This is a genomic window from Legionella moravica DSM 19234, assembly GCF_000423305.1.
GTDB lineage: Bacteria > Pseudomonadota > Gammaproteobacteria > Legionellales > Legionellaceae > Legionella > Legionella moravica.
The window spans coordinates 1-103,902 of sequence record NZ_KE384004.1 but is presented as its reverse complement, the minus strand read 5'-3'; the positions used below and the strand labels follow the sequence as shown (position 1 = coordinate 103,902).

Here is a 103,902-nt window from a genome sequence, read left to right as displayed (position 1 = left end):
CTATTCATCAAAATAAACCGATGCCAAAGGGGCGAGGGGATTATTTTTCTCCACGTTTAAACTCTCTTTCAACTAGCAGCTCCACTCTATATCACCTCCTTTTGGCTAAGAGATGATATGATTCTTAGTGTATGTCAACGCGATATCTCAACCTGCTACAGTGCCAAATCCCAAATAGTTGCCCGCCTGCGCGGGCAAGACAGCTTTTTTGTCATGTTCTGAGCAATATTTTATATTCAAGTGATTATACAATGTGATTTTGTGTTATAATTAAAGTGTACAAATTGGGGGCGACCTGGCTTCGACGTGGGTTGCAAAACCAGAGGTGCATGCCGAGAATGAGAACTCTCGTAAATCAGACTCAACTAAATATAAACGCAAACGATGAAAACTTTGCTGGTGGAGAAGCTATCGCTGCCTAATAAGCACTTTAGTTGAACCATCACTGTGTACTGGCCAATAAACCCAGTATCCCGTTCGACCGAGCCCGCTTATCGGTATCGAATCAACGGTCATAAGAGATAAGCTAGTGTCTTAATCCATCCCGAATTAAGGCGCGAAATTCAGGGAATCGCTGTGTAGTATCCTGCCTGTCGGAGAATGCACAGTTAAATTAAAAGACAAGGCTACGCATGTAGAGCTGAAGGCAGAGGATTTGCGGACGCGGGTTCGATTCCCGCCGCCTCCACCAATTAAATTGTTGATTTATATAGATAAAATTCATAGTCCTATACTCTTGGGCACCATACCGGCACCATTACAGAAGATATTTCGTCCTTTTTAACGAAGTTAAGGAGCAAATAATGGGAAGGCTAGGTGACAAATATATCGATTCATTTTGGGCTTATGACCAAGACGGTAATGCTTACAAGATTCACATATTTCAATCCGTTATTGATACTGGAACTTTTCAGGATCCAAAAGCCACAAGACTTGGACTGCCTCGATTGAGTACAGAGGATGGTTTGGCTGTTCATGTGGTTGATATAGAAAAGGGAGAGTTCTTGATTGTCCAGACGGATACAAGTATCTATATAAACCAACCCCCCGATTTACCCTCATGAAGCAACAGTTTTTAATTAACTAATCACTCTAAATGGCAACCCCAATTATGAACTGGACGATAACCTGATTGTAATGAGTTATCTGGTATCCATCGACCATAAGTTTTAATCACCATCTCAACATCAACATGACCTAATTGCTTGGAAACCCACATGATGTTTTCTCCTTGAGATAGCATCATTGACGCATAAGTATGCCGAGTCTGATAGGTATTGCGATAACGTATGCCTGCGCGTTTTAAAATATGCATCCACTGGGTTCGGCGAATTTGCTGTGATGTTTCCCATGGTTTATTGGTTTGAGGATTATGAAAAACTCTTCCTTTATGAGCAAAAGTGTATTCTTTTTGTTGTTCCAACGCATCTAGTGCTGGGGGCAATAACATCACATCCCGTATGCCTGCTTCTGTCTTCGGACCTTTTGCTTCTTTTGCAACGATGGTTTCTTCTACATGAATGATCTGGTTTTTCCAATCGATGTCCTCCCATCTCAAGCCAATCAACTCCGAAACACGTAGCCCCGTGAAAAAAGCAAATTGAAATAAAAGCCGTACTTGCCCTTCAGATTCACTTAATATTGCCTTTATCTCATCAACACTGAATGGATCTGGCTTGTAATCACTTTTTTTAGTTTCTTTGTTAAGCAGCTTATCTACAATAATGCTATTGAGCGGATTTTCTTTAATATATTGATCTACCAAGGCTTGTTCAATAACAGCACGCAGAGGGGTCAAAATATTTGCCACTGTTTTGGTGGTGCACTGTAAGCCTCGAATCCATTTTCTAAGCATGGCAGGTTGCAAGTCCTGTATTTCCACTTTATCAAACATAGGCAATAGATGTCCCTCACAAACCCGCTTGTAACCTCGATAAGTACTTGCCTCTTTTGTGGATTTTGCTTCAGCTAAAAATTCACGCAGTAATTCACCGATAGTGATTTTTGACTGAACATGCCCAAAGATATAGGCGCGTTTTGAGTTCGGGAAGTAATCAGGGTAAGAAAAATTACCACGTTCAATCGCATTTAAAATCTCACCCCTTAATCGTTCTGCATATTTGATATTAGCAGCCGTTGCCTCGATTTTTAAGGTTTCAAAGCAGCGTACCCCTCTGTAATAAAAGCTAATTCTTAGCGTTGTTTTTCCAGAAGGCCACTTCCTTACTATAACCCCGCTTGCAGTTTTTGGAGTGTCGCCTGATCGCCGTTTTCCACCCATCGCTCTACCTCCACCAAATTAATCCATAAATTGCCATCCGGTCCTAACTTGCAATGTAGCCCATCCAACCACATGCCACGCTTGCGCTTACAGTGCACCGCATTGGTTGTGTCTCCAGTATCCTGACAATATTTTTTAAGTTTTACCCATTTCATAATCAAAACTTCCTTCTTTATTTATGAAAGCTAACCAGTCAAAGAGTGGCTCTTTGGATTGGAACTGATTTCAAGAACAATTTGATAGAGCTTCATGAGCTGCACCTCTGACCTGAAACCGTTAGGAACCGCATTGTGACAATAAATAGAACGAATATTGTCGATGTGCGTATCCGACAAATCCGCAATATTCTTCAAGGTGTAATGTGTCGAATTGATGATGTACTGAATCATTCCCTTATAGATGTTCAGTTTTACTTGCTGATCCATATGCAAACACTCCTTACTGCAAGGCAAATCTACTGCGCTGCTGATTTAATTAAAATCATGACCAATGACTAAGTGATATTCCCATAAAATATGGTAATATTAGTTTTACATCGGTGTAATTCGTTACATCAATGTAAATTATTACATCTATGTAACGAAAGTCAAGGTATGACGACAAATATTTTAAGTGAATCAAACAATCTCCAATTAGCGCAAACGCTGACGGATTTAATTGAACGTGAGAATAAACTGACGCCTGCAGCACTTGCACGAAAGCTAGGTATACCAACCAACAAAATCACAAGAATTTTGAATGGTGATGTTACCGATCCGAAAGCGAGCACCTTGCTGCAAATTGCAAACTATTTTGGAATTACTATTGAGCAGCTTCTTGGCTTAGAATCCATTGTTCGTGAAGGAACATCGATTACAGAGCCTTTGGCGCAGTCTTTGCCCATTTATGAGTTCAGCCATCCAACCCGAATGACAAACGAATGGTATCGCTGGTCATCCAATGAGATTGATGGTGATTACTTTGCTCTCGCGATAGATACTGATTTGTATGAGCCTACGTTTCCGCAAAACTCATTACTGATTGTTAATCCAGACATGATGCCGGATGATCGCTCGTACATTGTTGTGAAGAGGAACGATAGCCCCCAGCATTGTTCCATTAAAAAATACGTTTTAGAAGGAACTCAAGGCTATTTGTACCCCATCAATCCTAAATTACCAGTAGAATTGTTCGATAGAAATTTATACACTGTCGCTGGTGTGATTCTTGAGGTGCATCAAAAGCTACGCTCCAAAAAATAAGTTGTAGGATGTAAACATGGAAAAGTGGAATCAAGGAAATCGATTTTTACGGTTTTTGTATCAGCATTTGTATTTAAGGTTCAAAGGGCAAATCAGGGAACCTTATCTTATTCGCATTGATAATATCTATACCGATCCCGACAGCAATGAATTAACTGTTGCCTTTCATATTGCCAACAAGCGTGTGAATCAGGATATGTCTGTGGCTGAGTTTGTTAAAACCGATATGATTTATCTGGTTGACCCTCGCATCGTGTTTGATATGGGGCAGCAGTTTGGCTCTCATTCAGAAAAACTGATTGTTGCCAAAAAGACGGAACCCAGTTTAAAGAGGAAATGCGTCACCACCCTTAAGAGGGTTTTCATCGATGAATAATTCCATTGGTAAATCCAAAACTCCCTTGCAGTATAAGGTATTCCATACGCTATTGGGTTTTGCAGTCTTCTTTTTTTTGATTACCGTGCCAGCAGAAGCACAGGTGATCCAAATCCATGGAATACTCACATCCTCAGAATTACTGTGGTGGCCAGTCGTCTTTTTTGTGTTGCGTCTTATTCATGGTATTTATGGCTTCGCATATCTCAGACATGCTGTGTATGCGGTATTGTTATTTCACGCCATTTACGTTTTGTTCTTGAAGTTTGCCATCTGGCTGCCCGCCTCTTCATTCTGGAAAATGCAAGAACCTTACACGCTGGTGCTGGGTCGGGATTTTCTATACCTGATAAAAAGTTCTTTATTTTTATGGGTATGTGCGCTTCTCCCGATACGTTTAGCGAGTCCGGCAAATCATAAATACTACGGGTATATTTTCTGGGTATCTTTGGTTGCGTTTTGTTTTTTGGATATGGGCTGGTTAAATATGCACAAAAATACCCCTGACACCCAGATCGTGGTGCCTTTGCTCATCTTCGGGTTGCTTAATATTTTTTATAATTGGCTCTCTGTGGTGATAGCGAGAATTGAACACATAGAAAGCCCAATCCAGTCGGACAGGCATCTTTTTAAATTTCAACTGCCACAAGTCCTGAAGAACGATGGCAATACATTCAAATATCATCACATGCTGTTTTGCTCCAGTATCGTCTTTTTTATCGCATCCAAGACCATGGCTGCCAAATTCATTTCTATTGGTTTTTTGACCATCAATGTTGGGGGTATTGTCTTTTCATTGGCGTACCTTGCTGCTGATATGATGACGGACGTTTATGGAATTGAACGCACCAAGCAGATGGTGCTATTTGTTATTTTCTGCAATCTACTGTTTGTTTTTGATGTTTGGGTAACCAATATGTTGGCGATTGGAGAGAACGATCCGTACCGAGCGATATTGCACAATCAGGCGCGAATGTTCATTGCTTCTGCCACTGCCTTCTTTCTGGGTATGACCATCAACTCCACCGTTATTTCACTTATCAAATCAAGACAACGCAAACGGGGTATTTCCCTGAAAAAAGAATTTATCACCACCGTTTGGACTCGAATCGCCACCTCATCGGCATTTGGAATCATTATCGATGTGAGCTTATTTTCATTGGTGGCATTCTATGGGATTGTTCCGACTGAAAAACTGGCTAGCGTCATTGTTTTTGAGGATGCCTATAAAATATCGTATGAGGTCTTTCTCGCGCCAGTTTCCATCCTGATGATATATTTCCTCAAAGTGAAGGAGAAGGTTGATATTTATGACGAACTATCCAATTTAAACCCATTCCGAATTGATACCAATTACAAGGTCAGCGCGAACAAGTTTGCTGAGAACTATATGAAACCAGCGGAGCGTAACGATGGATAAATATATTTATGACTTTATGGCTGCCACCATTGAAGTTGCTGCGACTAACCCTATGGCTCCCTATGGTGCGATTATTGTTTACGATGATAAGGAAATCCTTTTGAAGTCGGTAAACAGCGCACATAACAATCCATTGATGCATGGTGAATTATCAGTCATTCATAGACTCTTTGAGAGCGGGTTCGATGGCGATGTAAGCAAGTTAAGTCTTTATACAACTGCCGAACCTTGCCCAATGTGCGCTGCGGCAACTTATTGGGCGATGATTCCAAAGGTGGTTTATGGGAGTTCTATTGCATTTTTGCATGAGTTGTTTGGTCGGCAAATTCAGGTTGGGGTGGAGGATATTTTGTCTAAGACACCGGATTTTTATAGCTGTCATGTGATTGGTGGGGTATTGCAGAATGAGAGCAATCAATTATTTATTGAAGCAAAAAAATTGAGGGAGTTGAAAGAAGCTTAATTTGTCAGAGGTTATCATCGAGCACTTTAGTTTTTAAAAGGAGTTAGTATTGAAAATTACAACGCAAAACATAGCTCATATAGTAATAACAGTCACATTACTTTTCAGCAATATAACACATGCCAAACGCATGTTTATGTTGGAAAATGAAATACCTCATCTAAAAATCTTGAATAAACCCACACCTGAAATGTTCGCAATTGGGCCAACCGATTTCGTTGTTTTTAATGGATTAATAGCAGTTCTGGATAGTGACAACCATGCAATTTCATTTTTCAACCAACGGGGCAATTATATCAAACGTATTGAATTACCTTTGGGATACTATCAGCGACTAATACGGGATAGAGATGGTGCGCTATTTGCATTTGCTAACAATGGGTTAACAACAAGCATCGTAAAAATCAGTAACGAAAAATTCGAGCAAAAGGAACTGAATATTAATTTCGGCAGTTTAATTTCAAGAGCAGTCATAGATGATTTTGGGTTGTTTTTTGAAAGTGTAAGCCCATTAAATTTGAGCACCCTAAATGAACTCTCGAATTGCCCATCCTGTCTACTAAAGAAGGAAAAGGCTAGACTTTCCCAGAGTAAGAAACAAAGGATTGATCGGTCATGTTTTATTTGTAATCCTCAAGAAATAGACGGTCCATTAGTTAAAGGCCAGCATTATCAAATAGTATATGAGGGAGTTAATGGTCAGAAGCCTTTCCTGATTATTGGTGAGCAAAAGATTAAACTAAATCATGAGGTCATGAATGCGGGTACACGGATTGAACAGATTGATACCGATGGTACTGTATGGGTTAGGGAATCAATTTTTTTCGATCGCTACACTGTTGTAACTTATTTATTGAAAATCACTGCCTCCGGGGAGTTGAAGGCCGTTTTTCGATTACCTAAAATCTCAGTTGATGACTATGTAGTTCATTCTATTGCAATCAACGAAAAGGGAGAGGTTTGGTTCATGAGCGGACAGCCAAAGGGGTTGGCTTTTGATTTAGTCGAGCCACTGCCTGAAAATAAAAAATACCAATTCCTTGAGTCTCAAAACCTATTAGCATTAGCGAATTCAAATAGCCGTCCAGACGTAGAACCTAGAGTACTGCAGCCATTAAATGATGAACCCTGCCAATCAAGAACAGAGATATTTATTCGTGCTTTACAATATCTTTATAATCGTGAGTGCTATCTTAGTCAGGCAATCGAAAATGATCCCAGTTGTCCGGGTCGATCTATACCCCCTTACTTAGTAGGGAAAGAATCACAATGTTTGTTTTCAGTGAGTTATAGTTGGGGTGGTTTTGATTCAGTCGATTCATTTCATGAAAAAATTACTCGTATAAAAGCTGGCAATGTAAATACAGCGATTAATCCTTTACCTTCATGCACTGCCGGCGTAGATTGTTCCGGTTTTATCTCAAATTTGTGGGGGCTCAAGACAAAATGGAACACAAGCCAAATCTTTGAGAAAACAAGCCCTATATCTATTGAGTGGATGAAAACAGGGGATGTCTTTGTTAAGCCAGGCGATCATGTTATTTTATTTGTCGGCACAGTCAATGATGAGCTATCAACCTTTGAATCTGTTGTGCGTCCTGGGCTAGTTATTTCAAGTCAGCATGAGATTGGGTGGTTCGTACAGCATGGGTATTTTTCAAGGTTAGCCTTTAATGCATGCGAAGAGTGATTGTTTGACATCCAATAAAATAGGTAACTCACTCGGATGAAAACTACTTGGTAGTAGTGATGATTATGACAGATAAGCTAACTACCAAGTGATTTTTTTATTTCATAATTATCGAAGTAGAAGCAATATAAAAACTATGAAAAACACCAAAAAACCAATTAGTATTTTTTTGCCACTGCGATTTAAGTCATCGATTCTTTTTTGTTCCTCTGAAAGGCAGTTTTGACATACTGGACGAATCTCCCTGATTTCTCCTTCTGAATTACGTCCAACGTAAATCTCCGAAGCGCAAACAGCATCTGTATCAAAGTGTTTAAAACATTTCATAAAAACATCCTTAGCTTATCCCTTATTATCAATTTTCGAGGGGTTCCTGTTTTCCAAAAACAAATTATCGCCAATAGATTTGAATAATCCTAAGTAATTCTGATTCTCATTAATCAAATGAAAAACATGGACTAGAGCACCTAAAATAATTCCTTTGTCGTATCTATTCATGGATGATTTGATAACTAAACCACCCAGCTCAATCTTATACCGGGTATCTGCTCGGCGTTTTTTAATTTTCTCTATAGCAAGTGATTTCTTGCAACGAGCTATAGTTTGCTTTTCTTTTTCAATTTGGGCAAGCATGGTCATAAGATAATTCTCTGGCAAGTTTTAAAAATACTGCATCTAGTTGCTTCAAATCAAATTGATGAAGGCCATGTTTGTAGGCAAGAGTACCAATTTCAAGCTTATGCTTTTGCTGCAATTTATCCAGCTTGATTTTAGCTTTTTCGATTCTATCCAAGAGTACTGCTTCCATTTGCGATACTGTCTTCGTTGACATGATCATTTCTCCGCAAATGAAGTAACAGAACAAGCGTACAATGCCAGATCTGTAAAATCAATAGGGTGTTCCATCTGAAGTGAGCGAAGCGAACACTGGCTATCCCGCAGAAGAATTCAAGGGCGCAATATACAAACTTTCGTTTGTTTGCTAGTATCATGATTCAAACACTTAAAAATCTTTAATGGACAAAGATTTTTTCATTTTAAAAAGCAACCGATGGATTCGTTATCTCTGGGGATTCAGTGGCGATTGCTTTTGCTCAAGTTTCAATTCACTCTCGTTCAAAAGGGCATAGTGCAGTAGCTGCGGCTGCTTATCGTTCAGGTGCTCAGCTTTATGATGATCGCATTGGGCGTACCTATGATTTTTCAAAGCGAGATGATGTCGTTTTCTCTGAAATTCTTTTGCCTGATGGTGGTTCTGACTTATTTCTGGATCGTGATTATTTATGGAATGAAGTAGAGCGATCTGAAAATCGATCTAACTCTCAATTGTGTAAAGATTTTGTTTTGGCGTTGCCTCGTGAATTGAATTTAGTTCAGCAGATTGAATTGGCAAAACGGTTTGCTCGAACGCATTTCGTGGAGAAAGGTTTACCAGCAGATATCTCTATTCATGATCATGGTGATGGCAATCCACATGCGCACATTCTGATTCCAACACGAAGATTGGAGAACAACCGATTTTCCAAATACAAGGCTCGCGATTTAAATCCGGTTTTTGCCAAAGGGTTTGTGGTCGAGCAGGATTATTGGGGCGAGCAATGGCGAGAGATGCAGAACGAATTTTTCATTGAGAACAATCTTGATTTACAGGTGGATGCTAATCATCTGATTTCAGAACGTCATCGCAGTAAACATCACAATTCCAATGCACACTACCTGCTTGAAGAAAACCAATTGATTCAACAGGCGCGAATGGAACTCACTCGAGATAATATTGATGTTGTGATTGACCATTTGTCTTCGCAATACAGTGTGTTTTCTCGTAGGGATGTTGAACGTTTATTATTTAAAACATTTCAAGCCTCAGATAGCCCCCAAGAATATTTGCAGTTTGTTGAAAGAGTATTGGGTCATAATGATGTGTTGGCTCTTGGAGATAACACTAGAGGACAGCCAAGCTTTACTACACGCACCCATTTCTTGCAGGAAGCTCAGTTATTAAATGATATTGAAGCGATGATGGGCTCTCAAAAGCATGTAGTTCATCAATCTATTGATAGGCTTGCCCAACACTATCAATTAAGTGAGGAACAACAAGAAGCCTTTCGTTTTATTGCGCAAAGCTCAGATATTTCGGTGGTGATTGGCCGTCCAGGAACGGGTAAAAGCTATTTGTTAAAGCCTGTAAATGAGTACTATACCCAAGCAGGGATGGAGGTCATTGGGGCTGCTTTATCAGGTAAGGTTGCGAAAGCGTTGCAAGCTGAAACAGGCATAGCTTCCTCTACAATTAAATCGTTATCTTATCGCTTAGCTAATAATATGATGCAACTAAGTGATAAGCATGTCTTGATTATTGATGAAGCTGGGATGGTTGATTTTGCGAGTATGGCGTACTTGATTAAAGAGGCACACAAGGCAGGTAGCAAAGTGGTGCTGATTGGTGATCCGGATCAATTAAAACCCATTCAAAAAGGTGAAATATTCAGAGGTATTGCTGCCCGCACGGGTTATATCGAGCTGGAAAACATCAAACGACAACAAGAATTGGGAGATAGGCAAGCGAGCCTTAATTTAGCCAAAGGGGATATAGACAAAGCCATTCAGCATTATCAAGACAAGGGAGCGATAACAATTGCTGATTCTAAGCTGCAAGCCATAAAGCAAGTAGTTGCAGACTGGAAACAAGATCTTGAGTCAACGAATATGGTGGATACTATTATGTTGTCCTACACCAGAAAATCAGTTAACCACCTCAATGACCTGGCTCGTGAAGCATTAATTGCTGAAAATAAAATTGGTGATGAGAACATCGTCTATCAAGGATTAGAGCGAAGCCTCAGGATATCAACAGGTGAGCGATTGTTATTTAGGGAAAACAACAAAGTTCTAGGCGTTCGTAATGGAGATACAGCAACAGTTAAAGAAATAAATGCGCAGCAAATGAAGATTCAGTTGGATAGTGGAGAATTACTCACTATTCCTAAAGAATATAAGGCATTAGATTATGCATATGCACTGACCGTTCATAAATCCCAAGGCATGACTGCAAAAAAAGTTCGCGTTCTAATTGATAGCAAATACTGGGATAGAAATCTAAGCTTTGTTGCTATGACACGTCACAAAGAACAACTGAATATCTATGCGGACAAAGAAAATCACTCAACAGAACAGATTCTAAAACAAACTTTATCCCGCAGCAGTACAAAAGATAATGTCATTGATTGGCCATTGGATTTTGCTACCCGATCAGGGTTTGATTCTGATTCATTGATTGGTAAAGCGGTAAATCATATTGCTGGGGTAGGGCATAAGATAAAACAAGCTTATAACTTTATTGTTAATTATGAGGCTTATCTTTTGAAAGCTAGGCAGCAGGATCAGTTGAAAAATATCGGACAGAATAGAATTTATGCAAAACAGGAAGCACTTAGAGATGATACAAAAGTGGCTGAGAGCAAAGATTACAAAATATCAGACCAAGCATTTGAAATTTTGAAGAAAGCATATCCCCAACTTGAGGAGCTTGAAACCCTTATTAATAAGAGGCAGCGAATGACTGGCTATTTTGCAGAAAAAGCTGATAAACAAATTATGGCTATGTCACAGCAGTTATTAACTAATAAGACCATTGCCAATCAAGTCAACAATCAAGTTCCAGAGTTTTATCAAAAGATACAGTGTATTTATAACAAACAGAAGGAAAAAGCTTTACTTCATGATCGTTGACGCTAACATACAATCTAAAAATGTCCCCAATGCCACACGTAGGTAATTTGAGTTGGGGAAGGCAATAACCTAATCATAGCGCAGGTGATCTACTGGTCCCTTTTGTCCATCTCATTTTTTACAAGCTTCAAATAGTCTACTACTTTGTTTAGACGTGTTAGTTTGATTTTCCGTTTGCAAACGAGCTACTCTTCTATTACATTGAACTTAACAACAAGTTTAGCGACAGTTTTGATAAATCGTCTAACTAAATTTAAATGAACTCGTCTCAAAAATAAGGTCTATTGTTAATAACAGGATTATCCAATCTCCTATTACGTAATTTGGTGTAGTAAACGTTTTTATTAGGTAAGTTTTCATCAAGCAATTCACTTGATTTCAACTCCAATAAATAAGTAATTTTACAATCTTTGACTTCAAGAATTTGAGAGTTTCCAGATACTGAGTTTTTAAAACATGTATAATAGTCTACAAGACCAGATTTAAGATCTCGGTAGGAGGTTTCGCTTATCTCTGATGCTAACCAATCTTCAGATTCACCATCAATTTTAATTAAAGTACATAGGTATAATTTATTATTTAAATTACTAATGAATAATACAGGCTTGTCATAATAAATAATTGTTTCAATGATATTTTCAAAAATATTAAAGTTCATTTCTATCTCACCCTGAAATGCATATGAATCTGAATTCCTTCATATCTCCAAAAATTAATTAACTCATCGGTAAAAATATATACACCATCACTATATTTAATATATCCTTCAGCAATATGAAAGTTTTTGTATGCTGGTATTGTATTTTTAACATTTTCAGCGTCATCAAAATTTTCTAAAAAACATGCACTTTCTTTTACACAAGGATCAAGATGGTTTGTATAGTGATTCTTTATAGGATAAAAATAATTCTCTTGTAACCTGCTTTGTGGAACAAGCCTATAAATATCCTCTAAATTTGATTGTTTAGCATTATGTAAAGGACAGTTTGGTGGAAATTTATTTTCCCATTCAAATTTTCTTCGGGTCATTTAAAAATCCCTTTAAATTTAATATATGACAACTCTAAGTATAGTTTAACATTCTATTTGTTCAAATGTTAATCATTTTTTTTGTTAAACACTCTAGTTTATATTCAACTCTATTTTTCAAATATATTTGTATGCAAAATTTAGAAGCTATCCTAAAAATGGTTAAAACCATTATTATTTGATTAGGGTTCTGAATTTGCTGACCACCAGCATCTTGATGCAACCATGAAATGTGAGATTTATTATTGCGAGACTCATTCATCATGGCAAAATGGAAGTAATGAGAATATGAATGGTCGATTAAGAGAATACTTGCTTAAAAATGCTAAAACTAACTTAATAACATAAGAGGAACTTGATTTAATAGCAACGAAAATGAACAGTTCCCCTAGTAATGTATCGGCTATAAAACATCCAAAGAGATGTTTATATAGAAGTTTAAAAATGATTGCCGCACGTAGAGTCAAAATGCGCCCTTTTAAACGTGCCGTAACAGCTTGACTTTATTGGTGGGTCCACTTGGATTTGAACATAAGATTAACGGATTATGAGTTAACTAGCTCAATAGGTTAACTACCCATAGATAAATGAGTAGTTAATGTTTGAAGTTAAAATCGACTAACAGCCCTTACATGACCTAAGGTACTTGATTTACCACTATTCAAAAACTCACCTGTTGAAAAATTCTGCAACCATGCATCACTAACACTTGCCTCAGTTGAACTCCAATAATAATCAGGAGCAAACGAAGTAATGCCCTGAACATGTAGATTATGATATAACAAAGCTAACTCAGAGGCCGAGGGCAAATACCATCCTCCATAACATGGCTCTGACAGAGATGAACCTGCCGGACAAGGTGTAATTCCATCAGGCAACACTCGGTAATTTGCTGCCAGCAAAGCAGCAAAACTGCCTGATTGGTTATCAATCGTTTGTTGGGCAATGATTAACCTGGTATTTGATTCACCAGAATAAAATCCATCTGCTCTCGCATTCGTTACTTTATTACCACTCTCACCATTGCGCCATTGTATCCCTTCATTGTTATTAAGATCGGTTTTGGAAGCGATTAAACCATGCTGTCCTGTTTCATCCACCCAAAATACTATTCCTCCGTTGTATTTTTCGCCTATATGATGGGTCAGAGTCGTTTTAATTTCGCCGTTGCTAATCTCAATTCCTTCGCCTGCTTTATATGTTCCAGCAGGGCCTTGTTCACCTTTGGGTCCTATGGGACCCATTGGCCCTGGAGCACCTGCTGGTATGGAATTTACTTGAGATTGAAGGGTGCTAATTTTACTATATAAAGCCTCAATATGAGCCCAAATTTCCTTGTCATTTGCATTAGCTGCACATGACATGACGAAAAGACCAGTCGCACTAATAATTTTTAAATTGTTCATTATGACTCTCTCATTAATTCATTCGAATAGATCCATAATTTCTCTAAAGGGTATCCATGAGTTTATAGTTTTGCTTTAGCTTGGTATTCCTCCTTTATTGTTTTATATTTCTAGTTCGTCTGTTATCAATGATTTATCAGACGAACGATGAATAAATGGGTAATGCTGAACAGTTTGGGTGGGTACTTCCGAACTGCCACAAGGGAAATGTTTCATCTTAGGATCCAGATACCATATCATTTGCTTAGCTTTTACTGGCGCATGTCCTGTTCGCATAATCAAAGTTTGATCCTCAGGTAATCGCATGACTTCATCGGGTCGTAATAAAGGGATGGCCTGATAGTTATAGCTTTTAGACTCCGAATACCCTTGGTTTTGAGTGCTGGTTGCTCCTGCAGATACTTTTACCGTTCGTGTGCCTAACAACTTACTGACATATTCCGCATCGTTGATGTCCTCAGTGGCGAAGGCTATTTTTGTTTTAATGTTGGTAAAGGCTTTGGCCTCATCCTGGGAATATTGTTCATAGGTTTGGGCAATGTATTGCATGATGAGCACGCAGCGAACGCGGTATTCCCGTAATAATTTGAGCGAGCGTCTTAGCCTTTCTATGCGGCCTAAAGATGAGAATTCATCGATAAGGCACAACAAGGGATAAGGTTCTTTCACCGGATCGGGGATGTTTTTTATCATGACTGAAATAAGTTGCTGCCAAAAAAGTGTTAATAGTGGGGAAAGCCGTTCCATGTCATCATCGGTAAAGCCTATATAAATAGTTATTTTTTCACGTCTTAATTGACGTAAATCAAAATCAGAATGTGCTGTGGCCGCATCAATGGTTGGGTCGTCAAATAACTCAAAATAACCAGAAAAGGTTTCCAAAATAGAACTTCTGGTTTTTTCATGGTTATTTAGATACGAATAGCCATTGCGGTAAAATTCAGGATCAAGATGCTCAGTTTCTTCCAATTGTGCCGCGAGCCAATTATCAAATTCAGCTTGTTTGATTAGACGGTTAATTTCACCTAAGGTAGTGGGGCGTTCTGGCGTATCGAGCAAATATAACACGGTTACTTTAAACAGTTTTCGTGAGGCTTGCTGCCAAATGGGATCCGCTTTCTTATTATCAGGAATTAAAATATGCGCTATTCGTTGAATGTCAGTGAGGCGCTGGACTCTATCGCTGGAAATTAAGGACAAAGGATTATAAGCATGGGTTATTCGTGTTTCATGAGCAGGTGCCCAGCAATAGCATTGCTGGCCTAACACTTGCTCTCGATAGCCTGACGTTGCTTGAAATAAGGTAAGTTTCACATCATTGCAGACTACTGAATAAGGATAATTAAAGAGATTAGGTATACCAATACTGCGTGTTTTACCACTGCCTGTTGGTGCAAAAACCAAGACATGCTCAAAACCATTGGAATACAGCGGTGATCCGTATTTTTTACCAATAATGATGCTTTGCTCTTCATGCTTAAAAAACGAAGCTTTATTGACTTCAATGCCATTGGCAAAGTGAGCATTGCCGAGCACTTTCTTTTCCGGTCTGAATCGATTAAATAAATAAAGAATTAGCACAATGAAACCACCAAGAAATACGCAGCCCTCAGTTTTTAAAAAATCCAACCAGAGTTTATTTTCTTGGTGGCGTTGCCAAGCTAAATCCATCAATCCCGATAAGGGTTGCAGTTCATTAAGATAAAGCCAGCCAAATAGGCCGTATCCTAGTACAAACAACCCGGTACCAATCACTAAGCTAATAGAACCAATAGATGCTAAATATCGATATAGCCCCTTGCTAAAATACCCTATACAGCACAGGGTTATTAAGATGGTGATAGTGATGGCCATGCCTAGTTCACTTAAAAAACCATGATGGATTAATTCAGGAATCACCAACGGCGTGGCAAAATCTGTTATTCCTGTAAGTAACAAAGCGATTTGAGCAGTCATCTGTAGAATCAGTATTATACTTAGAAGGGAAATTACTTTTTGATTAGGCATGTTTATAATACACCTCCACTAAACGCCTACCGGAAACTGTTTTTTGGAGTTGCACTACAATGTCGATTGCTTCATGTAATACTGAATAGATGTCTGCTTCAGTCATTCCTGCAACCTGATTTAATTTATACAGTTGTGCCATGCGCATAAAGGCCACTTTGGGATTATTCGCATGAATGGTGGCTATTGAACCACTATGTCCAGTAGAGCATGCGGAAACAAAATCAAAAATCTCTTTGCCTCTGATTTCTCCCATGATGATGCGATCGGGTCTCAGCCTTAGGGTGGCTTGTATTAAATCCTGCATATTCAGGCGGGATGCTGTGTCTCCTGTTTGTTTTAATGCTTTGAGTCGTACTTGATTTGGGTGAGGGCTGTCTATTTCATAGGTATCTTCAAGGGTAATAAGCCGCTCATTCAGCGGGATTTCGCTTAAACAACTGTTTAGAAATGTTGTTTTTCCTGACGAAGTGCCACCTGAAATGATGATGTTCTTTTTATGAATAATGGCTTCACGAATAAACGCATGCCAATTTTTAGCATCATACAACTCGCGAAGGTAAGTCGTTTCACTTGTCTGAGTGGACTCGTCTAAATTCACTGCTTGCGCATAGGAGAAAAAGCCTTGCTCGTTGTATTCACTAAACCGTACCCGCTTTAAAGTAAATCTCCTAATGGAGAGAGTTTCATAAAGAGATGCTGGTGGAATGACTAATTGCACGCGTGAACCGTCTTGTAAGTTTCCTGAGAGAATAGGGGAGTTTTCCGATAACGTTTGTTTGTTTTCATTGGCAATCAGTGCAAACAATCGGCGGAGGTATGAGGTGGTAAGAACAGGCATATCAAACTGCTCTAAAATTCCAGCCCGTTCTACATACACCTCTTGGGGTTTATTCACTAATACTTCAGAAACCTGCGTATCCACTAAGAACTCATAAAGAGGAGCTAAAAGCCCGGTTGATCCGGGCGAACACTGTGCTTTAAGTGAATTCATATTAATGCGCTCCTGCAACACGGTAAAAATCCAAATCATGGGCAACAAAGATTTTAATCTCAGCCCCTTGATTGGTTTGTAAGGTGGTATTTTGTTGCATGTCTTGCTGTAGTGTTTGATTCGCTGCTTGTTGGAAGGAGCCTGCAACATTCATTCGATATTGCGACATTGAGTTGTATTCGTCTTGTCCGTTAACGCCACCTGTTGCAGAAAAGGCACCTAAGACGGAAAGCAAAGCACCACTACCAAAGCGCTCAAAGAAATGGCGATCAATATAATCTGCTGCAACGCCTGAACGACCTATGGCATCACTTCCCGGGCTGTTTAAAGTAACTTTAACCCCATCAGTTAGTTGGATTTGATTCCAGACGATAAAAATACGGCGTTGGCCTTGAGTAATGGCGGTATTAAATTGCCCAATTACTGACGAGCCTTTGGGAAGCAGTAAACGATGCCCTGATAAGGAGTAAATATTTTGGGTCGTGATGGCTTTGACCATACCCGCTAATTCGGCGTTGATGGCTGTTTCCAAATTTGCAGGGATAAATTCTCCGGCAGGTACTGTCCAGTTGGGATGCGGCAAACGCTTTGCGAATACGGTAGTGATATCACTTTGCTGATTTAAAAACTGCGAGTTTGCATCGTGTCCGGTTAAGGTGCTGTTTTGTTCTTTGGTACTTTTTGATGTACTGGTTGAGGACTCCGTGCCATTGGTATTAAAAAAGGTGGATGGTGCATTCATCCGTGCTAATGTTTCTTTGGACACTGAATTTTGATTAGCACTTCGTAATTTGGGTGGATAATTGGGATTACCACCTTGATAGCCGCTTTGCGATTTGTTTTGTTCTTTTAATGAAGCGATTAATTCAAGATTTTGGTTTAGAGCATAGGCTGAGTTTTGTTGTTCCCGTTCCTCTAAAGTCTGTGAGCTATGGGACTTGGGCAAAAAGCCACTTACAGCAATTGCAGCGCACAGGGCAATCATACCAATCCATAGAATACGGTCTTTCCACTTCATATGACTGTCTTTTTTAGCCACTTTAATTCTATTGCCTACACCCTCAGGCGTTTGGTTTTCTGATGTCATTGAGGTCTCCTGTTTGCAGCAATTCGATTAATTTCTTGAGTATTAAATACGGAGGTCGTGAGCCGTCCTTGACGAAGAGTAAATTGTGGGGCTAAACGATGAACTACGATGTATTTGCCTTCGCGGCGGGTATTAACAGTGGATTCTTTTCCATTGGCATTGTCTACTGCAAAAATTGCAGGAACTGAACCATTGTTGGTGAGTTCAAAATAAGTAAACTGACCATCATCAAACACGTGTTTGGGTACTAGCTGCGGACTGCCACTAAAGCGATAGGCTGCATTCACTACTTTGGGTTGTAGTGGTGGGGCTTCTCTGTGTGTATTTATCGTAGGGCGGGGTTTAGTTTCAGGATAAACGAACTTTAAGGCATAGGTTTGTTGTTCACGTGTTGGCTCTACCTGTTTACTGCTCTTTAAATGAAAGTAATAGGCATGCTTATTAGTAATCACCGTCATATTGGTATTGGAATCAAATGAAGTGGGCTTTATAAACACGATGTTGCCTAGTTCGGAGTGATGAGTGACCATCCATGCGGTGGTATCACCTCCCTCAATGTCTAGCACCTCTTCTTTTTCCGCAAATTGAATTTGGGTGGTTGTGAAGGGAACTCCATGAACGGGTACTACATCATTATCACGATAAACTACTTGTTTGATACGCATATCCTGAGGCATGGCCTTGGGGTTGTTTTGTGCGTAAAGGCCTGTTAAAGGAATAAAACAGGCGAGACTAATTAATAATTTATTCATGCATGAGTCTCCGTGGCTCTTAGTTGTTTGCTGTAACGGGTTACTTCAAAACCATCCCAATTTTGCCAACGTGCTTCGGGCGATGTGGGTGGGGCGGTGTAGTGCCATGAAATCATGGCGTTGTAATGTGTTGAGGTGGATTTGCCGCTCATCTTGTCGGTATCCACGAGACTAAATACCACTTCTGCTAAAGCATGGTGGTCTTTGTGTAAGTCTTCTTCATTGGCTAACAGTGAATCCAGAAAATTAATACTGTAGATTTTCACTTCACGCTTCATCTGATTGCCTAAGACATGAATCGGCGAGGATTTATTCGATGCTTCATGCTCCGTGACGTATTCCTTCGTAACCGGGTTATTAGACAGTAAATGAATTAATTCAAATTGCGCACGATAACTGGAGGCATCAAAAGACTCACGGTTTTGGATATAGCGTGCAATGTCGCTACGAACTTGGTCTTCATTCACCGGCGTGTGTTTGTTGGCTACCGCATCCACTGTGAGCACACCATTATCATAATGGTGTACTAACAGCGGTATTAAAGTTTGGTACTGAGACAATACGGCAACGGCAAGGAGTGCCATGACATTCAAGCCCATCGAAACTAAAAAAGCGACTTGATAACGCTTACGCGATTGCTCTATCCGTCCGAACGTGTCATCAGCCCAGGTTCTTGCATGGTTAAAATAGCGTGTTAATGATGGGTGTTGGTTCATGAAGCACCTCTTCTTAAGTTTTTATGGAGTTGTTTGAACAAATGAGTAGCCGCATTTTTTGTATGCTGCCCGCCGTGAACAAGTGAGGAAGCACTTGAGCCTAATCCTTTACCTGCTTTACTCATGCATTTTTGGGCAAGGCGACCTGTACTTAAACTACCGGCGATAAATCCTCCGACCATCGCGGCACCAGAGGAAGTACAGACTGAACCGCCAATACTTTTGCCTATATTGACCGCTTGAAGAATACCCATCACACACAGGCAGGCCACAATAAAAATAGGTATCCAAATAGCTGCGGTTACCGGATTATCATTACTTGTAAACGATGAGGTGACCCAATGCAGTAAATGAATGCACAGGCCAACCACACTGGACACAAGGATAAGCACAAATGAAAAACCAGCCAGTACTCCAAGCCAGCGTTCAAAAAAGGATTTGGTTTGTTCAAAGAGAGTGAATACAATAAATAATGGCGCGGTACACAAAAGAACAGCCAACATGAGTTTTGCAATAATAATTTCAATAAAGGCCAAACCAACCGTTAAGCTTCCTGATAGAAACACCATCATTCCGGCAAAGTAGGGTGTGAGCTTCCTTAAAGAGCCTGCTTCAAATAAATCACAACCCAACATCGATATTTCATCTAAGACATTTTGTAATCCTTGATTTATGGAGTTGCCTAAGCCGTGTTTATGTAGGGCAAGCATCAGTTTCGTTGCAATCGTTTCACTGCCACCAATGAATAAATCGCAAACATGAGATGAAAAAAAATCCCAATTCATAGCGAATAGGTAAATTAATCCCACTCGAATGCTGAAACGAAGCAGTTCGTTCTGGGGCTGCTCAATGAGGCCTCGTGCTATGGCATATCCTTTGAGGACGATGTAGAGCACAATCATCGAGGCTAAAGGGGCTTGCAGTGTAGACGACACTGCACTATAGCCATCAAAAACAAATTTATGGGTGATTGCATCCAATTCACTGGCTAATTGAATGATGAAGTTGTTGTACGTTGTGGTACTCATGATTGGTTCTCGCTTAGGAGGTGTGGTTCATGAGTGGCCGCATATTCGGCATAATCCTCAGCGAGCGATGCAAATACACTCGAATCACTAACATCCTTGACACTTAAATGTTCAAAGCCTGTACGCTGTTCTTTAGCAAAAGAAACCATCTCCTGATACAGGGTATTGCAGGATAACTCAGGGCTGTTTTTACCATCCATGCACTCCAAATAAGCATAGCCATACGAGTCTTTTTGTATCGGAATATGAAGCCGTTTTTCTGCATTCGCTGACGCATTCAGAAGAAACCTAAGCGTGTCCTGCCTTGTATGTGTCGTTAATGGATTTTTATGATGGCAAGCACATAAAGTAAGAACTCCCAGTAGCCCCGCGCTGATTTTTAGTAAACTCTTCATTATTTACCCTCCTGTATCAATACTTCATTAATCGGATATTGCGGACAATAACGCCCAAATTGAGTGCAGGGCGCATCTAAATCAGGTGGTGTTGACGAACAGCCAGTTAGCAGAACTAACAGTAATACACTGAACATCCATTTCATGGTCATCATGTACTCCTTATTTTTTCGGTAATTTGTTAAAGCGTGCGATCTCTGCTCTGTCTTGTAGATCGGCCAAACTGTCTTGTGCTGCTTGTTGGCTCATTAAGGCTTGCAGACGTAAACTCGTCAGCTGAATAAAACCGATTTCAGTGAGCAGTCGGGAATTTAAATCAATGGCACCTTTAGTATTTGATGAGTGCTCAATCTGTTTGGACAGCTTATGAAGTGCTTCCATGTGTTTATTGATTTCGTTGTAGCTTTCTGTGGTTTGCACGAGCACTGCACGGTTGACCGCTTTATCTTCCTTAAAACGAGTGGCTTGTGCAGGCGAAGTATTGGCTTTAAAGCTGGCTTCATCTAGACCAGGGTGGTTTTTTTCATAAGCTGCAACCAATTCTTTATAGCGAGAAGAGTTACCGCCTGACAGATTTTGTAATGCATCCTGCCACGTGCTGACAGGCGATTGCCAACTTTGTAAGCTGTCTAAGCCATTATTAAGATCACCAAAACCATAATGTCCTGAATTCATGGACTTTAATTGGTTTAAGTTCTCCACTTGGGCTTGAGCACTTTGATAGGTATCGCGCAAGATGCGGTATTGCTCTTGCAGTTCGTTGAGTTGCTTTAATGACAGCGCAATCATTTGTGCATCTTCCACTCCTAATAAATCGGCGTGGCTTATCGGTGATAATACTAAGAGCATTGAGAATAAGAGGGCTTTTTTATTCATAAGGCACTCCGTTCAAAAAAAGCGGGCAACCATGCTTGAGGTTCTGAGCCTAACTTTTTCATTAACTCATCAAGTAAGGCTACCGAACGGGTGTTCCCGGAAAGCACTCGAATGAAGTCACTTAATTCGCTTAAATCAAGACGACATAACATGGACTCGTGTTCTTGCTTGTAAAGAAAGAGTCGGGACTCTGGCGTGCTTTCTTTGATTACTTCAAATTCTGATTCTGTCAGTTTTAACGCATCCATGTAGGTTTCTTTTTCTGCACGAGGATTCGGAAACACAATCAAGGTTGCCAAGTTATCTAATACGATATGCCGAATAGGTGAGTTGATAATGCTTTGTGGCGATTGGGTATCGAAAATAAAATGTCCGTTCTTTTTACGAATAGTGGGCAACCACTCACGCAGCGTTTTCTCCCAAAAAGAAGAGGAAAGTAACTGCCATGCTTCGGCTAGTACAAACGATGTGAGCCGTCCATCAAGGCATTGGCGCATTCTATGTAATAAATAAAGATATACTGGTGTTGCAATTAAGTGCGGGGTGCTGTCCATGAGGAAGGTGACATCAAAGCCCACTTTATCAAACTCAAGATTTAATGCATCGGATTCATTATCAAATAACCAGTGATACTCCCCATCAATTCGTGTGGTGTCTTGTTTCAGCCAACGCTTAAGGTGTGACCATCGCGAGAAATCAATAGGTAAGTATTGACTGACAATGCTTAATGTTCTGTATTCGGGAGCTAATTGCTCATACGCATAGTCAATGCACTCATTAATCGTTTCCCCAATGTGACTCGGAATCATTTGTTCATGCTCTTCCAAGAGCAGGGTGGCAAACCATGACTTTAAAAAAGAACGATTTTCCGGCGTATCAGGTAGCTGCAATGGGTTCATCGCGACAGGATTAGATGGCGCGATTTTAATGTAACGACTATTACCTGAGGCTAAAATGTAAATCTTAGAGGATTCATCTCTATCCAGAAAAAAGCTACGGCCACCAAAACGTCCCATTTGCGCATCTAAAAAATTAACTAATGTTGTTTTTCCTGCATTATTGCCCCCGAATACTGCTGCATGGCCTTTAGATGGGTTGGTACGTGAACCTCTTGTATGATAATTAAAATATATCGGTGTCTTGGAGGGAGATTCGAACAGGGTGATTGCACTGCCTAAAAAGTTGTCATGGGAATACCCAGATTGAGTGTTGTGAAGCGAACAAAAGTCTGCAAAGTTTTCGGAGGTAATGAGCGATGCTCGGGCAATAAAATGAGGGTTACAGGGAATTTGGCTCCAAAAGGCGGGTTCTTGTCCTAGGGTTTCTTTTACCACCACAATGCCACTGCTGGCATAGCGCTTGGTTGCTTCCAGTATCAACTCGTCTAATTGCTCTTTATTGGATGCAAGAAGCATTAAGGTGTGATGATGAGCGCCTAATAATACTGTTTCACTGGCAATACCATCCTCTAATTCAGTCAGAGCATGCATTTGGCTCAGTGCTTTGTCTTCTGCATTAATTAACTTGGAACGCTTTTTTGTAATTTTATCTAAGGCACTATCTCGCCCAATTGGGGCAAAGGTATGAGTGGAAATAAATTCACAATCTAGAGACAGTAAATTATCTAATAAAATGCTCACCGTATCGGTTGGGTATTTCTTTAAGGATAATAGCGCGCCAAAGGTACACTCATTTAGGGTATTACCTTGAAATTGGACGTATTCACCAAACAGTAATTGGTAACGGCTTAAATACTGTCCCAGATGACCTTCTGGATAGTGCGTTTCTTTCTTAAAAATACTGGGAATGGTATTGGCTATGGGTGGGTTACACTGTGGTTGCGGATAGGGTAGAGATTGACCTGCATTGACTACCAAACTTAAGAACTCTAATAGTTCGCTAAATCCTTTTTTATTATCCTTATCACCTAAACGGTAAGCACCAAATGAGGATAAATTAGCTTGTAATTGACTTACTGCATTATTGAGGGTGGCATTATTTTTTTCTCGTTGGAAGTGTTTAATCTCCGCACTCACCTGACCAATGCCTTTGAGCCATTCAATCCAAGAGCCTGTTTTACTCGAATCATCGCCTTTCAATACTATGGTTAAGTACAAGGTATTTTCATAGGCTTTGTTATGGGCAAAGCGTTGGTGGTAGTGTTGATTGAGTACTTGAGCAAACTCGGATTTAAAGTCACCTATGAGTACACGGGATGCTTTATGCCGGTGGGTTGTGACATAGACGATAAACCGTGAGTCCAAACCGACTAGCGCTTGGTGCAGTAAAAAGAGTTGGTGATTTAATACTTCTGGCTCTGCCACCTCAAAAGAAATACCCTCTACCCGTAATACCGAGCCAATTAAACCGGATTGAGATTCAAAAATACTGGGTGAATTTAAATGCGTTATAGGAAAATTATCTGAAACCTTAGCTTCAAGTGTTACGGGCTTTACTATCTTAAAACGGTTCATAAGCGCGCACCTTCCAAAGAGTTTTATTAGGGGCATGAGGCAATAAATAGCATTTGGCACAAATCGTAAAAAAATGAATGTCATAGCGACACACCAACCAGCCAAAAACGTACAGCGGTATAAAAACAAGACCGTAGAGTGGCGATAGACCTATGAAGGCACACATCGAAACCATCAGGTTCATAATGTGGTATTCAAAGGTCACACCTAGCGTCATAGCAGGTCTTGTTAAGGCATTAAAAAGAGGGCTGCTTTTTAGAGTGTTCATGCGCACCTCCTAACCAATAAAGGTGTTGTACAAGGTAGAACCACCAAAAATGATGCCTAGCCCCACAAGAATCATGGAGAAGTATTCTTTGGGAAACTTTTGTCGATACAAACATAAGTAACCTGCAATGATGATGCACAGTACTCCGACAGAGCGAGCAAGTCCTCCTTGCAAATAGCGGACGGTTCTATCGATAATGCTTTCAATGCTCTTTGCATGGCTTGTTGCGGGAAGAAGCACGCAAATCATTCCCCAATATGCTAGCGATACCTTGTTTTGCACCTTTTGGAGTTTATTCATCGGGTACTCCTAGTTAAAGAAGCTAATTTTTCTTGCGCTAGATTTTGAGAAAAGACTTCTTCTCGGGCTATATCAATGTGGAGTGGGGCATCAATACCAATGCTAATGACATCATCCACCACTTTAATGACCTTCATCTGAATGCGACCTTTATCCATAAAAATCTGCTGTCCTGCCTTTCTGGTTAATACCAACATGTTGATCTCCTTTTTTAGGCTAAAAGTTCCATACAGCGTTTGACGTTCTTGTTGACTATGTCTTCCTGCGCTCGGGTATCAACAGGAACTATTCGACACTCCTTCCGCTTTTTAATTTGTTTGCAGTAGCTAATCAGCTGCGGTAATGATGGGGGCATTTCATAGTGCTCCCTGCAACCAATAATGGCTTCATCCACTACTGCATCAGTAAACCCGGTTAAGCCCTCATGCCATTCTTTCTTAGCAAACTTAAAAAATTGTTCATCCTTAAATTGGCTTCGCCAAATATGCCCATAGAAGGCCGCAAATTTTGAGAACAATAAATCAATCCGTTTTTGTTCCTTACTGGTATCGCTGGAATGAGATGACATTGTCTGCTCTTGATTCTTCTTCATCACAGGGCGGGCAGAATAAGTCTGCTCCGGTGTTATTTGTCCTAGTATTTTTTTCATGCTTTGCATGAGGTTTCTCCTGTAATGCGTCCTTAAATAATTCATCCTCCCAACTGCGTTTGCTTAACCAATTGGCTGGATATTTCCAAGGTGGCACCCATGTGCCTTGTGCTTTAAGTTGATTTCTGTGTTGAAGTTGCTGCTGTAATGCATGCATCAGTTGCTGAAAAAGTTCGGTATCAGGATTTAGCTGCTCAAAGGCAGCTTGAGCATTGCTCTTGGATTTCTTCTCGGGATACAACGACCAAAATTGTTCGAATTGCGCTAATAAATAAATATAATAATTATCTTTATATAGAGGTATGGCGGCTTTTGATGGGTTCACTATGTCGCCTTTTTCACCTTCAACCTCAGAAAAGCCAGTGTTTAATTGATCTGTAACAGGTGGCTTTATGGTGGTTTTTTGTGGCGGGTTTATGGCGGCTTTATTTTGGACAGAGTAATGCAGTGAAGCTAAAAGACATTTTAAAATTAAATGCATCCCTTCGGATTGTACTTCGATTAAGCCAGCACGAACCAATCCTGAAACGGCACGCCGGACTTGATCACGCGAAAAGCTCTGGCTTTTTATGCCTTGATGCGGCTCAACATAAAGCTGCTCAGAAATAGACTGATGACTGATGCGCCTTTTGGTTCCAACTATTCCGGTTTTAACGTCCATATAAGGTCGTATCCCTCTGAAATAAGTCAGTTGCTGGATATGGGGTAAGCCACACATTGCCTCTAACTCATCACCATTAATCACAAAATCCATCATGGGTAATATCCCTACTCATCCTCGTTTTTATTTCCATAATGTGATATCTTTATAAAAATAAAAGATTATTATTCACGAAATGTGAATTTATAAGCTAATCTATATCACGTAAAGTGATATTGCAATAGTTAATTCTCAATTTTTAGGGGTAAATTTGACTGAGCTGAATATCAAAAAGGAAATTGGCAAACGTATTCTTGAAGCACGGAAGGCTAAAGGCTTGACGTTAAAGGCTCTTGGCGAGCTTGCCGGGGGGTTGAAACAAACGCGCCTGACAAATTGGGAACAGGGTGTGCGTACTCCGGGGCCGGAAGAGATTAAATCGTTGGCGCAGTCGTTGGATGTTTCGCCTGCTTATTTGATGTGTTTGTCGGATGAGCTGCAGGTCAAGAAAGCGAAAAATCCAAGTCGGTTAATTCCGCTTTTGGATTATCGCCAGGCTTGTGAGGCTAAATTGGATGCTGGTTCAGAGGCATTCGATGATAATGTGTTTATTTCTGTAAGTACTGTATTACTACCCGAACTGAGCCCAAAAGCATTTGCCTTGAAAATTATTGATGACAGTATGATGCCTGAAATTAGAGTTAATGACGTGTTGGTTATTGACCTAGAAAAATCAACTAATCCTGGAGATTATGTAGCTGTTAAAATTGGCTGCAAAATGGAATTAATTATTTGTCAGTATAAGAAATTATCCTACACTTCAACAGAGTTTGAGTTACTGACTTTAAATGATAACTGGCCAAACATTAAAGTAAATGATGACGTTGAAGTCGAAATTGTTGGGACAGTAGTGCAAAATATAAGAGGATGTTAATTAATGACTAAGGAACAAAAATTATATCCAGAGTCTCAAGAGTTCGAGTTAAAAAAATCTTTTGTGGGATTTGTTGATATTTTGGGATTTAGCAACCTTTTTCCAAAAAAAACGCAAATGTGTTTGAAATTACTATCTGAATTCACATCCCATAACGGCGAGCATTTTGATAAATTACTAGACACTGGGGAGCGACAAATACGAGCTGCTGCAGTTTGCTTTTCAGACAATATTGTAACGTCAATACCAACTATTACTAACCACGATAAACCGGATTTATTTTATAGACCATTGATTGCATTTCTTCATGCGCTTAGTTTTTTTTCATATCGTGCTTTCTTGAACGGGATGTATATGAGAGGTGCAATAGCATGTGGGGATATGTATCAAACGGAAAGTGTGGTTGCCGGCGAACCATTAATTGAGGCAGTAAGATACGAAAAAGTGGCACTGTACCCACGTATTATATTAACTCCGTCTTTCAAACAACAGTTAGACCTATTTATCAAAGGTTCTCCCTATGGTTGGAGCAAGAAGGATATTTATACAAACTGCCACATTGAGCAAGATGAAATTGATGGGACTCATTATTTTAATTGGTTGGGTTTCCATAAATCCAATCCACTCAGTAATCGATCAAATACCAAGCAATCTGAGATTATTCAGACTGAAATTATGTGCGAATCCTTTATAAGAAAAGAAATAGAGAAAGAAAAAGATCTTGCCACTTTACAAAAATTATACTGGATGAAGCATTTTCTCGAAAAATCTATATCTAAAGAAATTATAAAAAATCAAATACTAGCATAACTTTCTGTTCTTCTCTCTTAAATTTAAGACAACAACTTATTACGCAGGATGCTATTGCTTGATATTTCTATATTTTTCTATTATTTTCTCTATTTTTCCACAATAATAAGAAGAATCGGTCATGAAAGACGACATCATGTTAATTAAGGAGTTGGCTGAGTATTTAAAAATCAATGAAAAGACGGCTTATAAATATGCTGCTGAAGGAAAAATCCCCGCATTTAAAGTTGGCGGTGCATGGCGCTTTCGCCGTGATGAGATTGAGAAATTTACTAAGGGGCAATATGTTCCTACCCTCGAGGGAGACGTTAGCGATGAGTAATGGTTTTGATCAGTTGGTTGGGTTTATCTGGAACATCGCGAATAAACTTCGAGGGCCCTATAAACCCCCACAATATCGATTGGTTATGTTACCAATGACGGTCTTAAGGCGCATGGATTGTGTTTTGGAGCCTACCAAAGATCAAGTTTTGGAACAGTATGAAAAGCTTCAAACTCAAGGTCATTCTGAAGATGCAATTTATAAAATTCTGGGAAAATATGCCGCTCAAGGGCGCGAGCAAGCCTTTTATAACATCAGTAAATACACTTTTAAAAAATTATTGGGAGATCCTGATAATATTGCGCGAAACCTTGTGACTTACATTGATGGTTTTTCTCCAAAAGCTAAAGAGATTTTTGAAAAATTTGAGTTCGAACAGCAAATTGAAAAACTAGATAAAGCCAATCGCTTATTTCTTGTTGTGAAAGAATTCGCCGATTTAGATTTGCATCCAGATCATGTTGATAATCTACAAATGGGCTATGTTTTCGAAGAATTGGTACGCAAGTTCAATGAGCAAGCCAATGAAGAAGCAGGAGATCACTTTACACCAAGAGAAGTTATCCGTCTGATGGCACATTTGGTTTACACCTCTGATGAAGACGTATACACCCCTGGAATAGCTCGAACCATTTACGATCCAACTTGCGGTACTGGTGGGATGTTATCCGTATCAGAAGAATACATCCGTGAGCAAAATCCACAGGCAAACTTGCTCTTGTTTGGACAGGAATACAATCCAGAATCTTATGCTATTTGCTGCTCAGATCTGCTGATAAAAGATGAACCTGTTGATCACATCATTTTTGGAGACACGCTTGGTGATGGTAAAACATCTGATGGTCATCCTGATAAACATTTCCATTACATGTTGGCAAATCCACCGTTTGGAGTGGAATGGAAAACACAGCAAAGCGTAGTTGAAAAGGAATATACGCAGTATGGCTTTAAAGGTCGATTTGGGCCCGGAACACCCCGTATAAACGATGGTGCTTTATTGTTTCTTTTACATATGATGTCAAAAATGCATCCATCACCCGAAGAAGGTGGCGAAGGCTCTAAAATTGCCATTGTCTTCAACGGCTCCCCTTTATTTACTGGTGACGCAGCCTCGGGCGAAAGCAATATTCGTAGATGGATCATAGAGAATGATTATCTGGATGCCATAATCGCATTGCCTGATCAGATGTTTTATAACACGGGTATTTATACCTATATTTGGCTGGTATCCAATCGCAAACGACAAGAAAGAAAAGGCCGTGTTCAACTAATTGTCGCAACCCGCCACTTTCAGAAGATGCGGAAAAGTCTTGGTAATAAACGTAATGAATTATCTGATGAACATATCAATGAAATCACCCGCCTTTACGCGCGTTTCGAGCATGATGACACATCTAAGGTATTGCTTGATGGCCAAAGCCAAGAACGAATTTGTTCAAAATTATTTGATAATCGAGAATTTGGGTACTTAAAAATCACTGTTGAGCGTCCTTTGCGGTTAAATTTTCAGGCTAGTCCGGACAGAATTGCATCTTTGAAGTCACAAGCGGTCTTTATTAACTTAGCCCAAAGTAAAACGCGCAAGGATAACAAAGAGATTCAGGAAGACATTGCCAAAGGCAAACAACTACAGCAAGCGATTATTTCCGCTCTTGAAAGCATGGACTCATCTATTGTGTATAAAAATCGGGATGATTTTTCTATCGCACTGGTTACAGCAACAAAAACATTAGGGCTAAAACTGGATGCAGCCATTAGAAAGGCAATTTTTACCGCTTTGAGTGAGCGAGATGAAACAGCTGAGATTTGCCGTGATGGCAAAGGACATCCGGAAGCTGATGGTGAGCTGCGGGATACTGAGCTGGTGCCTTTGCCTAAAAATATTAGTTTACCATTGCCTATTGGTTATGATGCCAAAGCTGATAATAATGAACTTGTTAAGTTGGTTCGTGAGCATTGTGAAGATTATCTAAAACTGGAGGTTTTACCATATGTTTCTGATGCATGGATCGATCACAGCAAAACAAAAGTTGGTTATGAAATTCCGTTAAATCGGCATTTTTATGTTTATCAGCCTCCTCGTGCATTAAAGGAAATTGAATCCGATATTAAACAGTTGGAGCAGGAAATTTTGGAGATGCTGAAGGGAGTGGTAGCATGAGTTATTTAGAATACGAGAAATATAATAACAGTGGAGTAGACTGGTTGGGTGAAGTGCCAAACACTTGGGAATTAAAAAAACTCAAATATATTATTGAAATTATACAAACAGGAACTACTCCATCAACAAATGATCAGTCATTTTTTGATGGTAACATTGATTGGTTTAATCCCAAAGATTTGAACCATGAAGTGTTAATAAATTCTGAAAAAAGAATTACACAAAAAGCTATTGAAAAAGGGATTATGAAGTTATTTCCCGGAAACTCTACACTGATTGTTGGAATAGGTGCAACAACTGGTAAAACAGCTTTTTTAAAACACGCAGGGACATTTAATCAACAGATTACTGGCTTTAAGTCTAAAAATCACAGCAATAAATTTCTTTTTTACTTACTAAAAAGTATGTCCAATGTATTTTTAAAAATTGCTAATTATACGACTTTGCCAATTCTTAATAATGAATTTTTCAAATCACTCCTATTGAGCATACCCCCGTTAAAAGAACAAAATGCAATAGTAACGTTTTTGGACAAAAAAACATCGGAGATTGATGCCCTAATTGAAAAAAAAATAAAACTCATCCAATTATTGGAAGAAAAACGTTCAGCCTTGATTTCTCAAGTTGTTACCAAAGGACTGGAACATAATGTGCCGATGAAAGATTCTGGGGTTGAGTGGATGGGTGATATACCTAAGCATTGGCAAATAATCCCGTTTAAGCATGTCATATATTTTCAAGAAGGCCCGGGGATCATGGCTGTTGATTTTGTTGATCAAGGTGTACCACTATTACGTATAAGAAACCTCACTTCAAACAAAGTTCAGCTGGAAGGATGTAATTATCTTCATCCGGAAAAAGTCGAGCAAGTTTGGAAACAATTTAAACTAGATATTGGAGATCTTCTTATCAGTACCAGTGCTACTACGGGATTGGTTTCTTCTGTTGGGTATGAAGCAGTAGGATCAATTCCATATACTGGCATTATACGACTAAAACCTAAGAACAAAAGTATCAGTAATGAGTATATAAAATTAATAGTATCATCATCGCTTTTCTTTACTCAAATAGATTTACTAAAAACTGGTTCAACAATTCAGCACTTTGGGCCTTTGCATTTGAATCAAATGTTTATTTGTCTTCCACCATCAGATGAACAGGGTGAAATTGTTATATTTTTAAATTCACAAACAGAAAAAATTGACGAAATAAAATCAAAAATATTAGAGGCTATTGGACGCCTAAAAGAATATCGCTCAGCTTTAATCACCAACGTCGTAACAGGAAAAATAAAAGTAAGTAATATCAATGTTGATTTGCCTGAACCTGAAAAATTTAAATGTAGTTCGGGAGGTTATTTATGATTGATTCCAGTATGAAGCTTAATGACATACTTACCATTGCAGCAATTTTAATTGCCCCTTGGGCAGCTTTGTTTATCCAAGATAAATTGAGTAAATGGAAGGAAGATAGAGAAAGACGGATTGAAATATTCAAAACACTTATGGCTACAAGGTTATCACCTCTCTCATTTGAACATATTCGGGCATTAAATATGATTGATATTGAGTTTTACGGCCGTAAGAAATTCAAGAAGGTAAGAAGTGCCTGGCGGAGTTATCTCGATGTTAGAGTGGATTATGCGCAAATACAAAACCCCATAGACGCTCAAACGCTACACTTCGATGTTGAATGTAATAGAACTTTGATAAATTTATTAGTTACGATGGGCGAATCACTTGGCTATGATTTTGATGAATCACATGTGAAACAAAGTATATATAAGCCCAAGGGGCATGTTACTGAAGAACAATATCAATTTTTCATGCGAACAAAGTTAGTAGAACTGTTTTCAGGGGATGCTTCATTACCTGTGTCGGTAGTTAAAGCATCAAATATTCACCCGAAAAGTGAGCATCTTCATAATGGGGCAGAGATTCAATCCCCAGATACAAATTAATACATGGTTAAGGTTAATATGAGCAAGCACAAAGAAATCCGTTTTGAAGAAGCTATTGAACAATATCTGATTGAATATGGCGGTTATGTTCAAGGGGATGCTAAAGCGTTTGATCCTCAAAAGGCATTGTTCCCCAATGACGTTATTTCTTTCATAGAAAAATCTCAGCCTACAAAATGGCAAGCGATACAAAGCTTTCATGGCATCAAAGCTGATGCGGTATTAATTGACTCATTGTGCAAAGAACTTTCCTCAAAAGGAATGCTTAATGTATTGCGCCATGGATTTAAATGCTTCGGAAAAAACTTCCGCATGGCCTATTTCACACCCAACAGCAAAATGAATCCGGATGCTTGGGCGGATTATTTTTTGAATCAATTAACCATCATTCGGCAAGTACGTTTTGATCCTAAAGACCAAACCCAATCGATTGATGTTCTTCTCGCTGTTAATGGCTTACCGGTATTAACCATGGAGCTCAAAAATCCATTGACCAAACAGACCGTTGCTCATGGTAAGCGACAATATAGAGAAGATCGCGAGCCAACATTACCATTGTTTCGATTCAAGGAAAGAGCATTGGTTCATTTTGTTGTGGATACTGAATTGGTTTTCATGACAACTAAACTGGATGGCAAGAAAACATTTTTCCTTCCATTTAACCGTGGCAATGGCTTTGGGGCTGGTAACCCAGCTATGCACGGTAATTATCGAACTGGGTATCTTTGGGAAGATGTTCTAACTAAAGATAGCCTGATGGATATTCTTGCGCGCTTCATGCACTTACAGGTTGAGGAAAAGCAAATAGCCACCCTGAGTGGTATCAAGAAGTATCGTAAAGAAACAATGATTTTTCCACGCTATCATCAATTGGATGTTGTTCGTAGCTTAATTCTGGATGCAAAAACAAAAGGAAGTGGTCATAATTATCTGATTCAGCACTCTGCTGGTTCAGGAAAATCTAATTCTATTGCATGGTTAGCACATCGTCTTGCAAGTCTTCATGATGATCAAGATAAAAAAATATTTGATACTGTGGTAGTAATTACCGATAGACGAGTTTTAGATCAACAGCTGCAAAACACTATTTATCAGTTTGAACATAAGCAGGGCGTGGTTCAGAAAATTGATGAAGATACCCAGCAATTAGCTAAAGCTTTATCAAGTGGTGTGCCCATTATTATTTCAACCATTCAAAAATTTCCTTTTATCTCCCAAGCGTTAGAAACGCTTGAGAAAAAAGGAGATGGTATAAAAATTGATACTGCTAACCGACGTTTTGCGGTGATTGTTGATGAGGCTCATAGTTCGCAAAGTGGAGAGTCAGCCATGGAGTTGCGCAAGATTCTAAATAAAGAAGGAATTGCTGCAACTGTCGCTGAACAGATTTTGGATATTGATGAAGATGCTTTATCAGAGGAAGCGAAGCAGGCACTATTCCAAGAAATGTTAAAAAGACCTCGTCAGCCCAATATTAGTTTTTTTGCATTTACGGCGACACCAAAGTTTAAAACCATGGCCGTATTTAACGAACCAGGCCAAAATGGGAGGCTACCTTTCCATTTATACAGTATGCGTCAAGCAATAGAAGAAGGATTTATTCTTGATGTGCTGGCCAACTATACCACCTATAAAACCTATTATGGCTTAATTAAATCAATTGAAGATGATCCCGAAGTACCCAGAAAGAAAGCGGCACGGCAATTAGCTCGATTTATGAGTTTGCACCCGCATAACATCGCTCAAAAAGTTGAAATAATTATTGAGCATTTTCGTCAATTTACCAAACATAAAATTGGTGGGCGAGCTAAAGCAATGGTTGTCACTGAATCACGCTTGCATGCTGTGCGTTATAAATTAGAATTTGATAATTACCTTAAGCGTAATAAGTATGATGACATCAAATCATTGGTAGCCTTTTCAGGTAAAGTAATCGATCCGGATGCCCCTGAGAAAGAGTTTACCGAGGTTGGAATGAATCAGGGCATCAAAGAATCTGAATTACCTGAACGGTTTGCTACTGAGGAATATCAGGTTTTGTTGGTAGCTGATAAATATCAAACAGGTTTTGATCAGCCTCTATTACATACTATGTATGTTGATAAACGACTTTCCGGTATTCAGGCGGTTCAAACTTTATCGCGTTTGAACCGGACCGCTACTGGAAAGGAAGATACTTTTGTTCTTGATTTTGCTAATGAAATGGATGATATCTTTAGGGCATTTAAGGACTATTATGAAGTATCTCATTTGGGTGTCATGCCTGATCCTCATCAGTTATATGATTTACAACATCGTTTGGCTGATTGGCAGGTATATTCTGTTGATGACGTTAATGCCCTATGCGAAATTTGGTTTAAAAATAGAAAAGAACCAACCCCTGCGGATCATCGCCAGATGAATGCTTTACTAGATTTGTCTGTTGATCGGTACAACGAACTGGATGCTAACGAGCAAGATCTTTTCAAAAGCCAAGTGAAAAGTTTTAAAAATCTTTATGTGTTTTTATCCCAAATTATTCCCTTTCAGGATTCTGATTTAGAGAAAAACTATACCTTTTTACGCTTTCTACATAATAAATTACCACGTCGTGATGATGAGCCAGACTTTAACCTCGGTGATGAGATAGAGCTTCGATATTACAGACTACAGAAAATAAGTGAGGGTTCAATTGACCTGTCTAAAGGCGAAGCTGAGGATTTAAGAGGTCCAACCGAAGTAGGAACTGGAAATGCCAGAGATGATAAGGTGCAGTTATCATTATTGGTTGATCGCCTAAATCAACGATTTGGAACTGATTTCACTAAAGCCGATGAGTTGTTTTTTGATCAAATAGCCGAGACGGCAGCTAATAATGAAAAAATAAGAGAAGCTGCCAAGGCTAACAATTTGGAGAATTTTTCTTTAGTTTTTGAAAAAATGCTGGAGGGATTTTTTATTGAGCGCATGGAAGGGAATGAAGATATATTCTCGAAGCTCATGAATGATCCCAGGTTCCATGAAGTAGCCGCCAACTATTTAGTAAAAGCAGTGTATGATCGAGTTCGCAATCAGGAAGGAGTAGAATAAATATGAATTTAGACGTGAATAATCGTCCTGCTAATTACTACACCGATTTGATTAACGAACTTCGTAAACTGCCATCGGAAACTGAGTGGCTCGAATTTAAGCATAATAAAGCCGATCCAGAAGAAATTGGTGAATACTGCTCTGCGTTGATTAATTCCGCTTTGCTTTTAGAGAAACCATATGCATATCTGGTTTGGGGTATTGATAATAACACGCACGAAATTGTTGGTACTACTTTTAAACCTCATGAATCAAAAGTTGGCAATGAAGTGTTGCTAAGCTGGCTTGCAAGGCTTCTGTCACCCAAGATAAATTTTCATTTTGTCACCATCCGAATAGATAACAAAGCGATTATTATTCTTGAAATAGAAGCAGAAGCCAGTCATCCTGTTCAATTTAAAAATCAAAAATTCATCCGTCTTGGTTCATATAAAAAGAAACTCAGTGATCATCCGGAAAAAGAAAAAGCTTTATGGCGAGTACTTGATCGCAAGCCTTTTGAAGATGGGATAGTAGAAGAAAAAATATCTGATGAAACTGTTTTAATGCTGATGGATTATCCGGCATATTTTAATTTGCTAGGATTACCTTTACCTGATGGGCGTACTGCTATATTAGATGCGCTGAAAACAGAGAAGTTGATCCATCCCTGCGAAGCTGGTGGTTGGAATATCACAACCCTTGGGGCAGTATTATTTGCCAAAAATCTTTCGGATTTTCCTAAACTTAAACGTAAAGCCTTACGTATTATTCACTATAAAGGAAATAACCGAATAGAAACCCAGAGAGAACATATTGAACACAAAGGATATGCTGTTGGGTTTGAAGGACTTATTGAATACATTATGGCTTTAATACCGACTAATGAAGTTATTGGAACTGCGCTTAGAAAGACCGTACCTATGTATCCGGAACTGGCGATACGTGAGCTGGTTGCTAATGCTTTAACTCATCAAGATTTCAAAGTGACAGGTGCAGGACCAATGATTGAAATTTTTGATAATAGAATTGAAATAACGAATCCTGGCCTACCTCTTGTTTTAACAGAACGTTTTTTGGATACCCCACCTAAATCACGCAATGAAGCACTAGCATCCTTAATGCGCCGTTTCGGTATTTGCGAGGAACGTGGAAGCGGAATTGATAAGGTGGTATCTCAAATTGAGTACTACCAATTACCCGCACCTATTTTTGAGGCTGTTGAGGAGCATACCCGCGTGGTTTTGTTTGCCCATCGAGATCTAAAAGATATGGATAAGCAAGACAGAATATGGGCCTGTTATTTACATGCCTGCCTTCGATACGTAGAGCGCGACTATATGACTAACTCTACCTTGAGGTATCGCTTCGGCATTGATCCGAAAAATAGTGCCATGGTATCTCGAATTATCCGAGACGCCTTAGATGCAGGAAAGATCCGATGTTATGATGATTCGGTAGGCAGCAAAGCAAAAAAATATTTGCCATGGTGGGTTGTATAGATAGATTAATTTGTTTGACTGTTGTTTGATTGGTTGACAACATTTTTATTAAATTTTTTGTGAAAAGCTAGGTTTTACAAGATGTTAGTAGATATAATTTGTTTGACTGTTGTTTGATTGCTATGAAATTGTGAGCCAAATTAAAAAGGCACCAAAACGGCACCATCTGAAGACAATTTCAGACTATGAAAGACAACATGGTGCATTTTTGAGAAAGTGCGATAACTCATAATTAGCGTAGTTTTTCATGGTCTTTGATAGTATTTCATGAAAAGAGCTAAATGCATGGTAGCGGGTTCGATTCCCGCCGCCTCCACCATATTGAATACCTAAGACATCCAAAAACATCTTATAAGCCTTGAAATAAAGGCTTTTTATATAATTTTCGTCTTATAAAATCCATAAAAGCCCCAAGAGCCTACCGAAAAGTGGGGCTTATTTAGGGGCTTTATGTGATTGTAAAAAGACGAGGTCCCCATGACCCTAACTGTTGTTGAAATAAAGAGCGCTAAACCTAAAGAGAAGCCTTATGAGATGGCAGATGAGAAGGGTTTATATTTATTAATCAATCCTAATGGCTCGAAGCTTTGGAAATTTAAGTATCGCTTTCCGGGTGTTGAGAAAAAACTTTCTTTTGGTGCTTTTCTGATGTGAGCTTATCTGCTGCCAGAGATGAAGCACGTCAACAATGACTCTGGTACTTGTTCAAAAAGCGTAATAGCCTCATTTCCTAGTAAACATTTTATTGCCTTATGGTTGGATTGGTTTTTTTCTGTAGTTTCGAATATGCCTTCTGAAAAATAGCATCCTGCTAAAGCTTCTACTTGATAACCACCTTCAGCTAATGCTTTTAAAAAGGAGTCCTCCATCAATTGATTGGCATCTTATGGTTTATCAACGTAATAGAGTTTTGTTGGGCATTCACATGCCAGCTTGAATTTTGATTTAATGAACTTCGATGCCATCATTGTTTCCCTTTCAAATAACATCTAAGCCTTCATAAAGAAAAATATAGCTAATAGGGAGGGAATAGCCTTGAAAGCAAAAGTATCCTGAGATCATGTTCTTTCAACGGGGATCAATAGGATGCATTGCTAAGATTGGCAAAATGGCTCAGCTATAAAATTACAGCTTATTGCCAGAATTCTTGCTGTGCCCATTCATTGGGAAACCCCATATCTTGAATGGTTATATAATTAGAGCTTGGAAAAGAGTTCATCAATTCCACGACACGCTTTGACCAGGTCGATCGAGGACAAATTATTTTCATGTAATGTGCCAAAATACCTAGCACGATATATACCCTGGATGTCGTATTTGTATTGCCAATAAATGGATCGAAAGCAGGCATTGTCCCTGCTTTAGTAAGTTTAGGTTGGTCAATTAAGTTTCTATTCCATAAACGACTATGATGTGCAACTACATTCCGGACGTAGTTTAATGTGCGTAACCAGCTTTCCATGACCTGCCAATCATGAATGTTGTATTTTTGCGCAATGATAGCTTTATCTTTTACAGCCATGCCTTTATAAAATACTGACAAAAGGCCGAAGTCCCACAACTCGATGGCAACCCATATAGGTAATGGCAAGCCGTATTTTTCTTTATAATGCTCTACAAAATCTTCTTTAGAGCGTTTTATCAGTTGTTCGTGCTTAGAAAGCCATTCTTCGTATTTTGTTTTACCAGTCTTGAGATCAATCTTTTTGGTGAAATGCCCGTGTAATAAATCAGGGTTAGTATAAGCAAATGGATCCTTTTCCCCGAGAAGATAGGCTATGTCTACTCTGAAGGCTACTTCTATTCGCTCAATAGCATCCAGTATCAGTAAACGTAATTTTTTGTCGAAAACATATAAGGCAACAACATCTTGAAAACGCGCACCCTGTACAAATTCATCAGAACGCCGAGGCCTTACCAATTTTGTTTGTTGATCAGTTAAAGGAATTAGTTTGCGGAGGGGATACCAATAACCACTTAATCGGTAGTAGCCCAAACGACGAAGGTATTCCAATGCTACACTGTCATTGGTTACTTCTAGACCACGAGATTTCAATAGTTCGAGTTGATCTTCAAATGTTAGGTGCGGTTTGTTATAACGTGGCATCATGCAACTTATACAAAAAAGAAAACCCACTCGTACATTTTTCAATGAAGAGGAGCGGGCCGTGTTATCTATATTATAACACCATTTTTAAGAGAGACAAATTTTCTGTGATTGTGAGTTATACTATTCCATATTCTAGAATTTAGAATGGACTATTTGTAATTCGCGAATAGCACAGAGCACCGAGGGGTCAGATCTTGCTTTTTGCCTTAATCCATAAATGTCAGCAAGCTTGGAATGAACTCTTGATAATTATTTCCCAATGCATTAATTTTCTTTTAAAAGGAATCAAGCAAGTCCTGGATTAGCGATGGCAAGACCTTTGCGCATTGAGTTTGCTGGTGGGCTCTATCACATCACCAGTCGAGGTAATAGAAAAGAGGCTATCTATTTATCAGATGAAGACAGAGAAAATTTTTTATCTATTTTGGGTGATGTTTGTTTAAAATACCAGTGGTTATGCCATTCGTATTGTCTAATGACAAATCATTACCATTTACTGATTGAAACTCCGCTCGGTAATCTTTCAAAAGGAATGCGTTACCTAAACGGTGTATACACTCAGAAATTTAATACATCACACAAGCGTATTGGGCACGTCCTGCAAGGTCGCTATAAATCTATACTGGTTGAGAAAGACAGTTATCTATTGGAGTTGTCTCGTTACATAGTATTAAATCCTGTTAGAGCAAAGATGGTTGAAAAGGCAGATGAGTGGCATTGGAGTAGTTATTTAGCAACAAGCGGTAGAGCATTAGTTCCATCATGGCTGACTGTTGATTGGCTTTTATCATCATTTGGTTCTATTAAATCAGAGGCATTAATAAACTATGAACAATTCGTTGATGCTGGTTTAAGTAAGAAAAGTCCGTTGCTTGATCTAAAGCATCAAATATATCTTGGTTCGGATGAGTTTATTTCCAGGGCAGTGAGCTATGTTAAGCCTACAATTGATTTTACAGATATATCCAGGACTCATTTACCTGATTTAATTGAAGGCATTGCAATTGAAGAATATGAACGAATGTCAGACAATCGAGATGAGGCAATATATAGTTTATATAAAAGTGGATTGTATTCTATGAAGGAAATTGGAAAATATTTTGGGCTTCATTATTCAAGAATTAGTAGAATTATAAAACAACATTATATGCGAGAGGCAAAGGGCAAGATCTGACCCTCTATTTCGTATGACTCTCTATTTCGTAGACGGCTCTATCCATGGAACAGTCATACCCGCATAATCAACAAAAACCTTTTCTCCAGCTTTATGAACCTGTCGCATGACGGGGCTGATTTGCTTGATATAACGCTTATAACGGTCACAAAACTGGCTATAACCCACACCATCTGGATGACATTCCCGGTATTCTCGCCACAGTACCATTAACGTCATCCCTTTTTTGCGCAGCTCCGCATGGATGCACTCCCAGTCCGGCAGAACACGCCGGGTTGAACTGGCTTTTGAAGGTAAAAACAAGCGCTCATACAGCTCCTGCTCACCCAGAGAAAGTGCCTCGGCTAAGGTTAGTCCAGCTAAACGTGCACGATATAGGTAGTTGGATACAGTTCCTGAACTGATATTGAGGCTTCGCCCAATGTCACGGTTACTGTGTCCTTGTTCATGCTGTCGAAATACTTCTTGAATTTTTCGCATACTTAATGGTCTCACGATAATCTCGCCTTGGATCACAAGACGAATAGTGTATAAAAATTGTCTTATCGTGAGTGTTGGTGGTGAGCAAATACGACCGGAATTGGTGGTCATTTCGCTACGGAATACACAGCTAGATTATTTTGAAAGCAAAAAATCAAATATTCTAGAGCTTCAAAAGCTCATTGACCAAACTGATGAGAAAATTGATAAAGCTGTTTATGAATTATATGGCCTTACTGGTGAGGAAATAAATTTAATTGAAAACACTTCAAAAATTTAATTAAGTACCGATTCACTATCAATATAAAAGTTGGCAATGATAAATCTCTTTTGTATGTTGATTAAAGGCGAATTATTGAGATTATATGTCCCAAATTGGCGTTGTTATTCTAGATTCTAGATTATGGAATAAATGAGGCTTATGATTCAATCGAAAGATTTCAACTATGCTGCAATATATTTAGTGAGTAATTTGATTAAAAAATGGTTTAATTCTCTCTGCCCCTAAATTGAAGAAAATAAATTTGTGTACCAAGTAAAATCAAAACTAATTAAACACCCATTGATTCAATGAGGTTTATCGTTGAAAATCATAACCATGCCAAATTCAATAAAGAATTTTATGAAAATAGATGTCATTAATACCCTAACAAAAAATTTTGAGATGCATGCCCAACAAACGGATGAAAGCGTTGAGTTTTGGTTAGCACGGGATTTACAACAGCTTCTTGGTTATGACGAGTGGAGAAATTTTACTAGGGTTCTTGAAAAAGCTAAAACGGCTTGTGAAATATCGGGACATAAGATTGCCGACCATTTTGTTAACGTCAACAAAATGGTTTCTCTTGGCTCAGGAAGTCAGCGGGAAGTTGATGACCTCATGTTAACGCGTTATGCGTGTTATCTTATTGCTCAAAATGGCGACCCTAAAAAACAAGAAATAGCTTTTGCTCAAACTTACTTTGCAATCCAAACACGGCGAGCGGAGCTAATTGAACAACGACTCCTTGAAGCTGAGCGCGTTTTAGCTCGCAAAAAATTATCGGAAACAGAGAAAGAGCTTTCTCAAGTTATCTATGAACAAACTGGAGGCAACCAAAACTTTGCTGTCATTCGTAGCAAAGGAGATCAGGCTCTGTTTAATAAATCAACACAAGCTATGAAGGCTCACTGGAAAGTACCTGAAAGTCGTCCTCTCGCTGACTTTGCCCCTACCATTATTTTAAAAGCAAAAGACTTTGCCACCGAAATTACTATTTTTAATGCAAGGGAGCATGGGATGAACACAGGAAACGAGATTTCTCGTGAGCATATCACCAATAACGAAGTAGTTCGTAAAACACTTCTAGAACGGGGTATCCGTCCAGAAACACTTGCCCCTGCAGAGGATGTTAAAAAAGTCGAACTTCGTTTAGCCTCGGAAGATAAAAAGTCTTTAAAAAAACCAGATGGGCTTTAAGTTTGTGATGCGTTTTTTAAAAGAAACGAAAGGCACAAGATGGTTACGAATTCAAACAAGGATATTCTAGGGAAATTAAGATGTTGGAATTAATCAAAAAATTTTTTTCAAAACAAAATGTAATAGTCCCGCCCTCTATAGCAAAAGAGGCTGAGCCATTACAACAAAACTCAGTTTTTAGAAATGAGGAAAAATTTTATATAAACGTTCCTTATTCGGAAAAAGATTTAGCAAAAGAGCTAGGAGCAAAATGGGATCCAATAAAAAAATCATGGTATGTTCCCCATGGACTCAATCAGAGTAATTTTGAAAAATGGACACCTCAAAATAATGCTAAAAATGCTGATGCCAATATCCGTTCAGTAGGATTTTTTATAGTTGAGTCTTTAGAATCATGTTGGAAATGTAAACAGGGTACACCAGTATTTGCTTTTCTTTTGCCTGAAAACCATCAAACAAAAGAATATGAGGATGAAGACGATGAAGAAAATGATAATATGATTTGGATCGATAGAAATTACAAATCAATCGTAAGCTTCGCTAGCTTTATGAATGAAAAATGTATAGAGATTATCCATAGATTTACTTCTTGCTACTATTTTGATTTTAGCAAGCAATCGTCTGAAAGTTACTACATGAATCACTGTAAAAATTGTAACAGTAAACTTGGTGATTTTTTCATGCATTCTGAGCCTGACGGTGCATTTCTACCCATGAGCAGTGAAACAGCAAAAGGTATAAAATTATACTGGTATAATGACGTATTTGAAGGCAGTGTAGGGACTTATTCTCTAGGTGTACATTATTTCGAAAATATGCAAATTTCTAAGTGAATAATAGATAGGAGAGTTGATCTATAGAAACCTCCCCGCTAACTGACTTGCCTAATATATAGTCGTGATTATGTAATTGCGGATCTCAGCAAAAAAGTGATTTCCTATTTAGACCAATGGCTCACGGGGGTACATTTGGGGGTATATTTTTATCAATCATAAAAATAACCCTTTAAATACAAGCCATTGATTATCCAATTAAATAGCCGCCACCCCCAATTAACCCATTGATTTATAATATATTTCCCAAATGCTGAACACTCACTTCTTGGAATCAATTTCCTCTTTCTATGTAACCCTTTAGCAAACTGATTAGATTTTTTAAAATGCCATATATGTACTATTACTTCATTCCATTTTAAATTTTTATCGAGTTACTTTTAATGTTGCAGCACGTACTGACCTAAAACCTAATCAAGTTCATTGACATTTTCCTATGAGTCGACAAAACTTGAAACCCTTTTCTCTACAAGGATGTTAGCTTGAATCATAAGTCGTCTAGGTGCAGGAGCAATATGACTAAAACACTACTTTGTTCCTTTTACAATAAGCCATGGCTTTTACTTTTTATTTTCATTCTTTTGTTTATGGTACAGTTGCATTCCTTACACGCCATGCAACCCCAACAGAATACGCCTGTGATACTGCAGGCTGCGAGGATTCTGGATGTTCGGAATGGTGTGTATCTCAAGGGCGCTGCAATCTGGATTGAAAATGAGCGTATAAAGGCTGTGGGCAGGACAGCCAATATTTTGAAATGGGCTCCAGCATCGGCGAGACACCTTGATTTGGGTAATGTGACGGTATTGCCAGGGCTTATTGATTGTCATACACATCTTTTGGCAAGAATTCCTGATGGAAATGATGGGTATGCAGAGAATCTTACGACCAAATCACTGGCGTATAGGGCTCTGGAAGGTGCTGCCAATGCACGGGCAACACTGGAAGCAGGATTTACAACCGTGCGGGATCTTGAAAATGAAGGTTCTGGATATGCTGATATTGCATTGCGCGATGCCATTAACGAAGGTCTCATTCCTGGTCCTCGTATCCAGGTGGCAACACGTGGTATTGCTGCTGTTGGCCAATATCATCCATTTGGTATTTCTCCTGATTTTGTCAGTTTTCCTATGGGAGCCCAGATGATAAGCGGTGTCGAAGAAGCTAGACGTGCAGTACGTGAACAGATTGGCCATGGTGCAGATATAATAAAAATATTTGCAGACTGGGATTATCCAACCCTTACCATAGTTGAAATGCAGGTTATTGTTGAGGAAGCCCATAAAGCCCGGCGCAAGGTAGCAGCCCATGCAACGACAGTTGAGGGAATACGCAATGCCTTGATAAGCGGCGTGGATTCCATAGAACATGGCAACCGGGCTGACCATAACAATCTGGAGATGATGAAACAAAAAAACGTTTACCTGGTTCCTACCCTGTCAGGTCTGGATGCCAAGATAGCCAAGGCACCTGCCTCTGATAAAATGCAGATGTTACTCAAAACAAAAAATCAGATGATGACTCTTGCAAGACAGATTGGAGTTAAAATAGCCAGTGGCTCCGATCCTACTTCTCTGGATCGCCATGGAAAAAATGCCGAAGAGCTTCTCTCCATGACACGCAGGGGCTTAAGCCCACTGGAAGCCATTCAGGCAGCTACAGTTTCTGCAGCAGCTTTGTTGGGTTGGTCTGATGATGTAGGGAGTATTGAGGTTGGTAAGTTTGCTGATTTAATAGCAGTCAGTGGTGATCCGCTTATGGATATATCAACCTTGCAACGGATCAAATTTGTCATGAAAGGCGGGCAAGCCATATCTCCGGATTCTTAAAACACTTGGCACTCGTTAGCCATCGGTTTTCATAAAAATGACCTTTAAGCACCCTGAGCTCTAATTTCGGATACCACTAAATATGGGGGGCGACAGTAGCAAGATCTGACCTTCTACCCTGTATGATCCTTTCTCCCAAGAAATGTTGGATGATTTAAATTACTCCGGCAAATTTGATCTAAATAGGCCATGTGTTAAAATTTTCATCAAATTTTTATTGCTTAACTTCATATCTATTAATTACATCAGGATTATCATGAAACGCATTCAAAATTATTCACAATCCATAGGGGGCAGATATCCTACAACAACAGGAAGATTAAAGCGTGTTATTGGGGGTGAGCAAGCAAGACCAAAAAAAGTTGCTTTACTTGGCGACTCTACTTTAGATAATGGCTATTGGGTCCAAAGTAAGAGCCAATATGCTGATAAAACGCATACGGTAACACATCAAACAGCGGTTGCTCTGGCTAACAATACAGAGAATACTCACTCATATGATATTGGTAATTTTGCGGTTGATGGTGCTACAACAGCTGATTTAAGACGCCAGTGCCGTTTAGATAAAGTTCTTCCCTCAGATCAAGACCACCCTTATGAAACAGTGCATCAGCTCAATGCAGTAAAAGATTGGCAACCTGATATTGCTGTATTAAGTGTAGGAGGGAATAATTACCGTGAAGCATTAATGGGCGTATTGCAAAGAAACCTAACGTATTTTCAATTGCTTTTTAGAATCACACCAGAACAGGCCAGACCTAGGATTAAGGAAGCCTTCAGCCAAGTTAAACTGACATTGTTAAAAGAATATAAAGCTATTATTGATGATTTGGTTAATGATAATCCTGGGCTTAATCGAATTGTATTATTATCACAATATTATCCTTCTATTACTGACTTTACCCCTTATTTTATTTACACAGGATTTTCTCATTTGGCACGCTCAAAAGGAGAAGGTCAAGCTCCATTTGCTGTAGTTGAAGAAACTATGAATGAGCTTTATCGAAGCGTTTTACAATACGCGGTTAATCAGAATAAAGAAGTGGTTTTTGTTGATGTTACCTCCTCATTGAATCCTTTGGGGGGAAATCACACCTCTCAAATAGAACCTAATGAACAAGGTTCTATAATCATGGGGAAACTTATCGCTGAAGCAGTTGAATATAATTTTCCTATTAATGGAGCTGCTGTCGATAAGAAACCGATTTCGATGCTTCGTATGAATCGAGATGAAGTAATACAGGCTGAGGTTTTGGACGATGAGAACATTCAAAATTTTGAAGTAAAAAAGATAGGCAGCTTTATTAGCGAGAATCGATATCGACATGTAGGATTATTTTTTTCTCCCTCATCTAGTTTGGGGGCGCGTTATGTCCACGGTTATGAACTGGTTATGGGGAAACAATTTGATACAGAATTTACAGGTTTATTTGCATTTGGATTACTCGACCTCAGCTTAGTTACGGTTATGGCATCTTATTTATGGCGAGTGGCTGTAAATGACACCATGCATATTTCTCTGAGAGTAACAACCGGTATTATTGCAGCTCCTATTTTGTTAAGTAAATTGGTTGTTGGGTTAGCAGTAATGTTAGCGCTTGCATTACCCATCTATGGATATCATTCAATTGTAAATTACTTTAGCGGGAATGCAGCTGAAAGAGAAGAAGCTGCTAATACAGAACACGTTGTCCCAACCATCTAATTGATGCATAAGGGCTCCCTAATTTTAGGGAGCATAATTCAATTAAATAACTTTAAGTTCATGAATAGGGGCAACTTTCGGGGCAACAAAAATTTTTATAAATTCAAATCTATTAAATAACAATAAGTTATCCTCGCTATTAAATAGCCGCCGCCCTCCTCCACCAATTATTCAAACTATTTCTGACCACCAAAGACCAACTGAAACCCTTATATATCAACGATCTTAGTCCGTCTTTTATTTGATTATATTGTCTTTTGTGGTTTTTTTTGCCTTAAAAATTACCTAAAATATGCCCAAAATTTTTGTCAGATCTTGCTCTTTGCCTTAATCCATAAAATAGCAAGATCTGACCCTCTGTCTTTTGCCTCTCCTTATTCGGCGGGCCTTTTGTTTGACTGGCAAATTAATCAGCCTTTGTAAGCCTGTCATACCATTAAGCTTGGTTCTTGTGATTGTTCGGCTTGAGAATGTTTTTGTTTGTTATTTAACAATATTTCATTGAGCAGCTTCCAGACTTCCGGTCTTAGAGAGATGCTGTTTTCAATTCTCATCTTTGTGATGGAGGTCTCTTTAAATGCACTGAAAATCTCTATTAATTCATCGTCGGTTTTTGAGCCGATATGATTAAATGAAAAATCCAGTGTTATCAAACCTTGTGGTAAAGCTTTTATGATTGCAACAATTTCTTGCACAGATTTCAAACCAAGCCTATTCCAGCTCAAATCCAACGAACGTAGGCCCTGTGGGAAAAGTTGCGTCATTGCAACGAGTTCTGCTCCGGTTCTGTCGCCGATGTTACTTTCTCTCAAATCCAACGAACTCGTATTCGGGTCAAGCTCTCTTAATTTTGTCAAAATGTGATCTTGTGTGCATTTAAAAAAATAAAAACGCATATTATATTTCCAAAGAATTTTAAATAATTGAACAAGCATCTGGTATTTCGTGTGTCTACTCAACCAGGAAATACATGACTAAATTGATTGTAAAATATGCTGGTCCATAATAAAAACCGTATTAAATACGGTATTTATAGTAAAAATAAGTGCCACTAAAGAGAGGTGATTTATCTATCAGAAGAATTATCAAGCAACACCACACAAGAGGCAAAGGGGCAAGATCTGACCCTCTATCGTGACCCTCTATCGGCTACTTCGGTGACCTTCTTTTATGCCTTCATAATCCGATTCGTGTTCCCTTACATCCATCTAAAATGTAAAGGAATAGGCAAAACTGACAAAATTCAGACAAAAAAACAACTTAGAGTATATAATTTAATCATATCCCTAAACTATTAGGTAAGATTATTATGCTTTCCAAGTTACTTCAAAGGAAGCCTAAACTTCCTCCCACAAAGCCAATGCCACGTCTTTCTAATTTTGCACATGGTGCATTACCTCGTAGTGGCATGGATAAATTCACCAGGGAAATAAATCAACTGATTGACCAGTATAACCAACAAGACAAAGATTCCGGTAAAATAGATACTCTAAAAGAAATACAAAAGAAAATACAAGAGGTAGATTATAAGTACAAACCAAGTCAAATAGCAGGTTCTCCCGGTTATCAAGCTGCTCATGATACATTATTTAAAGAGATACAATATCAACGAACAAGTCTGGGAATTTCTTCGTTTAGCTCTTCAAAAAAATCGTCCTCTTTGACTGAAGTGATTGCCAATATGTCTCCCGAGAAAATTAATCAACTTCTTGATATATTGAATAAAGGCAGGGCAGCATATCTTGATGTATTGAATAAAGGTAGGGCAGCAGATTTAGACACTGAACTCAAAGAACTCTATCCAGCAGCTGATAAGAGTGAAGAGGCAAACGCTTTTCGTCAATTTCTTAAAAATCATGAAATTAGTTTTTTGGGTGGAGGTAACTCTAAAAACTTCAAAGTTACACGACTCAAAGATGGCAGTGAATCCGTTTTAAAAGTAGATTACCGCCTCAATATGCCCAGAAATATTGAATCTCATTTACGAGAGAAACTGGGAGATAAATTTGCTCCAATAGATGCAGAGAGGACTGCTATAGGTAAAGATTATGATGGGGATCCTATACAGAGAACAATTCTTGTTACTGAATTTTGTAAAGGAGGCAGTGTTGATCAACAACGCGCACAACTCACTACTGTGCCTGAATTGGTAGAAAATACCGGTAAAATTTTTGAACAAATGTCAACTACTCTGTTGGAAATTCAAGAAGCAGGATGTATGTTTCCTGATGCAAAAATCACCAATTGGTTGGTCGATGAAGAGAATAAAATTCGTCTTGCGGATACCAAGAGTTTTCTATTTACAGATAAAGATGGACAGTACCGCCCTGGGATACCAGGAAATGAATACAGTGGAATGCTATCAACACCGGGGTTTCGTCCTCCCGAGTTAGGTGAGTATACATTAAGTGCAGATTCTGTTCATGCTTATATTTTGGGGAAAAATTTATACTATTATACCTCTGGTAAGCGCGCTAATGGAGATGATGGGGCACATTATAATTTTGATAGTGATGTTTTTAAGACGAAAGAAGGGGCAGATTACAAGGAACTAATTAAAGGATTAATCAAACCAGATCCTTCTGAACGCATGCCCATAAGGGAGGCGGTCGATCGATTGTTTATGATTAATAATCCAGAGTTTAAGAATGTTTTTACAGATCTTAAAAAATTAAAATTTAGTGAACATGATCAGGTAATGAATGATTATATTCGTGATAAGCAAAAACAAATTAATAGTGCGACAAATTCCGGTGAGCGTGACACTATTTTAAAAGAATTAGAAACTACTGTGAGTAGGTTAAAAGCGGACAAAGCATCTCAAGAAGTAAAAGAAGTAATTAATGGATTTAAAGAGAAGGCTGGATTCTTCACTGTAGGTATGAACGCCAAAGCAACCCGAATTGAAAATGAAATGAGTAAATTGTCCATAGAAGAACGATGTAATTTTTTTGGCTCGGCTAAATCAGAACACGTGTTGAAGGCTATTGCATCCCACCGTTATTGGGGATCGAGTGGAAAAACTTATCTCACTAAAGATGGAGCAATTGATCAGGATAAGGCAGCTCAAAGCTTTAAAGAGTTCAAGAGTAAATTTAAAACTCAAATGGATACCCCGAAACAGCAAAAAGATGAAGAACATGTTAAAAATGAAGAAAGATCATTTAAAATTTAACTCAAGGATATTAAACAATGAATTTTAATTTATTATGCTCCGAGATAGGAATCAATGCTGATCAATCCTTCTCAAATAATCTTGAACTTTTAAAGCAATGGTTTCATGAGCACGTGTCAACTGATATCGATTTCTCGGGAAATGAAACGGAACAGTTTGACCAATATCAAGAAGTTACAGAGTTATACCTGGATCTTATTTTACCCGAAACAACGCAGGATATTGGGAAATCAAATCCGCTCCTGGATGGAGAAAGTGTTATTTCTGCCCTCGCATCAATGGGTTTTGATCGTGTTCTGTTCTCTTTAAATCCACCACAATCTTTATTAAATGATAAAAATATAGATGGTTTAACTCCATTACATCTAGCCGCTCTTGAAGGTCATTTAAACACCATAAAAATCTTGCTTTCTATGGGGGCGGATACGCGTATCCTTAATAAGCAAAATCAATACCCATTGTTTAGTGCGCTCATTGTACCCGTCCTTCAGGATGCTCAGTTAAGGCAGAATAAAGTCAATATTTTTAATCTATTAAAAGATAAAGGAAATCAGTTTTTAAATCATCAAGATGATAATGGTAATACGGTGTTACATCAGATGGCACTTCAGGGTTTTGATGAGTTAATAAAAGAAACATTGGCAACCGATGGCGAGCTTGCTTACATCAAGAATAATCATACTCACTACCCCATACATACAGCAATTTTAAACAATAAATTTGAAAGTACCCTTCTTTTACTACAGGTTAAAGATGGAACTACCCTTACTGACATTAAGGGTTGCTCACCCTTACATTATGCTGCCCGTTACTCGAACCAGCCTCTTATTGAAGAATGTTGTAAATTGAGTATCAATAAAGATCCTCTTGATTTCCTTGGAAGAACACCTTTGATGCTCGCTGCTGAGTTGGGAAGGCTTTCTGCGGTGCAAACTCTTATTGCACACGGGGCCAGAACCGATTTAACTGACTCAGAAGGGTTTAGCGTGCTGCATTATGCAGTAAAATCGGGTAACTTAGCCTTAGTGCAATGGTTCATTGAGAATACTCACGTCGACATTAATGCAAAAGATAATCACGATAATACTCCGTTGCATCTTTGTAAAACAAATTTTAATGAGACGGAAAGTATGGAAAAAATAACCGCATTCTTGCTAGAACACGGAGCTATCCAACCTTCTGTATGCAATAACCCTTGAGTTTATAATGACGCTGATTGAAATTTATTTATCCTCTAAATGCCACATTCACCACTGAGGCTGATACAAATGGAATTTAGAGGCATTACCTAAACTTTTAGAAGTTTTTAAATTCGCCACCAGAATTTGAACGGCAAAGAAAATCGTTGAATCAAAGATAAACGCAGTGCATGTTAAACGTTTTTAACTCATTCAACGAGTGTTCCAAGTCAGAAAATCCGGTTATTTTGGTGAATAAGAAGAGCGCTGCTCCTCTTCGAGGGCCGCCTGCATGTTGTCGCGATACGAACTCTTTAAGCTGGATAAGCGTTGTAGTTCAGATTGGGCCTGGATTTTTGACATAGAGCCATCTTTTAACTGGCGTGATACCAATTCTTCTTGAGCAGTAAAATTTTGAAGAATTTTATGAAAATCTTGTGAGGTGAAATCGCTTTTTTGTTTTTTTGAAAACATGGTTCTCTCTTTTGGTGTGGTGTGAGAGTATATTATCCTTTGTCCTTTTTAAGATCAATCTGAAATGTTCTAAAGGTTCCAGGTCGATAAATGATTCCTTTATTCAATTGGAGATCAAACGGGTTATGGTGTTGGAACATGAATTTTGGCGTGTTGGAAGTTTATGGGAAATAAGGTAATTTCAGGGTTCATTACTTATTCTTTGATTCTCACCCCATTACTGATTAGGTTTCCGGGAAAAAGCACGACGTATTCTCCTTCCTTGATTCCGCTTGCCACAATTGCAGCATCCAAATTATGCCGTTTTATTTCAATTATTCGTTTGATGGCTTTGCCATGTTCAGCGACGAATACTGCCCACTGTTCAGAGTCTCGAAATAAAGCACTCATCGGCACTAGCAATTCTTTTTCTGATTCGTATATAAAAATATCGACATCAACCCGAAACTCATCCCCAAGATTGTTCCATTGTTCGTGAGGAGAGGTAATATCGATAATGACATTGACTCGTTGTTCCTCGACACCCAGAGCGGAAATTTTAGTATAGCCACTTGGCTCAACGGTGCGTACAGTCCCTGTTAAATCTTTAGGTCCGCCCCATCGTTTAATTAATACCTTTGCTTTATTGGGGATTTGAGCCGCATCGGTACTAAGGACATCCGCTACTATTTCCAGTTGGGTGACGTCAGCCAGCTCCATAATATTGGTGCCTATTTTGAGGGTACTTTCACTTTTTTGATTAATTCGTAATATCTTTCCCGAAATGGGAGCAAGAAGGTTAACTTTCTCTTGAGAGTACTTTTGATTCTCTGTTGTTGCGCTTAAAGACGCTTTAATTTTTTCAATATCATGTTCGGCGCTATGCACTTTTCGTTCGGCGGCATGCACGATTTTTTGTTTCAGCTTGTATTCTAATTCAGTATGTTCTATATCACTTGGACTGACGTATCCCTTCGCTACTAAAGATTTTTTTCTGTTAAAATCCGAAAGGGCTGTATCTAATGCTGCTTTGGCTTGTTCCAAAATGGCTTTCGCTTCCTCGTACTGGGCTTCGGCAGCGCCTAGCTCTTGTTCCAGTTGATCTTTGGCTCGCACATCCAGTAAAGAGGGTAAGGCCGGTAGAATGGTTGCCAGTATGTCATTCTGGTGTACCGAATCGCCTTCAAGGTAGTTGATTCGGAGTAATTTTCCCATCACCGGGGCGGTTATCGTGTATATTTTTATCGCTCGCGTCTTTGCATCTTCTTCGATGTATTCTGAATAGGGACCATAGCTCACTTCAGCCAGTTGCACCTTGATTGGTGTTGGCAAGATGAACCATAAAATAATGCCCAGACATAAGGCTGATACAATAAAAACCCCTAGGTATTTTTTCATTTTTGGATCAAGTACTGGCACTAATCACCTACTTTCAATACGGCAGTTAAATTGAGTTGTTGTACTCGTTTTTTAATAATCAACATACTGATGATGCTTGAAACCACTACTACAATTATGGATATTGCATAGGTTTTTGCTTCTATTATAAAAGGAATTTTAAACCAGTCAGTCTGCATTAACTCTAATATAGACCATGAAATCCAATATCCAAAGAGAATGCCCATAGGTATCGCTAAAAGTACTTCCAAAATAATGGTATAAAAGAGGATTTTAGACACTTCTTGCTCAGTGAAACCCAATACTCTTAATGTGGACAATTCCCAAGAACGCTCAGCCAGAATAATGATGGCATTGTTATAAACCACAGCAATCGCGATAACCAGTGCAAACCCGGTTAATATTGAAGTAAAAACCAGTATGTGTTTTGCAAAGGTTTCTTTAAATGTTTGCACAATAGAATTATTAAACGTTATCGAACTGACTTTAGGTATCTGCTTGATTTCCTTATATAACTGATTCATGTACTGAGGATCAATAGAAATGCCGGCACGATTTATCAGGTGATCTTCATTCTGAATTCGATTCATTAATCGAATATTCGTGTAGGCGAACATTCCTACATAATCATTTACTATTCCTTGAACTTCAAGCCGGGTTTTTGCTCTGTTTCCTTCAAGCATGTTGATGTGAATCCAATCCCCCAATCCTGCATGCAATCGCTCAGCCAAACCTTGGCTCAATACCAAGGCATGCTCTGGGATGGAAATTGGATTTTCATGATCATCGAGAATAACCTTTAATTTGGCGTCGGATGGGATGCCATATAATGCCGTTTGTTCCGAATAGTTTTGATGGCTTAATAAAGCTGGAGACAGGCGATATCCTTCCGAATTGAGAATCCCTTTGATATGTTTGAGTTCAATGAGCACATTATCTTGTACTTGTTGGGTGAATGACACGGTTGCATCGTTTTTCTGCGACATCAAAAATTGAATTTTGATTAAATAGTTAATGGCATCCTGCCAAAAGAGTCCCAAGATGACTATAGACATTGCTAAAGCAATGCCAACGGATGTGATAACAGTTCGCAGTAAATGTCTGAAGGTGTGGCGGTAAAACATTTTCGCGCTTGCCGAACAACGAGAGATAAAACCAATCTGCTCCAGGCGAAGTGTTCTATAGATAGGTGGAGCCGGCGGACGCATTGCTACCGCTGGAGCGAGATTCACCACTTGATGTATCGATCTTAAGGCTCCGGATCCCGCTGAAAATAAACTGACAAAAACGCCTATAATTGCGGCTTGTATTGAAAATGAATAATTGAAGATGGGAAATCGGAAGTATTCAGCATAGAGCTGAGTCATTAATTGACCAAACCAGGCTCCCAGGCTTATCCCCAGTATGGCTCCACAAAATACAATAACCAGAACGAGTTTTGCATAATAAAGGATGATTGACGTATTGGTATAACCGAGTGCTTTTAATAAAGCGATTTGTTCTCGTTGGTTTTGTACCAGTCTTCCTGTAACTAAATTTAATAAAAATGAAGCAACTATCAGGAAAATAGGTGGAATAACGGAGGCTATAATCTTTTGCTGCTTGATTTCATTGGTAACGAATCGATCCGATACTTGTTCTTTCCTGGGATAGGTAATTGATAAGCCGTAATCCAGGAATAATTGTTCCAGCTTGTTGCGCACTAGTTGTTCTGATGCATTGGGTGCCAAAGTTAAACTGATATCATTAAATCCTTCTTGCATTCCGAATGCAGCACTGAGTGCTTTGTGGTTCATCCAGAAAACCCCAAAATGTTTATTATCGGGGAGGAGATCTTCACCACGAATGGCATAAACGTATTCTGGAGATAAAACGATGCCTACAATGCGCAGAAGTTGACGATGACCGTTTAACAAGGCGTAAATGTGATCCCCGGGTTTTATTGAATGAGCTTCAGCAAAACCTTCATTAACCAGGATCTCATTCGTCTTGCCAGCCTCAAGAAAACGTCCTTTGCGTAAAAATAACTGATTCAAATGAGATGGTCTGGCGTCGGGTATGGATATAAAACGCCCGATAGCTGGTTCCTGTAACCAGGGCAAATCCAGAGTGACGTCTTCAACAATGCGTGTTTCCACTTGAGACACGCCAGGTATTTCTTCTATTCTTTTTTGCATGGAAACAGGCGCTCGTTTTAAACTCGCAAATACGTGGGCAAAATGATAATCGGAGTAAAACGTCTGTTGCGCCTGGGACAACGATTGATAGGTACTAAATGATGAAATTAAAACGCTAATCCCGCTACATACTACCAAAGCAATGGTAATAACCTGGCCTTTAAGCTTGAATAAATCACGAAATAATTTCTTATTTAAGCTCTTTACCATGATAAATCAGCGGCTTTTCGTTTGTTTTTGTTTTCGATAATTCCAGCGATTCGACCATCCGCGATATGGATTATCCGGTCCGCCATTTCACCAATCACTAAATTGTGGGTAATGATGACTACGGTTGTGTTGAGTTTTGTATTCGCAATCTCAAGGGTTTCCAATACGATTTTGCCCGTTTCACAATCAAGGGCTCCTGTGGGTTCATCACAGAGAAGTACATCGGGTTGTTTGGCTATGGCGCGGGCAATGGCCACTCGTTGCTGTTCACCTCCCGATAGTTGGGAAGGGAAGTGTGCTATTCGATGCTCCAGACCCAATAGTTTGATTGCCTCCAGGGGGTCCATGGGGCGCTCTGCAATCTCGGTAACGATTGATACGTTCTCCAAGGCTGTTAAATTGGAAATTAAATTATAAAATTGAAAGACAAATCCAATATGCTCACGTCGGTATCGCGTCAGCTCATGTTCACTTGACGCCGTGATGATGTGATCTTTGTAAATGACTTCTCCTGAAGTAGGTACATCAAGGCCTCCTATTATGTTAAGCAGCGTTGATTTACCGCTGCCCGAAGGCCCTAAAAGAACAACTAATTCACCTTGATATAATTCCAGATTAACCTGCTGCAATGCATGGATTTGTACTTCACCCATTTGGTAAGTTTTTGTCAGGTTATGTATTTTAAAGGCTGGTTGGCGCTTCATTATAACGTCCATTGTTCTGATGATGAGGCACATGCATTGGGCGAATCAGATTAAGTGTAACAACAAAATGCCCTAAGAGTAAGTTGCCTTCATATGGATGAAATCAGTTTGCTCTGTGGTGAGTTCAGATTGATTGATACTTTAAATCTGTTTTTGCCATACGAGCAGGCATTAAAAAATCGTTGCAATACAGAAGTATGCGGATAAGATATACCAACGTACAATAATACTACGGACACCAATGATTTTAATGTTTGCAATACCCAATTGCGATACTGTTAAAAAAGCTCGCAAATTCCTGGAACACAATAAAATTGATTACGAGTTTATTGATTTTAAAAAATCGCCACCAACAAAAGAACAAATCGAATCGTGGGGTGATTATGCTGGTGAACTCCCTATAAACAAAAAAGGAATGACCTACCGAAAATACAAAGAGCAGTTCGAGGCGTTGAATTTATCGGAAAAAATTAATTTTATTATAGCCAATCCATCCCTGATTAAGCGACCTGTTTTGGTCCAAAATGGCAAAACAATTGCATTGGGTTTTAATGAAGATCAGTATAGTGATTTTCTGAGAACACTGTGACATCAGGTATGTTGGCTGAGCTCTTCAATCTCGTGTGAATTAAGTACTATTTTAATTATAATTTCCTATTTTTATTCATTTAAGTCATAATGTATTCATATGGATTATTTTTGTCTCATTCTTTGTCTTTAATTTAGGAAAATTATGATGAATGAATCCGTTAGGAGATTTAGGTATGCATCCCAAAATAACAACCGCACAGAGAGAAATTGTTGAAGCCTTTAACACCAAGCCTAAAAATGGAATCCAAAAAATAAAAGATTTATTAGTGGGTGAGGAAGAGGTTCAGGTTGAAGAGGAAATCGCAGAGTTCTTTATAAAACAAAAACAAAATCTGGATTTAGAGGCTGTTGGTGATTATCTGAGTCTTCCAGATGCTGAAAGTCAGGCTGTTTTAAGTGCTTTTACTCCTAAGCTGGACTTTGGAGGGCAGAGTTTTATCACGGGTCTAAGAACGTTTTTAAAAGCCTTTAAATTGCCAGGGGAAGCTCAGAAAATCGGCAGGTTAGTTGAGAGTTTTAGCCAAACTTTTAGTGAGCAAAATCCAGGGGTATTCATTAATTCAGATGCCGCATATTTGCTATCGTTTCAAGCCATAATGCTCCATACCGATATGCACAATCCCAGTATTGCAGAAAAAAATAAAATGACATTTGAGGCGCTAGTTAAAAATGTAAGGGGTTGTAATGATGGACAAGATTTTGATAGGGCTTTTTTACAGGAAATGTATGATCAGCTTAAACGAGAACCTTTTGAGCTTAATTTCGTAAAAATGAACCCTGGGTATGAATTTCATTCCAGCATTCTTGGTGATGACCCTACTTTTATCAAACTGGATTCATTGCTTCAGTCTACCGCGAATCCTAAAGGTGTATTTCCACACGTTAGTGCGGATGTTAAGGCCTCTGTGGATAAACCCAGCTCATGGCTTAATGTGTTTACAGGCTATGAAGGTACGCTAACCTTAACGGATGATAGTGCGAAAGCATCAGCTACAATTCAGGTATATAAACCGGGTATCTTGTCTAAATGGTTATTTGGAGAACAACCCAGAATCATCATACAACCGGTGAAGCAAGATGGAATTGAGCATCGGGCGTCAATCGATTTGGCGGCCAAAATAGCAGCTGATTTTCAATCACCAGTGAGCAGTATTAAGGCTACCTATAATAATGATCTGGTTGATTTAATTGACGCCTATGATGCCAGTAAATCTGCTCTCAAAACCGAAGCTTCCAAAGCCTTTGCAAGTACCTGGAAAAGCGAAATAGGAGAAGAACGAGAGGCAATAAAACAGGACGACTCTCAACGCACTCAGATGCAACTTAAATAGAGGCGGGTAGCTATAAGCTGTTTATGAGGACAGGCTCCTCATTCATTCATGTGTGTTAAAAATAATACTGTCTGGAAGCGGTCATTGAAGCGCAGGTTATTCAGAATATTGAATGATGGCTGCTTTAACATCCTGTTCCTGAACGGAGGATGTTCAGGATGTGACACTATTCAGTATCGAATCTGAATAATCATATCGTATTTAAAAGGACAGTAGACAGGATATCTGGTTTCGGTGGTGAACATTGTTCAACGAATTTCTGGTGCAGCCACTTCCTTCTTATATTGGAGAGTGGCTCTTAATCGCTCAATCAATCGACGTTGTTGCCTTATGTTGCGATCTGGATAGATTATCTGGGTTTTGTTTTGTTTTCGGGGAATACTTCATCGAACATCGCAGCCCCACCCGCTGCAATATTCGCCAGTGCATTATGCATTTCAGTGCTCTGATCTCCCGTTTTTGCGCCAAAAAAACTATTTGCACGGTTGGTTGCATTTTCTATTGGCCTACGATTTTTACCTATCTCATGAGCGCCATAAAGAAATGCGACAGTACCGAGAATTGTTGCTGAAAGACCCAGTCGAGTATCTGCCCAGTAGAGTGGTGCCAAGAGCATGTTAGCCAGACTAAGTAATGTTCCTGCTTTTCCAACTTCATCTGTTGATATGTTACCTCGTGGCATAATGACTCCCTGTATTATTATTTGATCCTCAGAATATTTGAGGGGCTGTTAAATTGCAAGTTTTATCAATGTGATGCGTTTTTGGATATATTCGAACTCGGTTCATCATTGCAATCCACAGGCCTGCGGTTTATGGATTCCATCCCCTTTATCATTAGCAGGGCGTCTCGGGGTGAAGGCAAATAAGGTTCCGGGTTGACCGTGGATTGGACTGGATTCTTGTGGTTTCGTTAAACTTGCATCGGGCCGCGATCGATAATTCAAACTGTTTAGAATGTTCGTAGTGGTATCATCAGATGCAGGAGATGCCTTTGTATTATGGGCTTTTGCAGACACAATGTTCTGATGCTTAAAACGATATAAGTTGGCCAATACAATGGTGGATTCAAGCACCATCAATGCAACACCCAGAACAGGGTTCAAGGCAAAACCTACGGCAACAAACAATCCTGCTGCAACCGCGGTAATTCCTGAATTATAGGCCAGGCTTATAAACAGGTTTTGAAAAATATTATCTTTGGTTTTTTTAGCCACATCAAATGCTGAAGCAATAGGGAATAAGACACCTTGTTGGACTACTATGCCAGCATGTTGCTGCGTAGCGGCATCACCGATACTGGATTGAACTGCAATGCCTATGTTAGAGTAAGCAATCGCTGTAAGATCATTCGCGGCATCACCTACCATCGCGACTTTTTTGCCTGTTGCCTGCAGTTTTTGAATGTAGTCTGATTTTGATTGTTCATTGGGATGAGTCATCACTCCGACTGCATTCGCAGCAATATTCGTTTTGGGGATCCCCAACAAAGTAGCATATCGCTCTGCTGTTACCCTGTCGGCACCGGTACAAATATGTACCGTTTTGCCAAGGCGTTTTAACTGGTTGACTGTTGCTATAGCATCTGGACGCAAAGGGTCGGTTAAGGCAATTTGACCGATTACTGCACTGCCACGCACAATATAAATAGAACCGTTGTCAGGATTATCAAAAGGCTTGTTGAATTGAGATATTCCATTGGCACTGAGCATGTCTTTATTACCAATGAGGAAGGATTCACCATTAATTATCCCTTTTATTCCGGAGTGATGGCTTTTATCAACGGAAGTAATTTCTAAAGATTCACCTGGGACTATGCCTTGACTATGGATATGCGATTTAATAACTTTAGCTGCAGGGTGATCGGATTCGGCTTCTAATAATGCGACATGGCCCAAAAGTGTTTCATCGGAAATACGCAAGGACTCCACAGCAATCTTGCCTTCGGTAAGAGTTCCATTCAGATCAAAAACAATGCTGTCTATATCTGAAGTCGCTTGCAAGGCTTTTCCATTTTTAAAATGAATCCCTTGCTCAGAAGCTTTTTTCATACCAATTTTAACCGCCATGGGAGTTATCAGGCTTAAAGCGCAGGGACATGCGCTGACAAGAACAGAGATAACGCATTGGAGTGCAATCGCGGGGGTAAATAATGTTCCGATGACAATGCCGGATACCAGGGCAACGCCGAGTAAGCCAGGGATGAAATAGTATATGACTTGATCAGCAAACAGCTCAACCGGTGCTTTCTCATGGTTCGCTTTACTGATATTTTTTGCGATTAATGAGAGATGAGAATTTTGATAGGTTTTGGAAACACGTAGTTCCAATGAGGGAATATGGTCTGCCAGGCGCATGCCTGATTTAACTTCATCACCGGCTTTAAAAGTGCGGAGGTTGGGGGAGCCATCGACTCGTGTGGTATAAAGAAGCGCATCCTGTGTTAACACACCATCGACGGGAATTACCTCTCCCTTTTTCACTGTAATAATATCGTTGGGAATTAATTGCTTGACTGAAATTTCCTTATCCGTTTCTCCTTTTAATTGTACGAATGGAGGCACGCAATCGCGAACATCCAGTTTTTTATTGATTTTATCGATTAGGGTATGCTCAATTCCTTCACCTAAATGCCAAAAGCCTAAAACTAATGGGGCTGCCTCAAACATCATCGGTAATCCGGGGACAAACATACTGGCTAAAGAGACGCCCACAATGGTCAAAGTACTTATAGCGTATAAAGTCGTAGTATCCCAATTTAAACTCTGCAAGGTATGCCAGGCTGATTGATAAACAGTGCGACCTAAATAGAAGGTCATTAGTGTAGTAAGCCCGGTTATGACGTAATAGGCCATCATTGGTATATTAAAACTTGCAATAGAGAGGGCAAGTAATCCTATACCCCAAATTAATCCCAACGTTGCTTTCAGCCAATGATTGTCATGGTGATCATGATCGTGGCTATGCCCATGGTGATGACCGTGGTGGTGATTATGGGCGTGGGGTTGCTTGGCCTTTTTCTCGTGTTTTTTAGAATGCTTGGAATGTAATGTTTGTGGAGAATGTGTGTGATCTTTATGTTTTATTTTATTTTCATGCCAAACGGCTTCTGACTCGAACAATTCACTTAAGGTGATTTCTTCTGCCAATAAAAGTTGGTTTACCTGATTTTGAATGGCCTTTTGGTCTTTGGAGGAACTCAATAAACTGATGCTTTTGTTAGTATCAGTGACATTGATTGCAATACGCACTACCTCTAATTCTTGCGCTTCAGTTAAAATTCGTTCAATTTTTTGGGGATTGGGAAGTTGGGTATCATCAGAAAGATGGAATCTATAGTTATAATAATACATTGGTTTCCTCTATTTAAATGATTAAAGCGATGTTAAAGGGCACCGTGATCGCTTTAAGTGCATATCAATCTCCAAAGAAGTGTTATAATATAACACTCAATTGTTGAAGAGCAAGTAAGATTAAATAATTTTTAGACACAATATTGAATTTATGTAACCCAATGGTTTTCTTGAATTGATAATTTTTCATTGAAATTATGATAAAATAGTGCGTTCAAATGATTAAACGTAAAGATGGCTAATGAAACATAATTTGTTGGATAGAGCATATAAGCATTGTATGAGCCATGGTTACCGATTTACAGAGCCAAGAGAGCGCGTTCTTAAAATATTGGTTGATGAGAGAAAACCCCTCGGAGCTTACGAAATATTGCAGCGCTTGTCTTTGGAAATTGAGAATCCCAAGCCGCCTACAGTCTATCGTGCGATTCAGTTTTGGCATCAGGAGGGATTTATTCACTGTATTGACAGCCTTAAGTCTTATGTCGCCTGTTTGCATGGTCATCACGTGGGGCAGTCCCAATTTCTTATCTGTAATCAATGTGATTTTGTTAAAGAATTGGAATGCGTTATCGATTTTACTTCTGTAACTGAATCGGCTAACGCCATTCAGTTTTCAATTATCAATTGCACTGTAGAAATTAAAGGTCTTTGTGCCGAGTGCACTCTATCGAAACTTAAGAATTAGATTCAAATCACATAAATTTGGATGATTCGCGATTTGCAGTGCAAATCCAAACACGCCTTTATATTAAAAAGTTGTATTAGCGTTCATCGGTGAATCATTTTAAATATCCCTGTAGTATATTATGATGTTAACAGCATGAGCGGCAAAGAACTTATCTTTTTATTAAGGACAAGCATGGGATTTAAAGGGATTTTGCTTTTTTTTATATTAGGCAGCGTAATTTATTTTTTTCTCCACCAATCGCCTGCTCATCATATAGGCCCGGTTTTAAATTCTACCGTTCTTGCTTTTGACTATGACGGCAGGCATAGCACTGTCACACCTCAAAGCTTGATTGATGGTGACGCGCTGATTTTTTTAAAAGTAGTGCCCAATGATAATAAGCTGGATATTGTGAGCTCGCTAAAACAGCTCCAGGATTATGATAGTAATAAGAATGGATATATTGCTTTGGATAGTCCGGATTTTAAAGATTATTATTTTGGGCGTTATTTGCAATACAAAGACGTTCTGGAATACCGCCAACTGAATCAATTAGGTATTGGAGGCATTGCTCTCCAGTACACTGGTAATCAAGTGACCTCGGCACAAGTGATTTTATCGGATAATACTCGTCGTAATCTGTCGAAGGTGAAAATTATTAGCGATGTTTTAGAGCGTGTCCATTTGAAAGAATGTGATGAACAATGCGATCTGCCTCAATAGGATGATCTATTCATCAAGGGTTGTCTTAATATCTGGGTAACCTTGATTCATAACAGATCATCACGTTTTATGATTGAAGAGGGTTCGTCTGAATGTCGTAGTTTGTTTATTCATTCCAAATTGAATCACTCAAGTGCTCATCCATACTTTTTCCAGGCGCGCACTCTTTAGAAAAATAGCCATCACTTCGGGTCAAATAATGATTTTTATAGTACTCAAGGGCATTTTTTTTGGCGATGGGCTCTGGCACACCAAGTAGCCTTGCTGTTCGGTAATTCCTTTGCACGGCCTGACATTCTGTTTTGGCTTCATTGTACTCACCACGGGCATGCATGCTTTCGTGAGTCAGAATGTTCAGGCTGATGATTTCTTCTGGACTTGCATGATCCGGATGGGAACGATAGTCCATTAGAATCGAACACCTGGGGTATTGAATGACTATATGCCCTGTTTTGGGATCCGTATGGCCTCCTACCCGGGGATCTTCATCGAATAGAGTATCAAACAAGGTGTTACAATGTACCTTTACGAGATGATTGTCGGCTAATTGACTGGCTATGGCAGTCAATAGTCGTTCTGTTCTCCAGTGTTGAACAGGTGCCCATGCAAATGCGAATGCTAACAGCAATAATACAGTGACATAAGGTTTGAAAACGGGCATGTGACCGTTCAATTCGCGGTAAATTAACCAACAAAAAAAGAGGGAAACCAGGATCCAAAGCATCATGCTCTCTTAGGAAGTAGTTACGAGATGTATCAGTGAAGTGTCGACTGAACGATACATTATCAAGTATTAAAACACTATTCTATGGAAACAGGTTAAAAAATAGTGCTGTTATATGGACTTAATATTTTAATGAGATGAAGCTGGGCCAAAATGACCCAGCTCGGAATTATCCCTTTAATCAGGATAAAGAGGGTTTAGAGCGGGAACCAAATAGACCTGAAAATTTAAAATCATTGGTTTTTTCAACAATCATGGAGGCGATGTCATCTAATCGTTGAACCATGTTTTGAATTTCTTCCATGACTGCTTCATCGCGTGCGAGTAGTCGATCCAATAGTTCTTTAAGTCCTTGTTCGTCATTATTAAATCCACTGTACTCTGGATTACTGATTATGAAGGCATCAATGATGAGACCGGTCTTCAAGTTGATGTTCAATGAAAGTACCATATCAGTGAGCATAATGTCTTCTTTTAGGGTTGCCTCGGGCAGCTTGGAGAGATCAATCTTAACTGAAATTAAGGCAGTGAGACTGGTGTAATTGTCTTCACTGTCTTTGTTTGTTGACGTGATTACTGCTTTGATGGATGCTGCATCACCATATTCTTCTTCAGTGTATTCTTTAGCGAGCGTTTCTATTATCTGAACTGCCAGGGGAATCATAGTGTTGATTTGATCCTGCGGCAGTAGTTTGGTGAAATCAACTCCAAGTGAGCCTCTGATCACAGTAGTAGGATTGGTTCCATCTCCATAATTGTAGGCGAGATTATCGAGTTTTAATTCGAATACATTTTGAGAGCCTTTTTTTTGATAAAATGAATTCAGGGCAACTTTGGATGCATGTTCCTGAGTCGTTTCTATTTCCTTGAATGCGAGCTGTGCGGTGGTTGATTCATTTTGGACGGGGCTTAGAATTTTGACTACGTGCGAATTGAGTTGGTCGAGCACATTGTCTGCAAAAGCATTCACTGCAAGAGTAAGACCGAGACCTAAAGAAAGAACGAATTTTTTCATGAATACCTCCTGTAATTTATTTGAGTTGAGTTATGAGTAAAGAGGGCTTGGGTTATAGTGCAACTGTCAACAGCCCCTTATATCATTTAAAAAACAGCGAGGGCATAGTGTCACTTTTGCCTTTCCATGTACAGAGAATCCGATCTAAAAATATATCCTGAAAAGAGCTACTAAAATCAGTGCAATTATTAAATAATGGTATTTAAACAGAGACGGTTTCAAATGCATTATGAACAAGGGATATAAAATTATTTTATGGACATAAAATTATCTTTGCCAAAGAGAACACGTTTAAAAAGAATGAGTTTCATTCTATGTCTCTTTTCTTGTGTCTTGAGTTCATTGACTTGTTTTGCATCCAATAGTGATGCCGAAATAGCTAAAAAAATCGCTGCTATCGAGAAAAAATCGAATTCGATAATGGGGATCACTGCCATCTATATAGAGAAAAATAAGGTAGTATCCCACAATAGTACGAAACGCTTTTTTATGGCAAGTACTATCAAGTTACCTATTGCGATGGCCTTTTTACACCGAGTTGACCAAAAAAAAGACTCTCTAAATCGAATAGTGAAGCTTGGACTGAGTAATGCCGTGCCAGGTTCCGGAGCGTTGCATCATGCATGTGAGCGAAAAAAAATCAGCATGTCAATGCAGCAAATTCTAAAGTATATGCTTGCTAATAGTGATAACAGCGCAAGCGACACCATTTTGCATACTGTGAATGGTCCAGAATATGTTACGAAACGCATGTATGAACTTGGATTCAAGAATATACTAATAAATCGTTCCATTCTCGAGATGTTTATGGATACGAACCATGTGGATCATTCGCTAATGGAAACACCTCGTTCTGTTTATTCCTGGAAAAAAATATTTAATAGTATTCCTCTCAAGAATAAAATGTTGGCTTGGAAGCGTTTTGAGAATGACAAACGGGATACGACCACACCGGATGAAATGGCAAAATTGCTGGTAAAGCTTTATAAAAAAGAAGCTCTGTCTGAATCGAGCACACAAATACTCATCAATATTATGGAACAATGCAGAACAGGACGAAGCAGAATCAAAGGATTATTGCCTGGTAATGTCAAAGTGGCGCACAAGACAGGAACCTGGGCAATTGATGAACAAGACTATTTAAAATATCCTGGCTCTAAAAAACTGTTCCGTTTTGCCAGTGACGTTGGGATCATCACACTGCCTAATAATAAAGGACACATTGCCATCGCAGTATATGTGAAATCGCAGGCAGCCAGTGATTATTCACGAAGTCGTGCTATCGCCCAGGCCAGCCGAGCGATTTATGATCATTTTATGAAACTGGCTCATAAATAAGCAGAAGAACTCACCGGTTTTGCCTTGGTGAGCTCCTCTGCAGTTCATGAACAATAAACGACTGATCAACAGAAAGGCGCGATGACCTCAGTTCAGCATTTCTGGGCTAAATAGTTTTCCATTAATAAACAACTGTTGATTCTCAATCTTGATATCAACAATATAATAATTCCCTTCCACCTTTAAAAGGCCTTTATTAATATAGTTCTTTATGATGGCGTCTGCCTGGGCTTCGGGATTGACTGTGCCATTTACTGGGTCTGAAGTAGTTGAGGATTCAGGTACGGGATCTCGAGTTGTTGTTGGTTGTGTTTGTCCATTGGATTGTGCCTGATAAGTAGATGAATTACTTTCCAATGATGCGGTGATGAGCGCTTTTACAGTAGCAGCGGGCGCTTTAAATTGCCCTTCTCCATGCGCTTTTTGCATGATTTGTGCCGCATCACTGATGTCGCTTTGGGGCAAAACTATATTTAGCCTGCCGGTGATTGTCCCATCCGGTACAGTTAAATACATCTCGGATAAATCAAGCTCCGATCCTTTAGACAGCAGTTTAGGCAAATCAGCAAGCAAAGCCAGCATATTTAACTCTGGATGTTGATTATTTTCCAGCATGTTCCATTGCAATTTATTGATGTCAGCCATTGCGGACGGATCCAGATTTTTAATGCTTAACTTGAAGGAACCTGGGCCGTAAGTATTATTATTGATACTTAATTTTTTAAGATTTATATCGGCGTTGTAGTTTAATAACTTATTGCTGATATCAGAGCCTAAACTCAAGTCAAATGCGTCCATTTCAACTACTTTGGCATTCTCGGCAGTCAGGGTAAAATAAGGAACTGATAAATGAGTTTGGCCTATCCACAAGCCTTCAGTATAGTAAAATTTAAATTCATTGAGCACTTTGCCCAGTTTAAAGGAAACATTAGCGGCATCTCCATTGAATCCATAAGCCTTCCAATAACCTTTAACTTGTTCAATATCCGGTGATATTTTCAGTTCGGCGGTTAAACCCAGCCATTCAAATTGATAATCCTGAGGCCCTGTTTTGCCCTTGGTAAGAATAGAAGGTAGTGAGTATTTGAAAATCGTATTGTTACAATAACTGATTAACGCACCATAGCGAGTTTGTGGTTTGGTTGTCACGTACCCTAATCCAAAACGCAGCCCTGAGTCGGTAAAGATAAATGGCCCGTGGTCAACCATTAGTGGAAACTTAATATTCAAATCGACAGGAGGATTGTTTTTTGTCATTCCACTTTCATCTTTTACTTGTTGGGCGGGTACATGCATTTCGAGTACCAGATTCGCTCGTGATGAGAACCAGCCACGTTGGTATTGATCCAGATAAATACTTGCCACAGATGTTTTATGAATTGCATTAATATTTTTGTTGAGTGTACGTTCTACCATGAATCCCATTATGTAATAAGCGATGAGAATCAGAATTAATAAGGAAATAAGCAATCCAGTCCATTTTTTCATTATTGCTCTTAGTGAAGGTACATGGTTATTATTTAGTCTAAAATACTGATTTTGTAAAATGAGCGGTAAATTGTTTGCTCAATTGTAAACACGTCCTAATGTATTCATATAATTAAGATTTACAATTATTTCATCATGAGTTCTTGTGATACACTAGGAACTGTTAACGATTCATTTTTTCTATTATTCGCAAACACCTGCGTACCGAGGCTTGAAGGCGGTATCCTTAAGATGTACTGGATGACGTAGACAAGAAGCACCGCGCAGAGGTTGGACCATTTTAAACAGACACTAATTTAAATTATGAAAATTATTCCATTGCTCTCCTTTTTTATTAGTACCTTGGGGTATGCGTTCTCATGCCATGATCCTCAGGTAATACATCAAAAACCAATTCAATTTGGCAAGGAGCGTATTGCGTTAACACGTGAGTATCAATTAACTCATTACGGGATTGATTCTCAATCAATTGAAATTGAGCCTCAAATGATCGTAGTCCATTGGACCTGCATTCCTTCATTAGATGTGACTTTTCGGATATTTGATTCGTCGAAGTTACCCTCCAATTCCCCACGACGAAGTGACTTGCCGGGGGATTTAAATGTTTCAAGTCATTTTGTGGTTGATAAAGATGGCAGTATCTATCAGCTTATGCCTGAAACCTGGATGGCCCGTCATGTTATTGGTCTCAACCATTATGCAATAGGTATAGAAAATATTGGCGGTGTGGATGGAAAAGATGATTTAACTCCAGAACAAGTGAAAGCGAATGCATTTCTGGTGTGTTATTTAAAGAAAAAATATCCGACTATTCACTATGTAATAGGCCATAATGAGTACCTTAACTATAAAAATACTCCTCTATGGCTTGAAAAAGATCCAACATACCAAACCGATAAAACTGATCCAGGCCCAACATTTGTTAAAAGGGTAATTCAGTTAACCCAAAAATGATTCGCCCGGTGTTATAGGTATTTTTTGTTTAAGCATGGATTTTGCAATTAGGGTTAGAGGATAACGCGGAACAAAGGGACAAAAACAATGTACGCTTTTAATCGCACCGGTGTTCACTTTATACGTTTTTTAAAGTCCATATTCTTTTTTTTGAGTTTTATTGGGCATTTAAGCCACAGTATTAAAAATATTATAACCCGACATTTGACCATTTCCTGGCAGAATGTATGGAAAATATTGTATTACTCAGGTGTTTCTCTGGTACTGCCATTAATCATCATTTGTGCTTTAATGACCATGTCTTTATCCATTAACAGTTATACGATTTTAAGGAATTTCAACCTACAGGATAAAGCTTTATCAATAGCACAAACAATCCTGATTCAGGACGTTCTTCCCATCATTATCGGCTTTGTTCTATGTGTTCAGGTCTCTTTGAATATTATCAATGCTCGCATCAAAATTACCAAATTGCAGCGCACTCCTCAGGACGTGATCCTGGAATACATACTGCCAATTATTATTGGGGTGAATAGTACAGGGTTATTATTGTATACCTATTTGATAATCATTATTTTTTTAAGTATGTACCTTACCTTCCATAATTTTTTTAATATGAGTAACTATATTTTTTTAATGGATTTGGAACGGACAACTACCTTGTTTGCTTTTTTCTATTCAGTTGCTAAAACTTTGTTGTATTGCTCCATTGTCAGTTTTACTGCAGGATATTACTATTATATGGTGGCCACCAGGCATGTTCCGTTGAGAAAAGCCGTTTCGCGAATTTTAACTCGAGGGTCGTTGTGGTTAACTATAAGTAGTGTTTCAATTATTTTTATCGATCTATAGGGACTTGGATGCGCTCCGAAAAATTTTATACCTCAATTGGTGTGTTCGTCGTTGGTGCATTTATCCTGATGATATTGGCAGTCGTATTTTTTTATCAAGAATACGTCCATTCTCAATCTCAAATGTACGTCATGTTTTTTAAGGGCTCTTTAAAAGGTCTAAACTCGACTACGCCTGTTACATACCGTGGGGTTAAAATTGGTGAAGTAAAGCTGATTGAAATTACTGAAAACAGAGCGATGAATAAGGTCAGAATACCCGTTTATGTTCAATTTTTTGTTGAAAAAAAATTGGGATTTACCCAAAATCCAATTCATTTGCTAATGAAGAATGGTTATGTTGCTCAAGTATCCACGCCTAATTTTATTACGGGTAATGCTGAAATTGAATTGGTAAAACCCGATACTTATACTCCTTCAAAAGATATATTTTTTAATGATTATCCGGTATTTCCTACACGGAGCCGTGTTGAAAAATCGACTACACTCGATGACTCCATCAAATCCGCTAAAATGTCCTTTGATGCATTCAGGAAACTGGTTACTTCTGACGAGGTGAAGGTCCTCATTAATTCTATGAATCATATGAGTGACAGTATGTCCGTTTTGGCAATGAGAATGGATAGAAATCTGCCTCCAGCCCTGGCTTACTTTAATATAACCATGCAAAAAATTGCTGATGCAGCCGCATCAACTCAAAATTTGACGGATTATTTGTCACGCAATCCGGAATCATTGCTGCGAGGTAAACGGTGAAACTGAGTCGGATAGTTATTCTTTTGGCATTGGGATTCATTTTATGTGCTTGTGGGCGAAGTAAGCAGCCAGAGTATTACATGTTAAATCCTATTCCCGCGAAATCGGCTCCTGTTGATCGCCATGCTTTTTTGACAGTTGGTATTGAACCCATCCATAACCCTGCATTTACAGAAAAACCGCAGTTAATGATTTATGACGGTTTAAATCGGGTGCAATTGGATGAATTCCATCAATGGGCGGAATCGTTGGATAAAAACATTAAGGGGGTTATCAAGGCTAATTTAAATACGCTTATCCCTGGCCTGGTTATGGAAGATGCGCCCTGGGATATTGAATTCAAGCCAGATTATAATCTGCAAATTGATATTTCTGAATTCAAAATTGACGTGTGTGGTAACAGCAGTTTACGCGCCAGCTATTCTATATCAAGACAGGATCGGGTCATTAAAAAATACGATCGTTACTATCATCTAAAAATACCTGCAGTCAGTTTGGATGCTTTAGTCCAGAGCATGAATGCAAATTTAAATGCGTTTACTCGGGATATGGCAAAATCATTAATCGCTTTGAAATATAACAGATAAAACATTTTTAAATAGAGGTCGTTTTAATGCAAAAATACCTGCTCGCTTGTTTTGGTGATTATGGTGGCAGTCTGCGTCATAAAATTACAGGTATATACGTTGTACTTATTCTGTATCATGTCATAGTATGGCTATGGGCATTTTATGCTCTACATAATAATCTGCTTTTGTTTAGTACGGCTGTTTTGGCTTATACCTTTGGTTTACGGCATGCTGTGGATGCTGATCATATTGCCGCTATAGATAATGTGACACGTAAATTGATGCAGGAAGGTAAAAAGCCTGTAGCTGCAGGGTTATTCTTTTCTCTTGGCCATTCTACAGTGGTTGTACTCGCGACAATTGGGGTTGCCTTGACGACGGCAACACTGATGCAAAGTAATATAAACCGATGGCATGAAATCGGAAGTATGGTGTGTATCTCTATTTCGGCCTTGTTTTTAATAATAATTGCTCTCATGAATCTTTTAATTTTTATTTCTATTTTTAAGGTGTTTCAGCAGGTCAGGAGAGGCATACATTATCACGAAGAGGACGTTAATAATTTATTGAACAGCAAGGGGTTTTTAGCCAGGCGATTTCGCCGTCTCTTCCGTATGATCAGTCACAGCTGGCATATGTATCCTTTGGGTTTTTTATTTGGACTTGGATTTGATACGGCAACTGAAATTATCTTACTGGGAATTACTGCATCTGAAATACTACATGGTTTATCGTTTTGGTCCGTATTAATTTTTCCTGCACTATTCACTGCCGGTATGACTCTAATAGATACTACTGACAGTATGCTTATGGTCGGTGCTTACGGCTGGGCTTTTATGAAACCCATACGCAAGATTTATTACAATTTAACGATCACTTTGATTTCGGTTTTAGTAGCCTTTTGTCTGGGAGCAATAGAAGTGCTCGGATTGATCGCGAATAAAATTGAGGCGACGGGTATTGTTTGGAATTTAATCAAAGACATGAACAGCCATCTTGATATTTTAGGCTATGTCATCATAGGCGTTTTTATGGCCAGTTGGGTCATTTCTGTAATGATTTATAATATCATGCAACTGGATAAGCTGGAATTAAAAGTGCAAGATAAGAGGCACTCGTAACAGGAGGATGCTGATGCGTTTGGAGTGTTTTTCATCGCTTGCTATTTTGGTGCTCATACTTTATTGTTATTTCAATAAGTTAAAGGGATGTTGGGTTATTTCTCAATAAGCCTTTGAATTTCGTTATCCTGAATGCAGTAACAGATTTCCCAATGCAGACACCATGCTGGCTTCAGAAGAGATCTCACTTCGCTCGAGAAGACGTTTTTCAGGGGGATTGTGACAGCACATTATTTGAGGCTATTGAATGAAAAAAATGGATTTAAGAGATTCACTGATGATGGTGATCTCAATATTTGCTTTATGTCTTATTAAACCACTAAGTGCAGAGTCCGTCAGTCAGTCAAAATCATCCCCACCCATGCGTGAAATGACACATAATCATTGGTCATCATTTACTGGACAAGGATCCTGGTTTGCCAGTGTTGGTGCGGGGCTAACGAAACCCAGTATTCCTGCAGGATTTTGGATAAATAATGGCTCGGATTTTGATCCGCCTTTTAATATGGATGTTTATTCAGCGAAATGGTCTGATCCTTACATTGTTTCAGCTATGTTGGGGCGAATGTGGCAACGCCCCAGTCTCTTTATACCTGGCTATGCCTTAGGCCTGCGTTATCAACATTTCTTTGCCAAAGACATTACTGGTTTGGTCATGCAGTACTCCTTACCTGAGTTTATCAATTATGAGTACAACCTGGGTGTTCGCATAAATACTTTATCTGTATATACCAAGCTGGATCTGGTGAAACTGGGTCGAGTCCTGCCTTATCTGACTGGTGGTATTGGATTATCAAGTAATCATTCAGAGATCTATGAAGAAAAACCGCTTCCAGGCATCGTTCCTAGAGACAATCCTTCTTTTGCAGCTCGGACTAAATCACAATTCACTTATGATTTGGGATTGGGGGTTGATGTGGTGATTAATCCTCAAGTCATTCTTTCACTTGGCTATGCTTATCAATATTTTGGAAAATTCAATACTGGATATGGCCAAAGAGCAGAGTGGACTTCACAACGATTAGACTTGGGTAAATTAACTGCCAATACGGTTCGTCTTGAATTGACCTATCTTTTTGATAAAAAAGAAAAGAACGAATTTATTAAATAGTGTGAATTGAATAGGTCTTATCTTTATCAATTTACGTAATAATTAAGTAGTTTAGTGGAGCTGAAATGAATCAAACAGGCATCGTATGTGCTTTCTTTTTAATGATCAATCAGGTTTGTGCCGACAACCCCATAGTTTATACTCTTGATGCTCCTTTCCCTGCCCAGGTTTCCACTATCGGGGGATCGGTTACTGCTACTTATACTTTTACAAATAATCTCCCCTTCACCTTCAAAAAACCTTTTCAGGTCAGTGCGAAATTGTGTCCGGCTTTTAGCGAAGGATGTACTGCCAGTGCCAATGAATTTACTTTTGTTGATCAATGTTCAGGAAAAAAATTACAGCCCGGGGAGCATTGTACTTATAGTGTTTCTTTATCTGCTAAAACTACCGGCCAAAAGACAGTACAGGTGAGTTATGGCGGGTATGATAATAATGTGGTAACTATTAGACCGCCACTGACTACTAATGCACAATCAACCTCTGCAGGAGTTTTGGGTACTATCAATTATCCATCGGCGAATCCCTTGCCCAGTAGAGGATTTACCAATACTGATTATACTGTAACATTTACCTTTACTAATTTTGCCGCGTCAGAAGTTCGTTTTACCCAGCGTATTTTACAAAATAATGATCCGCTGCATCCCAATTTTTTAATCACCAGCAATACCTGCTCTCCATCTGGAACAACAGGAACCTTGGCCAGTGGAGCTCAATGTCAAATTACCGGGACGTTCAATTCTGCCAGCAACGGTTTGTTTAGTTTATCTGCTGAATTAATCGGTACAATCAGTTCAAATCGGTTGACCACCTCAACTAATGTGCAGGCACCTTCTTTTAATCAATTAATAGGCGTCGACTACAACCCCAATCACTACACCAACTCGTATCCATTTAATTTTCATGATGTTTTTTATACCGGAACATTAAATAATCCGGCTGCGACAAACGTCTATGCCGAATTACAACAGCTTCAAAATGCAGGATTTACTACCGTAAGGTCCTATCAAACAGAACCATACAGTTGGATTGATATTATTAAACAGGCGCATGCTCTTGGGATGCAGGTTATTTATGAGGCGGTGATCCCGCAACTACCCAGTGATACCAATTATCCCGGATGTCCGGTAGGTGTTGGCGCTTTAAATTATATTCCATGTGCTCAGCAAACACTGCAAGCCGTGGTTAATGAAGTTACTCCGGCAGTATTTGAAAGTACAGTCAGCCTTGTTTTTGCTGGCCATGAAAATTATTGCGAGGCGGGAAATACAATCGCTCCTTGTAATAATCCTGTGGTTTCAAATATTGGTTATTTAACTTCTGCTGTGATGGATTTGCAAACAACAATTGCAGGCTTGGGATTGAGTACACCAGTAAGTTCTGCTTTAATCAGCGGTAATTTGGTAACCCCCAGCTCCGCGATTAGCGCAGACATGCAAACCTTGATTACCCAATATTCTGCTAACGCCCCTTTAGGTTTTGATCCTTATCCTTTTCAATGGGGCGTTTCTCCGGCAAATGCGGGAGTATGGACTCCTCCACTAAGCACTACGAGCCAACCAACCAATTCATTAGCCTGGGATTACATCCAGGTTGTTGGATCCGCTAATCCACCAGCATTGCCTGCTGCTCCAGGACAGCCATTTTATACTCCGGGTCGAGTGCTTTTAATGGCTGAAACAGGATGGGCAACTGCTGGGACAACGAACGGTTATGCATGCAATTCTCCAGGCCCATGTGCTCCATCCGTTGCAAACGCTACAACATATTTCCAAACCCTTTATCAAATGAACACCAGTAATTTCGTTAATACTTCGGGGTACTCTAATGGCGTGCTGGCTTTTGAAGCTTATGATGAGCCTGCGAAACCAGGTCCGACAGCGGAACAAAACTACGGTCTGTTTGATTCCAATTGCAATCAAAAGGCCGCGGGTTTGGTTCCCAATAATGCCATGGTTTCTGCGACGGGTTGCCAGGGATACATCAATGGAACACTATTAACCATCAATGGTACTATTCCTCCATCACCACAGCCGGCATTTAATGTGCAAATATCCTATCCATCAGGACAACATCCAAATATTAATGTCACTATTCCTGCGAACAATGGGACAGCTCCCAATATATCTACCGTCACGCCTTGGCCTCAATTTTTAATTTATCAAGGGGCAAATATTAAAGTGACCTCAACTACCAGTAGTCAGGTGTGTACGACTACCGCTACAGCAGTTACGGCATTACCTGCTTCCATTACTTTTTCACCCGTTGTGTGCAGTACGACCACGAGCAGCATGGGATGCTTTGGTTTGGGTTGTCAAATTTCAAATCCTTATTAAATAGTACATGGATTGAATGGGAGTTCACATGCAGGCAAAGGAGTCAATTTTTGATTCCTTTGCACTCAATTGGTGTATTTATGCCGAGTTTTCTCGTTAGTAGGCAACGTCTCTGAAGTTTTTTAAACATTGTCTTAAAAAACTTCAGGGACGTTACCTAAATTAATTACGGAACTTGGCAACATGCCCTGGTTAAGGCTCCACAATTAATTCTATTTCGTTGTTTTCATCAATTGCAATTTTGCGAGGCATATTAAAAAGGGATGTATTCGGCAGTTTTTCACGCACTCGCGTTATTGCATGCCGCAAAGTGACGGAGTCATCGAACAGGTTTGTATGGGCACATTTATTGGGTTTACTAAACTCCGGATTAATGTAGTGTTCTCCAGTCATTGTTACATTGTCTTTATGCTGACTCCAAAAACGGAGTAAGGACTGCATACCAGTGTTTTTGATTCGTTCTGCGGGTTGCTTTTGTTCCAATACTTGAAAAATACACTTACAGCGCCAGAGAGTGTGATCAAGAGACGGTGCCTGATGCAGTTGTTGCTCTAAAAAGGAGCGTAAATAATAATTATTTTTTTGCAGCCCCGATAACCATTGGCCTATGGCGTTGCTCATTAATAAAGGATTTTGAATTTTTTCCTGAGCAAATACATCCACCTGATCCAGCCTTGAATTGATCGCGGCATTCATACTCATGTTGAGAAAATTTTTAAGCAGGGTTTTTGCTTCGGTCACCTTTGATTTATGCGCTTTATCATTAAGATGCAGATAGTGTTCTAGCCTGATTTTAATTGCTGTGGATGTTTCATAAAATAAATCCAGTCCTTCATTAGTATTCAGAGATTGATAAACGGTTGGCAATCTGTTCAGAGGCGCATTTAAATCATGAAACGCTGATAATTTATCGGCTAGGAGACTGATAATATCGTGTACTTCATCATCGGATAAGAGTTGGTGTTTTAATTCTCTTTCTGCAAATTTTGCCCATTTATTATGAGCCTTTTCTTTTATACTGCTTCCATGTTCTTTACAACGCTGATCAACCCGGCAATGGCTCAATAACTGTTTTATGTGTTCTGGTTCTTTAATCAGGGAGGCCATTGAATGTATGTTCATTAAAAGAGTTTTTTGGTTTTCGTTTAATATATAGTCATCCAGCACATGGGTATTATTTGCAGTGAGTAGATGATGCAGCGGCCATTTTATAGTGTCAGGCATTATTAAAATCGTCTGTTCCAGTGTCAGCGGCGTTAATTTTGCAATGAGCTGTTCCAGGTGATGATTAAAGAGCAAAGTCAGTATCCACTGTTCATCAAATACGTTCAGGATGAAGTTTTGAACTTTTTGGATGAATTGATCCCTTCGTTGCAACGCCTTCTGAATGGCGCCGCTAAATTGAAATAATTGGATAAAATTCAGCTTGTTTTCCAAAGGTGTGTGTTGATATAGGGTGGCAATATGATTAAGAACATCGCTCTGTTTGGCATTAAGTGAACAACTGGAAATTATCTGTTTGCATACCGGTTTAGGCTGGGCTGAAAAACGGGGGTTAGTGATGCATTGATATACTGCCTGAATCAGATTGTTGTTTATTACTCCGTTATATCGATGTAGAAGAGTAGATAATTCATGATCCTCTGATGGGTTTAACACCGGTGCAAAAAATGAATTCCACTCTTCCTCTGTCAGTGGGAAATCGTTTAGTAGCTGTTGATTGCAAACAGTTAAATCCACTGGGCGGAGGTGTGGGTATAGTACATGAATCATAGTTCTGGCGTAGGCTATTACCGAATTCTTTTTAGCATCAAGAGGTTTTGATTTTCCTAATAAACTCAGCAGATAATCACGAGATTCTGCGGATGCCTTACTTTTTGTATTTAATTCATTCGCTGGCGCGGCTGGAAGGGTCAATGGATTTTCAATGCTTTTAATGGATTTTCTATTAAAGAGGGTCAATTGCCAACTAAAAAAATCGCAGAGCATGTGGACAGGGGTCGTCGTCGTTTGCCACAATCCAATAACGATGCCGTGCCAGAATAACCCTTCTAAAGCTCCTTTTAAAGCCCATAAAGCTTTTAATGGGTCATGTCGATGTGCGGCTGCAGATTGTCTTGCTCGATTAAATGTTTCATAAATGGGATTATGGATGAACGCAAACAGATGATATTTATGCATGATTTGTAGACCTGCGCCCAAGCGTTTTGCACTCCAGTCGATGAACCGATCATGTGTTTGTGGCTCTCCCTGTGGCGTACCATCCGGGTCACGATAATATGAAGGAAAATTATAGTCGTGCATTTGTCCGTAATCGCGGGCTACAGTCTTAGAGGGGCCTCCGTGTTTTAGCGCGGCATAGAGCATTCCTGGAGTTTGTTTTCTCGACAAATTGTCCTGTTTACTCCGTTTCAGGTTATCAAAATAGGCGGTTATTGCTTTGGTCTTTAATAAAGGATTGACATGTAGTCTTGCTTGTCTGGCAAGTTCCTGTGCCAGCTCTTCGGAAGGTTGGGGATAGAAATATGAGGTAATATCCCTTAAAAAGCCCAGGATTTGTTCATATCGAGACATGGCCTCAGGAGATACTTCGACTGGTTTGGTGACCGTAAGCTCGCGGATCAGCTTGTCACATTTGGCTCGATTTATTGGGGAAAATGTATCTTTGGAATGAATGAACGCCAAATATCCCTGCTTGAATTGTTGATCATCACGGCCGATGTCGTACAGGCTGTAAATCAGATTTTTGACCAGGCTGAACAGTATTTTTTGGCACTCTGAAAAATTTCGCTCATTATTGGCAAGTGCGCTGATGAGTTGCTGGTGCTTTTCGGCAAGATAATCGCTGCAAAATTGCGGCAATGCAGGAGGTTGCTTTTGAGGACCAGGTAAAAATCGTGTTTTAATGAGATCATAAGCAGTTTTGAAGGTGGGGCAATATTCCATCATGCGAGCTGATTGCAACATGCGAACAACGAATGAAGCACAGAGTTCATTAGGTTGATTAAAATAGCGGTCAAAATTCTTGGGGATTACTCCAATAAAAGGCAAATAATCATCATTATCTCCGCGGATTACCTGTCCATAATATGCATCTTCCAGAAATTGATCGGGGGCAATAGGATCATAAACAATGTGTCCTCTAACGTTTCGATACATTGATTGTGCAAATTGCATTTGCAGCGGCCCCAAGGGATTGCCTGCATAGCAGACTTTGGATTGCTCGCAATAGGTCGTATTTTTAGGAAATGCCTGGACGTCCAGAGTACCTGCTCTACGGTACATCGGGGTTTGCTTTTCCTCCCCATTTCGGCCTTTAAAATAAGTGCCTTGTTTGCTCGGTATTAAAAAGCTGTCAATCTCGATTAAGCCACTTTCGTTTGTTTTGACCACATGTTGTTTTTTGTATTTTGGATAACGCTCATTTTCGAAGTAGGAGGGTTCCGGAAGAAGATCAGTTACCAGGTTATCGATTAGCGCATTGTATACAACTTCATTATATTCAGATGGTTGCAATTGACTCATATAATCAAAATCAGTCATGAGCGATTGAAGCTCAAATTGTACACCAATAGCAGCATTCATTTTGGCTTCGGAAGGGCCTTGTCGATGAAGGCTGAGGTGTTTGAATCGTCGTCCCCAATCCGCCTTGGATTCCCTGAATTTAAAAGCATAGGCTCCAGCCTCGTTGGACAGGTTTACTGTTCCATCCCAATTAGCCCCAATGCCCAAAGCCAGCCCTGGATTGACTTGAAATCCTTGTAATAACTCAAAGAGATATTGTGAGAGAATAGCGATTTCAGATGCGCTTGGATTGAATTCTTCATCAGTAAAATGCAGCAGGGTTTGATTGAGTACGGTATTAATTTTTTCGGGACTTAAAAAACTGATCGGTTCTTTTAAAAAAGGATTAACCAACAAGTCTTCAGAGCTGTCATTTTTGTTTTTTTGGATAAACTCAACTCCGAGTTGCGCTAATGTGGTTTCCAGCCATAACTGAAATGATGGAGTGGACCATACATCCATTCGATGAGACAGCTGACGTCGAACAAGAACATGCAACTGATCCAAAGGAATGAAACGCGGGGGATATTTGACCTGAGCATCAAAATGACCGCCAAATTTCATCCCAAAAGCGTTAAGTAATAAAAAATTTGTTTCAGTATCCAGACGTCCGGCTCCGTTAAAATTGTAACTGTATTCTGGAATAAACGGGCTTTTGATACTGGATTTAGCATCTTGGGGCAAATCAGCAATCTCCACAGGCGTTCTAATGGGTTCTATTGAGGAAGACGGTACAACTGGCTCTGATGAAGAAGCTGCTAATGGAATATTTTCCCTGTTCATCACATCAACTGGTGATGTTTTTGACCATCCAGCCAGCATTCCTATTAATTGCCATAATGATTCATTATCACAATTTAATTGCCAAAAGGAATCACTGTCACGATAAAAGCCTTGCTCCTTAATTGCGCTAAGAATTGCCTTGTAATGTTCTTCAATATTGGTTTCCGAGAGTTCCTCAATCTCGTTTCTGTGATAGGCTTCAATAATGTCATTAAATTTCTGAATGGTTTGATTAATAACTCGGCTGTGTTTAGGAAACTCACTTAACACGATGGGGAGCCTGTATTGAAATAAGGCATTAACATTAAAATTGCCTTCCAATTCTAAAGTCAGGGAGGCTAAGCGTCTCGCCAAATCTTTACTGTTCAGTGGCTCTGGTATGTTGAGACGGATGCTTAATTCATTGAGCTCATCACGATTTGGGCAGAGCATATTCAGCAGCGGATATGCTTGCGCTAAAACAGCTTCCTCGTTTATTAGCTGATTACGAAACTCATGAGGAAGCGAATGTTTTAATTTGTTAAAGCCCTCATTGGGTAAAAAATTTGGCATAAAAGCACCCGTATCAATTTTAATTACTGGGGGATGCCAGTTCCTCTTCGTCTGCTATCCGGCGTGTCCAATCATGAAGCAGCTTCTCTCTCTTCTCTGCCAAAGTTTGTTGGGGGCGTTTATGCTCACCACGATTAAAAATGCTGTTTCGAACGTGTTCCATACGTAATCGATCACATACTTTATTGACAATATACGCCCAACTCTTTTGGGTTTTTTCACTTAACTTGTCATAATGGAGCAATTCGTTTTTCAGCCTGTCCAGCAAGGAATTCGGCGCATGCTCGGAATGATAGGCTCTGTCAATAAAGGTTGTTAATACAGCATCAGCATCATCACATCCTTGAAAACTGTTATTTGAAATCAGGCTGTTTGAGTTATGTGGTCTTTTACCTTCAATAATTCCGCCATGCTCACTATGATAACTGGATAATATAATGCCACCGCGATGAAATCTTTGAATAATCTCTTTAAAAGCATCGTCAGTTCCAGAGCCTTCAACCATGAGACGAATTAATAATTCATAAAATCCTTTTAAGTTCAGCGTACTTGATTCTTCTTCGTCATCCAGAAGGGCAATACGATCAATTCGTTGATTGACTGCTTCTTGAAGTCCGCGAATGGAATCTTCAGTTGCAAAAGATTTTCCTGTTTTACTGGCAAGTGACATTCCCGCTGTACCGATGCTTCCCGCGACCAATACGCTTTGTGATTGCTCGTTGGAATTACGTGAGAGTCCGTTAGGTTGTGATAATGCCTGTAATTCAAGAGCTAAAGCGTCTCCTGGCCTTGGGTGAAGACAGAGTATCTCCATCATTTTTGCTATGGACAACGTGCTATCCAAACCCAGAACGGAAGCCTGTAACAGCAATTTTGTGGTGGTAGAAAGAATGCTGGAAACACAATCTGTGCCTATGCCTGTTAATAAACTGCTATCAGAACCGCAGTCTTTTGTTGAATCCGCACTGCTATGCACAGGCTTTAAAACCAGTTCTCTATCAATGTTATGTATCAACTCCCTTAAGGCATCAACACTACCTGCAGTAGTCAAAGGGGCAACCGGTATTAATGCTGTAAGAGCCAACATCGTGGCACTGCATTGACTAAATACGGAGATCAGGTTGCGCATCAGACTGCGTTGAGATGAGTGTATCTCTAATTCATCCTGTAACAGTTCAGGACTTCGATTCATTTCTGAGGCTATATTCCCAAGCGATACCCCAAGGTGCGATAATGTTAGACGCAGAGCTGAGATAGCGTGGGTAAAATGAGCCTCTTGACCCATAGCACTGTCCTCTGCGATTGCTTCTCCCGCTAATTTTGCTTCTTCCTGGGTTAGCTCTCCTGATTTTTCAGCCGATTGAGCCATTTTTTCCCTATCCAGAAGCGTTAGAGAGCGGCTCAGGCAAATCTCGAATAATTCTTCGCATAATAAAGACACGGCACAAGAAGCCGCTGTACTGGTTCCAATTGATTCAGCTGAAAGTTGTATTGTGGTGCTGTTCTTAATTGGATCTCTCATGTGCAGCATTTCATCTTTAAAGTTGTTGGTGAATGCCTGGATAACATTTAATGATTCGCTGAGTACTTTGCTGACGATGCTTTGTGCGGAAATGGCTTCTTTTTTTATTTCTTCCTCAATGACACTGGCCTTTTTCGCAACGACTATGGATTTTAAAACAGGGGTAATGAACGTGCTATGAGTGCATAAAGCGGCAGCAATGCTGGAATGGGTCGCTTTTGCCAGTTGTGATGCCATCGCCTGATTCAGGCCGGGGATGGGATTTTGATTTGCTTCTGCATCATCCAGAACTTTCACGATATTGTCATACAATTGAGGCATTATGGCGTCAGACACAAGAGCACTGTCTGAATATCCTGGCGCGGGTATTTGTTTGTCTTCTTGAAGTCGTTCTTCTTCCTGATTGACCAGTCGACGCAGTATTTCCTTTAAGGCGCCTGAATGACACAAGGCAACTGTCACTGAACGAGAAAATGCGGTTTCTGCCAGAAAATAAGTTGCTTGGGAGCCAGATTGAATGACTGAAGAGGAGCCCATGGATTGTTCGGCCAACCTGGTCGCATTACTGGCAAAGCTAAGGTTGGATTTGAATCCGTTATCGAGTTGCGTTTTGTCCACACCGTCACTCAGTCTTTTGAGTTCAAGACTGTATCGTAAGCCTCCGAATAATGCTTCTACACTGATACCGCTTTGTAGGCCTATTAGAGAGAGTACGCCTAATGAGCCTAATAAAAATCCGGTACTGTTGCCTTGAGAAAACGCTATGGTGGATTTACCCGCTGAATCCAGATCATTGCGTTCCATATCAGGCAGGATAAAATTTCGATAAGAGCGATGGGTTAATACTACTTGTTCCATGACACTTTGGAGATGCTGATTCAAGGAAAGCTTCTCTGAAACGGGGCCTGTTCCGATTGATTCTGCGCTACCTTTATTGGAGTCCAGAGCGGATTTAGCATATTCATTCGCTTTTAATTGCTCTGCTTCGTTTAGTTGTAAGGGAATACTCGGACTTTCTGCTAATGTGCGAAGTTCTCTCAGGGCTGAATACATGCCAGCAATCACATTCAGAGCCGCAATTAGGGAGCCAGAGGTCATTGCTTCTCCCATCCCTAAGGCAACAGGAGCCGATACACCTAATTCTTTGCATCGTTCAAGCCTTTCTTGCAAGGCACATATTCGAGACATCAGTTGATCCAGATCGGCGCCTGTCATTTCCTGCCGGGATTGTAAAACTATTTTACTCTCTTCACTACTTCCTTTGTCGTTTTTAGTAAAGTCAGCACTTCCACTCAATTCACGTGAAATCAGCCCAATAAACCCGGGAATAAGGCTGGAGGCGGTGACCAGGGCCGATTGACTGCGTACGGTGCTTATGGCACTTGAGGCAATAACTTCATGCTCCTGGATCTCATTAAGCTCGCCGTCTATATGCATCATTGCATGATCAAATTGATGGTAAAAATCCGTGACATTTTGTGAGTGGCTAAGAGCATCTCCTCCAGAAACGTCTTTGATAAGACTGGCTTTGGCCGCTGATTCCTGAGTATTTTGAGTGAATTTATCTTTATCTTGAGTTAAAGCATGCTCTGCTGCAATGACTGCCAGCACAGAAGAATTCACTGCTTGTAATGTTTTGACAAATGGCATTGACGTTAACATTCTGACAAGGACGGACATCTCGGGGCTGGTGACGCTATGGTGTTCTTGCAGCTCCGTTGCTGGACCAAAATCTAGCAGCGCTTCTTCGAGTTTGCGGAGAGCCATTAATGATTCTTGACTGTTCTTACTTTGAGAAAATGTTTTGCAGCATGCCTCTAGTGCCAGGTATACATTTTTTTCTTTTGGATTGCTGGTCTCTTCTTTGGAATAATATGCTGCGGCACTCAGTTCACGCAGGGCAGAGCCTAAGGCATCAACCACAAGAGCCATAAGGCTGGCAGTTCCCAGTGAACCTGCTGTTGCACTGTTTGCACTGGATTGAACTAAAAGACCGTGTGATTTGCCTGCACTTCCTTTATGAGAGAAATCGCGTTCAATATGGTTATTCAATTGTTCGGAAATATGATGGAAATTCATCCATAAGGTATGAGAATTTGCCGATAATCCAATTTTTTTATCTTTGAATTCTTCTTCTATGTCAAGGGTAGAGGCTCGTTGGGTTTGTGACCATTGTTTGTAGTCTTCAGCTGAATTCAGAATCCCTTCAATGCATGCTTTGACATCCAAAGGTAATTGAGCACTATGTGATGCGGTCATCACAGGCCCCAGTAATGCTTTCTCTACAGTTGAGGCCGCACCGTTATGCGTTATACCAAGCATATCCTGGAGATCGTCAGGAAAGAGATTCAAGCCTTGAGCTTTTTCATTATGAAATTCATCAATGCCATGAGACAACAGATTTAAAGCTTTTAATAAAGAATCCCGTTCTGCCATATCACATTCTTGTAATACCTTTGTTGACACAAGGCCTGATTGTTGGCTACCGGCAGCAGCGCCAATTATTGATGAACCCACTGTTCCTGGAACAGCAGAGGTAGTCATGGAAAAAGGGGCTGAAAGATTGTCTCTTGGCATGATAATAACGTCCTGTAATTAACATTAAAAGAATTAGAAAGAACTGAGGATGTCATCGAACAGAACATCTGAAATGCTATCTGTTTGCATTATGTCGTTTCCAACCTTGCTGAGTCCATTCTGCTATAATTTCGTAAGGACTTTTTGAATTAGTCTGTTGACATCTTACGAACGAGCTTATTTTTAGCATGTAAACTAATTCTGGACAAAGAACCTTTAAATCGAGAATTAGAAATTTAAGTGCGTGATTGAACCTTCCATGAGCGAACTTGCTAGAGATTAAATTTTATTCAACTTATCTTAACAATCGAAATTTTCAGAGTAAACATTAAAAAATTGATAGTCATTATTAATAATTTAAATAGCTTTAATATTGTGTTTTTAATCATAGAGTTATAGTGCTCTGATGGCAGGTATTGAGTATGCTGCTATTTTATTGACCTGTCTTGAAAAAAGAAAAGCAAAGAAGGATTTATAATGAAACAGATGAATTCATTTTAAATGGCCTCTATGCTTTCGTGTATATAATTTACTCTGGTTGTTATATGGAAGGCTCCAAGGATATCCTGAGCTCGCTCGGACTTCTTTATGAAAAGGCTCAATTACCCTTTAGTGTTTTATTTCTCGCCAGTTACTAAATAAATAGCAAAGTTAAACTGATATTCTCCTTGATAATGAAGCTGACATTCATTTTCAAAATATTGGACCATGGCTTCATTGATCTCTTTTACATCAGGGTCTGCTAATTGTCCCTGGTAAAATGCAATACCATTAACAAATTTTCTAAAAACATCTAACGATGGCAGGGTAATGGATTGTTTGCATAATTCCACGTTAAGTGTTTTGCAGTTCAGCGTCTGTAGCTTATTGTTCAGGTTGGCTAATTGTGAATAGTCCACTGGTGGTTTAAAGTCAGACAGCACGCTGAATCTGCCTGAATCTCTGAGGGCATAATAACTCATAATGAAGGGATCATCGCCAGATGGGAATAATGTAAAAAATGTACCGCCTGGTTTTAGGGCTTTTATAATATGTTCAAAAGATTTGTAGATGTTTGTTGTCCACTGAAGGCACCAGAATGAAACAATAGAATCAAATTGTTCTGTGTACTTCATGCTGATTACATTGTCTTTTTTAATCGAAAAATTGGGATACTCAAAAGCAACTTCATGTGCCAGTTTTAACATGTTTTCTGATGGATCTATTCCCAGTACGGAACCGTTTGGAACCATATCCAGTATTTTTCGCGTATAACTGCCATTACCACAACCTATATCCAATACTTTGGCTGTTGGAGCAATCTTAAGATTGGGAAGGAATTGATCGGCTACAGATGCCTGAATGTAGGATCCAATTGCATAATCGTTTGCTGGCCAATCGCGCTCTGACATATTAACTCCATTTAATACGGTTCTCATTTTATCAAAAGATAAATATAGCTCTTTATAAAGTAAAAAGTCTATTAAATTAGTGGTGTAGCACCAATTGTCAATAGACCCTGGCCTGGCTAATGGTATCTTTTATCTTGAAGATAATGGGATAGTTTGTAATGATTCACTTATCATTACTCTATTAAACTCTACCCGTGTAATCCATGAGGGTGAACATTTGCTGAGGTAAATAAATGAATTTATTAACGAATAAAATCGTTTTAATAACAGGAGCATCCAGTGGTATTGGCGAGGCATGCGCGCGTTTGTGTGCTGCTCAGGGGGCTCGGCTAATTTTAAGTGCGCGACGAACAGAGCGTTTGGAGAAATTGGATCAGGAATTAACTCAACAGTTTAAAAATAAAAATCATATTATGCCTCTTGATGTAAGAGATAAAGCACAAGTGAAATTGCAGTTAAGTTCGTTACCTGAGGAATGGCGATCTATTGATGTATTGATTAACAATGCTGGCCTTGCTTTAGACACTCTGCCTATCTCCCAAGGCATTGAAGATCATTGGGATACCATGATTGATACGAATATAAAAGGACTGCTTTATGTCAGTCGGGAAGTCATTCCGGGCATGCTGGAGAGGGCTCATGGGCATGTCGTTAATATTGGCTCAATTGCGGGACATGAATGTTATCCTAACGGGAATATCTATTCTGCAACGAAACATGCAGTACATGCATTATCAAAATCGATGAGATTGGATATGCTCGGGAGTGCTGTTAGAGTAACTGAAATAGCTCCTGGCGCAGTCAATACTGAATTTAGTGAAGTACGTTGGAATGATAAAAAAAGAGCCCAGGAATTTTATAAAGAATTTCAGCCTTTACTGGCTGATGATGTTGCCGATGCCGTAGTATACTGTATTACTCGTCCACAGCATGTTGACATTGAACAAATGATCATCATGCCCACAGTACAAGCTTCTGCGAATCACTTGTATCGAAAGGCTCAATCACAGTAAGCATAAGGACGCTACAAAGTGCGAACCATGCGATTATTTGTATAATTATTTGCCAATATTGCTTTTGTTAGTCTATCATTAAAGCATATAGGTAATGACTGATCCTGACTGAACCAGTAAATAGTTTTAGATTGGGAGGTTGCTTTGAAGAGTGGTGTGTAAGCCTACTTTGGGTAGGAAACCTTAAGCTCTCCATATACCTCCATCGTGTATATCAGTCGCGGCTCAGAACTCGGGTGGTCGTTGCCTGTACTATGTGAAATATCAAAATCCACTCATACCGCCCGTATTAACTCTTGTTAATACGGGCTTAATTTTTTGTTATTTGCTCTAAAAAGGATAATCGGCCGGGCTCGATTGACTTCCTGGTTACTGCCAATTATGTATGCCTCCCTACAGAACCCATGACCACTATTTGAGTAATGTTGATTCATGTTGTATAATTAAAGAGCGATAAACTTGCTAGGAAGCTATCATGAACAAGTTACTTGTTTCTCTTGTTATAAGTGTTCCTTTATTGCTATTGACTGGTTGCACTGTAGAAACTGTTTCTGTCGATACAGTGGCTTATGATCCAGGTTACAGCAATGATTATGTATATTCCGTAGGTTATTATAGTAACAGGCCATATTGGGGAAATAACTATTACTATTCCAGTTATTGGGCAGATGATTACGGTTATTGGGGTGGTGGCTATTACAATGGATTTTAGAGCATATACCTTAACCGAGTTTCCACTCCCGCGCGCAGCGTGGGGAAAAGGGAATCAGGGTGAGGGAGATTAAACACGGTTGCGAAGTAACTTCATTTGAGCAGCATATGCCTTAATTAATTTTCCCCTCTCCCCTGCACGCAGCATGGGGAGGGATCAAGGGTGAGGGGTATTAAATAGTGTTGCGAAGCGACTTCATTTGAGCAGCATATACCTTAATTGAGTTTCCCCTCTCCCCTGCGCGCAGCGTGGGGGAGAGGGAATAAGGGTGAGGGGGATTAAATAGTGTTGCGAAGCAACTTCATTTAAGTTTATGGTGGTGACAATTATTCTTTTGCTCGGGAAACATACTCGCCTTTTCGTGTGTCCACTTTAATTAATTCGCCTGTTTGAACAAACAGAGGTACACGAACTACGGCTCCTGTTTCCAATTTTGCAGGTTTACCGCCACCGCCAGAAGTATCACCTTTCAAACCAGGATCTGTTTCAACAATTTCCAAAATAACAAAAGTTGGAGGAAGAACTTGTATTGGCTCATTATTCCATAAGGTAACAATACAAATATCTTGCTCTTTTAACCATTGAGCAGCATCTGCAAGAACTGCTTCATTAAGTGCATATTGTTCGAAGTTGTCAGGAACCATAAAATGCCATTGCTCTCCATCATTGTAAAGATATTGCATTTCTACATCAGCTACATCAGCAGATGGAAGGGTATCGCCTGATTTAAAGGTACGCTCTACAACTCGCCCTGTTTTCAAATTGCGAATTTTTACGCGAGTAAATGCCTGCCCCTTACCGGGCTTAACAAATTCACAATCAAGAATGCTGCAAGGAGCATCGTCTACCATTACTTTTAAGCCATTTTTAAATTCATTAGTGCTATAGATTGCCATTCGTGCTCCACAGTTGAGATTTTGCTGTATTTTCGCTAAAGTTCGCACAGTTTATCAAGTCTGTATAATTAATGCGAGATTCCTCATTGAGTTGGCAAAAAAAATTAGCACAAGGTTTTAATTCAGCAACTGATTTATTAAGTTATTTAGAATTGCCAATTAAAATGGGAAGCGCTTTGGCTGAGAAAGAGTTTTCCTCTCGTATACCCATGGGTTTTGCAAATCGGATGCAAAAGGGCGATCCGAACGATCCCTTGCTATTGCAGGTACTGGCTGTAGAAAACGAGTTAGTCAGTCATGATGCCTACAGTTTGGATCCTCTTGTTGAATTGAGTGCTAATCCTTTAAAAGGCTTGATTCATAAATATCATGGAAGGGTACTCTTAACTATTGCAGGTGCTTGTGCTGTTAATTGCCGTTATTGCTTTCGAAGACATTTCCCCTATAAGGAGAATAATCCTGGGCGAAATGGTTGGAGGGAGATTTGTGCGTATATAGCAAAAGACTCATCCATTACTGAAGTTATATTAAGCGGCGGAGATCCCTTACTTGCCTCTGATTTGGTATTAAAGGAATTAATCCAGCAATTAGAACAGATTCAGCATGTAACAACTTTAAGGGTGCACACTCGAATTCCAGTAGTGCTTCCTGAGAGGATAGATACTGATTTACTTTCTATTTTGGAGTCAACACGACTAAAAAAAGTAGTTGTATTGCACTGCAACCACGGGCAAGAGTTGGATGAGAGCGTTTTAAAAGCATGTGCTGACTTAAAGAAAGCAGGATGCCTGTTACTGAATCAGAGTGTTTTATTAACTGGAGTAAATGATAACCCTAAGATTTTGGCCGCTTTAAGCCATGCTTTATTCTCTTATGGAGTACTGCCTTACTATCTTCATGTTCTGGACAAGGTAAAAGGCGCTGCGCACTTTGATATGCCCTTTTCACGAGCGCAGATTATCTATCAGGAGTTACAAAGCCTCTTGCCTGGATATTTATTACCACGCCTGGCAAGAGAAGAGCCAGGTAAGTTGAGCAAAACACTATTGCTATAAGTGCGTATTTCATAGCTTTTAATGATCGTTTCAACATCTCTTAAATTGGAGTATCTTTTTCAGCATAGAGTTCAATTAATTTTTCCTGGGCACAATAGTTACCTTGAGTCGAGGGTTTATAAGTTCCATCGCTTTGCATCTCCCAGGTATTGCTGTTGTCTTTTAGATAGTTTTTAATGATTTCATTCTTGATTCTTTTTTGACACTCTTCTTCAAGAATTGGAAACATGATTTCAATCCGATGATATAAATTTCGTTCCATTAAGTCTGCACTCGCACAAAAATAACGTTCCTCATCATTGGTACGAAAATAGTAAACTCGATGGTGTTCCAGAAAACGGCCAATAAAGGAAAATACCCTGATGTTATCAGAAACACCGGGCAAACCTGGTTTTAAGCAGCATACTCCACGAACCATAAGATTAATTTTTACCCCTGCCTGTGATGCTTTGTATAAAGCCTGAATCGTTACTCTATCCGTGATTCCATTTACTTTAAGCATGATTTCACTATCCTTGCCTTCAGTGGCGGCAGTAGTGCATTGTTCAATAAGTTGTAAGAGTGTTTTGTGCAGGGTAAAGGGTGAGTGACTAAGGGCCTTCAGTTTTACTACCTTACCTAATCCGGTTAATTGTTGAAAGATAAGTTGTGCATCAGAAGTAATTGTCGGTTCAGCGGTTAACAATCCCAAATCGGTATAACGTTTCGCTGTTTGTTCATGGTAATTTCCCGTACTCAAATGCACATATCGTTTTAACTTTCCATGAGTTCTTCTAACCACCAAGGTCATTTTTGCATGAGTCTTATAACCCACCACGCCATAAAGCACCAGAATACCAGCCGCATGAAGCTTATTGGCCATTTTTAAGTTGGATTCCTCATTAAATCGGGCACGTAATTCAATCACGGCGGTGACTTCTTTTCCTGAGTGCGCGGCATTCACCAAGGCATCAACCATGACTGACTCTGAGTGAGTCCGGTACAATGTTTGATTAATTGCCAGGACATTGGGATCTGCTGCTGCTTGCCGTACAAAATCAATCACTAAATCAAAGCTTTGATAGGGATGGTGTAATAATATGTCTTGCTCATCAAGAATATTAAATAAATTACGCTGGGTCTTAGGAAGTTTAGGATACTGAGCGTTAAATACAGGATAATTAAGATCCGGCCTGTCTATGCTGTTAATCGCGATCATGTATCTTTGAAGATTGACTGGTCCATCACAATAATAAGTATCCTCATGGCGAAGATGATATTTTTGTAAAAGAAAATCTACAATTTTATCGGGACATTTTTGTTCAATTTCCAATCGCACCACATGCCCATAATGGCGTGAAAATATTTCGCGTTGCACGGCTTTGGCTAAATCATCAATTTCTTCTTCTCTAAGAAACAGATCGCTATTACGGGTCAGGCGAAAAGAATAGCATCCACTAATCTCCATCCCCGGGAATAAGCTGTTGACATGGGTTTTTATAATGGAGGATAAATAAACGAAGTAATGAGCGTCGCCACAAAGTTCTGAAGGTAAATGAATCATGCGTGGTATAGACCGCGGAGCATGCACCACTGCATAATCAATATTACGATCAAAGGCATCTTTACCACTTAATGAAATGATGAAGTTAAGGCTTTTATTAATTAACCTGGGTAAAGGATGAGCCAAATCCAATGCTATGGGGCTTATAACAGGCATTATTTCGTTTTTAAAATAATGCTTTGCCCATAAATGGATGTCATCAGTCCATTGATCGGTTTCAAGAAAATGAATATTTTCTTTACGTAATGCAGGGAGTAATTGCTTGTTGAAAATGCTGTAAAGCTGATCAATTAAAAGGTGTGCTCTTTGGCTTATTTGGCTAAATGCCTCATCTGCTCGTAAACCATCAATGGTCAGTTTTCCAGAAGAAAGAGCAATCTTTTCTTTGAGACCTGCTACACGAATTTCAAAAAATTCATCGAGGTTACTACTGCAAATGCTAAGAAATCGCATCCGCTCTAATAAGGGAACTCGTTCATCATTTGCAAGCATGAGTACTCGCTGATTAAAAGCAATAGCAGAAAACTCTCTATTGATATAATAATCTGGGTTATCCAGAGTAGTATCCAAGTGGAACTCCATTTTCTTTTTTTTCAGGTTAGATCTGAATCAAAAAAAACTCAACCCATCCGTTGAATTTAGTGTTTAATTTAATGATTCTTAATCAAATTTTAGCACATTATTCCCTCAGCACTTCATAAAAGCAGATTGGTAACCTCGTCGGGCAGACGAGTTTAACGTACCAAAATAAAGCATAGTGCTATAAAGCCAAGAAAGCCATAAAAAGGAGACAGATTCCATACAGCCAGGGCGATAAAAAACAATACAGTAATCAGTGCTATTGGAATTGAAAAATGGATGTCAATAACCCCCTGTGCTACAGAAAAGGTTGCTGCAGCTAAAAGAGCCAAGGAACCATATTGCACTGAAATCATAATTTTTCTTGTCACAGGCCCATTATGGGATGTTAACCACTGATAACCCAGTATTGCCATAACCAGGCCAGGCAGATTCAGACACACGACAGCGAGGATTAAGCCTAAAGCCCCTCCAGCCTTATATCCTATCAGTGCTGATAATTTTACTGCAGTCAGTCCAGGAAATAAGAAACTGGTTCCCAGCATTCCTATGAACTCTTCATTATCTACCCAATGCCTGTAATTAACTGCTTCATATTCCAGTAGTTTCAGCAAGGAATTTCCACCACCTAAAGAGATGATGCCAATTTTTCCAAAGCTGTAAATGATACCTAACAGGGTTTTTATCATGATTTAATGATGTTTTTCAGAAAAGTTACATATTCGCAGGAAACCTGTGTGCCCAGCAAGAGATCGCTCAGTAATTCTACTAAATAGAGTGATTTACCTTCGATGCAAGCGCTAAAATAAACGTGACCTTTGACTTCCAGACGAGCTAATTCAAGTTTTATATGAGGAGTGCTTGGAAATTTATAAATAAACGCTTCTTTCTTCACAAAAACTTCTATTCCTTTTTTTCGGGCTTCTTTAGCAATAGAGAATAAATAATCTGAATTAATGTCTTCTTCGGTATCAGCGTCATGTTGTATCGCGTCCAGATTAATTTTGGCGCCAAATCCTGTAGCTGACGGGGTTTGTTGCAGTATAGGTTTGTACAGTAACTCATTACGTCGCAGTTTAATATTTAAATTAGAGTCTGGAAGTATGTAATAGTAATCCTCTTTATGCTTCTGATGATAATTAGCAAGATCCAGTAATGAGTTATCAATACAGGTTAAATGAATTATTTCAGATTCAGGCCAAAAAAAACGTCGTTCCCATTTAATGATATCGTGCTCATCAGTGACGAGATTTGTTAACGGGATCGTTTTCGTTGTCGAAAATTCAAAATTCCAAACAAGTCTTTGGGTCATGTTTTAATCACCTATGCCTATATATTTACATTGGATCAAGAAGTCAGTTTATGCAAGTTTAATCAACGTTTTCTTTTTATAATGTGAATAATAGGATACTCGCAAAATGAAGCGTAAAGGGTATATACTTGTAATCTATCCTGCAATAATTAGAAAGCAAAGGAAGGTATATTTATGGCAATATTATTTTTTTTAGTTTATCTGGTATTTACTCTGGTAGTACTGTATAGAGCCATGAATCCACTGATATGGGAGATTGGCAGTGCCGCATATTTGATTCTGGCGACTTTTGGATTGGGTTTTCCATGGGTAATTGGGATAATGCTTTGGGCTATTATTCTGTTGGCCATAATAGTTGTTCAGGTTGAGCCTGTTCGAGCTTATATTGCAGATTTTTTATATAAAACAGCCGGAAAGTCGGTTCCTAAATTGTCAAAAACAGAAGAAGAAGCTCTCAATGCGGGAGATACCTGGCTGGAGCAGGATATCTTTACCGGAACACCTGACTGGGACAGATTATCCAAAGTGTCCACGGAGCTCACAGAAGAAGAACAAGCATTTGTAGATAATGAGACCCAAATTTTATGCAGTATGCTCGATGAATGGGAAATCAGCCAGGAGCGTGATTTACCTGCCAAAGTGTGGAATTATATCAAAGAAAAAGGCTTTTTCGGATTAGTGATACCTAAAGAGTTTGGGGGCAAGGGGTTTTCCGCACGAGCACACTCCGATGTCGTATTGAAACTTGCGACTCGCTCAGGAGTAGCTGCTGTAACAGTCATGGTTCCTAACTCTTTAGGCCCAGGTGAATTACTCAACTACTACGGCACCGAAGAGCAGAAAGCATATTATTTACCCCGCCTTGCCAAAGGTATAGATATTCCCTGTTTTGCTTTGACTGAACCTGGTGCTGGCAGTGATGCTACTTCCATTCAATCCTACGCCATTGTAGTCAAAAAGAAAATTGAGGGTAAATCCGTTCTGGGTCTTAGCATTACTTTAGATAAGCGTTGGATCACATTGGCTCCAGTGGCTACTTTAATTGGCTTGGCAGTCAATTTGAAAGACCCTGATGGTTTGTTACAAGGCGAGGGTGAGGAAGGGATTACCTGTATATTGATTCCAAGAGAAACTGAACATCTTGAAATTGGTAACCGACATTTACCTGCAGATCAGCCTTTTATGAACGGCACTATCCGCGGTAAAGACATATTTGTGCCGATTACCTCCATTATTGGCGGTCAGAAAAAAGCGGGTGCTGGTTGGCAAATGTTGGTTGAATGTTTGTCTATAGGTCGTTCCATTTCGTTACCAGCCTTAGGCGCTGGATCATCTTCTGTTTCTTATTTAACTTCTGGAGCTTTTGCACGAATTCGCCGCCAATTTAATGTAGAAATAGGGCAGTTTGAAGGTGTTGCAGAAAAGCTGGCTGAAATTGCAGGCTTAAATTATTTAATTAATTCAACCCGCTTATTGACAGTAGCTGCGGTGAATGAGCATAAAAAACCTTCAGTAGCTTCTGCTATTACCAAATATTTCAATACAGAATTAGCCCGAATCGTAGTGAATTCGGCTATGGATGTACATGCAGGTCGAGCAGTTGTGGTTGGTCCTCGAAATTATTTAACTACCTTTTATCAAGGTGTTCCTATCTCGATAACAGTTGAAGGGGCCAATGTGATGTCACGAAATTTACTGATTTTTGGTCAGGGATCCATGGCCTGTCATCCTTACATTCGAGATGAGTTTTATGCCGTTGCAGGAGAGAATAAAGAGGCCTTCAGTGAAGTAATCTGGAAGCATATTCATTATTTCATGCAAAATCTGGCAAAAACAGTGTGTTCTGCATGGACTGGCGGGATATTCATTTCGGTGCCAGATAATTCGATGAAAAGAGAATACAAGCGCCTGGCTCGGTTAAGTCATGCTTATGCCTGGCTTGCCGATTTATCTTTAATCTATCTAGGGGGAGATTTAAAGCGAAGAGAGCGTGTTTCTGCTCGTCTTGCTGATGGCATGTCGTACCTCTATATGGCCATGGCGGTCTTACGCAATGTGCAGATGAATCAAGATCATCCTGATGAACAATTGCATGCAAAATGGGCTGTTAGTTACTGCTTTTATCATGCACAAAAATCCATGATCTCGCTTTGTCATAATTTTCCTTCCAGGTTATTAGGTTTTGTTGCCCGTTTGCTTGCTTTTCCTTTTGGACAAACCATGCAATACCCTAGTGATAAACTGGATCAAAAATTAGCAAAATTAATGACCGGTAATAATAACTACCGTGATCGATTGAAAAAAATCATCTTTTTAAGTGGTGATCCAAAACAACCCATTGATCGAATGGAGCATGCTCTTCAGTTGATTATTCAAACAGAAGGACTGACTGCAAAGGTCAATGATTTAAAACGGTTCAAATTCGGTAAACTAAAGGATAAATTGCAGGAAAAAGTTGAAAAAGGTGAGTTGAATCAACAAGAAATGAATGAACTTCTTGCAGTTGAAGATGCTCGCTGGGAAGCAATTCTGGTTGATGAATTCACATTTGATTCGATGAAAAAGAAAACATTTAATTCCGTTATCGATACGATAAAAACTCCTTTTATGTAAAATTTACATTTTATTAACATCAATTGAACAACCAGCTGCCGAAATAACGGCGCTGGTTTGTTATAATAAACCTATACGATTTATCTCCTTTTTTGCATTTGAAGGAGTTGCGTTTCACGCTAAATTATACGTAAATGGTTTTGCTATAATAGATCATAATAACAAAGAGAAATAATAGAGTCAGTTGTGAACAGCCCCTGGAGATTATGATTTGCAATGTCTTGGTGATTATTACTGAAACAATACTCCAATAGTTTTAGAGAGACTAATAACATGGCCAAAAAACCACTGCCCCCGAAAGATATACTGTTACAGTTAATGAAACTAACGGGAAATTCGATCAACGGAGCCGCGTACTTTGCTCAACAATTCAGACAGCTGCTTATCGATAACAATTTGCTGGAAGAATTTAAAGACATTATGGATAAGGTGGATGAGTTTGCAGCATTTGTCTACCATAAATTAACACCCAGCAAGCAGCATTGGTTTGGTGATCAGAACTTTTTGTCTGATTTTCAAAATATGCAAGAAAATCTGGCTAATGCAGCCGCTAAAAAATTGGAAGGCTTAAAAGGTAAAATAAATCTGGATATAGCTTTTGGAACATTTGGCGATTTGTTGCGAGGGTACAGCGCTACTGATGGCAGTTCACTTCCGAATACACACGTTAAGTCGTTGGATACTATATTAAATGCCTGGTTTTCTCGACAAAATAACGTAAGCAAGGGAAGCAAAATTTACCAAGCGGATAACAACGGAGAGGTAATCACTGCTGCAAATGGGCAGCCGATCACCGGTGATTCAAAGAGTTTAGCAGAAAAAATCACAAATCCGGTTACAGGATTTGAGTCGTTCATGGAAGATAAAGGTATTGAAGTTGCTGTACAGTTGCATGCATACCCAGAACAGCAAGTCGTAGCTGAAAAAGCCAAAGCAGTTGAAAAAGCACCTGAAGTACGAAAAGAACCTGTCTCTGGTAAAGAAGAGGGTATCGAGATTGAGCCAGAAGTAACACCTACTGGTGGTATGTCAGCAGGTGGTTAGAGGTTGTTGGCCGCCCTGAGCCGCTCTAAAGAGCCTATATCAAACCATGTTCCTTGATGTAGGCTTCCAGTTACCTTGTTTTGTGACACGAGTTGTCGAATTAATGGAGTTACGGAATAGCGCCCTTGTTTGCATTGAGCAAACACGATTGGATTATAAATGGCGATGCCTGCAAAAGTATATTTTGCATTGTCATTACTTAGCTGATTTTGATTCACCAGGCTAAAATCCCCATGATGATTGAGTAATGGATTATTTTTAGTCAAAATAAGATGAATCGGTTGTTCTAAATCAAGATTTAATTGTGCAAAATTGAAATCGGTAAATATATCCGCATTGACAGTTATAAATGGTTTATTTCCCAATAAAGGTAACGCTTTTACAATCCCCCCACCAGTCTCAAGTCCACCGGGTGGTTCGGGAGAGTAACAGATAGTTATGCCATAACGTTCTCCATTACCGAGATATTGCCGGATTTTCCCTCCTAGATAGGCATGATTTATTACCAATTTGTCAAAGCCTGCATTCGCAAGGTTGATAACGTGGTGTTCGATTAGCGGCCGATTTTTTACCATGCACAGTGCTTTGGGTTGAACATCAGTAAGCGGTTTTAAGCGTTCGCCCCTCCCTGCAGCCAGGATCATTGCAACTTTCATGGTAAAAATACTCGCTTTTGCAGAAAATGATAAAGAGGATGTAGTTCCTCATAAATCTCACAACATTCAAGAACATAGTTTAAGGTGAGAGGTAAATCATTCAGATAACCGGATTTATTATCACGTAAATGCAATCGACAAAAAACACCTAACACTTTTAAATGCCTCTGCAGACCACAGAGGTCAAAGGCACGTATAAATTCTGGAAAACTATAGGTATTGCGGGCACAGTGATTCTGTTCATAAAAAAAACGAACCCATTGTAGAACTTTCTCTCTTGGCCATGCGATATAACAATCTTTAAGAAGAGATACCAAATCATAGGTTAGAGGGCCGCTCATGGCATCCTGGAAATCAATTACGCCAAAGTTAACTTGATGTGTACCATCAATTAGCATCAGATTGCGTGAATGGTAATCCCGGTGGATAAAAGTTAAAGGCTGCTTTTCTACTTCAGCAGCAACCCATTCCATAAGATGTTGCATCAGGATCGATTCATGCTCTAGCAAATCGAGCTTGAGATATCCTTTGAGAAACCATTCAGGGCAGAGTGCCATCTCCTTGAGCATAAATTGCTTATCAAAAGAGGGCAGCTTGGGATCATTAATAGAGCAAGTCTGTAATTTTAGTAGCGTTTTAAGTGCTTCTTGATAATAAGTATCGGCAGTATGTTCTTCTAGTTTTCCTAAAAGAAGTTGATCCCCAAAATCACTCAGCAATAAAAATCCCTGCTCGCTGTTGATAGCAAGAATTTCTGGCGTGTTGACATCGGCATTGGCAATTGTTGTCGCAAAGTGGATGAAGGGTTCAAGATCTTCTCTATCGGGAGGCGCATCCATTACTATCCGTGATAAACCATTGTATTGAATACGATAATATCTCCTAAAACTGGCGTCTCCTGCCAGCGAGACCAGACTAAACTCTTTCTGAGGAATAACATGATCCAGCCATACTTTCAGTGCGTTTTCTCGTTCATGCATGTTATACTTTCCAACTTTATTACTGGCTAACAATTTATATACTCGTCGTAAATGAGGATAATTGTAAGCATCATAAGGCATTTTGTTTGTTGTGAACATCAGGTTTTATAAGAAGCTTCTTAATTTTTTTTCACGAATCGTCTTACTGCGAGACAGATCCTATTGTTTTTTAAAATGTTCCCATGAAATGGTGGCTGACTTCTTCAAGTCGGCTAAATGGTTTTTGATTGGTATTGGCCTGACCGGAATTCTGTTGACGCTCTTAATACATCATGGAATTGCCCATTCAGCGTCTCTTATATCCGAACCGGTTCAAGCCTGTGTTATGGCTCGCGATGTTGATTTAACGGATGCTATAAGAGCTAAATTTGCCCAGTGCCTGGGCTGGCAAGCAGATCAAAGTTCGCCAATCTGTTTGGGATCCTATAAACCAACAATCGTTACACCTTTGGCCAGTGTTGATGAAGTGCGTATTTTAGCCGATAGGGTTTCTTTCTATCGTGATAAACGATCCACACTATCTGGCAATGTTGAAGTGCAACAAGATCAGCGTGTTGTCAATGCGCAAACTGCTTATGTTTATAGGGACACCAAGACTAATCAGGTTACGAAAATTGAGTTTTTGGGCGATGTTCGTTATTTGGAGCCTGACAGATTGATGATTGCGCGCAAAGCCGTTATTAACCCACAGGATCAATCAGGTATAACGGAAGATGTGTTGTATCGGTTTAACACCAATCGCAACAGTGCTGTTCTTCCAGCATGGGGGCGCGCCAGTTTAATCAGGCGATTTGCTAATAAAGACTACTTCTTGCGCAAAGCAACTTATACCACCTGTGCGCCTCAGAATAATGCATGGAACATAGAGGCGGATAGCTTAACTTTAGATAATACGAAGGCAAAAGGTGTTGCACGTAATGCGGTACTTCGGATACATGACCTGCCCGTCTTTTATACACCGTATTTAAGTTTTCCTACCAGCAAAGAACGAAAATCAGGTTTTTTGATGCCTTTGGTAGGATATTCCAATGTGGGTGGTTTTGATCTCGGTTTACCCTATTACTGGAACATGGCTCCAAACTATGACATGACTATTGAGCCGCATCTGTATTCTGAACGTGGTGTCATGATGGGCGGGCAGTTTCGTTATTTAAGCGGGATGAGTTCTGGAACAATAGAGGGCACTTTTCTTCCTGATGATAGAGCCTTTGGTACTTTTTTGAGGAATAACGAAGTTCAATACCCCAGGCTTCTTGGTAATTCAACAAACCGCTGGTCTTTGGGTATTTTGGATAGAACCTATTTTACTCCTGATTTACAAATGAATATTAATCTGGAGCAAGTTTCTGATGATTATTATTTTCAGGATTTCAGTTCTAATCTGGTGATGATTACCCAACGGCAATTATTACGTCAGGCGGATTTAATTTATTCTACAGAAAATTGGACCTTCAAAGGAATGGGGCAAAGTTATCAAACATTACAACCGGTAAATGAAATACGTCTTTCGCCGGTTTATGAACGCTTGCCTCAGTTAATGGCCAACGGTTATTACTATGATTTGCCGTTTAATGCGAATGTCAGTATTCTTGGCCAATACGATCAGTTCCATTGGCCGGTTGATCGATGGGATTTAGCTCCATTAAGAATGCCTCAAGGCCCTCGATTTCATTTCAATCCTATAGTATCAATCCCAATTGTGAAACCATGGGGTTATGTGACTCCCTCCGCCCAGTTTGTAGAAAACTATTACAGTGTGCAAAACAGCACTATTTGGGGCTCATATCATCAGGACTTTAATCGCACTATTCCACGATTTAGTGTGGATAGCGGGTTATTTTTTGAGCGTGATTTATCGCTAAAGGGAGAATCATATACTCAAACTTTAGAGCCAAGACTCTATTATTTGCGTGTTCCATATCAAAATCAGACGCCCATTCCTGTTTATGATTCTGGAATTATGATATTTAATACAGATCAACTATTTAGAACGAACCGGTTTTCAGGTTTTGATCGGATAGGAGATGCAAATCAATTGGCATATGCGATCACTTCTCGTTGGTTATCTGAAGATACAGGAGTTGAACGAGCTAATTTTACTATTGGACAAATTAAGTATTTTTCCGATAGAAAGGTTCAATTATGCCAAAGCCCTACTGGATATTGTGTTGATGATCCCAATTCGTTTGGTAATCTATCTTCAACTTTTGGCACATCACCAATTGCATCAAGGGCGGTATATCGCATTAATCCATCCTGGGCAATAACGGGTGATTACATATGGGATCCAGCTACTCGGGCTACAAATAATGCAGATTTAAATTTGCATTACCAGCCCATCCCGAATGCCATAATCAGTGGTGGTTACAGTTATTTGGTTAATGGCGATGTAACAGCAGTTAGAAACAATGGAACGGCCAATAATGCATTAAATCAGGGAATTATTGCTTTTTCATGGCCATTAAATGAAAAGTGGAGCAGTATTGGGGCTTACAGCCAGAATATTAGTAAAAATTACAGCATGATGTCTTTGTTTGGTGTTCAATATGATAGCTGCTGTTGGGCACTTAGATTAATGGGAGGACGAACATTTAAAAATCTGAATAATGATTTTGAACCTCAATATAATAATAATGTCTATTTGCAATTATTATTAAAAGGCTTAGGATCAGTGGCAAACAGTGATCCTTATAATATACTGAGTACCTATATACCAGGTTATAACGATCCATTTCGCCGCTAATTAGATTAGAAATTAACCAAAGTTGCTTGTATTTTGCTTAAGAATACCCTAAATTGCGCGACAAAGAGTAAATGAGGATTAAGGCATGTTTAAAAGGTTGGCATTGTTGTGTTTATTACTTTCAGGGTTAAATAGTGCTGAAGGTAAGCAGTTGTTAGATAAAGTTGTTGCTATTGTAAATAACGGAGTCATTACTTCCAGTGAGCTGGATGCACAAGTTGAATTATCAAAAAAACAGATTATTGCTCAAAAAATGCAAATGCCTAAAGAATCCGTCTTACGTAAGCAGGTTTTACAGCATTTGATAGATGTTGATTTGCAAATGCAATTGGCAAAGCAACATGGACTTACAGTGGACAGTACAGAACTCAATGAAGCGATTGAGCGAGTAGCCACGATGAACAATTTAACCTTATCTCAGTTACGTGAAGAGATTACCAAACAGGGAATCACCTGGCAGGAATACCGACAAAATATTCGCAAAGAAATGTTGTTGAGCCGCTTGCAACAGAAAGCTGTAGGTAAAGATGTTCAAGTAACCAACGAGCAAGTTGAACAGTATTTGAAAACAGCGAATACAGTGGATAACTCAGCAGTTACCTATCATTTACAAAATATCGTTATCCCTTTGAACGAGGAACCTACAACGGAAGAGATAAAAAGTGCTCGGGCTAATGCGGAAAAATTGTTGGCAAAAATTAAAAAAGGCGAGGATTTTAGTCGATTGGCAATAGAAGAATCCAGTGGCGAACTGGCTTTAGAGGGCGGCGATCTTGGGGAGCGGCATTTAGCTGAATTGCCTGAAATTTTTGCTAAAGAAGTGGTTAAAATGAATGTAGGCCAGGTAGTCGGACCTTTACGTACCGGAAATGGTTTTCAACTCATTAAATTGGTGGCCAAGGGAGGAGATAACCAGCATCATGTGGTGACTCAGACTCACGTACGCCACATATTATTAAAGCCTGATGCCAGCATGTTGCCTTCTGATTCATTGAAACAAGTGAAAAACATATACCAACAACTGAAATCCGGAAAAGACTTTGCTCTGATGGCAAAACAGTACTCTTTGGATGCCGCAAGTGCAGTGAAAGGAGGCGATTTAGGCTGGGTCAACCCAGGTGAATTAGTTCCTGAATTTGAGAAAACAATGAATAGTCTGCCTTTACATAAAGTTAGCCAGCCAGTGAAAACTCAATACGGTTGGCACTTGATTGAAGTGATAGCGCGTAAGCAAAAAGATGATTCAGAATCATTTAAGCGTCAACAGGTCAGGCAGTTCTTACAACAACGTAAATTTGCTGAAGCAGTTCAAAATTGGCAACAACATCTGCGAACTGAAGCATACGTTAATATAATAGATAAGGACTTGGCATGAAGCCACTGCTAGTTAGCAGTGGCGAGCCTGCAGGAATTGGCCCTGATTTATGTTTGGCACTTGCAGGCTATAATATACCGGTAGTCATCTTAGGTGATTTGGATGTTCTGAAAGTAAGAGCAGCGGAACTATCCAGGACAATTGATTTTTATGAATATATACCCGGAGAGGATGTAAAAACTGAACCGGGTTCCCTCACAGTTCTTTCTGTACCTTGTACTGGAATAGTCGTTTCGGGTCAGTTAAATCCTGAAAATGCATCTTATGTTATAGAACTCTTAACTTTAGGAGCCACTCTTTGCAGCAGGGGCGAGTTTTCAGCCCTTGTCACAGCACCAGTTCATAAGGCCAATATTAATGCTGGTGGAATTCCTTTTTCCGGGCATACAGAATTTTTCGCACAGTTTTTTGGTGCGGAGCAAGTAGTAATGATGTTGGCTTGTGAACAGATGAGAGTTGCGCTAGTAACTACCCATCTTCCATTACGCCAAGTTCCTGACGCAATAAACTCGACCTTAATAATTAAGGTAATCAGTACACTTAGTCATGCATTAATTCACGATTTTGGTATTTTGAATCCGAAAATAAAAGTAGCCGGATTAAATCCTCATGCGGGTGAATCGGGATATTTAGGGCGAGAGGAAATTGAGGTCATAAATCCTGCATTAATATCATTAAGAAAAAAGGGTATTGATGTACAAGGACCACTGCCTGCAGATACGATGTTTACCGCAAACAATGAGGAGAGTTGTGATGCTTATGTTGCTATGTATCACGATCAGGGATTACCGGTATTAAAATTTGCTGGTTTTAACCATTCAGTAAATGTCACACTTGGATTACCAATAATACGGACATCTGTAGATCACGGTACTGCATTGGAGTTAGCCGGAAAAAATAGCGCTGATCACGGTAGTTTGCTCGCTGCAGTAAAAATGGCCGCGGAAATGGCACACTCAAGGAGTTGTTCATGAGCATTATCAGTTTGATCGCGGCCGTAGATGAGCGAGGTGGTTTAGGATGTAACAACCAATTGCTGTGCCATTTACCTGCTGATCTACAATATTTTAAACAAACAACTATGGGCAAACCAATCATTATGGGTCGAAAAACGTTCGAATCCATTGGCAGGCCATTACCCGGAAGAAAGAATATAGTACTAAGCCATTCGTTATTGTCAATCGATGGGGTTACTGTTTTAGATTCTGTAGAAAAGGCATTCTCGTTAGTTTTCGAAGAAAATGAAGTCATGATTATAGGCGGGGCCATTTTATTTTCCCAGGCTATAGATATTGCTGATAAAATATACCTCACAAAAATTCACCACTCATTTGCGGCGGATGTCTTTTTTCCCGAAATTAATGAAGAAGCATGGGACTGTCGAAACTCAGAATTTCGAGAGCGTGATGAGAAGAATCAATACGATATGACCTTTCTAGTTTACGAAAGAAAATAGGGTCTGTTGACAATTCAAGTTTCGACGTCCCGCGACTTGTTCGCGGGATCCAATTCACTCTTTATAGGCGTAATATATTCTTGTTTTGAGCAAGATCTATAGATTCCGCGAACAAGTTGCGGAAAGTAGGCTTGAACATAATGAAATGAAAACAGCCCCTAATTACGAACACATTAATAATGTAGGTGTATATTATTAGATTGTCTTCCTGGGATCTTCGATCCTACAATAATTTCTTGTGGCCTGCTTAAAACCCTAAAATTATCAGTTATCACTTCACGACCGGCATAGGATATGTTGCAATGATTGTAGCCTGGCCAGGTTTTTCCCGGCTGTATACTGCCACTAAAATTTACCTGACAAACAAATAATGGATTTCCATTGGTATCTTTACCAATTTGAAGAGCTCCGCGTAGGTCGCGTTCCCAATTAAATTGACCAAAGTTACGTTGATTGGGGATAGTGAACTGATCAACTATATATTCTTTACCGCCATAAGGTACATTACATCTTCCATAGCCAGCCCAGGTCTTACCGGGTTGAATACTACCGAATAGTTTAGCTTGACATAAATAGAGTACATTGCCATTGGTATCAATTCCAGTTCGTAAAGCATTAGTTAACGAGGAACTGTTATGGTGATGTACATTTGGATTGGCGAAAAGAGAACTAACCCAAAGTGTCATTATTAATAATACGACTGCGCGAATCATCTTAGATCTCCATAGAATTAAAGTAGAGGAAGGATATATCAAGCTGAAAATTTGGTCAACATGATCACTCGTAAATCGATATGGTGAAGAGTAATTTAATATTGAAAAAACAATTAAAAAAAATGCAAAAAGTGTTTGACACTGGAGCTGAAATCAGTAGAATACGCAGCACGCCTTCGGGGCAGGTTCATTAAGAATTGAGAAGACAAACTGTGTGGGCGCTTTGAAGAATTTGAGTGCTTAATAAAGAAACAAAGAAGTAAAGAGACGCTAGATAAAGCTAGCTCAGGAATTGAACTGAAGAGTTTGATCCTGGCTCAGATTGAACGCTGGCGGCATGCTTAACACATGCAAGTCGAACGGCAGCATGACCTAGCTTGCTAGGTTGATGGCGAGTGGCGAACGGGTGAGTAACGCGTAGGAATATACCTTAAAGAGGGGGACAACTTG

91 protein-coding genes, 1 rRNA gene, 1 other RNA gene and 1 pseudogene are annotated in these 103,902 nt (G+C 39.4%); 48 read left to right on the top strand and 46 right to left on the bottom strand.

The features are described from left to right. Positions 1-286: 286 nt before the first annotated feature. Positions 287-691: a transfer-messenger RNA gene (gene ssrA, locus G543_RS18825) on the top strand. A gap of 112 nt (positions 692-803) precedes the next feature. Further along, positions 804-1,064, top strand: a complete 261-nt coding sequence (locus tag G543_RS0116070; protein ID WP_028385435.1) for a hypothetical protein — start codon at positions 804-806, stop codon at positions 1,062-1,064. 23 nt (positions 1,065-1,087) lie between these two features. On the opposite strand, the gene G543_RS0116065 is transcribed toward G543_RS0116070, so the two are convergent. From G543_RS0116065 to G543_RS0116060, 3 genes are read right to left on the bottom strand one after another with little or no spacing between them, the layout of a single operon-like run. After that, positions 1,088-2,281 carry a tyrosine-type recombinase/integrase gene (locus tag G543_RS0116065; RefSeq protein WP_028385434.1) on the bottom strand — a complete coding sequence of 398 codons (1,194 nt, stop codon included), beginning with the start codon at positions 2,279-2,281 and terminating at the stop codon, positions 1,088-1,090. Further along, a complete protein-coding gene (locus G543_RS18820) occupies positions 2,227-2,436 on the bottom strand; it encodes an excisionase (RefSeq protein ID WP_072401522.1) in 210 nt (69 codons plus the stop codon). Before G543_RS18820 ends, G543_RS0116065 begins: the two co-directional genes overlap by 55 nt. Positions 2,437-2,466: 30 nt before the next feature. Beyond that, complete coding sequence (locus tag G543_RS0116060) at positions 2,467-2,706, bottom strand: hypothetical protein (protein ID WP_028385433.1); 240 nt, start codon at positions 2,704-2,706, stop codon at positions 2,467-2,469. Between the two features lie 168 nt (positions 2,707-2,874). Here G543_RS0116060 and G543_RS0116055 point away from each other — a divergent pair, with 168 nt between their 5' ends. The 5 genes from G543_RS0116055 to G543_RS0116035 all read left to right on the top strand — a co-directional run bounded on the left by G543_RS0116055 (position 2,875) and on the right by G543_RS0116035 (position 7,471). Next, positions 2,875-3,522 carry a LexA family transcriptional regulator gene (locus tag G543_RS0116055; RefSeq protein ID WP_027264497.1) on the top strand — a complete coding sequence of 216 codons (648 nt, stop codon included), beginning with the start codon at positions 2,875-2,877 and terminating at the stop codon, positions 3,520-3,522. 16 nt (positions 3,523-3,538) lie between these two features. Beyond that, on the top strand, positions 3,539-3,898 hold the full coding sequence (locus G543_RS0116050) for a hypothetical protein (protein WP_028385432.1): 360 nt from the start codon (positions 3,539-3,541) through the stop codon (positions 3,896-3,898). An 85-nt stretch (positions 3,899-3,983) separates the two neighbouring features. Further along, on the top strand, positions 3,984-5,318 hold the full coding sequence (locus G543_RS0116045; protein ID WP_238584715.1) for a VUT family protein: 1,335 nt from the start codon (positions 3,984-3,986) through the stop codon (positions 5,316-5,318). Continuing rightward, positions 5,311-5,781, top strand: coding sequence for a deaminase (locus tag G543_RS0116040; protein WP_028385430.1), 471 nt, complete (start codon positions 5,311-5,313; stop codon positions 5,779-5,781). Before G543_RS0116045 ends, G543_RS0116040 begins: the two co-directional genes overlap by 8 nt. A gap of 49 nt (positions 5,782-5,830) precedes the next feature. Continuing rightward, complete coding sequence (locus G543_RS0116035; protein ID WP_028385429.1) at positions 5,831-7,471, top strand: C40 family peptidase; 1,641 nt, start codon at positions 5,831-5,833, stop codon at positions 7,469-7,471. A 108-nt stretch (positions 7,472-7,579) separates the two neighbouring features. Here G543_RS0116035 and G543_RS0116030 read toward each other — a convergent pair whose 3' ends face one another. Genes G543_RS0116030 through G543_RS0116020 form a run of 3 tightly spaced genes read right to left on the bottom strand, consistent with a single transcriptional unit; the run spans position 7,580 to position 8,303 of the window. Next, on the bottom strand, positions 7,580-7,798 hold the full coding sequence (locus G543_RS0116030; protein ID WP_028385428.1) for a hypothetical protein: 219 nt from the start codon (positions 7,796-7,798) through the stop codon (positions 7,580-7,582). 15 nt (positions 7,799-7,813) lie between these two features. After that, positions 7,814-8,110, bottom strand: coding sequence for a conjugal transfer protein TraD (locus tag G543_RS0116025; protein ID WP_028385427.1), 297 nt, complete (start codon positions 8,108-8,110; stop codon positions 7,814-7,816). Then, positions 8,088-8,303, bottom strand: a complete 216-nt coding sequence (locus G543_RS0116020) for a hypothetical protein (protein WP_028385426.1) — start codon at positions 8,301-8,303, stop codon at positions 8,088-8,090. Before G543_RS0116020 ends, G543_RS0116025 begins: the two co-directional genes overlap by 23 nt. A 245-nt stretch (positions 8,304-8,548) precedes the next feature. On the opposite strand from G543_RS0116020, the gene traA reads away from it, so the two are divergent. Beyond that, positions 8,549-11,200, top strand: coding sequence for a Ti-type conjugative transfer relaxase TraA (gene traA / locus G543_RS0116015; protein WP_028385425.1), 2,652 nt, complete (start codon positions 8,549-8,551; stop codon positions 11,198-11,200). Positions 11,201-11,468: 268 nt separating this feature from the next. On the opposite strand, the gene G543_RS0116010 is transcribed toward traA, so the two are convergent. Together G543_RS0116010 and G543_RS0116005 are read right to left on the bottom strand one after the other, a co-directional pair. Beyond that, positions 11,469-11,858: a hypothetical protein gene (locus G543_RS0116010; protein ID WP_028385424.1), complete on the bottom strand. Its 390-nt coding sequence runs from the start codon at positions 11,856-11,858 to the stop codon at positions 11,469-11,471. 2 nt (positions 11,859-11,860) lie between these two features. After that, positions 11,861-12,229 (bottom strand): hypothetical protein, encoded by a 369-nt coding sequence (locus G543_RS0116005; RefSeq protein ID WP_028385423.1) that lies wholly within the window; start codon positions 12,227-12,229, stop codon positions 11,861-11,863. A 186-nt stretch (positions 12,230-12,415) separates the two neighbouring features. Here G543_RS0116005 and G543_RS19590 point away from each other — a divergent pair. Beyond that, positions 12,416-12,663, top strand: a pseudogene (locus G543_RS19590) (transposase); the annotation flags it as partial. A gap of 174 nt (positions 12,664-12,837) precedes the next feature. Here the strand turns inward: G543_RS19590 and G543_RS0116000 are convergent. The 16 genes from G543_RS0116000 to G543_RS0115925 all read right to left on the bottom strand — a co-directional run bounded on the left by G543_RS0116000 (position 12,838) and on the right by G543_RS0115925 (position 25,938). After that, positions 12,838-13,635: a DUF1566 domain-containing protein gene (locus G543_RS0116000; protein WP_028385422.1), complete on the bottom strand. Its 798-nt coding sequence runs from the start codon at positions 13,633-13,635 to the stop codon at positions 12,838-12,840. Positions 13,636-13,737: 102 nt separating this feature from the next. Beyond that, complete coding sequence (locus G543_RS0115995) at positions 13,738-15,591, bottom strand: type IV secretory system conjugative DNA transfer family protein (protein ID WP_238584716.1); 1,854 nt, start codon at positions 15,589-15,591, stop codon at positions 13,738-13,740. Between the two features lie 43 nt (positions 15,592-15,634). Then, on the bottom strand, positions 15,635-16,636 hold the full coding sequence (virB11, locus tag G543_RS0115990) for a P-type DNA transfer ATPase VirB11 (RefSeq protein ID WP_028385420.1): 1,002 nt from the start codon (positions 16,634-16,636) through the stop codon (positions 15,635-15,637). Position 16,637: 1 nt separating this feature from the next. Then, the gene (locus tag G543_RS0115985; protein ID WP_028385419.1) at positions 16,638-17,723 is read right to left on the bottom strand and encodes a TraB/TrbI/VirB10 family type IV secretion system protein; all 1,086 of its coding nucleotides are present in this window, start codon (positions 17,721-17,723) and stop codon (positions 16,638-16,640) included. Then, entirely contained in the window at positions 17,720-18,475 is a 756-nt protein-coding gene (gene virB9 / locus G543_RS0115980; protein ID WP_028385418.1) for a P-type conjugative transfer protein VirB9, read from the bottom strand. Before virB9 ends, G543_RS0115985 begins: the two co-directional genes overlap by 4 nt. After that, positions 18,472-19,191: a VirB8 family type IV secretion system protein gene (locus G543_RS0115975; protein WP_028385417.1), complete on the bottom strand. Its 720-nt coding sequence runs from the start codon at positions 19,189-19,191 to the stop codon at positions 18,472-18,474. The genes virB9 and G543_RS0115975 overlap by 4 nt, the downstream gene beginning before the upstream one ends. Beyond that, a complete protein-coding gene (locus G543_RS0115970; RefSeq protein ID WP_028385416.1) occupies positions 19,188-20,219 on the bottom strand; it encodes a TrbL/VirB6 family protein in 1,032 nt (343 codons plus the stop codon). The genes G543_RS0115975 and G543_RS0115970 overlap by 4 nt, the downstream gene beginning before the upstream one ends. Beyond that, positions 20,216-20,614: a T4SS-associated protein LvrD gene (gene lvrD / locus G543_RS0115965; protein ID WP_028385415.1), complete on the bottom strand. Its 399-nt coding sequence runs from the start codon at positions 20,612-20,614 to the stop codon at positions 20,216-20,218. The genes G543_RS0115970 and lvrD overlap by 4 nt, the downstream gene beginning before the upstream one ends. After that, the gene (gene lvhB7 / locus G543_RS19065; protein ID WP_155824942.1) at positions 20,614-20,769 is read right to left on the bottom strand and encodes a T4SS-associated protein LvhB7; all 156 of its coding nucleotides are present in this window, start codon (positions 20,767-20,769) and stop codon (positions 20,614-20,616) included. Before lvhB7 ends, lvrD begins: the two co-directional genes overlap by 1 nt. 7 nt (positions 20,770-20,776) lie before the next feature. Beyond that, positions 20,777-21,490 carry a type IV secretion system protein gene (locus tag G543_RS0115955; RefSeq protein WP_028385414.1) on the bottom strand — a complete coding sequence of 238 codons (714 nt, stop codon included), beginning with the start codon at positions 21,488-21,490 and terminating at the stop codon, positions 20,777-20,779. Further along, positions 21,487-23,964: a VirB4 family type IV secretion/conjugal transfer ATPase gene (locus G543_RS0115950; RefSeq protein WP_028385413.1), complete on the bottom strand. Its 2,478-nt coding sequence runs from the start codon at positions 23,962-23,964 to the stop codon at positions 21,487-21,489. Before G543_RS0115950 ends, G543_RS0115955 begins: the two co-directional genes overlap by 4 nt. Continuing rightward, positions 23,951-24,232, bottom strand: coding sequence for a VirB3 family type IV secretion system protein (locus G543_RS0115945; protein ID WP_028385412.1), 282 nt, complete (start codon positions 24,230-24,232; stop codon positions 23,951-23,953). Before G543_RS0115945 ends, G543_RS0115950 begins: the two co-directional genes overlap by 14 nt. A gap of 9 nt (positions 24,233-24,241) precedes the next feature. Continuing rightward, a complete protein-coding gene (locus G543_RS0115940) occupies positions 24,242-24,532 on the bottom strand; it encodes a TrbC/VirB2 family protein (protein ID WP_028385411.1) in 291 nt (96 codons plus the stop codon). Further along, positions 24,529-24,729 carry a carbon storage regulator gene (locus G543_RS0115935; RefSeq protein WP_028385410.1) on the bottom strand — a complete coding sequence of 67 codons (201 nt, stop codon included), beginning with the start codon at positions 24,727-24,729 and terminating at the stop codon, positions 24,529-24,531. Before G543_RS0115935 ends, G543_RS0115940 begins: the two co-directional genes overlap by 4 nt. Positions 24,730-24,743: 14 nt before the next feature. Beyond that, a complete protein-coding gene (locus tag G543_RS0115930; RefSeq protein WP_028385409.1) occupies positions 24,744-25,100 on the bottom strand; it encodes a hypothetical protein in 357 nt (118 codons plus the stop codon). Further along, positions 25,072-25,938, bottom strand: a complete 867-nt coding sequence (locus G543_RS0115925; RefSeq protein WP_028385408.1) for a hypothetical protein — start codon at positions 25,936-25,938, stop codon at positions 25,072-25,074. Before G543_RS0115925 ends, G543_RS0115930 begins: the two co-directional genes overlap by 29 nt. 154 nt (positions 25,939-26,092) lie before the next feature. Here G543_RS0115925 and G543_RS0115920 point away from each other — a divergent pair, with 154 nt between their 5' ends. From G543_RS0115920 to G543_RS19060, 9 genes are all read left to right on the top strand, one after another. Then, complete coding sequence (locus G543_RS0115920) at positions 26,093-26,755, top strand: LexA family protein (protein WP_115343437.1); 663 nt, start codon at positions 26,093-26,095, stop codon at positions 26,753-26,755. Between the two features lie 3 nt (positions 26,756-26,758). Next, positions 26,759-27,565: a hypothetical protein gene (locus G543_RS0115915; RefSeq protein ID WP_028385406.1), complete on the top strand. Its 807-nt coding sequence runs from the start codon at positions 26,759-26,761 to the stop codon at positions 27,563-27,565. A gap of 121 nt (positions 27,566-27,686) precedes the next feature. Beyond that, positions 27,687-27,887, top strand: coding sequence for a helix-turn-helix domain-containing protein (locus G543_RS0115910; protein ID WP_035922584.1), 201 nt, complete (start codon positions 27,687-27,689; stop codon positions 27,885-27,887). Next, a complete protein-coding gene (locus G543_RS0115905; RefSeq protein ID WP_341273480.1) occupies positions 27,850-30,048 on the top strand; it encodes a type I restriction-modification system subunit M in 2,199 nt (732 codons plus the stop codon). Before G543_RS0115910 ends, G543_RS0115905 begins: the two co-directional genes overlap by 38 nt. Beyond that, positions 30,045-31,412 carry a restriction endonuclease subunit S gene (locus G543_RS18535; protein ID WP_051190753.1) on the top strand — a complete coding sequence of 456 codons (1,368 nt, stop codon included), beginning with the start codon at positions 30,045-30,047 and terminating at the stop codon, positions 31,410-31,412. Before G543_RS0115905 ends, G543_RS18535 begins: the two co-directional genes overlap by 4 nt. Continuing rightward, entirely contained in the window at positions 31,409-32,008 is a 600-nt protein-coding gene (locus G543_RS18530; protein WP_051190752.1) for a DUF6680 family protein, read from the top strand. Before G543_RS18535 ends, G543_RS18530 begins: the two co-directional genes overlap by 4 nt. An 18-nt stretch (positions 32,009-32,026) precedes the next feature. Next, positions 32,027-35,077, top strand: coding sequence for a type I restriction endonuclease subunit R (locus G543_RS0115890; RefSeq protein WP_035922611.1), 3,051 nt, complete (start codon positions 32,027-32,029; stop codon positions 35,075-35,077). Between the two features lie 2 nt (positions 35,078-35,079). Then, positions 35,080-36,558, top strand: coding sequence for an ATP-binding protein (locus G543_RS0115885; protein WP_028385402.1), 1,479 nt, complete (start codon positions 35,080-35,082; stop codon positions 36,556-36,558). Positions 36,559-37,035: 477 nt separating this feature from the next. Next, a complete protein-coding gene (locus G543_RS19060) occupies positions 37,036-37,212 on the top strand; it encodes an Arm DNA-binding domain-containing protein (protein WP_115343438.1) in 177 nt (58 codons plus the stop codon). Positions 37,213-37,690: 478 nt separating this feature from the next. Here the strand turns inward: G543_RS19060 and G543_RS0115870 are convergent, their stop codons facing one another. Further along, the gene (locus tag G543_RS0115870; protein WP_028385400.1) at positions 37,691-38,668 is read right to left on the bottom strand and encodes an Abi family protein; all 978 of its coding nucleotides are present in this window, start codon (positions 38,666-38,668) and stop codon (positions 37,691-37,693) included. A 307-nt stretch (positions 38,669-38,975) separates the two neighbouring features. On the opposite strand from G543_RS0115870, the gene G543_RS0115865 reads away from it, so the two are divergent. Then, positions 38,976-39,842: a transposase gene (locus tag G543_RS0115865; RefSeq protein WP_028385399.1), complete on the top strand. Its 867-nt coding sequence runs from the start codon at positions 38,976-38,978 to the stop codon at positions 39,840-39,842. 21 nt (positions 39,843-39,863) lie between these two features. Here the strand turns inward: G543_RS0115865 and G543_RS0115860 are convergent, their stop codons facing one another. Continuing rightward, positions 39,864-40,322, bottom strand: a complete 459-nt coding sequence (locus G543_RS0115860) for a sigma factor-like helix-turn-helix DNA-binding protein (protein ID WP_028385398.1) — start codon at positions 40,320-40,322, stop codon at positions 39,864-39,866. Between the two features lie 46 nt (positions 40,323-40,368). Here G543_RS0115860 and G543_RS18160 point away from each other — a divergent pair, with 46 nt between their 5' ends. The 5 genes from G543_RS18160 (at position 40,369) to G543_RS0115835 (ending at position 46,148) form a co-directional block, all read left to right on the top strand. Then, positions 40,369-40,602, top strand: a complete 234-nt coding sequence (locus tag G543_RS18160) for a hypothetical protein (RefSeq protein WP_133141326.1) — start codon at positions 40,369-40,371, stop codon at positions 40,600-40,602. A 342-nt stretch (positions 40,603-40,944) separates the two neighbouring features. After that, positions 40,945-41,781, top strand: coding sequence for a DNA damage-inducible protein D (gene dinD, locus G543_RS0115850; protein WP_028385397.1), 837 nt, complete (start codon positions 40,945-40,947; stop codon positions 41,779-41,781). An 80-nt stretch (positions 41,782-41,861) separates the two neighbouring features. Then, complete coding sequence (locus tag G543_RS0115845; RefSeq protein ID WP_051190751.1) at positions 41,862-42,614, top strand: DUF5710 domain-containing protein; 753 nt, start codon at positions 41,862-41,864, stop codon at positions 42,612-42,614. Positions 42,615-43,129: 515 nt separating this feature from the next. Then, the gene (locus G543_RS18155; RefSeq protein WP_081675698.1) at positions 43,130-44,443 is read left to right on the top strand and encodes an amidohydrolase family protein; all 1,314 of its coding nucleotides are present in this window, start codon (positions 43,130-43,132) and stop codon (positions 44,441-44,443) included. Between the two features lie 142 nt (positions 44,444-44,585). Next, entirely contained in the window at positions 44,586-46,148 is a 1,563-nt protein-coding gene (locus G543_RS0115835) for an SGNH/GDSL hydrolase family protein (protein WP_238584718.1), read from the top strand. A 428-nt stretch (positions 46,149-46,576) separates the two neighbouring features. Here G543_RS0115835 and G543_RS0115830 read toward each other — a convergent pair whose 3' ends face one another. Then, the gene (locus tag G543_RS0115830) at positions 46,577-47,044 is read right to left on the bottom strand and encodes a leucine-rich repeat domain-containing protein (RefSeq protein ID WP_028385394.1); all 468 of its coding nucleotides are present in this window, start codon (positions 47,042-47,044) and stop codon (positions 46,577-46,579) included. A gap of 413 nt (positions 47,045-47,457) precedes the next feature. On the opposite strand from G543_RS0115830, the gene G543_RS0115825 reads away from it, so the two are divergent. Together G543_RS0115825 and G543_RS0115820 are read left to right on the top strand one after the other, a co-directional pair. After that, positions 47,458-49,323 carry a protein kinase domain-containing protein gene (locus G543_RS0115825; RefSeq protein WP_081675697.1) on the top strand — a complete coding sequence of 622 codons (1,866 nt, stop codon included), beginning with the start codon at positions 47,458-47,460 and terminating at the stop codon, positions 49,321-49,323. A 17-nt stretch (positions 49,324-49,340) separates the two neighbouring features. After that, a complete protein-coding gene (locus G543_RS0115820; RefSeq protein WP_028385392.1) occupies positions 49,341-50,522 on the top strand; it encodes an ankyrin repeat domain-containing protein in 1,182 nt (393 codons plus the stop codon). 222 nt (positions 50,523-50,744) lie between these two features. On the opposite strand, the gene G543_RS0115815 is transcribed toward G543_RS0115820, so the two are convergent. The 4 genes from G543_RS0115815 to G543_RS0115800 form a co-directional block, all read right to left on the bottom strand. Further along, positions 50,745-50,975: a hypothetical protein gene (locus G543_RS0115815; RefSeq protein WP_028385391.1), complete on the bottom strand. Its 231-nt coding sequence runs from the start codon at positions 50,973-50,975 to the stop codon at positions 50,745-50,747. Between the two features lie 195 nt (positions 50,976-51,170). Next, on the bottom strand, positions 51,171-52,352 hold the full coding sequence (locus G543_RS0115810; protein WP_115343576.1) for an efflux RND transporter periplasmic adaptor subunit: 1,182 nt from the start codon (positions 52,350-52,352) through the stop codon (positions 51,171-51,173). Positions 52,353-52,372: 20 nt separating this feature from the next. Further along, entirely contained in the window at positions 52,373-54,739 is a 2,367-nt protein-coding gene (locus G543_RS0115805) for an ABC transporter permease (protein ID WP_028385389.1), read from the bottom strand. Further along, complete coding sequence (locus G543_RS0115800) at positions 54,733-55,443, bottom strand: ABC transporter ATP-binding protein (protein ID WP_028385388.1); 711 nt, start codon at positions 55,441-55,443, stop codon at positions 54,733-54,735. Before G543_RS0115800 ends, G543_RS0115805 begins: the two co-directional genes overlap by 7 nt. Before the next feature lie 241 nt (positions 55,444-55,684). Here G543_RS0115800 and G543_RS0115795 point away from each other — a divergent pair, with 241 nt between their 5' ends. Then, on the top strand, positions 55,685-56,032 hold the full coding sequence (locus G543_RS0115795) for an arsenate reductase family protein (RefSeq protein WP_028385387.1): 348 nt from the start codon (positions 55,685-55,687) through the stop codon (positions 56,030-56,032). Between the two features lie 151 nt (positions 56,033-56,183). Then, positions 56,184-57,365, top strand: coding sequence for a T4SS guanine nucleotide exchange effector RalF (gene ralF / locus G543_RS0115790; RefSeq protein ID WP_242602572.1), 1,182 nt, complete (start codon positions 56,184-56,186; stop codon positions 57,363-57,365). A gap of 349 nt (positions 57,366-57,714) precedes the next feature. Here ralF and G543_RS0115785 read toward each other — a convergent pair whose 3' ends face one another. Further along, a complete protein-coding gene (locus G543_RS0115785; RefSeq protein ID WP_028385385.1) occupies positions 57,715-58,047 on the bottom strand; it encodes a hypothetical protein in 333 nt (110 codons plus the stop codon). Between the two features lie 105 nt (positions 58,048-58,152). After that, complete coding sequence (locus G543_RS0115780) at positions 58,153-60,717, bottom strand: heavy metal translocating P-type ATPase (protein ID WP_028385384.1); 2,565 nt, start codon at positions 60,715-60,717, stop codon at positions 58,153-58,155. Between the two features lie 241 nt (positions 60,718-60,958). Between G543_RS0115780 and G543_RS0115775 the strand changes: the two genes are divergently transcribed. Further along, positions 60,959-61,405, top strand: coding sequence for a Fur family transcriptional regulator (locus G543_RS0115775; protein ID WP_028385383.1), 447 nt, complete (start codon positions 60,959-60,961; stop codon positions 61,403-61,405). Between the two features lie 135 nt (positions 61,406-61,540). Further along, positions 61,541-62,110, top strand: coding sequence for a hypothetical protein (locus G543_RS0115770; RefSeq protein ID WP_133141324.1), 570 nt, complete (start codon positions 61,541-61,543; stop codon positions 62,108-62,110). 106 nt (positions 62,111-62,216) lie between these two features. Here G543_RS0115770 and G543_RS0115765 read toward each other — a convergent pair whose 3' ends face one another. Both G543_RS0115765 and G543_RS0115760 read right to left on the bottom strand, forming a co-directional pair. After that, complete coding sequence (locus G543_RS0115765; protein ID WP_238584719.1) at positions 62,217-62,771, bottom strand: hypothetical protein; 555 nt, start codon at positions 62,769-62,771, stop codon at positions 62,217-62,219. A gap of 244 nt (positions 62,772-63,015) precedes the next feature. Then, positions 63,016-63,849: a hypothetical protein gene (locus G543_RS0115760; RefSeq protein ID WP_028385380.1), complete on the bottom strand. Its 834-nt coding sequence runs from the start codon at positions 63,847-63,849 to the stop codon at positions 63,016-63,018. A gap of 255 nt (positions 63,850-64,104) precedes the next feature. Between G543_RS0115760 and bla the strand changes: the two genes are divergently transcribed. Continuing rightward, complete coding sequence (gene bla / locus G543_RS0115755) at positions 64,105-65,187, top strand: class A beta-lactamase (protein ID WP_051190750.1); 1,083 nt, start codon at positions 64,105-64,107, stop codon at positions 65,185-65,187. Between the two features lie 87 nt (positions 65,188-65,274). Here the strand turns inward: bla and G543_RS0115750 are convergent, their stop codons facing one another. Beyond that, positions 65,275-66,675 carry a YdgA family protein gene (locus G543_RS0115750; RefSeq protein ID WP_028385378.1) on the bottom strand — a complete coding sequence of 467 codons (1,401 nt, stop codon included), beginning with the start codon at positions 66,673-66,675 and terminating at the stop codon, positions 65,275-65,277. Between the two features lie 303 nt (positions 66,676-66,978). Between G543_RS0115750 and G543_RS0115745 the strand changes: the two genes are divergently transcribed. The 7 genes from G543_RS0115745 to G543_RS0115715 all read left to right on the top strand — a co-directional run bounded on the left by G543_RS0115745 (position 66,979) and on the right by G543_RS0115715 (position 74,373). Then, positions 66,979-67,629, top strand: coding sequence for an N-acetylmuramoyl-L-alanine amidase (locus tag G543_RS0115745; protein WP_028385377.1), 651 nt, complete (start codon positions 66,979-66,981; stop codon positions 67,627-67,629). 87 nt (positions 67,630-67,716) lie between these two features. Next, positions 67,717-68,481 carry an ABC transporter permease gene (locus G543_RS0115740; protein ID WP_028385376.1) on the top strand — a complete coding sequence of 255 codons (765 nt, stop codon included), beginning with the start codon at positions 67,717-67,719 and terminating at the stop codon, positions 68,479-68,481. Between the two features lie 8 nt (positions 68,482-68,489). After that, a complete protein-coding gene (locus tag G543_RS0115735) occupies positions 68,490-69,236 on the top strand; it encodes an MlaD family protein (protein ID WP_051190749.1) in 747 nt (248 codons plus the stop codon). 80 nt (positions 69,237-69,316) lie between these two features. Next, entirely contained in the window at positions 69,317-69,823 is a 507-nt protein-coding gene (locus G543_RS0115730; RefSeq protein WP_051190748.1) for a PqiC family protein, read from the top strand. A gap of 26 nt (positions 69,824-69,849) precedes the next feature. Next, complete coding sequence (locus G543_RS0115725; protein ID WP_035922575.1) at positions 69,850-70,926, top strand: HoxN/HupN/NixA family nickel/cobalt transporter; 1,077 nt, start codon at positions 69,850-69,852, stop codon at positions 70,924-70,926. A gap of 247 nt (positions 70,927-71,173) precedes the next feature. Continuing rightward, a complete protein-coding gene (locus G543_RS18150) occupies positions 71,174-72,037 on the top strand; it encodes an outer membrane protein (RefSeq protein ID WP_051190747.1) in 864 nt (287 codons plus the stop codon). Between the two features lie 65 nt (positions 72,038-72,102). Continuing rightward, the gene (locus G543_RS0115715; RefSeq protein WP_028385372.1) at positions 72,103-74,373 is read left to right on the top strand and encodes a glycosyl hydrolase family 17 protein; all 2,271 of its coding nucleotides are present in this window, start codon (positions 72,103-72,105) and stop codon (positions 74,371-74,373) included. A 192-nt stretch (positions 74,374-74,565) separates the two neighbouring features. On the opposite strand, the gene G543_RS0115710 is transcribed toward G543_RS0115715, so the two are convergent. The 3 genes from G543_RS0115710 to G543_RS0115700 all read right to left on the bottom strand — a co-directional run bounded on the left by G543_RS0115710 (position 74,566) and on the right by G543_RS0115700 (position 84,762). After that, positions 74,566-79,272, bottom strand: a complete 4,707-nt coding sequence (locus tag G543_RS0115710) for a hypothetical protein (RefSeq protein ID WP_028385371.1) — start codon at positions 79,270-79,272, stop codon at positions 74,566-74,568. 19 nt (positions 79,273-79,291) lie between these two features. Beyond that, positions 79,292-83,371, bottom strand: coding sequence for a hypothetical protein (locus G543_RS0115705; RefSeq protein WP_028385370.1), 4,080 nt, complete (start codon positions 83,369-83,371; stop codon positions 79,292-79,294). Between the two features lie 617 nt (positions 83,372-83,988). Next, the gene (locus tag G543_RS0115700; protein WP_028385369.1) at positions 83,989-84,762 is read right to left on the bottom strand and encodes a class I SAM-dependent methyltransferase; all 774 of its coding nucleotides are present in this window, start codon (positions 84,760-84,762) and stop codon (positions 83,989-83,991) included. A gap of 233 nt (positions 84,763-84,995) precedes the next feature. Between G543_RS0115700 and G543_RS0115695 the strand changes: the two genes are divergently transcribed. Both G543_RS0115695 and G543_RS0115690 read left to right on the top strand, forming a co-directional pair. After that, entirely contained in the window at positions 84,996-85,775 is a 780-nt protein-coding gene (locus G543_RS0115695; RefSeq protein WP_028385368.1) for an SDR family NAD(P)-dependent oxidoreductase, read from the top strand. 475 nt (positions 85,776-86,250) lie between these two features. Next, positions 86,251-86,487 (top strand): hypothetical protein, encoded by a 237-nt coding sequence (locus G543_RS0115690; RefSeq protein ID WP_028385367.1) that lies wholly within the window; start codon positions 86,251-86,253, stop codon positions 86,485-86,487. A 326-nt stretch (positions 86,488-86,813) separates the two neighbouring features. Here G543_RS0115690 and efp read toward each other — a convergent pair whose 3' ends face one another. Beyond that, the gene (gene efp, locus G543_RS0115685) at positions 86,814-87,383 is read right to left on the bottom strand and encodes an elongation factor P (RefSeq protein WP_028385366.1); all 570 of its coding nucleotides are present in this window, start codon (positions 87,381-87,383) and stop codon (positions 86,814-86,816) included. 71 nt (positions 87,384-87,454) lie between these two features. Here efp and epmB point away from each other — a divergent pair, with 71 nt between their 5' ends. Continuing rightward, positions 87,455-88,438, top strand: coding sequence for an EF-P beta-lysylation protein EpmB (epmB, locus tag G543_RS0115680; protein ID WP_028385365.1), 984 nt, complete (start codon positions 87,455-87,457; stop codon positions 88,436-88,438). A 40-nt stretch (positions 88,439-88,478) separates the two neighbouring features. Here epmB and ppk1 read toward each other — a convergent pair whose 3' ends face one another. The 3 genes from ppk1 to G543_RS0115665 all read right to left on the bottom strand — a co-directional run bounded on the left by ppk1 (position 88,479) and on the right by G543_RS0115665 (position 91,872). Continuing rightward, complete coding sequence (gene ppk1, locus G543_RS0115675) at positions 88,479-90,563, bottom strand: polyphosphate kinase 1 (RefSeq protein ID WP_035922572.1); 2,085 nt, start codon at positions 90,561-90,563, stop codon at positions 88,479-88,481. A gap of 152 nt (positions 90,564-90,715) precedes the next feature. Further along, the gene (locus G543_RS0115670) at positions 90,716-91,249 is read right to left on the bottom strand and encodes a chromate transporter (protein ID WP_028385363.1); all 534 of its coding nucleotides are present in this window, start codon (positions 91,247-91,249) and stop codon (positions 90,716-90,718) included. Beyond that, positions 91,246-91,872: a hypothetical protein gene (locus G543_RS0115665; protein ID WP_028385362.1), complete on the bottom strand. Its 627-nt coding sequence runs from the start codon at positions 91,870-91,872 to the stop codon at positions 91,246-91,248. The genes G543_RS0115670 and G543_RS0115665 overlap by 4 nt, the downstream gene beginning before the upstream one ends. Before the next feature lie 174 nt (positions 91,873-92,046). Here G543_RS0115665 and G543_RS0115660 point away from each other — a divergent pair, with 174 nt between their 5' ends. Continuing rightward, positions 92,047-94,485, top strand: coding sequence for an acyl-CoA dehydrogenase (locus G543_RS0115660; protein WP_028385361.1), 2,439 nt, complete (start codon positions 92,047-92,049; stop codon positions 94,483-94,485). Between the two features lie 273 nt (positions 94,486-94,758). Further along, entirely contained in the window at positions 94,759-95,529 is a 771-nt protein-coding gene (locus tag G543_RS0115655; RefSeq protein WP_028385360.1) for a hypothetical protein, read from the top strand. Here the strand turns inward: G543_RS0115655 and murU are convergent. Continuing rightward, entirely contained in the window at positions 95,526-96,185 is a 660-nt protein-coding gene (gene murU / locus G543_RS0115650; RefSeq protein ID WP_028385359.1) for an N-acetylmuramate alpha-1-phosphate uridylyltransferase MurU, read from the bottom strand. The two genes, G543_RS0115655 and murU, sit on opposite strands and share 4 nt — an antisense overlap. Then, the gene (locus tag G543_RS0115645) at positions 96,182-97,165 is read right to left on the bottom strand and encodes an aminoglycoside phosphotransferase family protein (RefSeq protein WP_028385358.1); all 984 of its coding nucleotides are present in this window, start codon (positions 97,163-97,165) and stop codon (positions 96,182-96,184) included. Before G543_RS0115645 ends, murU begins: the two co-directional genes overlap by 4 nt. A 226-nt stretch (positions 97,166-97,391) precedes the next feature. On the opposite strand from G543_RS0115645, the gene G543_RS0115640 reads away from it, so the two are divergent. The 4 genes from G543_RS0115640 to G543_RS0115625 all read left to right on the top strand — a co-directional run bounded on the left by G543_RS0115640 (position 97,392) and on the right by G543_RS0115625 (position 102,739). Continuing rightward, a complete protein-coding gene (locus G543_RS0115640; RefSeq protein ID WP_028385357.1) occupies positions 97,392-99,908 on the top strand; it encodes an LPS-assembly protein LptD in 2,517 nt (838 codons plus the stop codon). 85 nt (positions 99,909-99,993) lie between these two features. Further along, a complete protein-coding gene (locus G543_RS0115635) occupies positions 99,994-101,283 on the top strand; it encodes a peptidylprolyl isomerase (protein ID WP_028385356.1) in 1,290 nt (429 codons plus the stop codon). Continuing rightward, complete coding sequence (gene pdxA, locus G543_RS0115630) at positions 101,280-102,257, top strand: 4-hydroxythreonine-4-phosphate dehydrogenase PdxA (RefSeq protein ID WP_028385355.1); 978 nt, start codon at positions 101,280-101,282, stop codon at positions 102,255-102,257. Before G543_RS0115635 ends, pdxA begins: the two co-directional genes overlap by 4 nt. Beyond that, a complete protein-coding gene (locus G543_RS0115625) occupies positions 102,254-102,739 on the top strand; it encodes a dihydrofolate reductase (protein ID WP_028385354.1) in 486 nt (161 codons plus the stop codon). Before pdxA ends, G543_RS0115625 begins: the two co-directional genes overlap by 4 nt. Positions 102,740-102,912: 173 nt before the next feature. On the opposite strand, the gene G543_RS0115620 is transcribed toward G543_RS0115625, so the two are convergent. Beyond that, entirely contained in the window at positions 102,913-103,452 is a 540-nt protein-coding gene (locus G543_RS0115620; protein ID WP_028385353.1) for a DUF3421 domain-containing protein, read from the bottom strand. A 294-nt stretch (positions 103,453-103,746) separates the two neighbouring features. Here G543_RS0115620 and G543_RS0115615 point away from each other — a divergent pair. After that, positions 103,747-103,902: ribosomal RNA gene (locus G543_RS0115615) — 16S ribosomal RNA — on the top strand; the annotation flags it as partial.

Coding starts and splice junctions, on each gene's coding strand:
- G543_RS0115670 (WP_028385363.1), bottom strand. CDS start 91,249: ATGATAAAAACCCTGTTAGGTATCATTTACAGCTTTGGAAAAATTGGC.
- G543_RS0115730 (WP_051190748.1), top strand. CDS start 69,317: ATGTTAAATCCTATTCCCGCGAAATCGGCTCCTGTTGATCGCCATGCT.
- G543_RS0115805 (WP_028385389.1), bottom strand. CDS start 54,739: ATGGTAAAGAGCTTAAATAAGAAATTATTTCGTGATTTATTCAAGCTT.
- G543_RS0116020 (WP_028385426.1), bottom strand. CDS start 8,303: ATGTCAACGAAGACAGTATCGCAAATGGAAGCAGTACTCTTGGATAGA.
- G543_RS0115710 (WP_028385371.1), bottom strand. CDS start 79,272: ATGCCAAATTTTTTACCCAATGAGGGCTTTAACAAATTAAAACATTCG.
- G543_RS18155 (WP_081675698.1), top strand. CDS start 43,130: ATGACTAAAACACTACTTTGTTCCTTTTACAATAAGCCATGGCTTTTA.
- murU (WP_028385359.1), bottom strand. CDS start 96,185: ATGAAAGTTGCAATGATCCTGGCTGCAGGGAGGGGCGAACGCTTAAAA.
- G543_RS0115835 (WP_238584718.1), top strand. CDS start 44,586: ATGTTGGATGATTTAAATTACTCCGGCAAATTTGATCTAAATAGGCCA.
- G543_RS0116065 (WP_028385434.1), bottom strand. CDS start 2,281: ATGGGTGGAAAACGGCGATCAGGCGACACTCCAAAAACTGCAAGCGGG.
- G543_RS0115930 (WP_028385409.1), bottom strand. CDS start 25,100: ATGTCATCTCATTCCAGCGATACCAGTAAGGAACAAAAACGGATTGAT.
- dinD (WP_028385397.1), top strand. CDS start 40,945: ATGAAAATAGATGTCATTAATACCCTAACAAAAAATTTTGAGATGCAT.
- G543_RS0115750 (WP_028385378.1), bottom strand. CDS start 66,675: ATGAAAAAATGGACTGGATTGCTTATTTCCTTATTAATTCTGATTCTC.
- G543_RS0115860 (WP_028385398.1), bottom strand. CDS start 40,322: ATGCGAAAAATTCAAGAAGTATTTCGACAGCATGAACAAGGACACAGT.
- G543_RS0115705 (WP_028385370.1), bottom strand. CDS start 83,371: ATGCCAAGAGACAATCTTTCAGCCCCTTTTTCCATGACTACCTCTGCT.
- G543_RS0115780 (WP_028385384.1), bottom strand. CDS start 60,717: ATGTATTATTATAACTATAGATTCCATCTTTCTGATGATACCCAACTT.
- G543_RS0115775 (WP_028385383.1), top strand. CDS start 60,959: ATGAAACATAATTTGTTGGATAGAGCATATAAGCATTGTATGAGCCAT.
- G543_RS0115970 (WP_028385416.1), bottom strand. CDS start 20,219: ATGAGTACCACAACGTACAACAACTTCATCATTCAATTAGCCAGTGAA.
- G543_RS0115715 (WP_028385372.1), top strand. CDS start 72,103: ATGAATCAAACAGGCATCGTATGTGCTTTCTTTTTAATGATCAATCAG.
- G543_RS0115870 (WP_028385400.1), bottom strand. CDS start 38,668: ATGATGCCACGTTATAACAAACCGCACCTAACATTTGAAGATCAACTC.
- G543_RS0116000 (WP_028385422.1), bottom strand. CDS start 13,635: ATGAACAATTTAAAAATTATTAGTGCGACTGGTCTTTTCGTCATGTCA.
- G543_RS19060 (WP_115343438.1), top strand. CDS start 37,036: ATGACCCTAACTGTTGTTGAAATAAAGAGCGCTAAACCTAAAGAGAAG.
- G543_RS0115825 (WP_081675697.1), top strand. CDS start 47,458: ATGCTTTCCAAGTTACTTCAAAGGAAGCCTAAACTTCCTCCCACAAAG.
- G543_RS0115890 (WP_035922611.1), top strand. CDS start 32,027: ATGAGCAAGCACAAAGAAATCCGTTTTGAAGAAGCTATTGAACAATAT.
- G543_RS0115735 (WP_051190749.1), top strand. CDS start 68,490: ATGCGCTCCGAAAAATTTTATACCTCAATTGGTGTGTTCGTCGTTGGT.
- G543_RS0115785 (WP_028385385.1), bottom strand. CDS start 58,047: ATGCCACGAGGTAACATATCAACAGATGAAGTTGGAAAAGCAGGAACA.
- G543_RS0115810 (WP_115343576.1), bottom strand. CDS start 52,352: ATGAAAAAATACCTAGGGGTTTTTATTGTATCAGCCTTATGTCTGGGC.
- G543_RS0115770 (WP_133141324.1), top strand. CDS start 61,541: ATGAGCGGCAAAGAACTTATCTTTTTATTAAGGACAAGCATGGGATTT.
- G543_RS0115950 (WP_028385413.1), bottom strand. CDS start 23,964: ATGAACCGTTTTAAGATAGTAAAGCCCGTAACACTTGAAGCTAAGGTT.
- G543_RS0115985 (WP_028385419.1), bottom strand. CDS start 17,723: ATGACATCAGAAAACCAAACGCCTGAGGGTGTAGGCAATAGAATTAAA.
- G543_RS0115815 (WP_028385391.1), bottom strand. CDS start 50,975: ATGTTTTCAAAAAAACAAAAAAGCGATTTCACCTCACAAGATTTTCAT.
- G543_RS0115885 (WP_028385402.1), top strand. CDS start 35,080: ATGAATTTAGACGTGAATAATCGTCCTGCTAATTACTACACCGATTTG.
- bla (WP_051190750.1), top strand. CDS start 64,105: ATGGACATAAAATTATCTTTGCCAAAGAGAACACGTTTAAAAAGAATG.
- G543_RS0115760 (WP_028385380.1), bottom strand. CDS start 63,849: ATGAAAAAATTCGTTCTTTCTTTAGGTCTCGGTCTTACTCTTGCAGTG.
- lvrD (WP_028385415.1), bottom strand. CDS start 20,614: ATGAAGAGTTTACTAAAAATCAGCGCGGGGCTACTGGGAGTTCTTACT.
- G543_RS0115905 (WP_341273480.1), top strand. CDS start 27,850: ATGTTCCTACCCTCGAGGGAGACGTTAGCGATGAGTAATGGTTTTGAT.
- G543_RS0115865 (WP_028385399.1), top strand. CDS start 38,976: ATGGCAAGACCTTTGCGCATTGAGTTTGCTGGTGGGCTCTATCACATC.
- G543_RS0115800 (WP_028385388.1), bottom strand. CDS start 55,443: ATGAAGCGCCAACCAGCCTTTAAAATACATAACCTGACAAAAACTTAC.
- G543_RS0115910 (WP_035922584.1), top strand. CDS start 27,687: ATGAAAGACGACATCATGTTAATTAAGGAGTTGGCTGAGTATTTAAAA.
- G543_RS0116055 (WP_027264497.1), top strand. CDS start 2,875: ATGACGACAAATATTTTAAGTGAATCAAACAATCTCCAATTAGCGCAA.
- G543_RS0116040 (WP_028385430.1), top strand. CDS start 5,311: ATGGATAAATATATTTATGACTTTATGGCTGCCACCATTGAAGTTGCT.
- G543_RS0115725 (WP_035922575.1), top strand. CDS start 69,850: ATGCAAAAATACCTGCTCGCTTGTTTTGGTGATTATGGTGGCAGTCTG.
- G543_RS0115830 (WP_028385394.1), bottom strand. CDS start 47,044: ATGCGTTTTTATTTTTTTAAATGCACACAAGATCACATTTTGACAAAA.
- lvhB7 (WP_155824942.1), bottom strand. CDS start 20,769: ATGATGACCATGAAATGGATGTTCAGTGTATTACTGTTAGTTCTGCTA.
- ralF (WP_242602572.1), top strand. CDS start 56,184: ATGAATCCGTTAGGAGATTTAGGTATGCATCCCAAAATAACAACCGCA.
- G543_RS0115695 (WP_028385368.1), top strand. CDS start 84,996: ATGAATTTATTAACGAATAAAATCGTTTTAATAACAGGAGCATCCAGT.
- G543_RS0115955 (WP_028385414.1), bottom strand. CDS start 21,490: ATGAATAAAAAAGCCCTCTTATTCTCAATGCTCTTAGTATTATCACCG.
- G543_RS0115945 (WP_028385412.1), bottom strand. CDS start 24,232: ATGAACACTCTAAAAAGCAGCCCTCTTTTTAATGCCTTAACAAGACCT.
- G543_RS0116050 (WP_028385432.1), top strand. CDS start 3,539: ATGGAAAAGTGGAATCAAGGAAATCGATTTTTACGGTTTTTGTATCAG.
- G543_RS0115915 (WP_028385406.1), top strand. CDS start 26,759: ATGACTAAGGAACAAAAATTATATCCAGAGTCTCAAGAGTTCGAGTTA.
- G543_RS0115975 (WP_028385417.1), bottom strand. CDS start 19,191: ATGAACCAACACCCATCATTAACACGCTATTTTAACCATGCAAGAACC.
- G543_RS18820 (WP_072401522.1), bottom strand. CDS start 2,436: ATGAAATGGGTAAAACTTAAAAAATATTGTCAGGATACTGGAGACACA.
- G543_RS0115740 (WP_028385376.1), top strand. CDS start 67,717: ATGTACGCTTTTAATCGCACCGGTGTTCACTTTATACGTTTTTTAAAG.
- G543_RS0115635 (WP_028385356.1), top strand. CDS start 99,994: ATGTTTAAAAGGTTGGCATTGTTGTGTTTATTACTTTCAGGGTTAAAT.
- G543_RS18150 (WP_051190747.1), top strand. CDS start 71,174: ATGAAAAAAATGGATTTAAGAGATTCACTGATGATGGTGATCTCAATA.
- G543_RS0115660 (WP_028385361.1), top strand. CDS start 92,047: ATGGCAATATTATTTTTTTTAGTTTATCTGGTATTTACTCTGGTAGTA.
- G543_RS0116070 (WP_028385435.1), top strand. CDS start 804: ATGGGAAGGCTAGGTGACAAATATATCGATTCATTTTGGGCTTATGAC.
- pdxA (WP_028385355.1), top strand. CDS start 101,280: ATGAAGCCACTGCTAGTTAGCAGTGGCGAGCCTGCAGGAATTGGCCCT.
- G543_RS0115690 (WP_028385367.1), top strand. CDS start 86,251: ATGAACAAGTTACTTGTTTCTCTTGTTATAAGTGTTCCTTTATTGCTA.
- efp (WP_028385366.1), bottom strand. CDS start 87,383: ATGGCAATCTATAGCACTAATGAATTTAAAAATGGCTTAAAAGTAATG.
- G543_RS0116025 (WP_028385427.1), bottom strand. CDS start 8,110: ATGACCATGCTTGCCCAAATTGAAAAAGAAAAGCAAACTATAGCTCGT.
- G543_RS0115935 (WP_028385410.1), bottom strand. CDS start 24,729: ATGTTGGTATTAACCAGAAAGGCAGGACAGCAGATTTTTATGGATAAA.
- G543_RS0116005 (WP_028385423.1), bottom strand. CDS start 12,229: ATGACCCGAAGAAAATTTGAATGGGAAAATAAATTTCCACCAAACTGT.
- virB11 (WP_028385420.1), bottom strand. CDS start 16,636: ATGAATTCACTTAAAGCACAGTGTTCGCCCGGATCAACCGGGCTTTTA.
- G543_RS0115940 (WP_028385411.1), bottom strand. CDS start 24,532: ATGAATAAACTCCAAAAGGTGCAAAACAAGGTATCGCTAGCATATTGG.
- G543_RS0115820 (WP_028385392.1), top strand. CDS start 49,341: ATGAATTTTAATTTATTATGCTCCGAGATAGGAATCAATGCTGATCAA.
- G543_RS0116010 (WP_028385424.1), bottom strand. CDS start 11,858: ATGAACTTTAATATTTTTGAAAATATCATTGAAACAATTATTTATTAT.
- ppk1 (WP_035922572.1), bottom strand. CDS start 90,563: ATGGAGTTCCACTTGGATACTACTCTGGATAACCCAGATTATTATATC.
- G543_RS0115745 (WP_028385377.1), top strand. CDS start 66,979: ATGAAAATTATTCCATTGCTCTCCTTTTTTATTAGTACCTTGGGGTAT.
- G543_RS0115665 (WP_028385362.1), bottom strand. CDS start 91,872: ATGACCCAAAGACTTGTTTGGAATTTTGAATTTTCGACAACGAAAACG.
- virB9 (WP_028385418.1), bottom strand. CDS start 18,475: ATGAATAAATTATTAATTAGTCTCGCCTGTTTTATTCCTTTAACAGGC.
- epmB (WP_028385365.1), top strand. CDS start 87,455: ATGCGAGATTCCTCATTGAGTTGGCAAAAAAAATTAGCACAAGGTTTT.
- G543_RS0115925 (WP_028385408.1), bottom strand. CDS start 25,938: ATGATGGATTTTGTGATTAATGGTGATGAGTTAGAGGCAATGTGTGGC.
- G543_RS0115700 (WP_028385369.1), bottom strand. CDS start 84,762: ATGTCAGAGCGCGATTGGCCAGCAAACGATTATGCAATTGGATCCTAC.
- G543_RS0116060 (WP_028385433.1), bottom strand. CDS start 2,706: ATGGATCAGCAAGTAAAACTGAACATCTATAAGGGAATGATTCAGTAC.
- G543_RS0115625 (WP_028385354.1), top strand. CDS start 102,254: ATGAGCATTATCAGTTTGATCGCGGCCGTAGATGAGCGAGGTGGTTTA.
- G543_RS18535 (WP_051190753.1), top strand. CDS start 30,045: ATGAGTTATTTAGAATACGAGAAATATAATAACAGTGGAGTAGACTGG.
- G543_RS0115765 (WP_238584719.1), bottom strand. CDS start 62,771: ATGCCCGTTTTCAAACCTTATGTCACTGTATTATTGCTGTTAGCATTC.
- G543_RS0115845 (WP_051190751.1), top strand. CDS start 41,862: ATGTTGGAATTAATCAAAAAATTTTTTTCAAAACAAAATGTAATAGTC.
- G543_RS0116030 (WP_028385428.1), bottom strand. CDS start 7,798: ATGAAATGTTTTAAACACTTTGATACAGATGCTGTTTGCGCTTCGGAG.
- G543_RS0115995 (WP_238584716.1), bottom strand. CDS start 15,591: ATGACTGCTCAAATCGCTTTGTTACTTACAGGAATAACAGATTTTGCC.
- G543_RS18530 (WP_051190752.1), top strand. CDS start 31,409: ATGATTGATTCCAGTATGAAGCTTAATGACATACTTACCATTGCAGCA.
- G543_RS0115795 (WP_028385387.1), top strand. CDS start 55,685: ATGATTTTAATGTTTGCAATACCCAATTGCGATACTGTTAAAAAAGCT.
- G543_RS0115655 (WP_028385360.1), top strand. CDS start 94,759: ATGGCCAAAAAACCACTGCCCCCGAAAGATATACTGTTACAGTTAATG.
- G543_RS0115645 (WP_028385358.1), bottom strand. CDS start 97,165: ATGCATGAACGAGAAAACGCACTGAAAGTATGGCTGGATCATGTTATT.
- G543_RS0115620 (WP_028385353.1), bottom strand. CDS start 103,452: ATGATTCGCGCAGTCGTATTATTAATAATGACACTTTGGGTTAGTTCT.